The 112,784-nt window shown below is 62.7% G+C and carries 108 protein-coding genes (1 of these 108 running past the window's edge); 54 read left to right on the top strand and 54 right to left on the bottom strand.

Annotation, left to right across the window (positions count from 1 at the left end):
* From B9A15_RS04975 to B9A15_RS04955, 5 genes are all read left to right on the top strand, one after another.
* Positions 1–370, top strand: the final stretch of a protein-coding gene (locus tag B9A15_RS04975; RefSeq protein WP_244556800.1) for an outer membrane protein. The gene continues 458 nt to the left of window position 1, outside the view; only the last 370 of its 828 coding nucleotides appear in the window; its start codon lies off the left edge, out of view; it ends in the stop codon at positions 368–370.
* A gap of 251 nt (positions 371–621) precedes the next feature.
* The gene (locus tag B9A15_RS04970; RefSeq protein WP_084408934.1) at positions 622–1,311 is read left to right on the top strand and encodes a methyltransferase domain-containing protein; all 690 of its coding nucleotides are present in this window, start codon (positions 622–624) and stop codon (positions 1,309–1,311) included.
* 104 nt (positions 1,312–1,415) lie between these two features.
* Positions 1,416–1,997: a CDP-diacylglycerol--glycerol-3-phosphate 3-phosphatidyltransferase gene (pgsA, locus tag B9A15_RS04965; RefSeq protein WP_084408933.1), complete on the top strand. Its 582-nt coding sequence runs from the start codon at positions 1,416–1,418 to the stop codon at positions 1,995–1,997.
* Positions 1,998–2,098: 101 nt separating this feature from the next.
* The gene (gene moaD / locus B9A15_RS04960) at positions 2,099–2,350 is read left to right on the top strand and encodes a molybdopterin converting factor subunit 1 (RefSeq protein ID WP_084408932.1); all 252 of its coding nucleotides are present in this window, start codon (positions 2,099–2,101) and stop codon (positions 2,348–2,350) included.
* Positions 2,351–2,354: 4 nt separating this feature from the next.
* A complete protein-coding gene (locus tag B9A15_RS04955; RefSeq protein ID WP_342170254.1) occupies positions 2,355–2,948 on the top strand; it encodes a molybdenum cofactor biosynthesis protein MoaE in 594 nt (197 codons plus the stop codon).
* Positions 2,949–2,967: 19 nt separating this feature from the next.
* Here B9A15_RS04955 and serB read toward each other — a convergent pair whose 3' ends face one another.
* Entirely contained in the window at positions 2,968–3,858 is an 891-nt protein-coding gene (gene serB / locus B9A15_RS04950) for a phosphoserine phosphatase SerB (RefSeq protein ID WP_084408931.1), read from the bottom strand.
* 37 nt (positions 3,859–3,895) lie between these two features.
* On the opposite strand from serB, the gene miaA reads away from it, so the two are divergent.
* From miaA to B9A15_RS04935, 3 genes are all read left to right on the top strand, one after another.
* Positions 3,896–4,852, top strand: coding sequence for a tRNA (adenosine(37)-N6)-dimethylallyltransferase MiaA (gene miaA / locus B9A15_RS04945; protein ID WP_084409128.1), 957 nt, complete (start codon positions 3,896–3,898; stop codon positions 4,850–4,852).
* Positions 4,853–5,320: 468 nt separating this feature from the next.
* Positions 5,321–5,461 (top strand): diguanylate cyclase, encoded by a 141-nt coding sequence (locus tag B9A15_RS23315; RefSeq protein ID WP_244556799.1) that lies wholly within the window; start codon positions 5,321–5,323, stop codon positions 5,459–5,461.
* A 507-nt stretch (positions 5,462–5,968) separates the two neighbouring features.
* Positions 5,969–6,454 (top strand): Lrp/AsnC family transcriptional regulator, encoded by a 486-nt coding sequence (locus tag B9A15_RS04935; RefSeq protein ID WP_084408929.1) that lies wholly within the window; start codon positions 5,969–5,971, stop codon positions 6,452–6,454.
* 115 nt (positions 6,455–6,569) lie between these two features.
* On the opposite strand, the gene murI is transcribed toward B9A15_RS04935, so the two are convergent.
* The 4 genes from murI to B9A15_RS04915 all read right to left on the bottom strand — a co-directional run bounded on the left by murI (position 6,570) and on the right by B9A15_RS04915 (position 11,220).
* Positions 6,570–7,367, bottom strand: a complete 798-nt coding sequence (gene murI / locus B9A15_RS04930; RefSeq protein ID WP_084408928.1) for a glutamate racemase — start codon at positions 7,365–7,367, stop codon at positions 6,570–6,572.
* Positions 7,364–8,131, bottom strand: a complete 768-nt coding sequence (locus tag B9A15_RS04925) for an RNA methyltransferase (RefSeq protein ID WP_084408927.1) — start codon at positions 8,129–8,131, stop codon at positions 7,364–7,366. The genes murI and B9A15_RS04925 overlap by 4 nt, the downstream gene beginning before the upstream one ends.
* Before the next feature lie 281 nt (positions 8,132–8,412).
* Positions 8,413–9,486 carry an alcohol dehydrogenase AdhP gene (adhP, locus tag B9A15_RS04920; RefSeq protein WP_084408926.1) on the bottom strand — a complete coding sequence of 358 codons (1,074 nt, stop codon included), beginning with the start codon at positions 9,484–9,486 and terminating at the stop codon, positions 8,413–8,415.
* Positions 9,487–9,681: 195 nt separating this feature from the next.
* The gene (locus tag B9A15_RS04915) at positions 9,682–11,220 is read right to left on the bottom strand and encodes a carboxylesterase/lipase family protein (protein WP_084408925.1); all 1,539 of its coding nucleotides are present in this window, start codon (positions 11,218–11,220) and stop codon (positions 9,682–9,684) included.
* 128 nt (positions 11,221–11,348) lie between these two features.
* Here B9A15_RS04915 and B9A15_RS04910 point away from each other — a divergent pair, with 128 nt between their 5' ends.
* On the top strand, positions 11,349–12,566 hold the full coding sequence (locus B9A15_RS04910) for an NADP-dependent isocitrate dehydrogenase (protein ID WP_084408924.1): 1,218 nt from the start codon (positions 11,349–11,351) through the stop codon (positions 12,564–12,566).
* A 245-nt stretch (positions 12,567–12,811) separates the two neighbouring features.
* Positions 12,812–13,261 carry a PRC-barrel domain-containing protein gene (locus B9A15_RS04905; protein WP_084408923.1) on the top strand — a complete coding sequence of 150 codons (450 nt, stop codon included), beginning with the start codon at positions 12,812–12,814 and terminating at the stop codon, positions 13,259–13,261.
* Between the two features lie 45 nt (positions 13,262–13,306).
* Here the strand turns inward: B9A15_RS04905 and alaS are convergent, their stop codons facing one another.
* From alaS to cckA, 3 genes are all read right to left on the bottom strand, one after another.
* Positions 13,307–15,982 carry an alanine--tRNA ligase gene (gene alaS, locus B9A15_RS04900; protein WP_084408922.1) on the bottom strand — a complete coding sequence of 892 codons (2,676 nt, stop codon included), beginning with the start codon at positions 15,980–15,982 and terminating at the stop codon, positions 13,307–13,309.
* Positions 15,983–16,113: 131 nt separating this feature from the next.
* The gene (recA, locus tag B9A15_RS04895) at positions 16,114–17,187 is read right to left on the bottom strand and encodes a recombinase RecA (protein ID WP_084408921.1); all 1,074 of its coding nucleotides are present in this window, start codon (positions 17,185–17,187) and stop codon (positions 16,114–16,116) included.
* 226 nt (positions 17,188–17,413) lie between these two features.
* Positions 17,414–19,945, bottom strand: coding sequence for a cell cycle histidine kinase CckA (cckA, locus tag B9A15_RS04890; RefSeq protein WP_084409127.1), 2,532 nt, complete (start codon positions 19,943–19,945; stop codon positions 17,414–17,416).
* A 379-nt stretch (positions 19,946–20,324) separates the two neighbouring features.
* Here cckA and B9A15_RS04885 point away from each other — a divergent pair, with 379 nt between their 5' ends.
* The gene (locus tag B9A15_RS04885) at positions 20,325–21,509 is read left to right on the top strand and encodes a flagellar biosynthetic protein FliO (protein WP_084408920.1); all 1,185 of its coding nucleotides are present in this window, start codon (positions 20,325–20,327) and stop codon (positions 21,507–21,509) included.
* A 63-nt stretch (positions 21,510–21,572) separates the two neighbouring features.
* On the opposite strand, the gene mobA is transcribed toward B9A15_RS04885, so the two are convergent.
* Entirely contained in the window at positions 21,573–22,205 is a 633-nt protein-coding gene (gene mobA / locus B9A15_RS04880; protein ID WP_084408919.1) for a molybdenum cofactor guanylyltransferase MobA, read from the bottom strand.
* Positions 22,206–22,600: 395 nt separating this feature from the next.
* Between mobA and B9A15_RS04875 the strand changes: the two genes are divergently transcribed.
* Positions 22,601–22,879: a hypothetical protein gene (locus B9A15_RS04875; RefSeq protein WP_084408918.1), complete on the top strand. Its 279-nt coding sequence runs from the start codon at positions 22,601–22,603 to the stop codon at positions 22,877–22,879.
* 202 nt (positions 22,880–23,081) lie between these two features.
* Here the strand turns inward: B9A15_RS04875 and B9A15_RS04870 are convergent, their stop codons facing one another.
* Positions 23,082–24,881: an adenine deaminase gene (locus B9A15_RS04870; RefSeq protein ID WP_084408917.1), complete on the bottom strand. Its 1,800-nt coding sequence runs from the start codon at positions 24,879–24,881 to the stop codon at positions 23,082–23,084.
* Positions 24,882–25,015: 134 nt separating this feature from the next.
* Positions 25,016–26,407, bottom strand: coding sequence for a cation:proton antiporter (locus B9A15_RS04865; RefSeq protein WP_084408916.1), 1,392 nt, complete (start codon positions 26,405–26,407; stop codon positions 25,016–25,018).
* Between the two features lie 205 nt (positions 26,408–26,612).
* Between B9A15_RS04865 and B9A15_RS04860 the strand changes: the two genes are divergently transcribed.
* Positions 26,613–27,038, top strand: a complete 426-nt coding sequence (locus B9A15_RS04860) for a DUF4112 domain-containing protein (protein ID WP_084408915.1) — start codon at positions 26,613–26,615, stop codon at positions 27,036–27,038.
* Between the two features lie 116 nt (positions 27,039–27,154).
* A complete protein-coding gene (gene chrA / locus B9A15_RS04855; RefSeq protein ID WP_084409126.1) occupies positions 27,155–28,378 on the top strand; it encodes a chromate efflux transporter in 1,224 nt (407 codons plus the stop codon).
* 13 nt (positions 28,379–28,391) lie between these two features.
* Here chrA and B9A15_RS04850 read toward each other — a convergent pair whose 3' ends face one another.
* On the bottom strand, positions 28,392–28,847 hold the full coding sequence (locus B9A15_RS04850) for a methyltransferase family protein (RefSeq protein ID WP_084408914.1): 456 nt from the start codon (positions 28,845–28,847) through the stop codon (positions 28,392–28,394).
* Positions 28,848–29,134: 287 nt separating this feature from the next.
* On the opposite strand from B9A15_RS04850, the gene B9A15_RS04845 reads away from it, so the two are divergent.
* Positions 29,135–30,277 carry a hypothetical protein gene (locus B9A15_RS04845; RefSeq protein WP_139798208.1) on the top strand — a complete coding sequence of 381 codons (1,143 nt, stop codon included), beginning with the start codon at positions 29,135–29,137 and terminating at the stop codon, positions 30,275–30,277.
* Between the two features lie 137 nt (positions 30,278–30,414).
* Here the strand turns inward: B9A15_RS04845 and B9A15_RS04840 are convergent, their stop codons facing one another.
* On the bottom strand, positions 30,415–33,129 hold the full coding sequence (locus B9A15_RS04840; RefSeq protein ID WP_084409125.1) for a bifunctional acetate--CoA ligase family protein/GNAT family N-acetyltransferase: 2,715 nt from the start codon (positions 33,127–33,129) through the stop codon (positions 30,415–30,417).
* A gap of 215 nt (positions 33,130–33,344) precedes the next feature.
* Between B9A15_RS04840 and B9A15_RS04835 the strand changes: the two genes are divergently transcribed.
* From B9A15_RS04835 to B9A15_RS04820, 4 genes are all read left to right on the top strand, one after another.
* A complete protein-coding gene (locus B9A15_RS04835) occupies positions 33,345–35,414 on the top strand; it encodes an NAD(+) synthase (RefSeq protein WP_084408912.1) in 2,070 nt (689 codons plus the stop codon).
* Between the two features lie 403 nt (positions 35,415–35,817).
* On the top strand, positions 35,818–36,648 hold the full coding sequence (locus B9A15_RS04830) for a flagellar export protein FliJ (protein WP_425292948.1): 831 nt from the start codon (positions 35,818–35,820) through the stop codon (positions 36,646–36,648).
* 171 nt (positions 36,649–36,819) lie between these two features.
* Entirely contained in the window at positions 36,820–38,325 is a 1,506-nt protein-coding gene (locus B9A15_RS04825; RefSeq protein ID WP_084408911.1) for a helix-turn-helix transcriptional regulator, read from the top strand.
* Positions 38,326–38,515: 190 nt separating this feature from the next.
* Positions 38,516–38,695, top strand: coding sequence for a CsbD family protein (locus tag B9A15_RS04820; protein ID WP_084409123.1), 180 nt, complete (start codon positions 38,516–38,518; stop codon positions 38,693–38,695).
* Between the two features lie 103 nt (positions 38,696–38,798).
* Here the strand turns inward: B9A15_RS04820 and ndk are convergent, their stop codons facing one another.
* The 4 genes from ndk to B9A15_RS04800 form a co-directional block, all read right to left on the bottom strand.
* Positions 38,799–39,221: a nucleoside-diphosphate kinase gene (gene ndk / locus B9A15_RS04815; protein ID WP_084408910.1), complete on the bottom strand. Its 423-nt coding sequence runs from the start codon at positions 39,219–39,221 to the stop codon at positions 38,799–38,801.
* Positions 39,222–39,340: 119 nt separating this feature from the next.
* Positions 39,341–40,033, bottom strand: a complete 693-nt coding sequence (locus B9A15_RS04810; RefSeq protein ID WP_084408909.1) for a glutathione S-transferase family protein — start codon at positions 40,031–40,033, stop codon at positions 39,341–39,343.
* A 104-nt stretch (positions 40,034–40,137) separates the two neighbouring features.
* Complete coding sequence (gene vapC / locus B9A15_RS04805; protein ID WP_084408908.1) at positions 40,138–40,539, bottom strand: type II toxin-antitoxin system VapC family toxin; 402 nt, start codon at positions 40,537–40,539, stop codon at positions 40,138–40,140.
* On the bottom strand, positions 40,536–40,730 hold the full coding sequence (locus tag B9A15_RS04800) for a type II toxin-antitoxin system VapB family antitoxin (protein WP_084408907.1): 195 nt from the start codon (positions 40,728–40,730) through the stop codon (positions 40,536–40,538). The genes vapC and B9A15_RS04800 overlap by 4 nt, the downstream gene beginning before the upstream one ends.
* Positions 40,731–40,801: 71 nt before the next feature.
* Here B9A15_RS04800 and B9A15_RS04795 point away from each other — a divergent pair, with 71 nt between their 5' ends.
* A complete protein-coding gene (locus B9A15_RS04795; RefSeq protein ID WP_084408906.1) occupies positions 40,802–42,718 on the top strand; it encodes an ABC-F family ATP-binding cassette domain-containing protein in 1,917 nt (638 codons plus the stop codon).
* 147 nt (positions 42,719–42,865) lie between these two features.
* Here the strand turns inward: B9A15_RS04795 and B9A15_RS04790 are convergent, their stop codons facing one another.
* On the bottom strand, positions 42,866–43,318 hold the full coding sequence (locus tag B9A15_RS04790; RefSeq protein WP_084408905.1) for a DNA polymerase III subunit chi: 453 nt from the start codon (positions 43,316–43,318) through the stop codon (positions 42,866–42,868).
* Between the two features lie 17 nt (positions 43,319–43,335).
* Positions 43,336–44,841 carry a leucyl aminopeptidase gene (locus B9A15_RS04785; RefSeq protein WP_084408904.1) on the bottom strand — a complete coding sequence of 502 codons (1,506 nt, stop codon included), beginning with the start codon at positions 44,839–44,841 and terminating at the stop codon, positions 43,336–43,338.
* Between the two features lie 313 nt (positions 44,842–45,154).
* Here B9A15_RS04785 and B9A15_RS04780 point away from each other — a divergent pair, with 313 nt between their 5' ends.
* From B9A15_RS04780 to rsmA, 6 genes are all read left to right on the top strand, one after another.
* A complete protein-coding gene (locus B9A15_RS04780; protein ID WP_084408903.1) occupies positions 45,155–46,354 on the top strand; it encodes an LptF/LptG family permease in 1,200 nt (399 codons plus the stop codon).
* Positions 46,351–47,433 (top strand): LPS export ABC transporter permease LptG, encoded by a 1,083-nt coding sequence (lptG, locus tag B9A15_RS04775; RefSeq protein ID WP_084408902.1) that lies wholly within the window; start codon positions 46,351–46,353, stop codon positions 47,431–47,433. Before B9A15_RS04780 ends, lptG begins: the two co-directional genes overlap by 4 nt.
* Position 47,434: 1 nt before the next feature.
* Positions 47,435–49,837, top strand: a complete 2,403-nt coding sequence (locus B9A15_RS04770; RefSeq protein ID WP_244556798.1) for an LPS-assembly protein LptD — start codon at positions 47,435–47,437, stop codon at positions 49,835–49,837.
* Positions 49,838–50,089: 252 nt separating this feature from the next.
* A complete protein-coding gene (locus B9A15_RS04765) occupies positions 50,090–51,040 on the top strand; it encodes a SurA N-terminal domain-containing protein (protein ID WP_244556797.1) in 951 nt (316 codons plus the stop codon).
* Positions 51,037–52,101: a 4-hydroxythreonine-4-phosphate dehydrogenase PdxA gene (pdxA, locus tag B9A15_RS04760; RefSeq protein ID WP_084408901.1), complete on the top strand. Its 1,065-nt coding sequence runs from the start codon at positions 51,037–51,039 to the stop codon at positions 52,099–52,101. Before B9A15_RS04765 ends, pdxA begins: the two co-directional genes overlap by 4 nt.
* Positions 52,098–52,925 carry a 16S rRNA (adenine(1518)-N(6)/adenine(1519)-N(6))-dimethyltransferase RsmA gene (rsmA, locus tag B9A15_RS04755; RefSeq protein WP_084408900.1) on the top strand — a complete coding sequence of 276 codons (828 nt, stop codon included), beginning with the start codon at positions 52,098–52,100 and terminating at the stop codon, positions 52,923–52,925. Before pdxA ends, rsmA begins: the two co-directional genes overlap by 4 nt.
* Positions 52,926–52,955: 30 nt before the next feature.
* Here rsmA and gmk read toward each other — a convergent pair whose 3' ends face one another.
* The 7 genes from gmk to fabD all read right to left on the bottom strand — a co-directional run bounded on the left by gmk (position 52,956) and on the right by fabD (position 59,339).
* Complete coding sequence (gene gmk, locus B9A15_RS04750; protein WP_084408899.1) at positions 52,956–53,621, bottom strand: guanylate kinase; 666 nt, start codon at positions 53,619–53,621, stop codon at positions 52,956–52,958.
* Positions 53,618–54,499 (bottom strand): YicC/YloC family endoribonuclease, encoded by an 882-nt coding sequence (locus B9A15_RS04745; RefSeq protein ID WP_084408898.1) that lies wholly within the window; start codon positions 54,497–54,499, stop codon positions 53,618–53,620. The genes gmk and B9A15_RS04745 overlap by 4 nt, the downstream gene beginning before the upstream one ends.
* Before the next feature lie 96 nt (positions 54,500–54,595).
* The gene (mltG, locus tag B9A15_RS04740; protein ID WP_084408897.1) at positions 54,596–55,705 is read right to left on the bottom strand and encodes an endolytic transglycosylase MltG; all 1,110 of its coding nucleotides are present in this window, start codon (positions 55,703–55,705) and stop codon (positions 54,596–54,598) included.
* A 106-nt stretch (positions 55,706–55,811) separates the two neighbouring features.
* On the bottom strand, positions 55,812–57,077 hold the full coding sequence (fabF, locus tag B9A15_RS04735; RefSeq protein ID WP_084408896.1) for a beta-ketoacyl-ACP synthase II: 1,266 nt from the start codon (positions 57,075–57,077) through the stop codon (positions 55,812–55,814).
* A gap of 43 nt (positions 57,078–57,120) precedes the next feature.
* Positions 57,121–57,360: an acyl carrier protein gene (locus B9A15_RS04730; protein WP_084408895.1), complete on the bottom strand. Its 240-nt coding sequence runs from the start codon at positions 57,358–57,360 to the stop codon at positions 57,121–57,123.
* Positions 57,361–57,537: 177 nt separating this feature from the next.
* Positions 57,538–58,275 carry a 3-oxoacyl-[acyl-carrier-protein] reductase gene (gene fabG / locus B9A15_RS04725; RefSeq protein ID WP_084408894.1) on the bottom strand — a complete coding sequence of 246 codons (738 nt, stop codon included), beginning with the start codon at positions 58,273–58,275 and terminating at the stop codon, positions 57,538–57,540.
* Between the two features lie 125 nt (positions 58,276–58,400).
* A complete protein-coding gene (fabD, locus tag B9A15_RS04720; protein ID WP_084408893.1) occupies positions 58,401–59,339 on the bottom strand; it encodes an ACP S-malonyltransferase in 939 nt (312 codons plus the stop codon).
* A 477-nt stretch (positions 59,340–59,816) separates the two neighbouring features.
* Between fabD and rpsF the strand changes: the two genes are divergently transcribed.
* The 12 genes from rpsF to B9A15_RS04660 all read left to right on the top strand — a co-directional run bounded on the left by rpsF (position 59,817) and on the right by B9A15_RS04660 (position 71,965).
* On the top strand, positions 59,817–60,293 hold the full coding sequence (gene rpsF / locus B9A15_RS04715) for a 30S ribosomal protein S6 (RefSeq protein WP_084408892.1): 477 nt from the start codon (positions 59,817–59,819) through the stop codon (positions 60,291–60,293).
* 5 nt (positions 60,294–60,298) lie between these two features.
* Positions 60,299–60,547, top strand: a complete 249-nt coding sequence (gene rpsR, locus B9A15_RS04710) for a 30S ribosomal protein S18 (protein WP_084408891.1) — start codon at positions 60,299–60,301, stop codon at positions 60,545–60,547.
* Positions 60,548–60,742: 195 nt separating this feature from the next.
* Positions 60,743–61,717: a hypothetical protein gene (locus tag B9A15_RS04705; RefSeq protein WP_084408890.1), complete on the top strand. Its 975-nt coding sequence runs from the start codon at positions 60,743–60,745 to the stop codon at positions 61,715–61,717.
* A 67-nt stretch (positions 61,718–61,784) separates the two neighbouring features.
* Entirely contained in the window at positions 61,785–62,390 is a 606-nt protein-coding gene (gene rplI / locus B9A15_RS04700; RefSeq protein ID WP_084408889.1) for a 50S ribosomal protein L9, read from the top strand.
* A gap of 198 nt (positions 62,391–62,588) precedes the next feature.
* Positions 62,589–63,869, top strand: a complete 1,281-nt coding sequence (locus B9A15_RS04695; protein ID WP_084408888.1) for a cyclopropane fatty acid synthase — start codon at positions 62,589–62,591, stop codon at positions 63,867–63,869.
* Between the two features lie 249 nt (positions 63,870–64,118).
* Positions 64,119–65,609, top strand: a complete 1,491-nt coding sequence (locus tag B9A15_RS04690) for a replicative DNA helicase (protein ID WP_084409120.1) — start codon at positions 64,119–64,121, stop codon at positions 65,607–65,609.
* Positions 65,610–65,635: 26 nt separating this feature from the next.
* Positions 65,636–66,829, top strand: coding sequence for an alanine racemase (gene alr / locus B9A15_RS04685; RefSeq protein ID WP_084408887.1), 1,194 nt, complete (start codon positions 65,636–65,638; stop codon positions 66,827–66,829).
* A gap of 23 nt (positions 66,830–66,852) precedes the next feature.
* Complete coding sequence (locus B9A15_RS04680; protein WP_084408886.1) at positions 66,853–67,242, top strand: hypothetical protein; 390 nt, start codon at positions 66,853–66,855, stop codon at positions 67,240–67,242.
* Positions 67,243–67,449: 207 nt separating this feature from the next.
* A complete protein-coding gene (gene radA, locus B9A15_RS04675) occupies positions 67,450–68,841 on the top strand; it encodes a DNA repair protein RadA (protein WP_084408885.1) in 1,392 nt (463 codons plus the stop codon).
* 138 nt (positions 68,842–68,979) lie between these two features.
* Positions 68,980–69,564 (top strand): CvpA family protein, encoded by a 585-nt coding sequence (locus B9A15_RS04670; RefSeq protein ID WP_084408884.1) that lies wholly within the window; start codon positions 68,980–68,982, stop codon positions 69,562–69,564.
* Positions 69,565–69,734: 170 nt separating this feature from the next.
* Positions 69,735–71,186 (top strand): amidophosphoribosyltransferase, encoded by a 1,452-nt coding sequence (gene purF, locus B9A15_RS04665; RefSeq protein WP_084408883.1) that lies wholly within the window; start codon positions 69,735–69,737, stop codon positions 71,184–71,186.
* 38 nt (positions 71,187–71,224) lie between these two features.
* Complete coding sequence (locus B9A15_RS04660) at positions 71,225–71,965, top strand: SDR family NAD(P)-dependent oxidoreductase (protein ID WP_084408882.1); 741 nt, start codon at positions 71,225–71,227, stop codon at positions 71,963–71,965.
* Between the two features lie 27 nt (positions 71,966–71,992).
* Here the strand turns inward: B9A15_RS04660 and B9A15_RS04655 are convergent, their stop codons facing one another.
* The 3 genes from B9A15_RS04655 to B9A15_RS22850 form a co-directional block, all read right to left on the bottom strand.
* Positions 71,993–72,559, bottom strand: a complete 567-nt coding sequence (locus B9A15_RS04655) for a TetR/AcrR family transcriptional regulator (protein WP_084408881.1) — start codon at positions 72,557–72,559, stop codon at positions 71,993–71,995.
* Positions 72,560–72,562: 3 nt separating this feature from the next.
* On the bottom strand, positions 72,563–73,027 hold the full coding sequence (locus tag B9A15_RS04650) for a nuclear transport factor 2 family protein (protein ID WP_084408880.1): 465 nt from the start codon (positions 73,025–73,027) through the stop codon (positions 72,563–72,565).
* Between the two features lie 180 nt (positions 73,028–73,207).
* Positions 73,208–73,765, bottom strand: coding sequence for a type II toxin-antitoxin system prevent-host-death family antitoxin (locus B9A15_RS22850; RefSeq protein ID WP_084408879.1), 558 nt, complete (start codon positions 73,763–73,765; stop codon positions 73,208–73,210).
* 116 nt (positions 73,766–73,881) lie between these two features.
* Between B9A15_RS22850 and B9A15_RS04640 the strand changes: the two genes are divergently transcribed.
* Together B9A15_RS04640 and B9A15_RS04635 are read left to right on the top strand one after the other, a co-directional pair.
* Positions 73,882–75,354: an ATPase domain-containing protein gene (locus B9A15_RS04640; protein ID WP_084408878.1), complete on the top strand. Its 1,473-nt coding sequence runs from the start codon at positions 73,882–73,884 to the stop codon at positions 75,352–75,354.
* 196 nt (positions 75,355–75,550) lie between these two features.
* Positions 75,551–76,627 (top strand): sensor histidine kinase, encoded by a 1,077-nt coding sequence (locus B9A15_RS04635; protein ID WP_084408877.1) that lies wholly within the window; start codon positions 75,551–75,553, stop codon positions 76,625–76,627.
* Positions 76,628–76,880: 253 nt separating this feature from the next.
* Here the strand turns inward: B9A15_RS04635 and B9A15_RS04630 are convergent, their stop codons facing one another.
* The 6 genes from B9A15_RS04630 to B9A15_RS04610 all read right to left on the bottom strand — a co-directional run bounded on the left by B9A15_RS04630 (position 76,881) and on the right by B9A15_RS04610 (position 80,706).
* Complete coding sequence (locus tag B9A15_RS04630; protein ID WP_084408876.1) at positions 76,881–77,369, bottom strand: MarR family winged helix-turn-helix transcriptional regulator; 489 nt, start codon at positions 77,367–77,369, stop codon at positions 76,881–76,883.
* Positions 77,366–77,563 carry a hypothetical protein gene (locus tag B9A15_RS22450; protein ID WP_139798206.1) on the bottom strand — a complete coding sequence of 66 codons (198 nt, stop codon included), beginning with the start codon at positions 77,561–77,563 and terminating at the stop codon, positions 77,366–77,368. The genes B9A15_RS04630 and B9A15_RS22450 overlap by 4 nt, the downstream gene beginning before the upstream one ends.
* Before the next feature lie 144 nt (positions 77,564–77,707).
* A complete protein-coding gene (locus B9A15_RS04625) occupies positions 77,708–77,959 on the bottom strand; it encodes a DUF6894 family protein (protein WP_084408875.1) in 252 nt (83 codons plus the stop codon).
* Between the two features lie 72 nt (positions 77,960–78,031).
* Positions 78,032–78,781, bottom strand: coding sequence for a Crp/Fnr family transcriptional regulator (locus tag B9A15_RS04620; RefSeq protein ID WP_084408874.1), 750 nt, complete (start codon positions 78,779–78,781; stop codon positions 78,032–78,034).
* A 381-nt stretch (positions 78,782–79,162) separates the two neighbouring features.
* Complete coding sequence (locus tag B9A15_RS04615) at positions 79,163–80,002, bottom strand: CDP-alcohol phosphatidyltransferase family protein (protein WP_084409119.1); 840 nt, start codon at positions 80,000–80,002, stop codon at positions 79,163–79,165.
* A gap of 5 nt (positions 80,003–80,007) precedes the next feature.
* Positions 80,008–80,706, bottom strand: a complete 699-nt coding sequence (locus B9A15_RS04610) for a phosphatidylserine decarboxylase (protein ID WP_084408873.1) — start codon at positions 80,704–80,706, stop codon at positions 80,008–80,010.
* Between the two features lie 241 nt (positions 80,707–80,947).
* On the opposite strand from B9A15_RS04610, the gene B9A15_RS04605 reads away from it, so the two are divergent.
* Positions 80,948–83,446 (top strand): LysM peptidoglycan-binding domain-containing protein, encoded by a 2,499-nt coding sequence (locus tag B9A15_RS04605; protein WP_084408872.1) that lies wholly within the window; start codon positions 80,948–80,950, stop codon positions 83,444–83,446.
* A gap of 13 nt (positions 83,447–83,459) precedes the next feature.
* Here B9A15_RS04605 and cobW read toward each other — a convergent pair whose 3' ends face one another.
* The 7 genes from cobW to B9A15_RS04570 all read right to left on the bottom strand — a co-directional run bounded on the left by cobW (position 83,460) and on the right by B9A15_RS04570 (position 89,836).
* Positions 83,460–84,554 carry a cobalamin biosynthesis protein CobW gene (gene cobW, locus B9A15_RS04600; protein WP_084408871.1) on the bottom strand — a complete coding sequence of 365 codons (1,095 nt, stop codon included), beginning with the start codon at positions 84,552–84,554 and terminating at the stop codon, positions 83,460–83,462.
* Between the two features lie 214 nt (positions 84,555–84,768).
* Complete coding sequence (locus B9A15_RS04595) at positions 84,769–85,719, bottom strand: ABC transporter substrate-binding protein (protein ID WP_244556809.1); 951 nt, start codon at positions 85,717–85,719, stop codon at positions 84,769–84,771.
* Between the two features lie 94 nt (positions 85,720–85,813).
* Positions 85,814–86,191, bottom strand: a complete 378-nt coding sequence (locus B9A15_RS04590; protein ID WP_084408869.1) for a PH domain-containing protein — start codon at positions 86,189–86,191, stop codon at positions 85,814–85,816.
* A 23-nt stretch (positions 86,192–86,214) separates the two neighbouring features.
* Entirely contained in the window at positions 86,215–87,180 is a 966-nt protein-coding gene (locus B9A15_RS04585; RefSeq protein WP_084408868.1) for an ABC transporter permease, read from the bottom strand.
* A complete protein-coding gene (locus B9A15_RS04580) occupies positions 87,177–88,133 on the bottom strand; it encodes an ABC transporter permease (RefSeq protein WP_084408867.1) in 957 nt (318 codons plus the stop codon). Before B9A15_RS04580 ends, B9A15_RS04585 begins: the two co-directional genes overlap by 4 nt.
* Positions 88,134–88,147: 14 nt before the next feature.
* Positions 88,148–88,654 carry an endonuclease domain-containing protein gene (locus B9A15_RS04575; protein WP_084408866.1) on the bottom strand — a complete coding sequence of 169 codons (507 nt, stop codon included), beginning with the start codon at positions 88,652–88,654 and terminating at the stop codon, positions 88,148–88,150.
* Between the two features lie 345 nt (positions 88,655–88,999).
* The gene (locus tag B9A15_RS04570) at positions 89,000–89,836 is read right to left on the bottom strand and encodes an ABC transporter ATP-binding protein (protein ID WP_084408865.1); all 837 of its coding nucleotides are present in this window, start codon (positions 89,834–89,836) and stop codon (positions 89,000–89,002) included.
* A 35-nt stretch (positions 89,837–89,871) separates the two neighbouring features.
* Between B9A15_RS04570 and B9A15_RS04565 the strand changes: the two genes are divergently transcribed.
* Positions 89,872–90,321 (top strand): cupin domain-containing protein, encoded by a 450-nt coding sequence (locus B9A15_RS04565; RefSeq protein ID WP_084408864.1) that lies wholly within the window; start codon positions 89,872–89,874, stop codon positions 90,319–90,321.
* A gap of 175 nt (positions 90,322–90,496) precedes the next feature.
* Here B9A15_RS04565 and B9A15_RS04560 read toward each other — a convergent pair whose 3' ends face one another.
* From B9A15_RS04560 to aptA, 6 genes are read right to left on the bottom strand one after another with little or no spacing between them, the layout of a single operon-like run.
* Positions 90,497–90,961, bottom strand: a complete 465-nt coding sequence (locus B9A15_RS04560) for an NUDIX hydrolase (protein WP_244556796.1) — start codon at positions 90,959–90,961, stop codon at positions 90,497–90,499.
* Positions 90,958–92,409 (bottom strand): dihydropyrimidinase, encoded by a 1,452-nt coding sequence (hydA, locus tag B9A15_RS04555; RefSeq protein ID WP_084408863.1) that lies wholly within the window; start codon positions 92,407–92,409, stop codon positions 90,958–90,960. Before hydA ends, B9A15_RS04560 begins: the two co-directional genes overlap by 4 nt.
* Complete coding sequence (locus tag B9A15_RS04550; protein ID WP_084408862.1) at positions 92,406–92,771, bottom strand: type II toxin-antitoxin system PemK/MazF family toxin; 366 nt, start codon at positions 92,769–92,771, stop codon at positions 92,406–92,408. Before B9A15_RS04550 ends, hydA begins: the two co-directional genes overlap by 4 nt.
* Positions 92,768–92,989, bottom strand: a complete 222-nt coding sequence (locus tag B9A15_RS04545; protein WP_084408861.1) for an antitoxin MazE-like protein — start codon at positions 92,987–92,989, stop codon at positions 92,768–92,770. The genes B9A15_RS04550 and B9A15_RS04545 overlap by 4 nt, the downstream gene beginning before the upstream one ends.
* A 33-nt stretch (positions 92,990–93,022) precedes the next feature.
* Positions 93,023–94,270, bottom strand: a complete 1,248-nt coding sequence (locus B9A15_RS04540; protein WP_084408860.1) for a Zn-dependent hydrolase — start codon at positions 94,268–94,270, stop codon at positions 93,023–93,025.
* Between the two features lie 56 nt (positions 94,271–94,326).
* Positions 94,327–95,655, bottom strand: a complete 1,329-nt coding sequence (gene aptA / locus B9A15_RS04535) for an omega-aminotransferase AptA (RefSeq protein ID WP_084408859.1) — start codon at positions 95,653–95,655, stop codon at positions 94,327–94,329.
* Positions 95,656–95,821: 166 nt separating this feature from the next.
* Between aptA and B9A15_RS04530 the strand changes: the two genes are divergently transcribed.
* The gene (locus B9A15_RS04530; RefSeq protein WP_244556795.1) at positions 95,822–96,469 is read left to right on the top strand and encodes a TetR family transcriptional regulator C-terminal domain-containing protein; all 648 of its coding nucleotides are present in this window, start codon (positions 95,822–95,824) and stop codon (positions 96,467–96,469) included.
* 47 nt (positions 96,470–96,516) lie between these two features.
* Here B9A15_RS04530 and preA read toward each other — a convergent pair whose 3' ends face one another.
* Entirely contained in the window at positions 96,517–97,848 is a 1,332-nt protein-coding gene (gene preA, locus B9A15_RS04525) for an NAD-dependent dihydropyrimidine dehydrogenase subunit PreA (protein ID WP_084408857.1), read from the bottom strand.
* Between the two features lie 79 nt (positions 97,849–97,927).
* Here preA and B9A15_RS04520 point away from each other — a divergent pair, with 79 nt between their 5' ends.
* Both B9A15_RS04520 and B9A15_RS04515 read left to right on the top strand, forming a co-directional pair.
* Positions 97,928–98,152 carry a type II toxin-antitoxin system HicB family antitoxin gene (locus B9A15_RS04520; RefSeq protein ID WP_084408856.1) on the top strand — a complete coding sequence of 75 codons (225 nt, stop codon included), beginning with the start codon at positions 97,928–97,930 and terminating at the stop codon, positions 98,150–98,152.
* Between the two features lie 3 nt (positions 98,153–98,155).
* A complete protein-coding gene (locus B9A15_RS04515) occupies positions 98,156–98,386 on the top strand; it encodes a type II toxin-antitoxin system HicA family toxin (protein WP_084408855.1) in 231 nt (76 codons plus the stop codon).
* Positions 98,387–98,444: 58 nt separating this feature from the next.
* Here B9A15_RS04515 and B9A15_RS04510 read toward each other — a convergent pair whose 3' ends face one another.
* Positions 98,445–99,812, bottom strand: a complete 1,368-nt coding sequence (locus tag B9A15_RS04510) for an NAD(P)-dependent oxidoreductase (RefSeq protein ID WP_084409117.1) — start codon at positions 99,810–99,812, stop codon at positions 98,445–98,447.
* 821 nt (positions 99,813–100,633) lie between these two features.
* Between B9A15_RS04510 and B9A15_RS22445 the strand changes: the two genes are divergently transcribed.
* From B9A15_RS22445 to B9A15_RS04485, 5 genes are all read left to right on the top strand, one after another.
* Positions 100,634–100,777, top strand: a complete 144-nt coding sequence (locus B9A15_RS22445) for a hypothetical protein (protein WP_007065759.1) — start codon at positions 100,634–100,636, stop codon at positions 100,775–100,777.
* A gap of 301 nt (positions 100,778–101,078) precedes the next feature.
* Positions 101,079–101,771: a hypothetical protein gene (locus tag B9A15_RS04505; RefSeq protein ID WP_244556794.1), complete on the top strand. Its 693-nt coding sequence runs from the start codon at positions 101,079–101,081 to the stop codon at positions 101,769–101,771.
* Positions 101,772–102,167: 396 nt separating this feature from the next.
* Complete coding sequence (locus B9A15_RS04495; protein WP_084408853.1) at positions 102,168–102,413, top strand: zinc-finger domain-containing protein; 246 nt, start codon at positions 102,168–102,170, stop codon at positions 102,411–102,413.
* Between the two features lie 30 nt (positions 102,414–102,443).
* Positions 102,444–103,613 (top strand): FAD-dependent monooxygenase, encoded by a 1,170-nt coding sequence (locus tag B9A15_RS04490; RefSeq protein ID WP_084408852.1) that lies wholly within the window; start codon positions 102,444–102,446, stop codon positions 103,611–103,613.
* A gap of 179 nt (positions 103,614–103,792) precedes the next feature.
* Positions 103,793–105,943 (top strand): OmpA family protein, encoded by a 2,151-nt coding sequence (locus B9A15_RS04485; RefSeq protein ID WP_244556793.1) that lies wholly within the window; start codon positions 103,793–103,795, stop codon positions 105,941–105,943.
* A 76-nt stretch (positions 105,944–106,019) separates the two neighbouring features.
* Here the strand turns inward: B9A15_RS04485 and metF are convergent, their stop codons facing one another.
* Together metF and B9A15_RS04475 are read right to left on the bottom strand one after the other, a co-directional pair.
* A complete protein-coding gene (gene metF / locus B9A15_RS04480) occupies positions 106,020–106,928 on the bottom strand; it encodes a methylenetetrahydrofolate reductase [NAD(P)H] (RefSeq protein WP_084408851.1) in 909 nt (302 codons plus the stop codon).
* A gap of 28 nt (positions 106,929–106,956) precedes the next feature.
* Positions 106,957–107,976 (bottom strand): ArsR/SmtB family transcription factor, encoded by a 1,020-nt coding sequence (locus B9A15_RS04475; RefSeq protein ID WP_084408850.1) that lies wholly within the window; start codon positions 107,974–107,976, stop codon positions 106,957–106,959.
* 104 nt (positions 107,977–108,080) lie between these two features.
* Here B9A15_RS04475 and tsaA point away from each other — a divergent pair, with 104 nt between their 5' ends.
* Together tsaA and B9A15_RS04465 are read left to right on the top strand one after the other, a co-directional pair.
* Positions 108,081–108,587 carry a tRNA (N6-threonylcarbamoyladenosine(37)-N6)-methyltransferase TrmO gene (gene tsaA / locus B9A15_RS04470; protein WP_084408849.1) on the top strand — a complete coding sequence of 169 codons (507 nt, stop codon included), beginning with the start codon at positions 108,081–108,083 and terminating at the stop codon, positions 108,585–108,587.
* 33 nt (positions 108,588–108,620) lie between these two features.
* The gene (locus B9A15_RS04465; RefSeq protein ID WP_084408848.1) at positions 108,621–109,016 is read left to right on the top strand and encodes a DUF2293 domain-containing protein; all 396 of its coding nucleotides are present in this window, start codon (positions 108,621–108,623) and stop codon (positions 109,014–109,016) included.
* On the opposite strand, the gene B9A15_RS04460 is transcribed toward B9A15_RS04465, so the two are convergent.
* Complete coding sequence (locus tag B9A15_RS04460; RefSeq protein WP_084408847.1) at positions 109,013–109,783, bottom strand: endonuclease/exonuclease/phosphatase family protein; 771 nt, start codon at positions 109,781–109,783, stop codon at positions 109,013–109,015. The genes B9A15_RS04465 and B9A15_RS04460 overlap by 4 nt on opposite strands.
* A 37-nt stretch (positions 109,784–109,820) precedes the next feature.
* Entirely contained in the window at positions 109,821–110,459 is a 639-nt protein-coding gene (locus tag B9A15_RS04455; protein ID WP_084408846.1) for a sugar transferase, read from the bottom strand.
* 175 nt (positions 110,460–110,634) lie between these two features.
* Here B9A15_RS04455 and B9A15_RS04450 point away from each other — a divergent pair, with 175 nt between their 5' ends.
* Positions 110,635–111,585 carry an NAD-dependent epimerase/dehydratase family protein gene (locus B9A15_RS04450; RefSeq protein WP_170923172.1) on the top strand — a complete coding sequence of 317 codons (951 nt, stop codon included), beginning with the start codon at positions 110,635–110,637 and terminating at the stop codon, positions 111,583–111,585.
* Positions 111,586–111,966: 381 nt separating this feature from the next.
* Positions 111,967–112,784, top strand: an 818-nt coding sequence (gene hemA, locus B9A15_RS04440; RefSeq protein ID WP_084408843.1) for a 5-aminolevulinate synthase, incomplete at its 3' end; no start/stop codon positions are given.

Raw genomic sequence — 112,784 nt, 5'->3', positions numbered from 1 at the left:
GCGCGCCCGCGCCGGTTATCTCGTAACGCCGACGACGCTTGGCTATGTCACGGGCGGTCTTGCCTATGGCGAGGTCGATTATTCCTTCTCGACCAATTCGCCAGCCGCGCGCGGCGCCAACCCGGCCCCGATCGTCAACGACGACGAGGATGACTTCGGCTACACGGTCGGCGCCGGCATGGAGGTGATGTTCACCGAAAACATGTCCTTCGGCGCCGAGTATCAATACGTCAATCTCGGCGGTTCTGGCTCCACGCGTCTGTCCGGAGGCCCCTTCGGCGGCGGTGTCGGCGGATCGACGGATTTCGTGGTGGACGACGATTTCGACTTCCACACGGTGACAGCGAAGATCTCCTACAAATTCAACTAGAAAGACGTCAGCCTCGACGCTTACCAGTCAATGACCTCCATATTTGAGCCGGCGCAGTTTCTGCGTCGGCTTTTTTTGCCCGAGTGATCGTCATCGAACAGTCGCTCGTCGCCGTGAATAGCTCAAAGCCCTTTTTCGTCGGCTACCGGCACTGGTCGTTTTTCCGCACCGCTTCCTGTTATAGGGATCGTCCGATGATCCTTCGCTCTCGTGGCCAGGGTCGAGGACGGCAATCGAAGGACAGGCGGCCAATGCCCGAGACGATCGACACGGAATATTACGAAGTCGTCGGCGAGACCGGTCTGGCGGGAAAGCTGCTCTTAAAGGCCCGCGAAAGAATGGCCGCCGATTTCATGGCATTGGTGGCGCCCGATGCCTCGACGACGATCCTCGATGTCGGTGTGTCGGACGTTCAGATGCGTGGCGCGAACCATTTGGAGAGCGTCTATCCCCACAAGGCGCGCATGAATGCCTGCGGGCTCGGAGCCGGCGCCGAGTTTCGCAAAGCATTCCCAGAAATCGCCTATACGCAGATCGTACCGAACGAGCCGCTGCCCTTTGGCGATAAGGCGTTCGACGTCGCGGTGGCCAACGCGGTTCTCGAACATGTGGGCAGCACCGAGAAGCAGCGCGCATTCGTCAGCGAGCTCATGCGCGTCGCGCACAAAGTGTTCCTGACCGTTCCGCATCGCTATTTCCCCGTCGAGCACCATACGGCGATCCCTGTCTTGCATTTTTCCGACCCGACTTTCCGGCTCGGCTGCCGCCTTCTGAAGAAGGAGCGCTGGCTGCGAGAGGAGAATCTGATCCTGATGACACAAAGCCGCCTGCGAGCGCTGGCTCCGACAGGGGCAAAGATCGGGCGGACGGGCTTGCCGCTCGGGCCCTTCTCCTCCAATCTCTATCTCTTCATCGACCAGGAAAATGACCGGTCACTTTGAGAGCGTTCCGATCTTTCGACACCTCTTGGGAAGGAGATGGTTGACCCGGAGCCCGCGGCGCGCTTTGAGTCCCCGCGCGGCCCATCCGATGTCAGACCGGTTTCATGCGTTCCACAGCCTATAGCCTGCCGAACCTTCTCACTTATGCTCGCATTGTCTGCGTGCCGCTGGTCGTTCTATGCTTTTTCGTGGAGGGCTCTCTGCGCAGCCCTGACTATGCGCGGTGGACGTCGCTCGTGATCTTCGTCATCGCATCGATCACCGACTATTTCGACGGCTATCTGGCACGCGCCTGGAAGCAGACATCGACGATCGGCCGCATGCTCGACCCGATCGCCGATAAGCTCCTCGTCGCGGCGGTCCTTCTCCTGCTCGCCGCGGATGGAACGATCGCCGGCTGGACGCTCTGGGCGGCCATCGTGATTCTGTGTCGTGAGATTCTGGTTTCGGGGCTCCGGGAATATCTCGCCGAATTAAAGGTCTCGGTTCCTGTCACCCGCCTCGCCAAATGGAAGACGACCATTCAGATGGTCGCGATCGGCATCCTTCTGGCAGGTCCCGCCGGTGACAAGCTGATCCCGGGCGTTACGGCCGTCGGCATCGCCTGCCTTTGGGCCGCGGCAATCGTGACCCTCTATACGGGCTACGACTATTTTCGTGCTGGCCTGCGCCATATCGAGGATTGACCGGTCGGTGGAACGCTCATGCGCCTCTCGACCCTTTACGCGCTGGTGACAAAACGCCAAATCAGGGACTCACGACAATCTATCGCTTTGGGAGACCGACCATGAAGCTCGCCTATTTCGCCTGGGTGCGCGAGCGCATCGGACTGGCCGAGGAAGAGGTTGTGCTGCCGGCCGGGGTCGGGACGGTCGGCGATCTGATCGCCTGGCTGAAAGGTCGTGGCGAAAACTACGCTCATGCCTTCGAATCTCCTGAGACGATCCGGGTTGCCATCGACCAGGAGCATGTCGACCATTCCGAGCCCCTGGCTGGTGCGAAGGAAGTCGCACTTTTCCCGCCCATGACCGGAGGTTGAGGCCATGAGCGATCGCGAAAAGCGGCAGCCCGAAACGCTCGACACGGCGAGGATGGCGTCGACCATGTATGATGCCGCGAGCCGCGTGACTGCGAAGCAGGACGAGAAGGCGCCTCGATCGTCGAGCAAGGCCGAGATTGCAGAACGGTCCATCCGCGTTCAGGCGGAGCGGATCGATCTTGCACAGGAAAGTGCCGCACTCGTCTCAGCCGGCTCGGTCGGTGCGACCGTAAGTTTCACCGGCTATTGCCGCGACGAAGACGGGCGGCTTTCGGCCCTCGAACTCGAGCATTATCCGGGCATGGCCGAACGCGCAATCGGCGCGATCCTCGACGAAGCGGCCGAGCGCTGGCCGCTTCTGTCCATCCGGGCGGTCCATCGCTATGGGCTCGTCAAACCGGGGGAAGAGATCGTCTTCGTTGGTTGCGCCTCGGCTCACCGCCAAGCAGCTTTCGAGGCCGCCGAATTCGTCATGGACTTCATGAAGAGCAAGGCCCCCTTCTGGAAGCGCGAACATTTAGCCGATGGCAGCGTCGGCGGCTGGGTGGAGTCGAAGGCGACCGACGAGGCGGCGGGCGATCGCTGGCACCGATTGTAACTGATGATCTCAAGCCCAATCAGGCCGGCACGAATTCGCTCTGGCGATAGCCTTGAAGATACAGCAGCGCCGTGAGATCGCCGTGATCGACGCGGTGGGGCGCACGGATGGCAACCGATGGCTTGGCATGCAGGGCAACGCCCGACCCGGCCTTGAGCAGCATCGGCAAATCATTCGCCCCGTCACCGACCGCGATCGTCTTTGAGAGGCTCAGCCCTCGGGCAGCGGAGACCTCTTCGAGAGCGGTGACCTTGGCGTCGGCGCCGAGAATCGGCTCGGCGACGAAACCCGTCAGCGCGCCATCCTCGGCCAGAAGCACATTGGCGCGATTCTCATCGAAGCCGAGCCGCGCGGCGATGATGCGCGTGAAGGCGGTGAAGCCGCCGGAGACGAGAGCGGTATAGGCGCCATTCGCCCGCATGGTCGCAATCAGCGTCGGGCCACCGGAGGCGAGCGTGATACGCTCGTCGATCACCTTGGCGATGACACTTTCGGAGAGGCCTTTCAACAGTGCGACGCGTTCGCGAAGCGCCGGCTCGAAATCGATCTCGCCGTTCATCGCCCGGGCGGTGATGCCGGCCACGGCCTCTTTGATGCCGATCTCCGCCGCCAGTTCGTCGATGCATTCCTGCTCGATCATGGTCGAATCCATGTCGGCCAGAAGAACCGACTTGCGGCGGCCCGCCGCGTGTTGCACCACGAAATCGGCGCGCTTGTCCCAGGCAAGCTGCTGGGCTTTGGCGACAATGGGCTTGGCAACCGCTTCGCCAACCGGGAGATCGACGGCATGGGTTTCACTCAGCCAGTCGGCTTGGCCTAGATCGGCGCCGATCAACGCTGCGATGTCCGAAACGAGCTGGCGGTCGAGGCCGGGCCCGGCGGGCGCGGCGATCAAGGTAGCGACAAACATGGGGGATCGCACGCTGGAGACGAGAGACGGGGAACGGATGAGCGTTGTCCTGATAGCCGGGCCGACGGCGAGCGGCAAGTCGCACCTGGCCTTGCGGCTGGCGGAGCGCCATGGCGGCACGATCATCAATGTGGACTCGCTGCAGGTCTATCGGGACCTGTCCATTCTGACTGCCCGCCCGACAGAAGAGGACGAGGCCAAGGCACGCCATCGGCTCTACGGCACTCTTTCGGCGCAGGAGACGATGTCCGCCGGTCGCTTCCTGCGCGAGATCACGCCAATCCTCGACGAATGCCGAGAAACAGGATCGCTACCGATCCTCTGCGGGGGAACAGGCCTGTATTTCAAGGCCTTGCTCGGACTACTCGACGAAATGCCCGAAGTCCCGAGCAACGTGCGCGCCAGATGGCGTCAGCGGCTTACCGAAGAGGGGCCTGCGGCCCTGCACGAGACGCTGGGTCGGCTCGATCCGGTAAGTGCAAAACGTCTCAGCCCCGCCGACGGTCAGCGCATCGCACGTGCGCTCGAGGTCAGCGAGGCGACAGGGCAGCCCTTTTCCAGCTTTCAACGGCGCGCGGGTCGACCGCTCGTCGATCCAAAGCGTTCGTTGAAGATCGTCCTGACACCGGATCGCGCGCTCCTGCGCCAGCGTATTGCACTGCGCTTCGACGCCATGCTGGACGCGGGCGCGCTCGCGCAAGCGGCTGCGTTCCACGAGTTGCACGGCGCGCTCGACGGCGGTCCAGCCAAAGCGATCGGCTTTAAGGAACTGGTCGACGTCCATCGCGGGAATCTGGATCTTGCGGCAGCACGAGAAAAGGCGATCACCCGAACGCGCCAATACGCTAAACGCCAGGAAACCTGGTTCCGTCATCAATTCGATGAGAGTTGGACACGTGTCGAGGACGCGGAAAAGGCCGAATTCTTGGACGTCTCCACAACTCTGTCCCCAGCTGGTGACGAAGCGCCTGATCCCTGGCCCATTGGCGGATAGGCGGGCAAACTCGACTGATCTCGGCAGTGAAATTTGGCCACCTATCAATGCGTCCTTAACGATGTCTCTCTTAAATGAGACGACTTGGAATGCCTTTTGATCCATTAAAGTATTGGGACGACCGTAGCGCGTTCAGACCTGTCGACCAGATTAGCCATCGCCGCCATATGCGTTGCGGCACTGGCACCGACTTGTCTTGTCGTCGTGGGGTAGCCGCTGGTCGCCAGGGCAGCTGTTTTCGAACGGCTGACCTTATGTCGGCGGCCGTGGTGGCGGGGCTCTCGACCCTCGCCGCTCTCGCGATTGCCGCCTTCTGGATACTGCCCGCCATGCGTCGACAATCCCAAGAGCAGGGCGAACTGAAATCGCTGACCGGCAGGTTGGAACAGCGCTCACAGGATCTGGAACACGCTGCGGTCACCGACCCCCCTAACCGGCCTGCACAATCGACGGTTCTTCGACGAAGCGGTGCATCGCTATCTGCAGGCCTTCGATCGGATCGGCCGCCCACTCGCCTTTGTGGTGCTCGATCTAGACCATTTCAAATCCATCAACGACAGCTATGGCCATGATGAAGGAGACGGCGCTCGATCGCAGGCGCCGAGGTGATCGCAAAGTCGAACCCGTCGACGCTTCGTCATTCTCGGCCACCTGGCCGAAAATCCAGGCTGGGCGCCATTAAAAGCGGTTCAGAATCAAATTCGCAGATATTCCAGCAGGTTAAGCGCCGCACTGGATTCTCGGTACGGGGACCGAAAATCCAGTGCGCGATGAAAGCCAAGGCCTAACCTTGGAGTGCCGAGCCCTCGATATATGCCGTCTGAAAAGACTGTCATGACCCCAATGCCGGGATCGTTATTCCGCTCAAGTCTTTGTTTTAACGGAGGATACAATCCAGGCAGGCGCGCGATCTTTTCGCGTCATGCTCTGAAGAAACGCGGCTGCCCCTATCGGATCGAGCCGCGTTTCTGTATCCGTTGCGCCGTGGGCGTTCAGCCTTCCGCATCCGCTTCGTCGAAGGCGGAGGTAATCCGCAAACGCATATCGCAAGATGGGAGCGCCATCGGGACCCAAAGGCCAAAGGCCTTGTCTGGTCTCGGGCGACGACTTGGGTTCATGGACCGTCTCGACAAGAAGATCCTCCGCCTCCTTCAGGAAGACGCGACACTCGCAGTCGCCGACATCGCTAAGCGCGTTGGGCTGTCGACCACGCCTTGCTGGCGGCGCATCCAGAAGCTGGAAGAGGAAGGCGTCATCAAACGCCGCGTCGCCGTCCTCGACCCGCAAAAGGTCAATACGCGCGTCACCGTCTTCGTTTCGATCCGTACCAATTCCCATTCCACCGAATGGCTGAGACGATTCTCCGAAGTCGTCGGGACCTTCCCCGAGGTGGTCGAGTTCTACCGCATGAGCGGTGACGTGGATTATCTTTTGCGCGTCGTCGTGCCCGATATCGCGGCCTATGACGCCTTCTATAAGCGGCTCATCGAAAAGATCGAGATTCGCGACGTCTCCTCGGCCTTTGCCATGGAGCAGATCAAATCGACGACGGAACTGCCACTCGATTACATGATCCTCGACAAGGAACCGCGGGACGTCTGACCGCTTGGGCTCATACGGCGTCCGGCTGATCAGGCCGATGCCGTATCAAGGCCTGCGCGGCGCCTGAGCGTGTTGAAATCCGTCATCGCGAAGCGATCAAACGGATTTCGTATCACTAGGTTGTGAGGCCGAATCCATGAACGATGCGGCGGCTCGCCTGGTCGGCCGCGCCGGAGGTGAAGATCGCCGGATCGAACCCCCAGTCCATCGAGCGCTCGCCCTCCTCGCCAACGACGCGCATCGTTTGGCGGGCGATCGCTTCGGCCGGATCCAGCCAATCGACCGGCCAGGGCGCGAGCTTGCGCATGCGGTTCACCAGGAACGGATAATGCGTGCAGGCGAGAACGACGATGTCGGTCCGCCGCCCATCTCGCTCGATGAAGCAGGGCGCGATTTCGGCCAGCACCCTGCCCTCGTCGACGAAGCCCTCACGCATATAGGTCTCGGCGAGCCCCGCGAGAGCGACACTGCCCACAAGCTCGACCTCACATTTCGAGGCCCATTGGACGATGAGATCGCGCGTATATTGCCGCTTCACCGTTCCAGGTGTCGCCAGAACCGTGACAAGTCCTGAGCGGGTACGCTCGGCCGCCGGCTTGATTGCCGGCACGGTGCCGACGAAGCGCATCTTTGGATAGGCCGCGCGAAGCGCGTCGAGGGCGAGCGTCGAGGCGGTGTTGCAGGCGATGACGCAAGCGAGCGGATCGTGATCCTCGATCAAACGGCCGAACAGCGAGACGAGCCGCTCGCGCAGCGCGTCCTCCTCCCAGCCGCCATAAGGAAAGCCGGCATCGTCCGCCACATAGACGAAGCGACGATCGGGCATGAGAACCCGCGCCTCCCGCAGAACGGTCAAACCGCCCACCCCGCTATCGAGAATGAGGATCGGTTGGGGGCCCCGCACCTCGCTCATCCCTCGTCTTTACGAAAAGCCGGGCGTTCCAACGATCGAAGGACGCCCCGCAAGGTGCGCACTTCCGGCTCGGTGAACTGAGCCTTCGTCAACATGGTGCGCAGATTCTGGACGAGGACCTCCCGCTTTTCGGGGGGAAAGAAGTAGTTGCGCTCGTCGAGCGCGCCCTCCAGATGCTCGAACATGCGGTAAAGATCGGCCTTCGATGCGGGAGGCGCCTCTGGCGCGGCAAAGCGCGGTGCTCGCCCCGGTTGGCTTGCATTTCGCCAAGCATAGCTCATCAGAAGGACTGCCTGCGCGATATTCAGTGAGGCAAAACTCGGATCGACCGGAAAGGTCACGATCTCGTCGGCAAGGCCGACCTCCTCGTTTTCGAGGCCGTATTTCTCACGGCCGAACAAGATGCCGGAGCTCAAATCCCCCGCCCCATGCAAGACCAACCGCTCGGCCGCCTCTTCGGGCCCTCGCACGGGTTTGAAACTGTCACGGGCGCGCGCCGTCGTCGCATAGACGAGGCTGAGATCGGCCAGCGCCTCCTTAAGCGTCTCGAAGACGCGTGCGGCATCCAGAACGTGATCCGCCCGGCTCGCGGTTGCGCGGGCCTTCTCGTTGGGCCAGCCATCCCGCGGCTTGACGAGACGCAGATCGATCAGGCCGAAATTGGCCATGGCCCGAGCGACCATGCCGATATTCTCGCCCATCTGAGGTTCGACCAGAATGATGGCCGGTGGACGGGTCGAGGTTTGGCGCACGGTTTCGGACACTCTGGCTCACTGAAGACGGCGGCGAGCCAAAGACCAAAACGGCTCGCAGCTGTCGGGTTTTCAAAGTCTGATCGCTCTCGTCTCGATCCTCGGCTCGCAAAAAGCGCAAGAGATCGACGAGGCATACGGCATCCCGCCTTCTGAGGCGACGAGACCATTCGCGTTCCTGTCTAGTGCGGGGAGAGGATGGGAGGCAAGTCCGCTGCGCGCTTCCTCCAACCGCTTCCCCCAGAACGGACGACGGATCAACGATCGAGGCTTTGTGAGCCGGTTTCCCGATGTCAGGCGGCCTGAGCGACATCCTGCGTGGAACGGCCCATACCTGCGAGATCGATATCGAGAACCATTCGCCCTTCGATCTTGCCCGCCTTCATATCCTCGAAAATGTGATTAATCTCTTCGAGCGGCGCCGTTTTCACCGAACTCTTCACTTTGCCCTGAGCCGCGAAGGCCACGGCCTCGTCGAGGTCGCGGCGTGTACCGACGATCGAGCCTCGCACTGTGATTCGTTTCAGAACGACATCGAAGATCGGCGTCGGGAACTCGCCCGCCGGCAGACCGACCAGGCTGATCGTCCCCCGTCGGCGCACCATCTGGAGAACCTGGGCAAAGGCCGGCACAGAGACCGCTGTGACGAGGATGCCATGGGCACCGCCGGACGTTACGTCGAGAACCTGCTGGATCGCGTCCGATGCACACGCATCGATGGCGATATCGGCCCCGTCGCGCCGCGCCAGATCGAGTTTGTCCGGCGTGATATCGAGCGCGACGACATTAAGCCCCATCGCCTTGGCATATTGAATGCCGACATGGCCAAGGCCGCCGATCCCGGAAATCGCCACCCATTCGCCAGGTCTTGCCTCCGTCTCCTTCAGACCCTTGTACGTGGTGACACCGGCGCAGAGAATCGGCGCGATTTCGGCGAAGTCAACGCCTGCGGGAAGGCGCGCCGCAAAGGGCGCCGATGCGATCACATATTCGGCGAAACCGCCATTCACGCTGTAGCCGGTATTATGTTGGTTTTCGCAGAGCGTTTCCCAGCCGGTCTCGCAATGCTCGCACGCCCGGCACGCATCGTGCAGCCAAGGAACGCCGACCGGCTCGCCGATGCGCAAGTCGGAGACGCCCGCTCCAAGAGCCGCCACCGTGCCGACCACCTCGTGGCCTGGGATAAAGGGCAGCGTCGGTTTGACCGGCCAGTCGCCTGCGGCAGCGTGAAGATCGGTGTGGCAAACGCCGCATGCCGCGACCTTGACCAGAACCTCGCCCGGACCGGGCTGGGGAATCGGCACTTCTTCGATCGAAAGAGGTCGACCGAATTCGTGGACGATGGCGGCTTTCATCATATGGGTCATGGCTGATCCTCTTCTCCTGAGATGACCGGAGCCTAGCCCTTCGGCGCGTCTCCACTTTGATACGGATCAAACGGGGAGAACGCCTTGCGCATCGCGCTGAGCGAAACGGGATCAGTCGGGATCGTTATTCCCTCAAATCTTTGATTTGCTGCCTGATGTGCCCGAAAGAGTCATGCAAAGTCTTCGCGTTACGCTTTAATAGGTCCAGCCGTCGATGCCCTTCCAGACGATGCGATGAACCCTTTCGGGATCGTGCATCACCCTGTCCTCAAGATCGAAGATCATCGTCTCGCGGCGCCCTGTCTCATAGGCCGGCCAATCGACGCCCGGTCGCCCCTCGCGGACGAAGGACAGCCAGTGATCGCGCATGCGCAGAGCGAGCGCCTGCCTTCGATGATCGGGCATCACGCCGAGATAGACGCTGCGAAACGGCTTGAGAAAGTCCTCGAAGAGCAGCGGCAGATCGACCGAATGGGTCGCGCCTTGCCGGGCGAGAAGACCTTTCGCCTTCCAGTCGAGCCGGTACATGAACGTGCTGGCTTGGCTTGCCTGAAAATCGGCAGCATGGATCGCCGGCATTCGGAACAATAGATCCGTGCCGAAGCCGATGAGCCCGTCATGATCGTCCTGGTAGAGATCACTGATCGTGCGAGCCTGATCGGCATCGGAAACCCAGGTTACATAAGCTTCCATTGCCGGCTTCGACCATTCGAAGGGAAACAGCGGCAGATCGATGAAGAAGGCGAGTTCGTCGCGGTTGGTCCCGATCATGGTTGGACATGGCTTGATCAGCGTCAGAATTTCGCCGAGCGGCCGGTCCGGGATATCGACCCCGTCCACGTAAGGTCGCGCGACAACGCCAAGTTTTTCTCCTTCCACATCATCGAGACTGGAGGCGAGCCTGAGAGCCGAAACGTCGAACAAGCGGTCCGGATCGCCAGAAGCGCCCAAGGCCTTGGCCACGCGCGCCGCCAAAGAGCCAGCATGATCACGCGGATAGAAGAGGTTGAGACCGCCTGATTGCAGGATCGCCTGGTGGAAAAGCGGTTTGGAGTCCTCGGCGACGAGGTGGAACGCGACCGACGCCGCCCCCGCCGACTCGCCCGCCAGCGTCACCTGCCCCGGATCACCGCCGAAAGCCTCGATATTGTCCTGCACCCAGCGCAGCGCGCATCTTTGATCGAGGAGCCCGGGATTGGCCGCAAAACGCTCATCGCCCGGAAACAATTCAGGAAAGCCATTGAAGCCGGCAAGGCCGAGCCGATAATTGATCGTGACAATGACGCAATCCCCGCGCCTCGCCAGATCACCGCCCGGATATTGGGCGCCCGATCCGATGACGAAAGCGCCGCCATGCACGAAGACGAGGACGGGGCGTTTTCCTTCGGTGCCCGGCGTCCAGACATTGAGATTGAGACATTTTTCGCTCTGGCTGGTCGCCATGCCGAACAGCCGCCCAAGAGATTGCGGCAGAGGGCTCTGCTGCGGCGCGGCATCACCGTATTCCAGGGCCGCGAAAACCGTCTCGAAACGGCGCTTCCTCACGGGCGCCGCGAAGCGAAGCGGGCCGACAGGCGCTTCCGCATAGGGAATCCCGAGAAATTCGAGGACGCCCGCCCGCCACCGTCCGAGAACCGGGCCACAGGCCGCTTCCACCTCGAATGTCTGTCCACTGGTTCTGCGCCTCTCCCCCACTGCGCGGTCCAAACCATCAAATTGGGGCCATGGTCGCATGTCGCCGTCCGGTCCTTCGCTTTTCGTCAGTGCATTGCAGTGATATAGGCGCGCTGAGGCGGAGATGCTCAAATCTCCAAAGCCAGGTGGCCCAACGGTCACCATGCAACGATCCAAGGAAGGCACCGATGGCAAAAATCAAGGTCGAGAACCCGGTGGTCGAGCTCGACGGCGACGAGATGACGAGGATTATCTGGCAATTCATCAAGGAAAAGCTGATCCATCCCTATCTCGACATCGACCTCGAATATTACGACCTTGGCATGGAGCATCGCGACGCGACCGATGATCAGGTCACGGTCGATGCAGCCAATGCCATCAAGCGCCACGGCGTCGGTGTGAAATGCGCTACGATCACGCCGGACGAAGCCCGGGTCGAGGAATTCGGCCTCAAGAAGATGTGGCGCTCGCCGAACGGCACGATCCGCAACATTCTCGGTGGCGTCATCTTCCGTGAGCCGATCATCTGCAAGAACGTGCCCCGTCTCGTTCCGGGCTGGACGAAGCCGGTCATCGTCGGCCGCCATGCCTTCGGCGACCAGTATCGCGCGACGGACTTCAAGTTCCCTGGCAAGGGCAAGCTGACGATCAAATTCGTCGGCGAAGACGGCGAGACGATCGAGCACGAGGTCTATGACGCCCCGTCCTCGGGCGTCGCCATGGCGATGTATAATCTCGACGAGTCGATCAAGGATTTCGCCCGCGCCTCGCTGAATTACGGCCTGCAGCGCGGCTATCCGGTCTATCTCTCGACCAAGAACACCATCATGAAGGTCTATGACGGCCGCTTCAAGGATATCTTCCAGGAGATCTACGAAAGCGAGTTCGCCGACCAGTTTAAGGCGAAGAAGATCACCTATGAGCACCGTCTGATCGACGACATGGTCGCTTCGAACCTGAAATGGTCCGGCGGCTACGTCTGGGCCTGTAAGAACTATGACGGCGACGTTCAGTCGGATACGGTCGCACAGGGCTTCGGCTCGCTCGGCCTGATGACCTCCGTCCTGATGACGCCGGATGGTCAGACGGTCGAGGCGGAAGCGGCCCACGGCACCGTCACCCGTCACTATCGCCAGCATCAGAAAGGCGAGCAGACCTCGACCAACTCGATCGCCTCGATCTTCGCCTGGACGCGTGGCCTTGCCCATCGCGCTAAGCTCGACGGCAATGACGATCTCAAGACCTTCGCCGACACGCTGGAAGCGGTCTGCGTGTCGACCGTCGAAAGCGGCTTCATGACCAAGGATCTGGCGCTTCTGATCGGTCCTGATCAGCCTTGGCTCTCGACGACCGGCTTCCTCGACAAGGTCGATGAGAACCTGCAGCGGAAAATGGCTCAGGTCTGATCTGAAATATCCACAAACCGTTCGAAGGAACGGCACATCGTCTGGAACGCCCGGCCTTCGCGCCGGGCGTTTCTCGTCGGTGGCTACGATAGCGAGGGGCGGCGGCGGGAGAAATTCCCTTTGCGTAGACGATGTCTGACCGAGCCCAAAAGCAGGCAACCGGACAAGCGGTCGACGGGTTGAACTCGCACCATGCGAGGGCACGAAGCCCTGCACGCTCATCTCGAAGGATCAGTAAAAAGCCGATGAAACGATTTGTGACGACGACCACCCTCATCGCTCTTCTCGGCGCCCCAAGCGCGTCTGCTCAGCAATCCTATGTCGACGTCGCAGACGACGCCCGCGTCGCGGTTCTGAATATCTCGGTGGAAAACCTCGACGACAAGGACGTCTATGACGTCGGCGGGCGAGAGATCGGCGAAGTGGAAGTAGTGCTCGGTTCGGACGAGCGCACGCCAACAGCGATCGTGATCGATTTCAACGACCACATCGTTGAGCATGATCGGATCGTTCAGATCGCCGATACAGCGCTCGAGTCCGACCGGCTGGTGATCCGGCTAGATCAGGAGGCGCTCCAGGAGCTCGAACGCTACGACGAACGATCGCAGAGGGGCCTCGCAAGCTCTTTGAACCAAGCCTGCTTTGGCCTCCTTGAAAAGAAAAAGGGGCGCACGACGTGGCGCCCCTTTTTTTGAACATCTAAGCCATTCGGCTGAAATTGCTTTTCACGACTGCTCCGATCAAGCTGCTTCCGCTCGCCCGATCTCTGCTTCGACGACGGCCAAGGCTTCATCGGCCTTGTCGCCCTCAGGACCGCCGGCCTGCGCCATATCGGCACGCCCGCCACCGCCCTTCCCACCAATCGCGCCGCTCGCGGCGCGGACCAATGCGACGGCGTCAAAGCGTGAGGTCAGATCGTCCGTCACGCCGACCACCACCGACGCCTTCCCGTCATCGACACTGATGAAGGTCACGACGCCGGACTTCAGGCTAGCCTTGGCCTCGTCGACAAGCCCCTTCAGATCACGGCCAGAAACACCGCTCAGCACCCGGCCGAGATAGGCGATGCCGTTCACCGTTTTGACGCTCGAACCGGCATCGCCGCCAGCGCCATCGCCAGCGAGAGCAAGCTTCTTCTTTGCTTCGGCGAGCTCGCGCTCCAGACGCCTGCGCTCATCGACGACCGCTTCCAGTCGGTCAAGCGCCTCGTCAGGAGATGTCTTCAGAATGGAAGCCATCCGCCGGACCCTTACGTCCTGCTCCTGCAGATAGGCCCTCGCCGCCTCGCCGGTGAGCGCCTCGATCCGACGCACGCCAGCACCGACCGCACTTTCGCCAAGTACATGGACGAGCCCAATCTCGCCGGTCGCCTTCACATGCGTGCCGCCGCACAGCTCCACGGAATAGGCTTTGCCGGCCTTCTCGCCGACCTCAGCCGTTCCCATCGAGACGACGCGGACTTCATCACCATATTTCTCGCCGAACAGCGCCATGGCTCCCGACGCAATGGCGTCGTCGACGGCCATCAAGCGCGTCTCGACCGGCGCGTTCTGCAGAATGATGCCATTGGCCAGCCGCTCGACCGTCTCGATCTCCGAACGGTCCATGGGCTTGGGATGAGAGAAGTCGAAGCGCAGACGCTCCGGCGCGACCATCGAGCCCTTCTGAGCCACATGGTTCCCAAGAACCTCGCGCAGCCCTTCGTGCAGGAGATGGGTCGCCGAATGATTGCCTCGGATCTTTGTGCGACGCTCATGATCGACTTTGAGATCGAGCGCTTGTCCCACCTCGACCGTGCCGGCCTCGACGCGGCCACGATGAACGAAGAGACCATCGGCAAGCTTCTGCGTGTCTTCGATGCGGACGGTCGTCTCGCCATCGGTCATCACGCCGGCATCGCCCAGCTGACCACCAGACTCGCCATAAAAAGGCGTCTGATTGACGACGACGAAAACCGTTTCGCCCTCCCCGGCGTTGGAGACTTCGGCACCGTCCTTCACGAGCGCGACGACCGAACCCTCGGCCTCTTCCATTTCATAGCCGAGAAATTCCGTCGCCCCGACGCGCTCGCGGATCGGGAACCAGACGGTCTCGGTCGCAGCCTCGCCAGAGCCAGCCCAGCTCTTGCGCGCCTCGGCCCGCTGCCGCTCCATGGCGGTGTTGAACGCGTCGAGATCGACGGCGATCCCGCGTTGACGCAGCGCATCCTGGGTAAGGTCAAGCGGAAACCCGTAAGTGTCGTAAAGTTTGAAGGCGGTCTCGCCGGACAGCTTTGCCCCGGTTTCCATACCATCCGTCGCTTCCGCAAGGAGCGCCAGTCCGCGATCGAGCGTCTGCAAAAAGCGCCTTTCCTCGAGCTTCAGCGTTTCTGAAATCAGCGCCTCGCCGCGCACGAGTTCAGGATAGGCGCGGCCCATTTCGGAAACGAGCGTGGGGAGGAGCTTGTACAGGACAGGCTCACTCGCGCCAAGCAGCCGCGCATGGCGCATGGCGCGACGCATGATCCGACGCAGAACATAGCCACGCCCTTCATTGGACGGGAGCACGCCGTCGGCGATCAGGAAGGCGGTCGAGCGCAGATGATCGGCGATCACCCGATGGCTCGCCCGCTGAGCGCCTTCGGCACGCGAGCCGATCGCCTGTTCCACCGCCGCAATCAGCACCCGGAACAGATCGATGTCGTAATTGTCGTGAACGCCCTGAAGCACAGCGGCGATGCGCTCGAGCCCCATGCCGGTATCGATCGAGGGACGCGGCAGGTCGACACGCTCATCCGGCGTCACCTGCTCGTATTGCATGAAGACCAGATTCCAGATCTCGATGAAGCGATCGCCGTCCTCGTCGGGACTGCCAGGAGGGCCGCCGGGAATATGATCGCCGTGATCGAAGAAAATCTCGGAACACGGGCCGCAGGGCCCCGTCTCGCCCATCGTCCAGAAATTGTCGGAAGTCGGGATGCGGATGATCCGGTCGTCTGACAGCCCGGCGATCTTGCGCCAGAGATCCGCCGCTTCTTCGTCCTCGGAATAGACCGTAACAAGCAGGCGATCCGCCGGAAGATCGAATTCCTTGGTGATCAGATTCCAGGCCAGTTCGATCGCCCGGTCCTTGAAATAATCGCCGAAGGAGAAATTCCCGAGCATCTCGAAGAACGTGTGATGACGCGCGGTGTAGCCGACATTGTCGAGATCGTTATGCTTGCCGCCGGCGCGAACCACCTTCTGCGATGTAGCCGCCGTCGAATAGGGTCGCTTCTCCGCGCCGGTGAAGACGTTCTTGAACTGAACCATGCCGGCATTGGTAAACATCAATGTCGGGTCGTTGCGCGGCACCAGTGGAGAAGACGCGACCTTCTCATGTCCGTTGCGCGCAAAATAGTCCAGAAACGCGGACCGGATGTCGTTGACGCCACTCATCGATGAAACCTTCGGAGATCGAAAATCGAAGGCCGAACCCGGCTTGAAGCCGGGTCCAGCTTTTCGGCTGTTCTACAAAGGCGCGTCCCCAGTGTAAATCAGCCAGAGATAAACGAAACCGATGAGAGCGCTTATTCCTCGCCGGATTCGCTTTGTTGCCCGTCTTCCAGAAGCTTTTGGGCCAAGACGCCGGCACTCTGGCGGATCGCGATCTCGATCTCGTTCGCCATCTCCGGATTTTCGCGCAAGAACGTCTTGGCGTTCTCGCGGCCCTGGCCCAGCCTTTGGCTGTTATAAGAGAACCAAGCGCCGGATTTCTCGACGATCCCCGACTTGACGCCAAGATCGACAAGCTCGCCCATCTTCGAAACGCCTTCGCCATACATGATGTCGAACTCGACCTGCTTGAAGGGCGGCGCAAGCTTGTTCTTGACCACTTTCACGCGGGTCTGGTTGCCCGTCACCTCGTCGCGATCCTTCACCGAGCCGATGCGGCGGATATCGAGCCGAACCGAAGCGTAGAATTTGAGCGCGTTACCGCCGGTCGTCGTCTCGGGCGAGCCGAACATGACGCCAATCTTCATACGGATCTGGTTGATGAAGATGACCATGCATTTCGAGCGTGAGATTGAGCCGGTCAGCTTGCGAAGCGCCTGACTCATCAAACGCGCCTGCATGCCGGGCAGGGAATCGCCCATCTCGCCCTCGATTTCCGCCCGTGGCGTCAAAGCCGCGACCGAATCAACGACGAGAACATCGATGGCACCGGATCGCACCAGCGTGTCCGTGATTTCGAGTGCCTGCTCACCGGTATCGGGCTGGGAGACGAGGAGATTGTCCAGATCGACGCCGAGTTTGCGGGCATAGATTGGATCGAGCGCATGCTCCGCATCGACGAAACCGCAGACGCCGCCGCGCTTCTGCGCCTCGGCGATCGTGTGAAGGGCGAGCGTCGTCTTGCCCGAGCTTTCCGGTCCGTAGATCTCGACGATACGGCCTTTGGGCAAACCGCCAATTCCGAGCGCGATATCGAGACCGAGCGAACCGGTCGAAACCGTTTCGACCTCGACACTCTGATTGTTCTGGCCAAGGCGCATGATCGAGCCTTTGCCGAACGCACGCTCGATCTGCGAAAGCGCAGCGTCCAGAGCCTTAGTTTTATCCACGGAATTATCCTCGACGAGTCTCAGGGCATTCTGTGCCATCGGTCGCTCCTTAAGTCATCCCGCGGCGGCTGTGCAACGGCGCCCGGCGATGAAACCAATGTACCACTTTTGTTCTCAATTACAAGGATATTCCTGTTCTGTTCCCTCTTTTATAGCGTCATCCGAATCGGCAAGGCGCCCGCGAGACGATGAATAAAACGTTAATGGCCTCTCCGAATTTGCTCGGGAAGGCCGCTGTTTGAACCGCCACGATGAAGGCGTCGGGTCAGTCCTTCGAATCGAGCATCTGCTTTACGGTCACCGCGAGATCGCGCTGCGAGAAGGGTTTTGATAGGAAGCCGAAGCTCTCCCCCTCGGGCAGATTCTTGGCGAAGGCCTCTTCCGCATAACCTGAAACGAAGATGAACTTCATGTCGGGGCGAATTTTGCGCATTTCACGCAAGAGTGTCGGCCCGTCCATCTCCGGCATGACGACATCCGAGACGACGAGATCGACCTTGCCGTCGAGCTCCTGCAGCTTCTCAAGCGCTTCGATGCCGGAATCGGCCTCGTGGACGTCGTAACCTTTCATTTTCAAGGCGCGGACGCTGCCGGCGCGGACATAGTCCTCGTCCTCGACGAGAAGGATTGTCGCGGTGCCGGAGAGGTCCATCTTCGCCTGAGGCTGAATGATGTCCTTGTTGCCATTGGTATTTGTCCCTTGAGTCTCTTCCACCACGAAGCGAGGGAGGAAGATGCGGAATGTCGCGCCCTCTCCCAACGTCGAGTCCACATAGATGAAACCGTTCGACTGCTTGATGATGCCATAGACCATGGACAGGCCGAGGCCGGTGCCCTTGCCGATCTCCTTGGTGGTGAAGAAGGGCTCGAAAATTCGTTCGGCGACCTCCGGCGGCATGCCGGTGCCGGTATCGGCCACCTCGACAAGGACGTAGTCGTCCCTGGGCATTTCGACCTGCCCGAAGGCCATCGCCTCTTCGGCATCCACATTGCGGGTCGAAATCGTGATCGTGCCACCGTCCGGCATGGCATCGCGCGCATTGCCGACAAGATTGGTGATCACCTGTTCGAGCTGGCCGATATCGGCCATGACCGGCCACAGATCACGCGCATGACGCCGTTCGAGCCGCGTGCGATCGCCGGCGATCCGCTTCAGGAGAAGATCGAGATCGGCAATGACGTCTGTCAGGTTGAGCATGCGCGGACGCATGGTCTGGCGCCGTGAGTAGGCCAGCAACTGCCGCACGAGCGATGCTGCGCGGTTGGCGCTCTGCTTGATGAGGAGAAGGTCCTGGAAGGATGGATCGCCGGAGCGGTGATTCATCATCAGGAAGTCGACCGAGGCAGTGATGACGGTCAGCACATTGTTGAAGTCGTGGGCGATGCCGCCGGCGAGATTGCCGATCGCCTGCATCTTCTGGCTCTTGGCGAACTGCTCCTCCAGCGATCGTTGCTCGGTGATGTCGACAGCATAGAGAATGGCGCGCTCATCCTCAAAGCCGCCGGAATCAGGCATCGCCGAAAGATAGACCCGGACGGAGCGCGGCTTTTCCCCTCTCAGCGTCACATCGACGGGCGGGATATCCGCCTCTCCGTTGAGCGAGCCCTCGAGACGCTGGCTCAACCGCTCGCCCGAATCTTCGGTCAAAGCGGAAACAACGGCCTCTTCGCCATCGGCGGCCGCATCGCCGAAGAGACGGCGGAAGGCGGCGTTGGAACGCTGAATCTTACGGCTCGCATCGAGCGATGCGATCGCCATGGGAGAGGAGTTGAAGAAGCGGGTGAAGCGCGCCTCCGCCCCCTCGCCGCCGGAGGCATCACTTCGCTCTCCAGGCGCGACGACGATCGCCCTGAGGGCCGGACGCCCGCTTGCATCTTCAACGGTTTTGAGCACGATCCGGGCCGGAAACACCCGTCCCTGCCGCGTCACGAGATCGAGATCAGTGGAAAGCGCCTGATCGCGCGGGAGCGCTGCGCAGCGCGACAGGAAATGCGATGCCGCAGTTTCGGGCAAAAAGTCCAAAAGAGGGATCCGGCAGGGATCGAAACCGGCGAGATCGATATCCAGCCAGTTGGCGAGCGTCGCATTGACGTAAGACAGGCGAAGATCGGCATCGGTCGCCAGGAATCCAGCAGGCGCCTTGTCTAGATAATCGATCGCATTTTGCAGCATGCGGAAGGAGCTTTCCTCCTCGCGCCGATCGCCCGTGATGTCGGCGATCTGCCATGCTTCCAGAACCCCGGCCGGGCCGCGGATCGGCCGAACGGACACCCGATACCAATGGGCTTGATCGCTCATCCCGTTAAGTGCGCGATTGAGACGAAGTTCGCGCTGGGCCGAGCCCCCGCCCCTTGCGATATTGGCGAGGCGATAGACGTCTTCCGCCGCTTCCGGGTGGCGGGCAAGAAGCTGTTCGAGCGAGTGGACCGGCCCGGCCGATATTCCGGTGATCCGGCCATAGGCGCTGTTGCTGTAGACGACGCGCCCCTTAACGTCGATGAACATCGCGCCCTGCCTGGCGCCATCAAGGAAGCTGCGCGCGGCCGCGCCCTCGTCGGCGCGTGAGCCGATCGAGACGAGGCCGAGCGCCAGGCCGAAAAGCGCGATAATCCCCACCACGCCCGCCAGAGCGAAGGTGACGATCAGCGCGAGCCCGCCATAGGCATGGCCGAACAGGGCGAGACCGGCAGCGATCAAGATCAGACAGCCGCCCAGAAGCAGCAGCCGGCGCACGCTGCCGGCGCGCTCCGTGCGATCGATCAGCGGCTTGTCGACCGTACCCGCTGTCTGGTTCATGTGTTTCGCCGCTCCGCCCGCCTGAAACATCCGACGATCGACTGGGACCGCCTGATGCGCTCAAATTCTGTCATAACGCGCCGATCGTGAGCGCCATCCGCCGGTTTTCTTAGGCTGCCAGGCCAATCTGTCCGAAAAGGACCTATCCAAGCCCGACCCGGCGCAACCCATTGTGAAGCATTCGACGCACTGTTGCGAGCCATGGCTTGACGCCGGTCTCGACCTGTTGCCCGAAAGTCGAGACTCACCGCCCGACAGACCCGACACGATATCCTTCATAGCGATCCGAAGCTGGTCCGACCCTTGCCTTTGGTCCACGCATCGTTCAACCGATATGGTGCGTTCGACGATATTGGATGTTCAACGAAGAGGCGTGGGCATGCCCGAATGGTTCGTATCCATCACCGGCGAGGCGTTGGCGCCGATCCTGTGGGTCGCCTTCGTGGCGGTGCTTGTCTGCGGGTTGGCGGTGCTGCTCATCGGGTTGTCGCGCAAGGCGACGGGACTGCGAGCGCTTTCAGCGGTGCGTGGCCGAGCCCCGCGCCTGTCCGTCGTCGACATGGCGCGGGTCGGCGACCGGCGGCAGCTTGTTCTGGTAAGACGCGACGAAGTCGAACATCTCATTCTCATCGGTGGCCAGAACGACCTTCTGGTCGAACCCAGTATCGTCCGAATCCCGGCCGTGGCCCGAGCCCGTGCCGAACGGGCGGGGCTCGACGTCGCCGAGGGAGAGCTCGCCCCGACCGAATCGCAAGCGCCACCCAGCGAAAGGCGCTTACCGGATGTGGCGAACATCCTGCGGCGCGGACGCGGATCCGACGTTGCGGAGCACGAAGCGGAGCCTGTCGCCGACAGAGAAACGCCGAGCCGTGACGGGGAACCCGGAGCACCAGGCCCGGCGCCAACGATCTCGGCGGCCGGCCCTGAGGAAGCAGAAGCCGCGCAAGACTTGCGGGACCGGATGAATCGATCCCAAGAGCGCAGCGAAACCGATGTGGCAGGTGCGACTGCGCCTGTCGAACCCGTCCCGGCGGGAGACGAAGGCCCGCAGGAGAAGCGGCCGACATCGGTGAAGAGCTTCGTGACCATGATCCAGGATCGCCAGTATCAGGGGCGGAAAGCGGTTGCGAGGGAACTGTCGGCAAGCCAGCCACCGGACGGGCCGGATGAGACGCTCCAGTCCACCAAGCCGGCTCCGAGCTTTCGTCCGCAGGCCTCCCATCAGGCGAGACCCGCAAGCCTCGAGAGCGCCTTGACGGCCAAGGCACCTCAGGGGCCGGAGACGGAGACGCCAGCGATTTCCGCCGACGGGCGCGAGGACGACGCCGTTCTCGGGCCCGCTCACGCCAATGACGACCGTTCCCGTCCCTTTGAGGCGCCGGAAATCGACGCCCAAACGACGCCAAGCGGTGAGAGCGAGGCTCCGGACGTCACCCTGTCCGCATCGGAAAGCTCGGCTTCGCAGCAGAACGTGCAGAAGCGCCGGCTGTCCTTAGAGGAAGAAATGCGCAAGCTCCTCGGCGAATTCAGCGCCGGCACCGACGATCGGATCGGTCGCAGCTAAAGAAAAATGCTTCGCAATCGACGATTTCGTCGCAGCTCGGGGACGAGTCCGGCTGCGAAGGATTCAGAGCTCGACTTCGCGGTGCTTGATCAGCCGCTCGGCCTCTTGGAGTTCGGCCTCGCTATTGGCGTTGAAAAACGGATCGATCGGCGTTTTCGTCCAAGAAACGGAAGCATTCGGATAGCGATCGACGAACTGGCCGACCTTGCGAAGCCCCTCCTCGAGGAGAGCGTCCCGCAGCGCGCCTGCCAGATCGACACGCCAAAGCCCAACCACGGGATGACGCTGGCCACCGGAGGCCGCAAGCACGATCGACGCGTCGCAATCGTCAGCCGCCTGCCTCAGGCACAGGGCGAGATCGGGGGGCAAAAAGGGACAATCGCCCGGCGTGATCAGAACGTAACCCGTGCCTCGACTCTGCGCGCCCGCCCATTCGAGCGCCGCCAGGATACCCGCTAGCGGCCCTGGGTTGTCCGGAACACTGTCGCCGACGACCGTCAATGCAAAGTCAGAAAAGCGAGCCGGATCGCCATTGGCATTGAGAAGGATCGGCGCGCATTGGGGCTGAAGCCGCTCGATCACATGGGACAGCAAAGGGCGCCCGGCAAGCAGACGCAAAGGCTTGTCGCCGCCGCCCATGCGCCGTGCCAGGCCACCGGCAAGGATTGCGCCCGGCACTCGATCCTGGTCTTGCATTCTCGTCGAAATTCTCCACCAAAGATCCCGCTGACGGGGCCGCATCACCAGTGACGACGATCGCTCCCGCCCCCAAGTCCCGCGGGGGCGTCACGGCTCTCGTCCCGCCAAGCAAGTCTCATACGGGGTTCGGCTGTTTCAGACTCATCCCGTATCAAAGCCCGCGCGGCGTTTGACCGTCTTGGAAATCCGTATCGCGAAGCGATCAAACGGATTTAGTATGAGTCGTCGTTACACCGCACTGATACGAGGTTGATAACGCCGCAAACGTTCCAGCGATGAGATGAAACTGGTGATGGCGCTCGCCCCCAAGGTTAAGCAGGATAATCGAGACGGTCGATCTGTCGGCTCATCCATTAGGTCAATGCTATCACCCCTCAAAGCCTGGAGAGACCATGAGTGAACCGCTGATCCACTCTTACGACGACGGCATGAGCGGCATTTTCCGCTCCAACGTCGTTCATGTGCTCAATCTTTCCGGCCTGTCCGCCGACGCTGCGACGGAGAGGTTGGAAGAGACCCTTGTCCGTCTCGCCATCGGAGACCGTGTCGAAGCCTCGAACCTTCCAGCGATCGAGGCCGCCTCATTCGAACCGCTTCTCGCCGAATTTCACTGCCGTGTGGAACGATGGCTGAATGACAGCTCGGCAATCATCCTTAAAACCAGCAACTGATACGGGATTCGGCTGATTCAGACTCATCCCGCATCAAAGCCCGCGCGGCGTTTGAGCGTCTTGGAAATCCGTATCGCGAAGCGATCAAACGGATTTCTTATGACGGCCCAAGCCGGTGCAAGCTTATAGACCGATCCCCGCCGCTTCGGCAGGAGCTTTGGTTAAGCGCAACGCCGCCATGTCCGGTCAGCCGCCAACGACATCAGACGAACAGATCGACCAGTTCGAACCGATCCACATCGACGATCCCCTTATCGGAAATCCGCAACGAGGGGATGACGACCAGGGCGAGCAAGGAGTGCTGCATATAGGCGTTGTTGAGCTTGCAGCCCGCCGCACCCATCGCCGCGATCAGCCGATCCGCCTTTTCGGCGACGATCTCGGCGCGCTCATTCGACATCAGGCCGGCGATCGGCATTTCGATCAGGGCCTTTTCCTCGCCATCGGCAAAGAAGACGACCCCGCCGCCAACATCGCCCAGGCGATTGGCCGCGAGCGCCATATCCGCCTCGCTCGTTCCGACGACGATCATGTGATGGCTGTCATGGGCGACGGTGGAGGCCATGGCGCAGCATCCCCGATAACCGAAGCCGGAGACGAAACCATTGGTGACATCGCCGCTCGCCCGGTGCCGCTCGACCAGCGCGATGCGGCAGACATCGCTCGAAGGATCGGGCCAGGCGACGCCGTCGCGCACGGGCACCGATGTGGTCAGCGCCTTGGTCGGCGCCTGATTTTCGACGACGCCGATGACGCGGACCTCCGCCGTCTCCCCGGCCCCGCTTGGCGCCGGCGTCATAAAGTCTTCTGCGGTGAGTTCACGTCCGAGCTTGACCGTGTCCACCGCCTCTTTCGGATAGGGATAGGCCGGCATATCGGCGACAAGCCGACCGCCCTCGGCGAGCTTCACACCGCGCCCAAAGACGGCGTCGATCGTGAGTTCGGCGAGATTGGACACGAGGAGAAAATCCGCTCTTCGGCCCGGCGTCACCGATCCGATCTCGCGCTCCAGCTTGAAATGTTCGGCGGTGTTGATCGTCGCCATCTGGATCGCCGTCAACGGCCTCAAGCCCTGGCTAATCGCGTGACGCACGACTCGGTCCATGTGGCCGTCCCGCACCAGCGTTCCCGAATGGCAGTCGTCGGTGCAAAGGATGAAGTGGCGCGAATCGAGGCCCATTTCGGTGATCGCCCGCACCTGCGTCGCCACATCGTACCAGGCCGAGCCGAGCCGCAGCATCGCCTTCATGCCCTGGCGCACCCGCGCCGCCGCATCCTCCATGCGCGTGCCTTCGTGGTCGTCCTCGGGTCCGCCAGCCACATAACCGTGGAAGGGAAGCCCCAGATCGGGCGAGGCATAATGGCCGCCGACGGTCTTGTTCGCCGCGCGGGTCGCGGCGATCTCCCCGACCATCACCGGGTCATTCGCCGCGACGCCCGGGAAATTCATAACCTCGCCAAGCCCGATGATCGCCGGCCAGCCCATCGCCTCGGCGACGTCGTCCGGCCCGAGCACGGCCCCCCCTTCTTCCAGCCCAGGCGCCGAGGGCACACAGGACGGCATCTGGACCCAGACATTGAGCGGCTGGGCAACCGCCTCGTCATGCATCAGGCGAACACCCTGCAAGCCGAGCACATTGGCGATCTCATGGGGGTCGATGAACATGGAGGTCGTGCCATGGGGAATGACGGCGCGGCAGAATTCGGTGACCGTCACCATGCCGCTTTCCACATGCATATGGGCGTCGCAGAGACCTGGCACGATATAGCGTCCTTCGGCCTCGACGACCTGTGTCTCAGGGCCGATCGCGTGAGAGGCATCCGGCCCGCAATAGGCAAAGCGACCGGCGGTGACCGCGATGTCCGTGTCCGGAATGATCTCGCCGGAATGGACATTCACCCAGCGCCCGCCGCGCACCACGAGATCGGCCTTTCTCCGGCCCATCGCCACATCGACGAGCTGCCCTGCGACCGCCTCGAACGGCGCCACCCTCGTAACCATCGATCGGCCTCCAGACTGCTTTGTTGAAATCGGTGCCGGTCACGCCGGCCCTTGTGCGCCGCATCGAACATCAGCCGCTCCATTCCGTGCAAGCGCTATTTCGCCTTGCGGAGGGTCTTTCGACGCGCGGATTGTCATTCGGCCGGCGCCTTCTCGGACGCTTCGGCGGGTGCCTTTTCGGAGGAAGGCGTCTGCCGGGCTTCCAGCTTTGCGACGCGGCGGCGGCGAGCGGCGCGGCGAAGGGCCCTGAGGCGGACGCGGATCCATTGCCCCACATCCTCGACCGTTTCGACCTGATCCTCGTAGAGCTCCGCCAAGGCCTGCTTGAACTCGGCATAGCCGAAGCGGGCTTCGCCCTCGATCTGGCGCATGACGATCATCCAAGCCGGCGAGACGAGGAGCGAGACGGCGGTGACGGCGAGCGCCAGACGATAGACGTCGAGGCCGATGGCACCCGAGGCGAAAGCGGCGGCGGCGAGGACGAAGGAGAATTCGCCGATCTGGGCCATGGCAAGGCCTGCTTCCATGGCCGTCGTGTGCTTCAGCCCCGCCAAGCGAATGAGAAGGACGTTCCAGACCGTCTTGGCGACGATCACGACGAAGCTCGCCACGGCGACCAGCACCCAGTTCTCGACGATGTAATCGATATCGATGAGAAGGCCGATGGAGAGGAAGAAGACGACAAGCAGGATCGATTGGATCGGCTCGACCACATGGATGACCGGCGAGCGCAGGGTCGAGGCGCCGACGACGAGGCCCGCGATGAAGGCGCCATAGGCCGGCGACAGGCCGATGAAGCCGGAGATCGCGGCCGCCGCAAAGCAGAAGCCGAGCGAGCCGAGCGCCAGCATCTCCACATTGTCCTCGACCGCCGGCGCGAAAGCGGGCTTCAGCTTGGGGCGCCGGCCGAGATACCAGAGGAGACCGGCCAGAACCGCCACGGCGACGCCGATCTTGATGGTTAGCCCCACCCAGCCGATCTCGCCCTCCCCGCCGAGCGATGTCGCGACGATCAACATGGGGACGACGGCAAGGTCCTGGGCGATCAAGACGGCGACCGCGATCCGCCCGGATTCGGAGCGTAGCTCGCCAATATCGTCGAGCATCTTCATGGCGACGACGGTCGAGGACAGCGCAATGATGAAGCCGAGAATGAGGGCTTCGGCGAGCGTCGCCTCGGAAATCGCCATCAGGCCAAAGGTGATCGCCATGGAGGCCGCGAGCTGGCCGAAGGCGATCTGCACCGCTGGCTTGAGGGCCGCGACGAAGGCCTTCAGCGACAATTCCATGCCGATGAAGAAGAGCAGCATCAGGACGCCGAGTTCGGCGAGCATGGTGATGTTCTCGTTCGACGATGCCACGAGACCGAAGCCGGAGGGGCCGAGCAGCACGCCCGCCAAGATGAAACCGACGAGTGGTGGCTGCTTGAGGCGCATCAGAAGGAGGCCCACCGACACCGCGAGCACGATGACCAAGGCGATTTCGATGAGACCCGTTTCATGGGCCCGGGCTGCTGCGTGTTCCATCGATCCGCGTTCCGCATTCTCCGTCGCACGCCGCAACGTCTAAGGGCAGAACATAGCCAGGAAAAGGCAACGCGGCCGGCGCCGGGGGAGGAATGTCGCCCGCTTCGAGACGAAAGCGCCGTCCTGAGACCGCCATCTTTACGAGCTGTCGGCCGCTTACCATATCCCTTGCGAAACCAATCCTTTGAAAGGACAGACCCTTCGCATGAGCGCCGACTCCCACCACGCCGCCGATCGACTCCGGCGCTTGCGACGCATCAGCCGCGTCGCGCGCCTGATGGACACGGCCATCCGCGTACCCGGCACCGGAATACGCTTCGGCGCCGATTCGGTCGTCGGCCTCATTCCCGGCATCGGCGATGCGGGCGGCGCCGTCATCGCGCTCTGGATTGTCAACGAGGCTCGCCGCCTCGGAATGCCCAATGCCAAGATCGCCAAGATGCTCGGCAATGTCGGCATTGATGTCGCCGTCGGCTCCGTGCCGCTTCTCGGCGACATCTTCGACGTGGTCTTCAAGGCCAATCGCCGCAATCTCGACCTCATTCTCGACCATTTCGGCGAGGAGCATTTGATGGCGGAGGTCGACGCCGACAGACCGATGAAGGACATCACGCCGAAGCGTTCGCGCTGACCGCTTGGGCAGACATCCGCTCTGCATATCTTGGCGGCCGATGCCGTCGTCGAACTGTCATGAAGGCGTGAGACCGTCTGGCCGATCTTAATCCCTGATCGATGGGCCGGCATGACATGAAAAATGCGCAGAACGACGGCGTCGGGCCGAATGGCGAGGCCGCCAAAGAGGCTGCGCCACAAGGCTCGGCCGGCGAAGTCTTCGCCGCGTTCCTCAAGCTCGGCTTCACAGCCTTTGGCGGCCCGGTCGCCCATCTCGGCTATTTCCGCGACGAATTCGTCCAGCGCCGCCGCTGGTTTTCCGATGGTGCCTATGGCGAGCTCGTCGCGCTCTGCCAGTTCCTCCCCGGCCCGGCCTCCAGCCAGGTCGGCTTTGCCATCGGCCTGTCGCGCGCGGGTTTTCTCGGCGCACTCGCGGCCTGGACGGCCTTCACCCTCCCCTCGGCCATCGCGCTCGTTCTCTTCGCCTTCGGCGTCGCGGGCTTCACCGACGGCATCGGCGCTGACATCGTCGCGGGGCTGAAGATCGCGGCCGTCGCCGTCGTCGCCCAGGCGCTTCTCGGCATGGCGCGAAGCCTTGCGCCCGACGCAGAGCGGGCGGCGATCGCCGCCGCCGTCATCGCGATCCTCGCCATACTGCCGGGCTCGCTCGGTCAGATCGCCGCGATCCTCGCCGGGGGCGTTGCGGGTCTCGCGCTTCTCAAACCCAGCGCCGCGCCCAGCGAGACGGGGCTGCGCTTTTCGATCGGGCGCATCACCTCGATCACCTGCTTAACGGCTTTCGCCGCGCTATTGGTGCTCCTCCCCCTTCTGGCTTTGGGCGAGCGTTCGGTGCTCGACTTCCTCGACGGCGTCTATCGCTCCGGCGCCCTCGTCTTTGGCGGCGGGCATGTGGTGCTGCCGCTCCTGCAGGCCGAGACCGTTTCGCCCGGCTACATGAGCGAAACCACCTTTCTCGCCGGCTATGGCGCGGCGCAGGCCGTGCCCGGCCCGCTCTTCACCTTCGCGGCCTATCTCGGCGCGGTGGCCGGCGGCCTGCCGCTCGCCCTCGGCGCGCTTATCGCGGTCTTTCTGCCGGGCATGCTGCTTCTCGTCGGCGTGCTGCCGTTCTGGGCTAAGCTCTCGAGCCTGCCGCACCTGCGCTCCGCTCTCTCGGGCACCAACGCTGCCGTGGTCGGCGTCCTCGCCGCCGCCTTCTATGAGCCGGTCTTCGTCTCTGGCATCAAGGATCTGAACGACTTCGCGCTGGCGAGCGCTGCCTTCGTCGCCCTCGTCGTCTGGAAGGCCCCGCCCTGGGCCGTCGTCCTCCTCGCCGGCCTCGGCGGTCTTCTCGTCGCCTGAGCCGGCCGGACCCTCACCAGCGCCGCGTCCGCCGCAGATAGGCCTCCGCCTCCGCGCCGAAGGCTACGCGCAAGGACGCCTCCTCGTCGCGAATGAACCGGGCGGTGATGACGAAAGGAAACAAAAGCGCCAAGGCCAACGCGCTCATGGCCCCGAGCCAAAAGGCGATGCCGATCAGAACCAGCGCCATGCCCGTATAGATCGGATTGCGATTGACCCGAAACGGCCCCTCGACGATGAGGCTCGTCGGCCGCTCGCCCGGCTCAATCGAGGTCTTCTTCCGCGAAAACCAGACCGCAGCCCAGGCTGCGAGCAAGAAGCCAGCCAAGCTCAAGACAACACCGATCGCAGCGGCAAGGCTCGAAGCGAAATCGACGACCGGCAAAACCTGCGCGAGCCCCCAACCAGCCAGCGCAAAGCCAGCGGCCCAGATCGGCGGGAGGTCGGGAAAGCGTTCACGAAGGGCCATGGGGTGCCTTGGTGGGTGGTTTCGATTGTCCGTAGATCATACGCGAAAGGATGAGCGTTCATCTGCTTTGCGCCCTAATCGGTCATCCAATGGCGAAGAGATCAATGCCGAAAACCGCAATTCGATCGGATTGGTGGGGATCTCCTCCGAACCAAAGAGCAGGCTCGCCCCGCGCTCGAGAACACTGCGATCAACTTCGCAGGTGACGAGCGTCGCATCAGAATGCAATCGCAGTATGTAAGCACACTGAGGGACGGCGTCTAACTCGTGTGGAGGGGATTCAAAGCGTGCTCAAGTATGTCTGTAATGTGATGGCCTCAATGGGGCCGAGTGCTATCGACCTCTATGAGTGGAAGCGCGCGGACGTGCTCAAAAAACGGTTAAGTAATAAGCCACTCTGGTCGCATCTCGCGACGTCGGTAGGCATCCTTCCGTTTACCGGGATCCGGCTGGCACATGCTGTCGTAAAGGCTGACTATCTGATCAAGCGCAATTTTGCGTTGCCGAGCCTAGGCTTCATACTCCAGATGGACCGGATCATCGACTTTGGATCGTCAGCGAACATCAAGTTAATGCCAGGTGCCTCGTCGATCCTCGCCGACGTCACCCAAAGCAGCCTTGCTGGACGCGTCGGGCAAGGCCTTTCGATCCTTTTTGCCGAGGCGAGGGGATACAATTTTCTCGGCCACCTCGGTTCGGACCCAACCGTTTTGGCCTATCTTGCGGCGACAGGGTCCGAGAGGGTGGCTGATTTCCTGTTCGAGCATGAGGACAGCAGCCGGATGATTCTGGAATCAAAGGCGAGTTTCACGCTCGAGGACAATGTCTGCACACCGATCAAGCGAACTCTCAAAAGGGCGCTGTCTGAACAGGTCATCCCATGGTTGGGGGCCGTCACCCCAACGCCGAGCAAAGGCTATGCTGCCTATTCCTGCCTCCGCGAAACTGGCAATTCGACGCGCTCCGCTATCGTCTTCGTCGACCCTCCCGGAAAGGAGGATGATGGACCACAAGTTCACCTTCCCAAGGATTGGGTGCGGCGACAGAATTATGCAGCTTGGTTGCGCGTGATGGGGCTGCACGACGCCTCAAATCGGTTGAAGAGCAATCGTGATACGGAAATAACCGGTGGGCCGTCCGATGTCTTGATGCCTGTCGTCGCCATTGACGGCAGGCGATACGGCATTCTGCGATTGTCCGAACCATCGATCAATCTGATTGAGATGAGCTTCGTGATCGGGATCGAGGTCGGCGCACTGCGTGCCATTAGCGACTCTATTGCAGGCGAACCAAAGGCGCTAATCGAATATCAACCATATCGCCGCGAAGAGCGAGAACAGGCCGAACCTTTGAGTATCCTTTCGGACGGCACGCTCTTCGGCCTAATTCGGCGCAAACGTGTCGAACGGATCGAGGTGTTCCGTCTCTGACGAAGGGCAACAGAACAAGCCTCGCAGCGCTGCGATCGTATCGCACCCTGATCGTGGGTATGGCGGGAGCCGAAGAGCGATCGCCACAATTCCAGTCCAGAAGCTGGCGTTCCGCTTCCGGCCCTTCCACGCCCCCCTCACTCCAACACCTCCGCCCCATCCCACTCCGCCGCCTTCGCCACATCGAACACCACATGGGCCGTATCGGAGCCAAGCTCGTAGCGGCCGGTTTCGAAGCCGAGATGGCGGGCCATGCGCATCATGCCGGTGTTTTCGCGAAGGACCTCGCCATAGACTTCCCTGAGGCCCCGCCTTGCAGCGTAAGCGAGGATGGCGCGCATGAGGCCGTAGCCGAGGCCTTGGCCTTTCATGTCTGAGCGAACGAGGACGGCATATTCGGCCTTCTCGTTTTCTGGGTCCGAGACGACGCGCACGACGCCATAGATCGTGCCCATGCCATAGGCCGAGCCCGGATCGGTGGCGACGAAGGCCATTTCGCGGTCGTAGTCGATCTGGGTGAAGCGGGCGGCCGTCTGGTGCGGAAACACCTTCATCGGCCCCATGAAGCGCAGGCGCAGATCCTCGGGCGTGCAGCGCGAGACCATTTCGGCGAGCGCGATCTCGTCCTCCGGGCGGATCGCGCGCAAGAGAAAGCGGCGCTCGTCCTTCAGCGTGATTTCGCGTTCCAGCTCGTGGGGATAGGGATGGATCGCCAGACGGTCGCGACCGGGCGCGCAAGGGCGGACAGCAACGCGCGCATCGAGCGCGACGACCCCCTCGCTCGTCGCCAGGAAGGGATTGATGTCGAGCTCGGTGATCTCGGGCAGATGAACGATCATCTCCGACAGGCGCACCAGCACATCCTCGATCGTGCCAGGCGCGGCGGCCGGCACGTCGCGATAGCCGGCGAGGAGTTTCGAGACCCGCGTGCGATCGATCATCCGGCGTGCCAGGACGGAGTTGAGCGGCGGCAGGCCGATGGTCCGGTCGTTGATGACCTCCGCCGCCTTGCCGCCTCGGCCGAAGAGAAGCACCGGGCCGAAGGTGACGTCGGTCGCAATCCCGGCGATCAGCTCATGGGCATCGCGCATGTCGACGAGGCGCTGGACAGTGAAGCCCTCGATATCGGCGTCGGGAAAGGCCGCGGAAATCCGGGCGAGCATCGTCTCGGCCGCCTCGCGCACCTCCTCGGCGCTGCGAAGGCCGAGCCGAACCCCGCCCACATCGGATTTATGGCTGATATCCTTCGACAGGATCTTGAGAGCCACCGGATGGTCGATCGCCTCGAAGCGCTCGGCGGCTTCCTGCGGGGTTGCCGCGCGGAAGGTCTCGACGATCGGAATGCCGAAGAGGGACAGAAGCTCCTTGCCCTCCGGCTCGGTCATCACCGTGCGCCCTTCGGCGAGAACGGCCGCGATCATGTCATGGGCGGCCTTGATCGCATGATGCGAGATCGCGACGCCCGCCGCCGGCGTCTCCATGAGATTTTCCTGGTTCCGCCGATAACGCACCAGATGCATGAAGGCGCGGATCGCCTTGGTGGGGCTCTCGAATGTGGCGATCCGGTTGTCGGCGAAAAGGTCGCGGGCCGTCTGAACGCCGCGCCCGCCGAGCCAGTTGGTCAAGACCGGCGCGCCGCGATGGCGCCCCGCCACGTCGACGATCGCCTGGGCGACCTCATGGGGATCGGTGATGGCGGAGGGGCAGAAGATGGCGAGCGTCGCGTCGTCGCTTTTGCGGGAGAGAAGCGTTTCCAGCGTTTTGGCATAGCGCTCGCCCGGCGCGTCGCCGATGATATCGACTGGATTGGCCCGCGACCAGTTGGCGGGAAGAAACGCGTCCAGCGCCTCGATCGCCTCTGGCTCCAGATCAGACAGCCGGCCGCCAAAGGCGTCCAGCGCATCGACCGCCATGACGCCGGCGCCGCCGCCATTGGTGACGATGGTCAGCCCGTCGCCGCGAATGCGCACGCCGGTGGCCAGCGTCGCCGCCGCCTCGAACATTTCCTCGAGCTTCGAGACCCGTAGGAGCCCCGCCCGGGCAAAGGCCGCGTCATAGACGACGTCGGAGCCGGCAAGCGCGCCCGTATGGCTAAGGGCGGCTTTCGCACCGGCGGCCGAGCGGCCGGATTTGATGACGATGACCGGCTTGGCACGCGCCGCGGTGCGCGCCGCCGACATGAATTTCTTCGCGTGGGTGATGTTCTCAACGTAAAGAAAGATCGCCCGTGTCGTCCGGTCGGTCGACAGATAGTCGAGAAGATCGCCGAAATCGACGTCGCTCATATCCCCGAGCGAGATCACATGGGAAAAGCCGATGCCGCGCTCGGAGGCCCAATCCAGCATAGCGGTCACGATCGCCCCGGATTGGGAGACGAGCGCGATGTCGCCCTTTTCGGGCGTCACATGGGCAAAGCTCGCATTGATGCCGGCATGGGGCGAGATCAGCCCGATGCAGTTCGGCCCGACGATCCGCATCAAATGGGGTCGCGCCGCATCGAGCATCGCCTGATGCAATTCATGGCCGCTTTCGACCTCGCCAAAGCCTGCGGTGATGACGACGGCGGCGCGGCAGCCCTTTTCGCCGAGTTCGGCGATAATTGCGGGAACGCCGGGCGCCGGTGTCGCGATCACGGCCAGGTCTGGCGTCGTCGGCAGATCAGCCACCGAGCGATAGTTCAAGGTCGAGCGGATCGCGGTCTCATGGGGGTTCACCGGCATGACCGGCCCTTTGAACCCTGAGGTGAAGAGATTGTCGGCGACGACCGCGCCCACCGAATGGGGCCGATTGCTAGCGCCGATCAGCGCGATCGACTTCGGGCGGAACAGGGCGTCGAAATTGCGGATGCTCATAAAGGTCTCGCCTGTCTCTGCGATCGGAACTCTGCGCTTCTCTTCCTCCCCGAGCCAGCGCCTTTTGTCATTGCAACTTAGCGCCATCGCGCGACGGAACAATGATCGAGGTCATGGCGCTCGGCCTTTTCAGAGCCAGCCATGAAAAGGTTCACGGGCGCCCAAGCCAGGCCATATAAGAGGCGTAACGCAAGTCTCGACGATCCGGATGCTTCATGACAGCGCAGCCCCCCGTCCCCGACAGCTTCTTCTCGATCCATCGGCATGGCTTTGCCCGGATCGCCGTCGCAACGCCGTCGGCCCGCAATGGCGACCCGGCGGGCAATGGCAGGGCGATCGAGGCGCAGGCGCGGGAGGCTTCCCAGCGCGACGTGGATGTGGTCGTCTTTCCCGAACTCTCTCTCACCGGCTATGCCAATGACGACCTCCATCTTCAGGAGGCGACGCTTCTCGCGACGCTTGCCGGGATCGAGTCGATCCGCGCTGCCAGTGAAGACCTTAAGCCGGTCCTCCTGATCGGCGCCGCGCTCAGCCGCAATGGCCGGCTCTACAATTGCGCCGTTGCGATCCATCGCGGCCGCATTCTCGGCGTCGTGCCGAAGATCTATCTGCCGAACTATCGGGAATATTACGAGAAGCGCTGGTTTGCCTCGGGCGATGGCACCGACGGCTTAACGATCGAGATCGGCGGAGAGACCGTGCCCTTCGGCCCGGACCTTCTCTTTGCCGCCAGCGACCGGCCGGGCTTCGTCGTCCATATCGAGATCTGTGAGGATTATTGGGCGCCCTTCCCGCCCTCGATCGATGGTGCCCTCGCCGGCGCGACGGTGCTTTGCAACCTGTCAGCCTCCAACATCACCATCGGCAAGAGCCACGACCGCCATCTTCTGTCTGCCTCCCAATCCATGCGCTGTCTCGGCGTCTATGCCTATTCGGCGGCCGGCCATGGCGAGAGCACGACCGATCTCGCCTGGGACGGCCAGGGGGAGATCTACGAGCTTGGCGATCTCCTCGCCGAATCCGAGCGCTTTTCGCGTGGGGGCGAGCTTCTGATCGCCGATGTCGACTGCAACCGGGTTCTCCAAGAGCGCATGCGCATGCCGACCTTCAACGATGCGGCGGCGCGGCGCGGCCATCCCGAGACGCGCTTCCGGCGCATCGCCTTCGAACAGGGTTTGGCGTCCGGCGATATCGGTTTTCATCGCCCGATCCGGCGCTTTCCCTTCGTGCCGAACACGCCCGAGCGGCTCGACCAGGACTGCTATGAGGCCTTCAACATCCAGGTGGACGCGCTCGTCACCCGCTTTGAGGCAACGCCGGGCGACACGATGGTCATCGGCATTTCGGGCGGCCTCGATTCGACCCATGCCTTGATCGTCGCGGCGAAAGCCTGCGACCGGATGGGCGTCTCGCGCAAGAACATTCTCGGCTTCACCATGCCGGGCTTTGCGACCGGCGATGCGACGAAATCCAATGCCTGGAAGCTGATGGAGGCCATGGGGATTTCGGCCGCCGAGATCGATATCCGCCCGGCGGCGCGCCAGATGCTGTCCGACATGGGCCATCCTTTCGCCGATGGCGAGCCGGTCTATGACATCACCTTCGAAAACGTCCAGGCGGGGCTGCGCACCGACTATCTCTTCCGCCTCGCCAATCAGCGGAACGGCTTCGTCATCGGCACGGGAGACCTGTCGGAGCTCGCGCTCGGCTGGTGTACTTATGGCGTCGGCGACCAGATGAGCCATTACGCCGTCAATAGCGGCGTTCCGAAGACGCTGATCCAATATCTCATCCGCTGGTGCGTCACCTCCGGCCAGTTCGACGAGACGACCGACGCCGTCCTCACCGCCATTCTGGACACGGAGATCTCCCCCGAACTTGTGCCGGCGGACGCCCAAGGCGGCCTTCAAAGCACGGAAGAGAAGATCGGCCCTTACGAGCTCAACGACTTCTTCCTCTTCCACATCCTGCGCTACGGCTTCGCCCCCTCCAAGGTCGCCTTCCTCGCCCATCAAGCCTGGCGGGACAAGACAACGGGCCGCTGGCCGATCGGCTTTCCAGACGCGAAGAAGCGCGAATACGACCTCGATACGATCACATTCTGGCTCGAGAAATTCCTCTTCCGCTTCTTCCAGACCTCGCAATTCAAACGCTCGGCGATCCCCAACGGCCCCAAGGTCTCGGCCGGCGGCAGCCTGTCGCCCAGAGGCGACTGGCGCGCGCCGTCGGATTCCAGCGCGGCCGCGTGGATCAAGGAATTGCGGGCAGCGATGGGGCGGGGGTGAGACGAGGAGAGGCGCAAAGAGAGTATTCGATGCAGATCGCGCAGATGGTCGACCGGTAGTAACCGGCTCATGAAACACACCGCTGCCCCGCCATGGCCGTGGCTGATCCTGGACATGCGTCGTTCTGTCAACCGATGTTCGTGGCGCCGGGACGGACTCTTAAGCCAGAACGAGCCCTCATTTCGCCAAGGCGGATCGATTGTCCGTGGCTGCCTAAAAAAGAACCATCCGCATCAATCCAACTGATGCAGGCGCTTCTGTGTAGGCCTGAATGTCATTCCATCTTTGGTCAGGACGTTCCGATGTGACGGAACCCCTGAGTATGAAGGAGTAAATGGAAATGACGACGTCCGATACGCTCATCGTCAACAGCCCAGCCCGAGCGGCAGCCTCCGATGCCGGAATGCAGGCAACGCTTTTGAACAAGGTGTCATGGGGTGCGATCTTCGCCGGCGTGACGATCGCGCTTGTGACACAGGTGATCTTGACGCTTCTGGGTGCCGGGATCGGCATCGCGGCAATTGATCCGACCGGATCTGCTTCAAGTAACCCGTCCGCCACGGGCTTTTCGATCGGCGCGGCCGTATGGACGGTCGCATCCGCGCTGATCTCCGCCTTTGCTGGTGGCTACATCGCTGCGCGCATGTCCGGCCGCGCCGACCGACTGGCTGCGGGCTTGCATGGCTTGACGACCTGGGCCTTTACGACGTTGCTCGTTCTTTATCTCCTGACGACGACCGTGGGCTCGCTCGTCGGCGGAGCCATCGGCGGCGTCACATCCGCTGTCGGCAACCTTGGCCAGAGTGCCATCCAGTCGGCGGCCCCTGCCCTCGCCAATGCCAATCCGCTCGATGCGATCCGCGAACAGGTCCGCTCCACCGGCACCGATCCTGAAGCGCTTCAGGCAAGGGCGGTGGATGCCATTCGATCCGTCGTAACGGCGGGCGAAGACGGCGCGGAGCAGGCACGCAATCAGGCCGCACAGGCTCTTGCGGAAGCGCGTGGCATCCCTGTCGATCAGGCACGCCAACAGGTGACCCAGATGGAGCAGCAGTACCAGGACGCCGTCCAGTCCGCGAAACAGACCGCGACCGAGGCAGCCGAAGCCACGGCGTCCGTCATCTCGACGGGCTCTTTGCTGGCCGCTCTAGGCCTCGTGCTCGGCGCCGGAGCCGGCTTCCTTGGCGGTCGCAGCGGCGCCGTTCCGGTTCGCTACAGCGCACGCGGCTACTAAAACTTCGCTTCAAATAGCGTGTCGTCTTGGCTCGGCGGTCTGGCTACCAGATCGCCGAGCCTCGTTTCTGGCCCAAGGGTCGAAGGCCCCCATTTCCATAGCCGACCAAGGGAGTTGGGCCGGCCGGATTTCAGCCCTCACTATACAAATGCTACGAAGGAACACGAAGTCATGGACGCGATCAGCGTCGGGGCGGCCGTGGAACGCCGCCAATTGCAGCAGATCATCGCAGGTCTCGACGAGGGTGTCATTCTCATTGACCCCGATCAGACGATTAGCTGGGCAAACGAGGCTGCGCTTCTGATGCATGGTGTCTCATCCGTCGACGACCTCGGAAAGACCGTCGATGGATACCGCGACCGCTTCCGGCTTCGCTACCGCAACAACCATACTGTCGTCGACGGCGCTTACCCGGCCGACCGGGTCGTTGCGGGCGAAATCTTCGCCGATGTCATCGTGGAAGTCTCGCGAGCAGGCGTCGACGAACCGGAATGGGTCCACAGGGTCCGCAGCCTCGTCCTGACCGATGCGGAAGATGCACCGGACTGCCTCGTCCTCGTCATCACCGATGCGACGGACGAAATCCAAGCGGTTGATCGCTTCGAACGAGCCTTCAATGCGAATCCCGCTCCCGCCCTGATCTGCCGCATTTCCGACCTGCGCTACATTCGAGCAAACCAAGGGTTTCTCGATATGACCGGCTATTCGCGCGAGAACATCATCGGCCGTTCGGTCTACGACCTCGATGTGATGGAGGCGGCCGAGAAGCGCGATCTCGGTAAGCAGCGCCTCGCCGATTGGGCGACGGTCCCCCAGATGGAGGCCTGCCTGCAATTGCCCGAAGGCGAGTCGAAACTCGTCATCGTAGCCGGCCAGCCGATCGAGATCGGCGATGAAAAATGCATGCTCTTCACATTTGCCGATCTCGAACCGCGCCGAAAGGCTGAGAGCGCTATTCGAAACAGCGAGGAGAAGTTCGCCAAGACGTTTCGTCTTGCCCCGGTGCCGATGAAGATCACGACGCTGGACGGCTTTCGCATTCTCGATGTTAATGACGCGTTCTTGAAGGATACCGGTTGGTCCGTGGAGGAAGTCATCGGGCGCAGTCCCGCCGAGATCGAACTCTGGGATACATCCGAAACGCGCCGCAAATTGGAGAAGGAACTCGTCGAGACGGGCGGCTTTCGCGGCTACGAAGCAAAGCTCAAATCGAAGGATGGTACGATCCACGACTGTCTCGTATCCGCCGAGACCGTGGTGATCGGTGGCGAGACCTGCGTGCTCGACGTCTTCCAGGATATAACGCGGCGAAAGACGTCCGAGACTGAACTCGTCAACGCCATCGAGGCCGTGATGAGCGACACGAAGTGGTTCAGCCGGAACGTGATGGACAAGCTCGCCAATATGCGTTCTCCGCAGCCGGACGGAAAGACGAAGGCCGGTCTGTCGGATCTTACAGCCAAGGAACGCGAGGTTCTGAGTTACGTATCTCTGGGGCTCGCCGACGCGGAAATCGCCGATCGGCTCTGTCTCGCCAAAAGCACGATCCGCAATCACGTCGCCCGGATCTACGGCAAGATCGATGTGCATCGACGCAGCGAAGCTATCGTCTGGGCTCGCGAGCGAGGAATTGACGGTCCGGACCCAGAACGCCAGCGAGGAGCGAAAAGGCGATAGGCTCGCCCTCACCCGCAGCACTCGATGAGACGAGGCTTGCCGCGCGAAAGATGCAAAAAGAACGATTGGCATCTGTGTGCCTGATGCAAACAAACCTACGCGAAGACTGTTCAGATCATATCTTTGAAAGCATGCGAGCAAGTAAGCCCATCTCCTCGGGGCGCTGCTCGATCAAGCTTAGGAGATGAAAATGGACAAGAATCGCATGGAAGGAAAGAAGGACGAGATTGTCGGGTCGGTGAAGGAGGCAATCGGCAAGGTCACCGGAAATGAACGCGTCGAAGCAGAAGGCGCAGCCCAGAAGAACAAGGGCAAAGTGCAGGATAAAGTCGGTGAGGCCAAGGACGCCGTGCGCAAGGCTTTCGACTGATTCACCAGCAAATTGAAAATGAAAACGCCCGCCGGTCATGCGACCGGCGGGCGTTTTCGTAAGACGTCCATCCGAAAGGCGCCTAAAACGCCCCTCGCCAGCCTCAGCCGACGATTTCGGTCTCGGAGAACCAGTAGGCGATTTCCTCGGCGGCTGTTTCGGGGGCGTCGGAGCCGTGGACCGAATTCTCGCCGATCGACAGGGCATGCTCCTTGCGGATCGTGCCTTCGGCGGCGTTGGCCGGGTTGGTGGCGCCCATGATCTCGCGGTTGCGGGCGATCGCGTTCTCGCCCTGGAGAACCTGGACGACCGTCGGGCCGGACGACATGAAGTCGACGAGCTCGCCGAAGAAGGGACGCTCCTTGTGGACCGCGTAGAAGCCTTCGGCCTCGCGGCGGCTCATCCAGACGCGCTTGGAAGCGACGACGGTCAGGCCGCCCTCTTCCAGCATCTTGATGATGGCGCCGGTCAGGTTGCGCCGGGTCGCGTCCGGCTTGATCATCGAGAAGGTGCGTTCGATCGCCATCGTCCAAATCCTTAATTCGTGTGAGAACGGGAATTTGGCGCCCCTATAACGATGATGCGGCGCAGCGACAAGCACCGCCGGGCTCTGCGCTTGCCTTTCGCCGCGAGGATTGACCGTTGTCAGGCGGCCGCCGGCACCTTCCGCCCCTCGGCCTCGTAAAGATCGAGGCAGCGCTCGAACCATTCGGCGACTGGGTCGGCCTTGGGCAGGATCGAAAAGGCGGAGGCGACACGTGCCCATTGGAATGGCCCAAAGACGATGAAATCGGCAAAGAGCGGGGTCTCGCCGCCGATGAAGGAGCGAGAGCCGAGGAGCCCGCGCAATGGCTCCAGCGATTTCAGAAAGGCTTCGACATGGGCCTCCCGTCCCTCGACGATGGTTTCCAGCGGCTTGCCGATCGCCTTTTCGCGGCTTTGGCGGAAATAGGCCTGATCAGTGTCGCTCAGGATGTCGTGGATATCGAGGATCAGCATCTTGGCGAGCGCCGGATGGATCACCCGCTGGGACCAGCTCTCGACGAAGCGCGAGAGCTGGCGCCCGCCCTCCCCGCCAAAGAGCGTCGGCGCGCTCGGATAGGTCTCGTCGAGATATTCGGCGATCTTGAAGGAATCGGCGACGACCTTGTCACCGTCGCGAATGACCGGAATCGTCTTGGAGGCGCCGCCTTCCACGTCGGGAATCTTGGTGAACGGCACCGGCACGGTTTCGAAATCGAGACCCTTGTGGCGGAGCGCGAGCCGAACCTTCCAGCAATGGGGCGAAAACAGCTGTCCCGGATCGCGTCCGCAGAGTTCGTAGAGCTTGATGGCCATAGGGGTCTGGTCCTTATTTCGGAAGCGCCGGCGCAAGGCGCTGAGGCAGTCCCCGTGTCTATCACGCCGGCCTATGGCAATGCGACGGTGCTGGCCCTTTGACGTCACGCCTCCGGCCGATAGACCAGAAGACCAAGGTCCCGCTCCCTCACGCCCATATCCTTGTCGTGATGGATGATCGGGACCCTGTCGACGATGCACCAAGTGGCGATGACGACATCGATCGTCCCGCGAATGGTGAGCCCGCGCCTGCGCAGGGTGCGGTAATTGGCGGCGGCGAGTTCGGCGATTCGAGGTCCGCCTAGGACCTCCATTCGATGCTGCCGGACCAACGCTCGAATTCGCTCCGCCTCTCGATCCTCGCGCACGCCCTGAAGCAGTTCCACAAGAACGACATCGCCGATCACGATATCCTCGTCTGCCAGCACCTGTCTGACGAGGGCCATTTGCGGCGTAGCGCGCCCATTCAGATGATCGATCCAGGCAGAGGTGTCGATCAGAATCACTTGTCTCGCCGCATGGCGTCGAGATCACCCTCCCATTCAACCGTCCCGCCGAGATCGAGAAGCTCCAGTTGAGCTTTGCGTCTGCGTACGGAGGCGCGAAGTTCCTCTTCGATCAGCATCTTTGGGTTTTTTGCCCTTAGAAGCGTCGTCGCTTCCTCGAGCAGGGCGTCGTCGATCTCGAGTGTCGCCATCAGAACTCTCCTGATCTATTCCCGATTGAAATAAGCTTTCTTCGCGCCCTGCGCCATGTCAAAAGGCGTCCATGCTCCAGATCACCGACCTGTCCGCCCGCATCGCCGGACGCCTGCTCATCGACCATGCCAGCCTGACTTTGCCCGCCGGCACGAAGGCCGGGCTCGTCGGGCGCAATGGCGCCGGCAAGTCGACCCTGTTCCGCGTCATCACCGGCGATCTCGCGCCCGAAAGCGGCTCGGTCCAGATCCCGAAAAACACGCGGATCGGTCAGGTCGCCCAGGAGGCCCCAGGCACCGAGGACTCGCTGATCGACATCGTGCTCGCAGGCGACGCGGAGCGCACCGCGCTGATGGCCGAGGCCGAAACCGCGACGGACCCCAATCGCATCGCCGAAATCCACACGCGGCTTGCCGATATCGATGCCCATTCGGCCGAAGCGCGTGCTGGCGCGATCCTCTCCGGCCTCGGCTTCGATGCCGCCGCGCAGCGCCGTCCGGCTTCGTCCTTTTCGGGCGGCTGGCGCATGCGCGTCGCGCTCGCCGCCGTCCTCTTCTCCCAGCCGGACCTTCTGCTTCTCGACGAGCCGACCAACTATCTCGATCTCGAAGGCACGCTCTGGCTGGAAAATTTCGTCGCGCGCTACCCCTATACGGTCATCGTCATCAGCCACGATCGGGACGTCCTCAACAACGCCGTCACCTCGATCGTTCATCTGGAACAGAAGAAGCTGACCTTCTATCGCGGCGACTTCGATTCCTTCGCGCGCCAACGGGCCGAGAAAATCGAACTCCTGCAGAAGCAGCGGGCCAAGCAGGAAGACAAGCGCAAGCATATGGAGGCCTTCGTCGCCCGCTTCCGGGCGAAAGCCTCCAAGGCACGCCAGGCTCAGTCGCGGCTGAAGGCGCTGGAGCGGCTCGGCCCCTTACAGGCGATCGTCGAAGACAGCGTGACGCCGATCGTCTTTCCGGAACCGGAGAAGCAGCCGGCCTCTCCGATCATCGCCATGCAGAGCGTTTCCGTCGGCTACGAGCCCGGCAAGCCGATCCTGTCCGGCCTCGACCTGCGCATCGACACCGACGACCGCATCGCCCTTCTGGGCCAGAACGGCAACGGCAAGTCGACCTTCGCCAAGCTTCTCGCAGAGCGTCTGAGCGCGGGCGATGGCTCGATCACCAAGGCGCCAGGCCTCAAGGTCGGGTTCTTTGCCCAGCATCAGATCGACGATCTGAGGCCGGCCGAGAGCGCCGTCGAACATGTGCGCCGAGAGATGCCGGAGGCCCCAGAAGCCAAGGTCCGCGCCCGCGTTGCCCAGATGGGCCTTGCGACCGAAAAGATGGACACGGCGGCCGAAAAACTTTCGGGCGGTGAGAAGGCGCGGCTTCTGATGGGGCTCGCGACGATCGACGCGCCCCATCTCCTCATTCTCGACGAGCCGACCAACCATCTCGATATCGAGGCGCGCGACAGCCTGATCCACGCCCTCAACGACTATCCGGGCGCCGTCATCCTGATCAGCCACGACCGGCATATTGTCGAGGCAACGGTCGATCGGCTCTGGCTGGTCGAACAAGGCACAGTGAAGCGCTTCGACGGCGATTTGACCGACTATAAGCGGCTGGTTCTGGCCAAGGCACGCTCATCGTCGACCGGCGAGGCGGACACGGACGAGCCGGCCCAGGCGCCGGTGGTGGCCGGTCCGACCAAGGCAGAGCAGCGCAAGCTCGCCGCGGAGCGGCGCGACCAGCTGAAGCCTCTGAAGAAGAAGATCAGCCAGTTGGAGATTCAGATCTCGCGTCTGCAAAAGACGATCGCCGAGGTCGAATCACGCCTCGCCGATCCGGCGATCTACCAGAAGGATCCGCAGGCCGTCGCCAAGCTCGGCAAGGAGAAGGCCGACGCCGAGCGCACGCTGGCTTCGGTGGAAGAGGAATGGCTCGCGCTGTCGGAAGAGCACGAGGCCGCGATGGAAGGCGTTGCGGGCTGATACCAGCGGACATATGAAAGCATCGCTTTCGAATGTCCGCTGGCAGCCTGAGCGGCGTTTGAGCCCCTTGCCGGGCGTGGATTGACCCAGCGGGTCAATTCATTCGTCCGGCGGTATGAGTTTGGCCGCCTCGCATCCCACAGTTTCCTAGCGCTTCTTCACCCATTTGCGGTCTTCGCTCTGCTGCCAATAGGTCAATTGATGGCCGGCCGCCTGCTCAACGCGCCAGCGAGAGCGGGCGTGGTCGGTTTGCTCGCTGTCATGACCGTCGAACATATAAATGGCGCGCACATAAGCGCTCAGATCGCCGGGCGTCGCGCCCTCCACCATGAAGCGAACATCAGGTTTGTTGGCCGCCTCATCCGCGCTGGTCGTGATCAGGATCGGCTGATGTTCGGGAGAGGCCTGCCCGTCGGTGCCATGCGGCAGGAAGCTGTCGTCCCGAAACGTCCAGAGGTGATGGTCCAGCGCGTCGCGCCGCTCCTCGCTGACGCATTGGACGACGACGCGCCAGCCGCGCGCCAGCGAGCGTTCGAGGAGGTCGGGCAGCGCCTCCTCGAGCCGGCTCTCGGTCAAATGATAGAACAGGACCTCCGCCACGGAGCCCCTTTCCCGCCTCAGCGCGTCTCGTAGTGGTCGGCGACGAGGCGTTCGAGAAGACGCACGCCGAAGCCCGAGGCCCAGGACTGGTTGTAGGCGTTGGAGGGAGACCCCATCGCCGTGCCGGCGATGTCGAGATGGGCCCAGGGCACGTCGTTGACGAAGCGCTTCAAGAACTGCGCCGCCGTGATCGAGCCGGCCGCGCGACCGCCGCCGATATTCTTGATGTCGGCGAACTTGCCTTCGATCATCTTGTCATATTCGGGCGCGAGCGGCAGGCGCCACACCTTTTCGCCGGACGTCTTGCCGGCGGCCATCAAGCGGTCGGCCAGTTCGTCATTGTTCGAGAAGAGGCCGGCATGATGATTGCCGAGCGCCACGATGATCGCGCCGGTGAGGGTCGCGAGATTGATCATGAATTTCGGCTTGAAGCGGTCCTGGCAATACCAGAGCGCGTCGGCCAGAACGAGGCGGCCTTCCGCATCGGTGTTGAGCACCTCGATCGTCGTGCCGGACATGGCGGTGACGATGTCGCCGGGGCGCTGGGCATTGCCGTCGACGGAATTCTCGACGAGGCCCACGATACCGACGACGTTCACCTTGGCCGAACGCGCCGCAAGCGCATGCATCAGGCCGGTGACGGCCGCCGCCCCGCCCATATCGCCCTTCATCTCGTCCATCGAAGCGGCGGGCTTTATGGAGATGCCGCCGGTGTCGAAGACGACGCCCTTGCCAATGAAGGCGATCGGCGCTTCGCTGTCTGCTCCGCCGTTCCAGCGCATGATGGCAAGGCGCGGCGGGCGCGGAGACCCTTGCGCAACGCCGAGAAGCGCGTTCATCTTGAGATCGCGAAGCTCGTCTTCACCCAGGATCTCAACTTCGACCCCGACCTTGGTGAGACCGGCGATACGCTCGGCGAATTCGACCGGCCCGAGCACGTTGGCCGGCTCGTTGACGAGGTCTCTGGCGAGCATGGTGCCGTCGGTAATGGCGAGTTCGCGCTTGAGCGCCGCATCCATCGCGGACGGATCGGTGACCAGGATCGTATAGGTGGTCGCCGAGGCTGCCGCCTTCTCGCTGTCTTCCTCGTCGGAGCCCTTTTTCGTCTTGTAGCGATCGAACTCGTAAGCGCGCAGGCGTAGACCTGCCGCGAGCGCGGCGAGTTCGCTCGGCTCGGCCTGACGCTCGCCGGGCATGGCGGTCGAAATCGTCACCGCTTCACTGCCTTTGGTCTTGGCCGCGATCGTGCCGCCGAGCTTCAGCCAATCCTCTTCCTGCGGCGAATCATCGGAATGGGTGCCGATTATGAGAAGGCGATCGAGACCCGTCTCCGCCGGAGCGATGAGATCCAGCGTCGAAAGCGCCTTGCCCTTGAACTTGGCAGTCCCCGCCGCCCTGCCGATCAGAGCGGACAGGCCGGAATGGGCGTCCGCGACCTTCGCATCCTTCCCCGCCGGCACGACGAGCACGCCCTCGCCGGTCTCACGCAAGCTCTCGAAACGGATTGTCGGAAGGCTTCCCATGGTCGTCCTGTCTTTCGTCATATGGATCGTCGCGCCGAAGCGCCTGTCTTTGGTGCCTATCATGGTGAAGCCGCGCACGGAAACAAGGCGGCGGCGATGTGAACACACCCTTGCGATCTAGGGACCGTCAGAAGCCTTTGCACCAAAGGAGACATCGGTTTAGAGACGGTTCATCATCTTGCTTGAGGGAGCGTTAGCCAAGAAGGGCGAAACTCGATCATACCTCTGTGGCTGCGCGGCTTTCGGGCCGAGCGCCGCAATTTGAACGCCTCTGGGGGAGAGGAGGACGTTCGCCATTTCGTCTTGGGTCCGCATGACGCTTATCGAACGCTACATCTTCCGGAGAGCCTTCACGGCTTCGGCGGGATCTCTCGTCTCCCTGGTGCTGATCGTCTGGATCGTTCAGGCGCTGTCGCGGATCGACATCGTAAAGACGAGCGCGTCGGCTGCCGGCAATATCTTCTGGATCGCCCTGATGCTCCTGCCGGATCTGGCGGCGGGCGTGGTGCCCTTCGCGATCCTGATCGGCTCGGTCCAGGCGCTGAATGCGCTCAACGCCGATTCGGAGCGGTCCGCAATGGCAGCCGCCGGCGCCTCCAATGCGATGATCACGCGGCCGATCCTGCTCCTAGGCTTTCTCGGCGGCCTGTTTATGCTGTTCGTCGCCCATGGAATCGGCCCGATGGCATCGAGCGCATTTCAGAACGGCATTCGCTCGATCAATGCCGATACGATTACGCTCTTCCTTCAACCGGGGCGCTTCGAGCGCGTTCGCAACGATCTGGTGATCTCGGTCGGCGAGACGCAAGGGTCGACGGTCAAGAGTCTCTTCATTCACGATACGCGCGACCCGAACCTGGATCTCACCTATTTCGCCCGAGAAGCGAGCATCGTCGAGACCCAGGACGGCCAGCAGGTTCTGATGCTGTTCGACGGGCAGCTCCACAGAAAGAATCGCGCCAACAGCGCGGTCTCCATCATCGAGTTCCAGACCTATGCTTTCGATCTGTCCGATCTGAAACCGTCCGGCGGTCGCGATTGGATTCGAAGTTCGGAAATGTCGACATGGGCGCTGTTGCAGCCCAATCTCGACAATTCCGATTTTCAGCGAAATCCCGGTCGCTATGACGAAGAGCTCACCGACCGATTCTCGTCCTGGCTCTTCTGCATCGCCTTCGCGCTCTGGGCGGTTGCGGTGGCCGGACAGCCGCAAACCAATCGAAAGGCGACAAATCTGGCGATGACGCTTGGCATCGCTGGCGCGGTGGTGCTCAAGGCGCTCGGCTTCCTCGCCCTCAGCCTCGTGAACGACAATCGGCTCTTCGTGCTGGTGGTCTTTGCCCTGCCTTTGAGCGCAGCGCTGTTCGACGCGATCCTCATCGTTCGAGGCATTGATCCGAGCCAGCTTCGGATCTTCCAAGTGATCGGCGACCTTCCGATTCGGTTCGCCAAGCTCCTTGAGCGCCTGCAGGGACGCAGGTTGAAAACGGCGACGGGAGGATCGGGCAAGTGAAACGCTGGACCCTCAACCGCTACTTTTTCAAACTCTACATCGTGAATTTCGTCTCGACGCTCCTGGCGATCTTCGTGCTGATCTTCCTCATCGATCTCATCGAGATGAGCCGCCGCGGTATCCTGGAGGATGCGAGCTTCACCGCACTTCTGGCCTTTTCCGCGCTTCGGGTACCGGCCTTCATGGAACAGGCCTTCCCCTTCATCGTCCTGTTCTCGTCGATCTTCACGCTTCTGTCCCTCAATCGGCGACTCGAACTCGTCGTCGCGCAGGCGGCAGGCGTGTCGATCTGGCAACTCCTCGTGCCGTTTCTCTTCGGTTCGTTCATCCTCGGTCTGGTGGCGACCTTCGCCTACAATCCGCTCTCGGCAGCGGCCAAGGGCGTGGCAGCCCAAATCGAATCGGACGCGCGGGGTCTCACCTCCTCCAACCAGCCTCTCCAAACCCCTTGGCTGCGCCAGAAGGCCGACGGAGTCTCGTCGATCATCGGCGCGCAGATGGTCTCCGATGGCGGCCGAATTCTGAGCCAGGTGACCGCCTTCATCCTCGACGATGACGGGGAAGTGAGCGAGCGGCTCGACGCGCCGAGGGCCGAATTGACCGATGGCGCATGGGTTTTGAACCGGCCGAGAGTGACGCGAATAGGTTACACTCCGCGAGATGTCGTCGAATACAGGCTCCCGACAGGGCTCAGACCCGAGTATATCGAACAGAGACTGGCGGATCCGGAAACGATCTCGATCTGGGATTTGTCTTCAAAGATCCAGATCGCGGCGAGCTTGGGCTTTAACTCCATGGCATTCTCCATGCAGTATCATACGCTCTTGGCCCGGCCGGCTCTGTTCATCGCCATGACGCTGCTCGCAGCGACCGTGGCGACCCGGTTCTCGCGAACCGGCCAGTCCAGCAGGACGATCGCCGGCGGCATCATCGCCGGCTTCGTTCTTTACGTGGTGACGTTTCTGGCCAAAGCCTTGGGCAGCAACGACATCGTTCCGCCCGTCGTCGCGGCCTGGTTTCCGGTCATTGCGGCCGGCCTGTTCGGGGTGACGATCCTGCTCCACCAGGAGGACGGTTAGAGTGACGAGTACGAGGGGGAGCGGAATGCGGCCGATGGGGAAGGTCGTTCCGCCACTGAAAACGGGCCTATGGGCCGGGACGGCGCTTGCCGTGCTCAGCGTGCTGATCTGCGCGCCGACGGGATCTGCCTTTGCGCAGGTGCCGCTGGACGCGGCCGGTGCAACGGGCGTGCCGAGCGACGCCCAGCTCTTTCTGGAAGCCGACACGGTCACCTATGACAGCGACCGCAGCGTCGTCACCGCGACCGGAGGCGTCCAGATCGACTATGGCAGCTACAAGGTGGTCGCCCGCGAACTCGTCTACGACCAGCAGACGCGGCGCCTGATCGCTCGTGGCGATGTCGAACTGCAACAGCCCGACGGCAATCGCATCTATGCCGATCAGCTCGATCTGACCGACGATTTCCGCGACGGCTTCGTTCAGGCCTTGCGAATCGAGACGCCGGACAACACCCGTTTCGCCGCCGCGGCCGCAACGCGCGAGAACGGCACCGTCACGACCTTCGAGCGCGGCGTCTACACAGCTTGCGAGGCGTGTCGCGAGAACCCGGATCGTGCCCCGCTCTGGCAGGTGAAAGCGCGCAAGATCGTCTGGGACCAGGAAGCCAAGGAAATCCGCTATTACGGCGCCCAGTTCGAATTCTTCGGCGCGCCGATCGCCTACCTACCCTATTTTGTCTCACCGGACCCCACGGTGAAGCGCAAATCCGGTTTCCTTGCACCGAGCTTTCACTCCTCGAGCGAGCTCGGTTACGGCGTACGTGTTCCCTATTTCGTCGCGCTGTCCGACGACAAAGACTTCACCGTCGCGGGCACCTATTACACCAAGCAGGGCTTTCTTGGGGAAGTCGAGTATCGGCAGGCCTTCGAAAACGGCATCATCACGCTTCAGGCCGCCGGCATCAGCCAGAACGACCGCTTCGAATTCGAGGACGACAATTTCGTGCGCAACGGCGCGCGCGTCCTGTCTCCGGACTATGCCAATACCGATCGGGGAATGATCGGGACCAAGGGCCAGTTCGCCCTGTCCGATCGCTGGACCTTTGGTTGGGAATGGCTTTTCCAGAGCGACGACAATTTCGCTCGGACCTACGAGATCGAAGGCTTCAATCAGAAGATCCATACTTCGGAGATCTATCTGACCGGTCTCGGCGACCAGAGCTATTTTGACCTGCGCGCCCAGCAATTCGACTATCAGTCGACCGATCCGCTGCTCGATGACCAGCAGCCCTTCGTCCGCCCGACTTTCGATTACGAGCGCATCGAGCAGGAAGGCCTGTTCGGCGGCGAGGTGAAGCTCGATCTGAACGTCGCTTCGCTGACGCGCGACAAGGAGGATTCGCTCGCACAGGTCTTCGGCAACGAGACCTTCTACCGCTACCGGGCACTCGACGGGGACTATAGCCGCGCGACGGGTCGCCTGTCCTGGCGCGACACATGGTACACGCCGGTCGGGCTGGTGCTGTCGCCGACGCTCGCCGCGCGCGGCGACATCTATACGGCGGACATGCAGGCGTCGGATTTCCGGGCATTCGGCGGCGGCGTGGATATCGACGAGGACGGAACGCGCGGCATGGTGACCGCCGCTCTCGAAGCGCGCTATCCCTATCTGATCGAGACCGCCTCGGCCTCCCACATCATCGAGCCGATCGCCCAGTTCATCGCGCGGCCTGACGAGCAGCGAATCGGCCTTCTGCCGAATGAGGACGCCTCGACACTGGTCTTCAATGCGAGCAATCTCTTCTCGCTCGACAAATTCTCCGGTTACGACCGGATCGAGGGCGGCAGCCGCGCCAATGTGGGCGTGCGTTATGCCGGCGACTTCGGCGGCGGCTGGGTGATCGACGCGCTCGTCGGCCAATCCTATCATCTGGGCGGCGTCAACTCCTTCGCAGGTCGCGATTTGTCCTTCGTCGGTTATGATTCCGGCCTGGAGACCGATCGCTCCGACTACGTCGCCTCCCTGTCCCTGACGACGCCCTTCGGCGTCACCTTGGGCACCCAAGGCCGATATGACGAAAAGACCTTCGAGCTTCGGCGCAAGGACTTGTTCGGAACCTACAATTTCGAACGCGGATCGGCCTCGATCGGCTATTCCAACATCGCTGCTCAGCCGCTCTACGGATCGAATGAGGACCGCAGCCAGGTGACAGGGACGGGTTCCCTGAACTTCGCCCGCAACTGGTCGGCTCTTGCCGCCGTCTCCTACGACATCGACAACAGCGCGCTGATCGAGCAGAGCTACGGCATCCGCTATGCCGATGAGTGCTTCAGTCTGCTCGTCGGCTATCGGGAAGAGACCGATCGCTATTCGCTCGATGCCTCGTCCCAGACGGTGATGTTCAAGATTGGCCTGCGCACGATCTCCGACTTCAATCAGTCGATCGACGTCAGCGGCTTCTGATCCGCGCCGCTCCGCATGAGGTCCGCTCCCTTGGGCGGACCTTCTGGCGACGATGGAAGCGCCTTTCTCGCGTGAAGAGGCTGGCAGGCGGGCTTTCGCCATCGTATAGGCAGGCGCGAAGGGCTCTGCTTCGACCATCACGGTTTTGCCAAAACCGTGGGCTATCGGGCGGCTTGAAGATTTCGAGCAAGACGGCGCGGCACGAACGGATTGGATCGAGCCGGGACCGCAATGCGGGGGGATGGAGTGACGATGGCACGGATGACCACCTTGATGACGCGCGGCGTTCTGGTCGCCATTCTCGGCCTGACGACGCTTGGCTCCACGATGGTCATGCCGGAACGCGCCGCTGCCGCCTCTTCTATCGCCGTCGTCGTCAATGGTGAGCCGATCACCACCTATCAGATCCGCCAACGCGCGGCCTTTCTGAAGTTGCGCCGTGTCGGCGGAAACACCACGCAAAAGGCAACCGACGAGCTCATCGACGAGGCTCTGAAGAAGCAGGAGATGCGGCGCCAGCGTGTATCCATCCCGGACGACGCGGTGAACGCGGCCTATGCGAACTTCGCCAAAGGCAACAAGCTCACCGAAGCGCAGCTCGCGCAGGTCCTGAGCCGCGCCGGTTTCTCACCTGACGGCTTCAAGGACTATATTCGCGTCCAGATGGGCTGGGGTCAGGCGGTCCAAAAGCGCGTCCGCGCCACCGAGCGACTGAGCGAGCAGGACGTCGTCCAGCGCATGTTGGCTCAGGGCGGCAAAAAGCCGACGACCACGGAATATACCCTGCAGCAGGTAATTTTCGTCATTCCAGATGGCCAGCGCGGCGCGCTGCTTGGCAATCGCAAGCGCGAGGCGGAGGCGATGCGCGCCCGCTTCCAGTCCTGCGATTCGACCTATCAGATCGCCGGCGGCTTGCGCGACGTGACGGTGCGCGATCTCGGCCGTGTCGCTCAGCCTGAGCTGCCTGGCCTGTGGAAGGACGCGGTCATGCAGACCTCGCCCGGTCGCACCACCCCTGCCAAGGAGACCGAGCGCGGCGTTGAATTCATCGCCGTCTGCCAGGCGCGCAAAATCTCCGACGACAAGGCGGCGGCCATGGTCTTCCAGGCCCGCGATCTCGAGGCGCTGAACGACAGCGAAAAGGGTCCCGACGCCAAAGTGCTGGCCGACCTGCGCAAAGAGGCGCAGATCATCCGCAAGTGACCGGCCTCGACACGCAAGCGTCTGCGCGTTCGCTCCACGCCCCGCTCGCCATCACGGTGGGCGAGCCATCGGGGATCGGGCCAGACCTCATTCTCTCGCTTCAGGCGGTGGGCGCGGATGCGTTGCCGCCGCATTTCGTCATCGCCGATCCCGGGATGCTGGAGAGCCGCGCGCGCCGGCTCGGTCTCGGCTGTGATGTCGTCGTCATCGCAAAGCCTGAAGACGCCATGTCCGTTGCGACCGGGCAGCTTCCCGTGCTCCCGCTGGTCAATCACCATGGCGACACACCGGGCAAGATCGATCCGGCGAATGGACCAGGCACGATCGAGGCAATCGACCGAGCAGTCGGTTTCTGCCTGGACGGGCATGCGAGCGCCGTCGTCACAGCGCCGATCGACAAGAAGGCGCTCTACGATGTCGGCTTCCGCCATCCCGGACATACGGAATATCTGGCCGATCTTTGCGCCAAGCGCTTGGGCCAACCCTTCACGCCCGTGATGCTGCTTGCCGGGCCCGAGCTCTCATGCGTACCCGTTACTATCCACATTCCGCTCGCCGATGTGCCGGAGGCACTCACCGCCGAGCTCATCGAAGAAACCTGCCAGATCGTCGCTCGTGATCTGCGGGAGCGCTTTGCGATCGAATCCCCGCGCCTTGCCCTTGCCGGCCTCAACCCACATGCGGGCGAGCGCGGCGCCATCGGCCTCGAAGACGAGCGCGTGATTCGCCCCGCCATCGAACGCCTGCGCCTTGCCGGTATCGAGGCCTTCGGCCCACTTCCCGCCGACACGATGTTCAATGCGCGGGCGCGAAAAACCTATGATGTCGCCATCTGCATGTATCACGATCAGGCCTTGATTCCGGCGAAGACGCTTGCCTTCGACGAGACGGTGAATGTGACGCTCGGCTTGCCGATCATCCGCACCTCGCCCGATCACGGCACGGCTTCGGACATCGCAGCAAAAGGCGTTGCGCGACCCGACAGTTTCCTGGCCGCGATCGAGACGGCAGCCGACATGGCGAGGCGCAGCGATATCTCGATGAAGACGAGACCTTCGTGAGCACCATCGACGATCTGCCGCCGCTACGCGAGGTGATTGCCACCCATGACCTCGCCCCGCAAAAGCGGCTCGGCCAGAATTTCCTCTTCGATCTCAACCTCACAGCCAAGATCGCGCGTCAGGCGAAGCCCCTCGACGAATGCACTGTGCTCGAAGTCGGACCCGGCCCCGGTGGGTTGACGCGCGCCCTCCTGTCGGAAGGGGCTGCCCGTGTCGTCGCGGTCGAAAAGGACCCGCGCTGCGTGCCGGCGCTCGATGAGATCGCGGAGCGCTATCCCGGCCGCCTCGATATCCGACAACTCGACGCTCTCGGCCTCGATCTCTCGGCGGTCGCCGATGACCGGCCACTGAAGATCGTCTCAAACCTTCCCTATAATGTCGGAACCCAGCTGCTTCTCGACTGGCTCGCCGTGCCCGCTTGGCCGCCGCGCTGGGAAAGCCTGACACTGATGTTTCAAAAGGAGGTGGCCGAGCGGATCGTTGCGGCGCCCGGCACCAACCATTATGGGCGCCTTGCCGTTCTCGCCGGATGGCGCACGAAGGCGCGGATCGCTTTCGAGGTTCCACGCGAGGCGTTCACCCCGCCGCCCAAGGTGACCTCGGCGATCGTCCATCTGACGCCCCGCCCCGAACCAGCGCCGGCACCACTCGACGCATTGGAGCGGGTGACGGCGAGTGCCTTCGGCCAACGCCGCAAAATGCTGCGCCAGAGCCTCAAGAGCCTCGGTGGAGCGGCGCTCCTCGAAAGCGTCGGCATCGATCCGCAAAGGCGCGCCGAGACCTTGTCGATCGAGGAATTCTTAAAGCTGGCAAACGCGATCTGAGCGCTGCGGCCCTAAGACCAGCAGCCATTCTCAGTCGAAGCTCTCTTCCAACAACTTCGTCGTGAAGTCGAAGAGGCCAGGCCGGCGCTCACGGCGCAGGCGCTCGGCCGCGATTACCGAACGCACCGCTTCGAAAGCCGTGTTCAGATCTTCGTTGACGATGACATAGTCGTAGTCGCGCCATCGTTCGATCTCGATCCGGGCATTGGCGAGGCGGATCGCGATCGTCTCGCCCGAATCCTCCGCCCGGCGCAGAAGCCGCGCCTTCAATTCGCGCATGGAGGGGGGCAGGATGAAGATCGAGACGACGTCGCCGCCGGCCTGTTCCTGCAGCTGCAGGGCGCCCTGATAGTCGATGTCGAAGAGCATGTCCTGGCCGTTGCGCATGGCGCGCTCGGCCGGGGCTCGCGGCGTCCCGTAGAAATTGCCATGGACCTCGGCCCATTCGAGCAGCGCGCCGCTGTCGCGCAGCCGCTCGAACTCGTCGCGATCGATGAAGCGATAATGGACGCCATCAATCTCGCTCGCCCGGCGCTTGCGCGTCGTCACGCTAACCGAAAGGGCGAAGCCCTGATCGGATTCCAGAAGCGTTCGGGCGATGGTCGATTTGCCTGCGCCGGATGGTGAGGAGATCACCAGCATCAATCCGCGCCGTTCGATCTCCGCACCCGGTTCCCTATTCGCCACGATCGTCATTCCACATTCTGAACTTGTTCACGAAACTGGTCCACCACCACCTTCAGCTCCAGGCCGATGGCCGACAGGGAGACCGCGTTGGATTTGGAACAGATCGTGTTCGATTCGCGATTCATTTCCTGCGTCAGAAAGTCGAGACGGCGACCTACGGCCTCGTCCGTTGCCAGAAGGTCGCGGATTGCGCTCGCATGACTGGCAAGCCTGTCGATCTCCTCGCCGATATCAGCCCGGACCGCGATGATCGCCGCCTCTTGATGAAGCCGCGCCTCGTCGAACGACTCCCCATGGAGACGGGCGACCTGTTCGGCGATCCGGGCGCGGATCACCTCCGGGCGGCGGGCATCGTCCTGCCGGGCAGCCTCGATCAACGCCTCGATGCGCTCGAGCCGTCCCGACAGATGGGTTTCGAGCGCGCGGCCCTCGCTCTCGCGAGAGGCAACAAGTCCTTCGAGCGCTGCGGCAAAGGCGTCGTCGGCAGCCGCCAGAACGGCTTCGTTGGGCCGAACGCTGTCGTCGCGATCGCCGAAATCGAGCACGCCTTTCAGCTGAAGCAGGCCATCGGCCGTTGGAAGCCGCGCGCGCCCTTCAGCGACGAGGCGATCGGTGATCGCAAGGATCTGGGCCAGCCGTTCTTCGTCGACCACCCGTTGGCTGGCTCCGGTTCCCGCCCCCACAGAGAGAACCCCATGCACGTTACCGCGTGAGAGGCGGGCCGAGGCTTTGGCTCGCAATCCGTTTTCGAGCCCCTCGAAGCCGGGCGGCATGCGAAGCCGAAGATCAAGCCCACGCCCGTTGACGCTCTTCAACTCCCAGACGAGCGAGACGGATTGCGCGACCGCTTCCTGCCGGGCAAATCCCGTCATGCTCCTCAAGGCCAAAGACCGGTCCTCTCTTCCATCAAGCCAGCAAAACGATGTCCCTGGTCAATCGGAACAAACGCGCACCGCGCCCGCGCCGAACGCAGCCGGACCTCGCTATTCTTGCGCCTGGGCCCGCCGCTCGCGTTCGATCTGGCGATATTTCTGAACGTTGCGATTGTGCTCGTCCAACGTCTTGGAAAAGACGTGCCCCCCGGTTCCATCCGCCACGAAATAGAGATCGTCCGTATCGAGCGGATGGGCAACGGCTTCGAGTGCCGCACGGCCCGGGATGGCGATCGGTCCTGGAGGCAGACCCTTGATGCGATAGGTGTTATAGGGCGTGTCGCTGTCGATGTCCGACTGAGTCACCGGCGCGCCGCTCGGCTTTCCGGCGCCGCCATAGACGCCATAGAGGAACGTCGGATCGGACTGAAGCCTCATGCCCTTGCGCAGCCGGTTGACGAAGACCGAAGCCACATGGGGGCGCTCGGACGCGATGCCGGTTTCCCGCTCGACGATCGAGGCGAGAGTCACGAACTGGCCAATATCCTCGATCGGAAGGTCCTCATCGCGGCCCTCCCAAATCTCCCGGACCATCGCTTCCTGTTCCTTGCGCATGCGCTCGACGAGAGCGGATCGCTGCATTCCACGCTGAACAAGATAGGTCTCGGCGCGAAGCATACCCTCGGGCACCTCGCCCGGCATCGGTCCGGCAAGGACGTCGGCTTCCGCGATGCGCTCATAGGCGCGATGCACCGTCAAACCTTCGGGAATCGTAATGGAATGCTGGATCGAGTTGCCGCTTCGCAGCTTTTCCATGACGCCGCGCATGGAAACGCCCGGCGGGAAGAGAAATTCTCCGGCCTTCAAATCGCCGGCAGCGCCCGCAAGGCGAACGCCGTAATTGAAGATGCCGCCATTGGAGATGATGCCGTTGCGCTCCAGCCCCTCGGCGATCGCACCCAATGAGGTGCTGCGCGGAACGACGTAAGTCGCCTCCTGGCGCAAAGGACCGGGTTCCTCGAACTCGCCCTTGCCCCAATACAGAATGGCGCCGATCGTCAGCACGCCGAAAAAGGCGAGCGACAGGCAGAGATTGAGGAAGATGACGATCTGGCTACGGGCGGCGCGCGAGCGCCGTTTGGGCTTGCCGGCCCGGCCGCCACGTCCGCCTGGCTCGCGATCCCCGTTATTCGCGGTGTCGGACGGATATTCCTTGCTCAACGATCGACCCCCAAGACGATGATCTTCTCGGGCTTCCACGACCACGGCAATGTGGCGAAAGACCGACGCCGGAGACGCCGCGCCGACAAAGGGCGCGGCACTGAGATCAGTCGGTCACGCGGCGGAAGACGAGGGACGCGTTGGTGCCGCCGAAACCGAAGGAGTTGGAGAGCGCGATATTGATCGGCTTCTCGCGCTTGGATTTGGCACAGAGATCGATCTTCGTCTCGACCGAAGGATTGTCGAGATTGATCGTCGGCGGCGCGACATTGTCGCGAATGGCGAGAACCGAGAAGATCGCCTCCACGGCGCCGGCGGCGCCAAGCAGATGCCCCACCGCGGATTTGGTGGAGGACATGGTGATCTTGTCCGCCGCATCGCCGACCAGGCGCTCGATGGCGCGCAGCTCGATCTCGTCGCCGAGCGGCGTCGAGGTGCCATGGGCGTTGACATAGTCAATGTCGTGCGGGGTGATCCCGGCACGCTTCATCGCCGCCGTCATACAGCGATAGGCGCCATCACCATCCTCGGCCGGCGCCGTGATGTGATAGGCGTCGCCCGACAGGCCATAGCCGATGACTTCCGCATAAATGCGGGCGCCACGGGCCTTAGCGTGTTCGTATTCCTCAAGGACGACGACGCCTGCGCCCTCGCCCATGACAAAACCGTCGCGATCCCGGTCGTAAGGCCGGGAGGCGCGCGTCGGATCGTCGTTGAAATGGGTCGACAGTGCCTTGCAGGCGGCGAACCCGGCCATTGAAAGGCGGCAGACGGGCGACTCGGCACCGCCGGCCACCATCACGTCGGCATCCCCGAGCCCGATGAGGCGCGAGGCGTCGCCGATCGCGTGGGCGCCCGTCGAGCAGGCCGTCACCACCGAATGGTTGGGGCCCTTCAATCCATGACGGATCGACACCTGGCCCGAAGCCAGATTGATCAAGCTGCCCGGAATGAAGAAAGGCGAGACGCGGCGCGGTCCCTTTTCGGCAAGAATCAGGGAGGTCTTTTCGATCCCCTGAAGACCGCCGATGCCGGAGCCGATCAGAACACCGGTGGTGATCTGATCCTCGTAGCTTTCCGGGTGCCAGTCGGCGTCGTCGAGCGCTTCGGAGGCCGCGGCCATCGCAAAAACGATGAAGTCGTCGACCTTGCGCTGCTCCTTCGGCTCCATCCACAAATCGGGATTGAACGTCCCGTTTTCGCCGTCGCCGCGTGGAATCTGACAGGCCACCTTGCAGGCCAGATCGTCGGCCTGGAAGGATTCGACGCGGACTGCGCCGCTCTCGCCCTTCAGAATGCGCTTCCAAGTCACGCCGGTGTTCGCCCCGAGGGGCGAAACCATGCCGACGCCAGTGATGACTACACGTCTCATTCGCTGCTCAATCGTCCGCCGACCTCAGGTCCGAAGACCAGACTTAGGCGGCTTTGTTCTTCTCGATGAAGTTCACCGCGTCGCCGACCGTCAGGATCGTCTCGGCAGCGTCGTCGGGGATTTCGACGCCGAATTCTTCTTCGAAGGCCATGACCAGCTCGACGGTGTCGAGGCTGTCTGCGCCCAGATCGTCGATGAAGCTGGCGTTCTCCGTCACCTTCTCCTGCTCGACGCCGAGATGCTCGACGACGATCTTCTTCACGCGCTCAGCGGTATCGCTCATTGTCAGTCCTCTATTGCGATTGACCCGTCGTCGCCCTCGTTAGACGTGCGACAAGGGATTATCAAGCGCCGGCCTTTCTGGCCGGCCACTCCTCGGTGGGCAGTCTGTCGCCTGGGCCGGCTCAGATCACGCCGCAAAATGGCGCGGCTAGCGGCTGGCGGAGCTGCCCGAAACTCGTCAGATCATCGCCATGCCGCCATTCACATGCAGCGTCTGGCCGGTCATGTAGGATGCCTCGTTGGAGGCAAGATAGACGGCGGCGGACGCCACCTCCTTCGCCTCGCCCATACGCTTCATGGGAATCGCCCCCATGATCGCGTCCTTCTGCTTGTCGTTCAGCTTCTCGGTCATCGCGCTGGTGATAAAGCCCGGAGCAATGCAGTTGACCGTCACGCCGCGCGAGGCGATCTCGCTCGCCAAAGACTTCGAAAAGCCGATCATACCGGCCTTGGCCGCGCAGTAATTCGCCTGTCCCGGATTGCCGGTCACGCCGACGACCGAGGTGATGTTGATGATGCGGCCGAAGCGGCGACGCATCATCGGATGGGTAAGGCCCCGAGTCAGGCGGAAGGCCGCCGTCAGATCGATCTCAATGACCTTGTCCCAGTCCTCGTCCGACATGCGTACGAAGAGACCGTCCTTGGTGATTCCGGCATTGTTGACGAGAATGTCGACGCCGCCCAGCGTTTCTTCCGCCGTCTCGGCCAGCGCCTTCTGCTCGTCCCGATCGCCAAGATTTGCGGGAAGCACATGGACACGCTCCCCGAGCTCTCCGGCAAGAGCGTCCAGCGCGTCGCGGCGCGTGCCGTGAAGACCGACCGTCGCCCCGGCGGCATGCAGAGCGACGGCGATCTCGCGGCCAATACCACCGCTCGCTCCGGTCACCAGTGCCTTGCGACCCGTCAGTTCGAACATGTCTCTTCCTTCCATCCTCTCGGCCTTGTCGAGACGGCCGTCATGGCATCGAACTCGACTTGTCGGGCAATTCTCGCCACGTTTCCGTGGCCGTTCGCCGCGTCGTTTTTGCGCTAGATGCCGCTTCAGGCGCCATCCTGCAAGAAGGCCGCAATATCTTCCGGCGTTCCAACCGCTCGTGCCGACAGCCTTTTATCGATCCTACGAGCGAGACCCGACAGGACTTTTCCGGCGCCGATCTCGACCAGTTGTGTCACGCCCTCATTGGCCAAGAAGACCATCGATTCCTGCCAGCGCACCTGACCTGTCACTTGATCCACGAGGCGCGTGCGGATGGCTTCGGGATCGCTGGTGGAAGTTGCCGTCACATTGCTGACGAGCGGAATTCTCGGCGCTTCGATGCGTGCTTCGCTCAGAGCCTCGCCCATCCGATCGGCGGCCGGCTGCATCAGACTGCAATGGAAGGGCGCAGAGACGGGCAGCGCAATGGCCCGCTTGGCCCCGCGTTCCAAAGCGAGCGCCATCGCCTTTTCGACCGCTCCCTTCTCGCCGGAAATCACAATCTGCCCGCCGCCATTGTCGTTGGCCGGCTCGCAAACCCCATCGGCCGCCGCTTCCTTGCACAGGGCGGCGACCGCATCGCTCTCTAATCCGAGAATGGCCGCCATTGCGCCCTTGCCGGCTGGCACCGCCTCCTGCATCGCGCTGCCGCGAATGCGCAGGAGCTTCGCCGTCTCGGTGACCGACAAGGCCCCGGCTGCCGCGAGGGCCGAATATTCGCCCAGCGAATGACCGGCGACGAAAGCTGCCTTGTCGACAGCATAGCCCTCGCTCTCGAGCGCGCGCATCGCCGCGAGCGAGACGGCCATCAGCGCCGGTTGGGCGTTGGCCGTCAGCGTCAGGGTCTCGGCCGGTCCGTCGAAGATGATCGCGGACAGTTTTTCGCCAAGCGCCTCGTCGACCTCCTCGAAGACCGCGCGGGCGGCCGGATAGGCCTCGAGGAGGGCGCGTCCCATGCCGACCTGCTGGCTGCCCTGCCCCGGAAAAACGAGTGCCGTCGTCATGCGTTTCGCTCCTGATCCTTGCCTCACCGCCCGGCATCGAACGCAGGTCGATCGACGACCTTGCGTCTTGGCGTTGCGTTCACCGGCCCTTTCGCCGGGGCATGTTTCACAAAAACCGGCCGTGTCAAGCGCGGCGTCCGCCGGCAAGGTCCCGAATCAGCGCCGTGCCGATCGATGTCGGAGGGACGAACCGAACCCTCAGCCATTGCGGTTGCGAAAGCTGCGGGAATGGTCTATGTGCCGCCTCGTCGAACGTCCGGACCCAGCTGGGGGCTGAACGGAAGGCGCCCGGCTCGATTGAGCCGGATGCAGGGGCCCTGAAAACGTCCCGGCTTCCCGTGTCTCCGCTCTCGACCGTTCCCTTTATTTGCGCCTTTCCGTTTCCGGCCTATCGCCGGCTGGAAAGGTCGCAGAGGCTTAGCCGCTGGGATCCGGCTCCGTTACGACAGGAAAACGAAACCGGAAAGGCGAAACGATATGGCTCTTTACGAGCACGTCTTCCTTGCGCGTCAGGACATCTCGAACCAGCAGGTTGATCAGTTGGTCGAAAACCTGCGTGGCATTCTGGAAGCTGGCGGCGGCAAGGTCGCGAAGGTCGAGAACTGGGGTCTGAAGTCCCTGGCCTATCGCATCGATAAAAACCGCAAGGCCTATTACACGCTGATGAACATCGACGCCCCGGCGTCGGCCGTCCAGGAGATGGAGCGCCAGATGCGCTTCAACGAGGACGTCATCCGCTTCATGACCATCCGCGTCGACGCCCATGAAGAGGGCGCGTCCGCCATGATGCAGAAGCGCGACGACCGCGGCCAGCGCCGTGGTGGCCGTGACGATCGTGGCCCGCGCCGTGACCGCGACGATCGTGGTCCGCGCGGTGATCGTGACGACCGTGGCCCCCGTGGCGACCGCGAGGACCGTGGTCCCCGCCGCGAACGCAATAGCGACTCGGAGTAATCATCATGGTCGATATCGCACAGCTTCCGACCCGTCGTCCGTTCCATCGTCGCCGCAAGTCCGACCCCTTCTCCGGGGCCGAGGCGCCGAAGATCGACTACAAGGACGTTCGTCTCCTGCAGCGCTACATTTCCGAGCGCGGCAAGATCGTTCCCTCGCGCATCACGGCGGTTTCGCAGAAGAACCAGCGTCTTCTCGCAAAGGCGATCAAGCGCGCCCGCTTCCTGGGCCTTCTGCCCTATGTGGTGAAGTGATAGCCTGAAAGGGCTCCGGGCTACCCCGCCCATACAGCGGTCGGTCCGACGAGATTGAAAGCCCGGCGCGCATGACGCGCCGGGCCTTGATCCCTCCGCAGTCAGGCGGCGGTCGGGTCTGCAAGACTTTACAGAGCCAAGCTGGGGCCCGAGCGGCCCCTAACTGCAAAAGACGCAGGACAGCGACACCAGACGATGACACCCTCGACCCTTCTTGTGGCCGGTCTTTCGGGCCTTGCAAGCGCGCTCCTCTTTGCGGGGCTTGCGCTGCAGTCCGGCAGTGCCGTCGGCTTGGCACTCGCCGCTCCGCTGCCCATTGCGATCGCAGGTCTCGGCTGGGGCCGAAGCGCTGGTTACATTGCCGCGCTCGTCGGGCCTCTCGTCATCTTCCTCATCACCCAGAACGTTCCGAGCGCCTTCACGCTCGCCATCGCCCTGACCCTGCCGATCGCCGTCGCAGCCCATCTTGGCGGACGTGCGAGCGTCACGGAAAGCACGGCGGAAACGCCTCACTCGCCGCATGACGTCCCGATGTCCGAGCCGGCCATCCGGTGGTTTCCCGTCTCGCGGATCCTGTTCGTCCTGACCGTGGCGGCGGCCGTCGCCTGCGTCCTGCTTGGCTGGATGCTCGCCTACGATCCGCAGGAAATCCTGCCGGCTCTGACGGCCTCGCTGACCGAAGGCGCCAACGATCTCGATCCGGCCGCTCGCGTCCAGCTGGAGAATATGGCCGGGCTGATCGTCGCTCTGGTGCCGCTGATCCAGCCGGCGGTGCTGACGCTGGTTCTCGTCATCTGCCTTTATCTCGGTGCTCGGATCGCGCGCTCCTCCGGCAAATTCCCGCGCCCCCAGGACGACCTGCCCCAGGTCGCCAATCTGCCGCAGGGCGCGCTGCTGATCTTCGTCGTCTCGCTGATCGGCACCTTCATTCCAGGCGCGGCGCATCTTGTTGCGACCGTCTTTACCGGCGCATTTGGCATCGCTTTCGCGCTGGTCGGGCTGGCACGCCTTCACAGACGCACACGCGGGCGCCCGGCCCGTGGCCTCGTGCTCTTCACGGTCTATGCCACCATCCTTCTCCTCACCTTCCCGCTTCTCGTCTTCGTCGTCATGGGCATCGTCGAGACATGGCGTCGTGGTGAGGCGCTCACGAGGCCGGGCCCGCGCTGACGCGGGTCGCAGCACCTCGACCCGGAACCCGAAAAGACAATCGACGGATCATCGAAAGGACAAAACAATGGACGTCATTCTTCTCGAACGCATTGGCCGTCTCGGCCAGATCGGCGACACCGTGCGCGTGCGCGACGGCTATGCCCGCAACTATCTTCTGCCGACGGGCCGCGCCCTTCGCGCCAACGACGCCAACCGCGCCCGCTTCGAGGCCCAGAAGGCTCAGATCATCCAGCGCAATGAAGAGCGCAAGGCCGATGCCCGTACGGTCGCCGACCGGCTCGAGGGTAAGACCTTCGTCGCGGTTCGCTCCGCCGGCGAGACGGGCCAGCTCTACGGTTCGGTTTCGGCGCGCGACGTTGCCGATCTGATGGCCGCCGAAGGCTTCAAGGTCGGCCGCAACGAGGTCGCCATGCAGCAGCCGATCAAGATGATCGGCGTCCATCCGGTGCTGATCGCCCTCCATCCGGAGGTCGAGGTGACGATCAATGTCAACGTCGCCCGTTCGCCGGACGAGGCTCAGCGTCAGGAAGCTGGTGAGGATCTGACCTCCTACGAAGCGATCTACGGCTCCGACGAGGAAGACGAGATCCTCGAGGATGAGGCCGAGGTCGAGGACGAGGCGGCCGAGACCGAGGGCGAAGCCGAAGACGAGACGACACCGGCCGCCTGACTTCGCTAGTCGGTTCATCGAATGCGAGATTTCCTTGTCTCGCACTGGAATATTTTTGGGGCCTCGTCGATGCGGGGCCCTTTTCCTTGGCCGATCGCGTCTTAGTGTCTCAACAGATCGTTATTGGAGACCGGCCGGAAACGACGCGAAGTTGACCGCCATTTCCGAGGCTCGGTCTGTCGAGGCCGGAGACTGGCCATGAACAGCCTATTGTCTTTTTATCTTCGCCGCATCGTCAGCGACGGAAATCTTCTCATCACCGATGGGGACGGCGAGACCCATCGTTTCGGCGATGGCGCCGGAGACCCCGTACACATCCACATCAAGTCGCGCGCCGCCGAACGGGCGATCGCTGTCAACCCAGCGCTCAAATTCGGCGAATCCTATATGAATGGCGCCGTCGACATGGTCGAAGGCACCATCTACGACGCGCTGGCCCTGATCTTTTCCAACGCTGGAAACGAGGCTTCGGCCCAGCCCTGGATGCGGGCGATCGAGCGTATGCGCCTCACCTGGCGGCGCTTCGTCCAGCACAACACGCCAAAGCGCGCACGCCGGAACGTCCAGCATCATTACGACCTGTCGGCCGAGCTCTACGACCTCTTCCTCGATATCGACCGGCAATATTCCTGCGCCTATTTCGAGAGTCCGGGCGACGATCTTGATCAGGCCCAACTCGCCAAGAAGCGGCATGTGGCCGCCAAGCTCAATTTTGATCGACCCGGCCTCAAGACCCTCGATATCGGCTGCGGCTGGGGTGGCTTGGGGCTCTATCTCGGCCGCCATCTGTCGGCGGACGTGACCGGCATCACGCTGTCGGACGAACAGCATCAGCTCGCCTCGCGCCGGGCCATGAAGGAAAGGCTCGGCGACCGGGTGCGCTTTCGCATCGAGGACTATCGCAAGACCGAGGGTCCCTTCGATCGCATCGTGTCCGTCGGCATGTTCGAGCATGTGGGCCGCGACTATTACGACGAATTCTTCCAGCACGCCGATCGGCTTCTCGATAAGAACGGTGTGATGCTGCTCCACACGATCGGCCGCTACGGCGCGCCGGCCAACACCAATGCCTTCATCTCCCGCTATATTTTCCCCGGCGGCTATCTGCCAGCTTTGTCGGAAATCATGGAGCCGGTGCAGCGAAGCGGGCTGATCCTCACCGATGTGGAGGTGTTGCGGCTTCATTATGCCAAGACCCTCGAGGCATGGCGGGAGCGGTTCGCCGAAAGGCGGAACGAAGCCAAGTCGCTCTATGATGAGCGGTTCTGCCGCATGTGGGAATTCTACCTCGCAGCATCCGAAGCGGCCTTCCGCTGGCAGGATTGCGTCGTTTTCCAGCTGCAATTCGCAAAGCGGGTCGACGCTTTGCCGATCACGCGAAGTTACATGAGCGACGCCGAGGAACGGTTGCGACAGCTCGACGGCTCCGACCCGGCACGCACGCTAGCGCGGCGCGAATGTTGCGAGGCGGCCGAATAGCTTTCCCCAATCTTATCCACAGCGTTCCCCGCTGATCGAAAGCCCGACCGGGACGGGGCACCCGTGCCGTCCCGGCCCTGTTAAGGATCGGGCACCTCGTGTATCGCTGTCCTCTTCCGCCGAGGCGTCCCCATGGCCGCCGGCCCTGCGAGCCGGCGCTCGGACGATCGGCGATCCGATTGAAAGACGGCGTCATGCGCCTTGCCGACAAAGGGCAGGGTTTGGCGCGACGAGGACGAAGGTCAGGCCATGGCGGAGGCATTACGCAAGCTCGAACAGGACGAGCAGGCGCTTTATCGCGAGGCGCCCAACAATCTGGAAGCCGAACAGGCGCTGCTCGGCGCCATTCTGGTCAACAACGATGCCTATTACATCGTCCATGACTTCCTGAAACCCGAGCATTTCTACGAACCGCTGCACCGAGATATCTTCGCGAAGGTCTCCGAGATGGTGCGGATGGGCAAGATCGCCAATCCGGTCACGATCAAGACCTTCCTGCCCGCCGCCCAACGGGTCGGCGACATCACGGTCTCCGAATATCTCGCGCGTCTCGCGGCGGCGGCAACAACGATCATCAATACCGGCGACTATGGTCGCGCGATCTACGATCTCGCCATTCGACGCTCGCTGATCCGCCTTGGCGAGGATGTGGTCAATCTGGCCTATGAGGCGCCGCTCGACATGGAGCCGAAGGTGCAGATCGAGGATGCCGAGCGCCGGCTCTTCGAACTCGCCGAGACCGGACGCTATGATGGCGGCTTCCAGTCCTTCCGCGACGCGATCGATCTGGCGGTTCAAATGGCGACCGCCGCCAAGGATCGCGATGGCGGCCTTTCCGGCATCTCGTCGGGGCTTCAGACCCTCGACCGCAAGATGGGCGGCCTGCAGCCTTCCGACTTGATCATTCTGGCCGGCCGCCCCGCTATGGGTAAGACCTCGCTCGTCACCAACATCGCCTTCAACGTCGCGGCCGCCTATGAGCCGGCCGAACAGGCCGACGGCACGTTCAAGGCCAAGAATGGCGGCGTGGTCGGCTTCTTCTCCCTCGAAATGTCAGCCGAACAGCTGGCCACCCGTATCATTTCCGAGCAGACCGAAATTTCGTCCTCCAAGATCAGGCGCGGCGAGATCAATGATGCCGATCTCCAGAAGCTGATCGCCTGCACGGAGATGATGAGCAAAATCCCGCTCTATATCGACCAGACCGGCGGCATCTCGATCGCCCAGCTCGCGGCTCGGGCAAGGCGCCTGAAACGCCAACGCGGCCTCGACCTGATGGTGATCGACTACGTCCAGCTGATGACCGGTTCATCCAAGAAGTCCTCGGAGAACCGCGTGCAGGAGATCACCGAGATCACGACGGGCCTGAAAGCGCTCGCCAAGGAGCTCTCGGTGCCGATCATCGCGCTCTCCCAGCTCTCGCGTCAGGTGGAGAACCGCGAGGACAAGCGCCCCCAGCTCGCGGATTTGCGCGAATCGGGCTCGATCGAGCAGGACGCCGACGTCGTCCTTTTCGTCTATCGCGACGAATATTACCTCGCCAATCGCGAGCCCAAGCCCGGAACGGACGAGCATTTGAAGTGGGAACAGGCCTTGAACGAGGCACGCGGCAAGGGCGACGTCATCATCGCCAAGCAGCGTCACGGGCCTGTCGGCACGGTATCCCTCGCCTTCCAGGCCGAATACACCCGCTTTTCCGATCTCGCCGAGGAGGCTTATCTTCCGGAACGCTACGAGTGATCGCAAAAGGAGAGCGTTCGTCCCGAATGAACCATCTCGAAGCCGACAATCGATCCAGCCTTTTGCCCCGCGTGACGATCGACCGAGAGGCGCTTCAGGCCAATTGGCGGACGCTCGCCCGGCTCAATCGAACAGGGCGCACGGGCGCGGCGGTCAAGGCAAACGGGTATGGCCTTGGCGCCGTGCCGGTGGCCCTCGCCCTGGCCGAAGCCGGGTGCCGGGACTTCTTCACCGCCTGGGTCGAAGAAGGCGCCGAGTTGCGTCCCGCCCTCGACGAGGCGGGGATCGGAGACGCACGGATCTACATCCTTCAGGGCGTCGATCTCACTGACATCCCTCTCTGCCTGGACGCGCGGCTGACCCCCGTCCTCTCCACTCTCGCCCAGATCGCAGCCTGGGGCGAAGGCCTGGAGCGGGCGGATAGACGCGCGCCCGCCGCGCTTCAATTCGAGACCGGCATGAACCGGCTCGGCCTCGACGAGAGCGCCCTGCCAATTGTCGAAGCCGCCATGCATGGCGCGCTCGACGTATCGATGGTGATGAGCCATCTCGCCAGCGCCGATGAAGACCCGGACCAGAGCGAACATCAGCGCGCCCGGTTCATGGGGATCGCCGACCGCTTTCCCGGCGCCGAACGCTCGCTCGCTAATTCCGCGGCGTGCTTTCTCGGCCCGGATTACACCCTCGACCTGACGCGCCCCGGCATCGCCCTTTATGGCGGGCGTGCCGGGCCCCAGTCGGATGGCCGTCCCAATACGGTCGCGACACTCTCGGCGGCGGTCCTGCAGATTCGTGAGGCAAGAACCGGCGAGCGCGCGGGCTATGGCGGCTCGGCGCGTCTCGAACGCCCGACGCGGATCGCGACCGTTGGTCTCGGCTATGCCGACGGCTATCTTCGCACCCTGTCCGGGGCAGGCATTCCCATGCGCGGCCTCTCTCCCGGCCCCCATGCCGTCCTCGCAGGTCATAGCGTCCCAATTCTCGGCCGCATCTCGATGGATCTGACCCTTCTCGACGTGACCGACCTGCCCGAAGACGCGATCCAACCCGGCGACCGCGCGGAGTTCTTCGGCCCGAACGTCGCTTTGGACGAGGTGGCGGCAGCGGCGGGGACCATCGGCTATGAGTTGCTGACGGGGCTCGGGCAAAGGGTAAGGCGGAGCTGGTCGTCGCCGATCGCCCGTGTTGAACACAGCCGAGAGGCGCGATATAGCGAATAGAGATAGCTTCGAGTGGAAAGCACGTGGAAGGCCGTTACGATTTCCTGCGTGGTCTGGTGCCCTTTATTCCTGTCGTCATCGGCATTGGGCTCAAATTCGCGTTGATCGACAAGCCAGGGCAAGACCTCTTTGAGCACTTCTACTCGACCTATCTCGCTCCGGCTTGGATCGAATTTCTCGTCACTGCTTTCGTCATCGGCATCACCGCCATGCTCTCGCAACCGACCGTCAACAAGACCGACATATTGGTTTTTGCGGCCCTTCCGGCACTTTGCTTCGTGGTGTGTACGATCCTCGCATTGGGGACAGCGAAAGCCAGGATTGAGAGCAGCGTGATGCAGGTCTATATGCCGGGCATACTTGCGGCGATCAGCCTCGGCATCTCAGGAGGACGTGTTGGCAAGGCACTCTGAGCGACGTTACCAGGACCAGAGTTGGAGCGAGGGCCTTCGCGAGGCGATCGCATATGTTGTCAAGCACGGCGCCCCTGCCATCGGTGTGGCTCTTGTGATCGTCACACTGATGAAGATGTCGGAGCTTCTCGTCCGGCATTTCGGCTAGCCGCATCACGGCAAGCGAGCCGGGTTCCGTTTTGTCTTCGAGGGCCCTAAACGAGGCTCATGGCGAAACCGAAAATCACCTTCATCTGCCAGGCCTGCGGCGCGGTCTATAATCGCTGGCAGGGCAAATGCGACGCCTGCGGCGAATGGAATACGATCGTCGAGGAGTCCTCGGCGGGCGGGGTCGCCGGTGGGCCGCAGCGATCGCGGCGCAAGGGCCGTCCTTCGGCCCTTCTGCCGCTGGCCGGCGAGAATGAGGAAGCGCCCCGCATCGCTTCCGGCATTGCCGAGCTCGACCGCGCGACCGGCGGCGGCATCGTGCGCGGCTCAGCGATCCTGATCGGCGGCGATCCCGGCATCGGCAAGTCCACGCTCCTGATGCAGGCCGCGAGCGCCCTCGCCCGGCGCGGTGCCAAGGTCATCTATGTATCTGGCGAGGAAGCCGTCGCCCAGGTCCGTCTGCGCGCCGAGCGTCTGAAGGCGGCCGATACCTCCGTCCAGCTGATGGCCGAGACGAATGTGGAAGACATTCTGGCGACGCTCGCCGATGCCGGCCGGCCCGACCTCGTCGTCGTCGATTCCATTCAGACTCTTTGGAGCGACACCGCCGAATCGGCGCCCGGCACCGTCACCCAGGTCCGCACGGGCGCTCAGGCGCTGATCCGCTTTGCCAAAGCCAGCGGCGCGGCTGTCGTCCTCGTCGGCCATGTCACCAAGGAAGGCCAGATCGCCGGCCCGCGCGTCGTCGAGCACATGGTCGACGCCGTGCTTTATTTCGAGGGCGAAGGCGGTCACCACTACCGCATTCTGAGAACCGTCAAGAACCGCTTCGGACCGACCGACGAGATCGGCGTATTCGAAATGGGCGATACCGGCCTGAGGGAAGTCGCGAACCCTTCGGAGCTTTTTCTCGGGGAGCGCAACGACAAGGCGCCGGGCGCTGCGGTCTTTGCCGGCATGGAGGGCACGCGCCCTGTTCTCGTCGAGATTCAGGCTCTCGTCGCCCCTTCGTCGCTCGGAACGCCGCGACGGGCCGTGGTCGGCTGGGATTCGGCGCGCCTTGCCATGGTGCTCGCCGTTCTCGAAGCGCGCTGCGGGGTGCGGCTCGGCAGTCACGACGTCTATCTTAATGTCGCCGGCGGTTTCCGCATCTCCGAACCGGCGGCCGACCTTGCCGTTGCCGCCGCGCTTGTCTCCTCTCTTTCGGGCGCCGCGCTTCCCGCCGATTCGGTCTATTTCGGCGAAGTTAGCCTGTCGGGGGCGGCTCGCCCGGTCGCCCATGCCGTCCAGAGGCTGAGGGAAGCGGAAAAGCTCGGTTTTTCCGCCGCGACCGTCCCGTCGGCCAGCGCCGACCTACCGAAATCGGGCATATCCGTGCGCGCGGTCGAGACGCTGGGCGACCTCGTCGCCCATATCGCAGCCGGTTCGGCGAGCCTCTCGGAGGAGGATTGACGGCCATTCTCTGAACCTTCGCCGCGAAGTCTTGATGTTCGAGCAATGGATTTGTGCGAAACGGAGCGTTAAGGCACGTCCAACTTCATTGGGCGCGGCCTGCGGAGCCCAGAAACGATCGATCACGGATCATAAGCGATGACACTCACCATTCTCGACGCGATCCTCGTCGCCATCATGCTCGTCTCGGCGCTGCTGGCCATGGTCCGCGGCTTTTCCCGGGAAGTCCTATCGGTGGTCGCCTGGGGCGTTTCGGCCTTCGCCGCCTACTATTTCTTCGAGTCCTTGACGCCGTTCGTCAGCCAGTATGTGAACAATGAGAAGGCCGCGATGGCGATCGCTGCGGCCGGCATCTTCTTCGTCACACTTATCATCGTCTCCTTCATCACGCTGAAAATCGCCGATTTCATCATCGACAGCCGAATTGGTGCACTGGACCGGGTGCTCGGCTTCATCTTCGGCGCAGTCCGCGGTCTTCTCCTCGTCGTCGTGGCGATGCTGTTCTTCAACTGGCTCGCGCCGGAGAATCAGCCGGGCTGGGTCGCCAATGCCGCGTCCAAACCGTTCCTCGACGACCTGGGCCAACAGCTCGTCGCCGCTCTTCCCGAAAATCCGCAAGGCGCGATCTTCGATCAGCTGGACGGTCTGGCGGGAGGCGCCGACGAGGAACCCGCCACCGGCGAGCCGGACACGGTCGAGGGCGTCATCCAAAACAGTCAGTAATCATCAGCCGCGTTGGAACGGTTGCAAAGGCCGGCGCGTCGGCCTATTGCCCCTGTCGAAGTCGTATCGCTGTCACATGGGTGTTTGGAATCACTCGCAACTGCGGCCGCGAGCGTCTATATAGGGTCGGCGACCAGGAGACCGGTCTCCGGCAAGCGACGAGACATCTGATGGACGAGACGCCCTTCGGCGACGACACGCTGCATGAAGAATGCGGCGTTTTCGGCATTTTCAATCGGGCGGACGCGGCTGCGTTGGTTACGCTCGGCCTTCATGCGCTGCAGCATCGAGGCCAGGAGGCAGCGGGCATTGTCGCCTATGACGGCGCCCAGTTCCATGTGGAGCGCCATCCCGGTCTGATCGGCGATACCTTCACCAAGCAGGCGGTCCTGGAACGCCTCCCGGGCGATTCGGCGATCGGCCATACGCGCTATGCGACCACCGGCGGCGGCGGCCTGCGCAACGTGCAGCCCTTCTTCGCCGAGCTTTCAGCCGGCGGCTTCGCCGTCGCCCATAATGGCAACATCACCAATGCCATGACGGTCCAGCGCGAGCTTCAGCGGCGCGGGTCGATCTTCTCCTCCACCTCCGACACCGAGACGATCCTGCATCTGATCGCGACCTCCGGGGCGCGGCATTTCAAGGACAAGCTGATCGACGCTTTGTCGCGGCTCGAAGGCGCCTTTTCCCTGGTGGGCCTGGCGGCCGGCAAGATGGTCGGCGTACGTGATCCGCTGGGCATTCGCCCCCTCGTTCTTGGCGATCTGGAAGGCGCGCCGATCCTCACCTCCGAGACCTGCGCGCTCGATATTATCGGGGCGGATTTCGTCCGGGACATCGAGCCCGGCGAGATGGTGATCGTCACCGACAAGGGGATCGAGAGCCTGTTTCCCTTCCAGAAGCGCAAACCGCGCTTCTGCATCTTCGAATATGTTTATTTCGCCCGGCCCGACTCCTCCGTCGAAGGGCGCAACGTCTATACGATCCGCAAGAAGATCGGCGAGGAGCTGGCGCGCGAGAGCCATGTGGACGCCGATATCGTGGTGCCGGTGCCTGACTCAGGCGTCCCAGCGGCGATCGGCTATGCCCAACAGGCCGCCCTCCCCTTCGAGCTCGGCATCATCCGCAATCATTATGTCGGACGTACCTTCATTCAGCCGACCGACGCGATCCGCCATATGGGCGTCAGGCTGAAGCACAACGCCAATCGCTCAATGATCGAGGGCAAGCGCGTCATCCTCGTCGACGATTCGATCGTTCGCGGCACGACGAGCCAGAAGATCGTTCAGATGGTGCGCGACGCGGGCGCGAGCGAAGTGCATATGCGCATTGCATCGCCGCCGACGACGGGCGCCTGTTTCTACGGCGTCGACACGCCGGAGACGGGAAAGCTGCTCGCTTCGCGCATGACCATTGCCGAGATGGCGGAGTTCATCAAAGTGGACAGCCTCGCCTTTCTGACGATCGACGGGCTCTACCGGGCTTGCGACGAGGATGGGCGCGACGCCATCCAGCCGCAATTCTGCGACGCCTGTTTCACGGGCGATTATCCGACGGCCCTGACCGACCAGGACACGGCCGACAATGTGCGCCAGCTCTCGCTGCTCGGCGGCGCCGGCTGACGACGCAATCAAAGTTCCAGACGGACGAAAAGGCATCCATGAGCGGGCGACTGACAGACAGGGTGGCGGTGGTAACCGGTGCCTCGCGGGGGATCGGCTATGAGTTTTCGCGGGTACTCGCCAGCGAAGGCGCCCATGTGATCGCCGTCGCCCGCACGGTCGGCGGATTGGAAGAACTCGACGACGCCATCAAGGCCGAAGGCGGCTCGACGACCCTCGTGCCGCTCGATCTTCTCGATTCGGCCGGGATCGACCGGCTGGGCGCGGCCATTTTCGAGCGCTGGGGCAAGCTCGACGTGATGGTGGCGAATGCCGGGCTTTTGGGCGTCCTGTCCCCCATCGGTCATATCGATCCAAAGCTGTTCGAAAAGACGATGGCGACGAATGTCACCAGTGTCTGGCGGCTGATCCGCTCGCTCGACCCTCTGCTTCGCCGATCCGATGCCGGCCGCGCAATCCTGATGTCGTCCGGCGCCGCCCATTCGGCGAAAGCCTATTGGGGTCTCTACGCCGCGACGAAAGCGGCCGTGGAAGCTCTCGGCAAAAGCTGGGCGAACGAGACGCAAAAACTCCCCTTGCGCGTCAATTCAGTCAATCCCGGCGCAACAGCGACCAAGATGCGCGCCGAAGCGATGCCTGGCGAAGATCCGGAAACGCTGCCGACCCCGCGTGAGGTCGCCGAGGCAATGCTGCCGCTGGCTCTGCCCGGCCTCACCGAGACCGGCGGTCTTTTCGACGTGCGCGAAGGGCGTTTCCTTCAGGTCTCGATGCCGGCCTGACGAGCCGCTCGGACGCATCGGCATCGGTCAGACGATCGTTTCGAGCAGGTGCATCTCGATCTGGCGCAGCCTGCGCCGGAACACCTCCGCGCTTCCAAGGGCTTTCGACAAAACGATCGCGCCCTGGATTCCGGCGACGGCTTCCTCTGCCCGCGACAATGCGACGGTCGGCGACAGACCTGCGGTCTGAAGGCAGGCACTGAGAGCCCCGACCCATCGCTCAAAATATTGCGCGATTCGCTTTGCGAAAGGCTCGCGCGCCGCGCCGAGACCAATCACCCCGACAAGACAGATCCTGCCGCCGGACCGGAAGTAGGCGTCCACATCCCGCAACATGTCTTGCATCGCGTCCTTTGGCGGAGTTGCCCGCTCGAGCGGCGAAAAGACGGACGTCTCAAACCAGCGATCGATGTCGTCGAGAACCGCGGACAACATCTCCTCCTTCCCGCCAGGGAAGAAGTTGTAGAGGCTGCCTTTGCCAAGGCCCGTCGCCTTGGAGATCAGCGATAAACTCGCGCCCTCGACCCCATGTTCGCGAAAGACCTCGGCGAGGAGCGGAACGACCTCGGAGCGTTCGGCGAAGGCGCGTGCCACCGATCAGAGCCCGAGATCGCTCAAGGAGGGATGATCGTCCGGCCGACGTCCCAGCGGCCAATGGAAGAGACGATCGCTTTCGTGGATCGGAAGGTCGTTGATCGAAGCAATACGCCGAGCCATCAGTCCGGCTTCGTTGAACTCCCAATTTTCGTTCCCATAAGAGCGGAACCAGTTGCCGCTGTCGTCGCGCCACTCATAGGCGAAGCGGGCCGCAATGCGGTTATCCGCGAAGGCCCAGACTTCCTTGATGAGCCGATAATCAAGCTCGCGAGCCCATTTTCGCGTCAGAAACGCAACGATCGCTTCCCAACCCGTGAGGAACTCGCCTCGATTTCGCCAAGCGCTATCAGGCGTGTAGGCAAGCGAGACCTTCTCCGGGTCACGGCTGTTCCACGCGTCTTCGGCCATCCGCGCCTTTTGAGCGGCCGTTTCGCGGGTGAAAGGTGGCAAGGGCGGCCTCGACATCGTGCTCTCCAGACGAGATTTGCATTTGTACCGATCGGTACAATCCTGGTCATGCGCATGTCAATCCTCGTTTTGCTCCATCCTGTCATCGCGTGATTTGAGCTTCGATATGGCGACGGACCATTGATCTCTTCCCAAGGGCGCCGCAATCCAGAGAGCGCGGTCATTGGCTGACCGCTCCTAACGGCTTGGCCCCGCTGAGACTGTCGAAAAGAGAATTCCCGCCCCTCCACCCGGCAAAGGCAGCGGGAACATGCGTATGGCGACCGTCCGATGCGGATTGGTGAGCGAGGTGGTTTCGAATGCGGCGACCTCGCCATGGGCGAAGACGCGCCGCAAATGGTCCTCGGCAACCGATCCGCGCGTATTGGGAAAGGCTGTGCGCCAGTCCAATCCGACGAGTTCATCCCGGCTCATGCCGATGAAAAGCTCTGCCATGCGGTTAACCGAGACGATCGTCCAGTCGCGGTCCAGGGAAACATAGCATTCCTGGATGCAGTCGAGGACGATGCTGAGCTTGCGGCGATAGGTTCCGTCAGGCGGCGCCTTGGCGGCCTTCAGCTTCTCATAATCCTCAATCGAGACGATCGCGACACGCGGGCGTCCGTGATGGGTGACGACCACCGGCCCATGGCGCGCACGATCCTGTATTTCACCGAAATTGCGGTTCAATTCACCGGCAGTGACGTGAGTTTCACGCGAAAGTTCCGGCGCTTTGTCGTCGTCCGAGATCGTCACGTCCGTCCCTACCCTCTAAGTAACCAGTTCGAATGCTATGAAAAGCGTTGGACGAACATAAATAATGCCTTCAATTCATAAGCTTATAAAGCAAGTTAATACAGAGCCGCCCGAATATGCGTATTTTGCGTAAAAATGGAACACAGCCGGAGCGGGGCAATATGGATAGCGAAATTTGGTCGGGTTCAAGCCCGGTCTCGACCGGTGTCGCAGGTCTCGACCAAGTGCTTTTTGGAGGTTTGCCGCCGAGAGCCATGCATTTCCTCCAGGGAAACCCCGGCACCGGTAAAACGACGCTCGCCTTGCAGTTTCTTATCGATGGTGCCGCAAAGGGCGAGAAAGGCCTTTTCATCACGATTTCACAGAGCGAAGCCGATCTGCGACGGATCGCCCGTTCCCATGGCATGTCTTTAGACCTGCTCGACATCGAGGAACTTTCGCCGCTGGATCTGGCGCGAGACGTTGCAGAGCGTCAAACAGTTCTACAGACGGCCGAAGTCGAGCTTGCCCGGACCATGGAACATATCCGGGAGCTGCTTGCCCGATCGAAGGCCGACCGGATCGTCTTCGACTCGCTTTTCGAATTCCGTCTTCTGGCAGGTAATCACCTGTCCTATCGGCGCAATCTCCTTCTTCTGAAATCGCTCGTTCTGCAATCGGGCGCCACCGCGCTTTTCCTCGACTATGCGGATCGCGAATTGGGCGATCGCCAGTTGGAAGCGCTCGCCCATGGCGTCATCGAACTCTCCATGCGGGTGCCCACCTATGGCAAGACGCATCGCCAGCTCTGCGTTGCAAAGATGCGCGGACATCGGTTCATAGAGGGCAACCACGACGTGACGATCCGGACCGGCGGCCTGACCATCTTTCCGCGGATCGTGCCGGACCTTCACGAAGCCTCCCCTGCGAGCGGCATCGTGGGAAGCGGCCTCTCCGCCGTCGACGAGATGTTGGGGGGAGGCCTGGAGGAAGGAACGACCTGTCTGATCGTCGGCCAGGCAGGTACGGGAAAATCCACCTTGGCGACCGCCTATGCTGATCATGGTGCTCGTAGCGGCCGGTCGACTGCCATGTTTCTCTTCGAGGAACGCCCGGAAATTTTCCGCAGACGCTCAAGAGACCTCGGCTTTCATCTCGAGGAGCGGGAAAAGGCGGGAACGCTAACGCTTCAACACTTCAATCCAGCCGAGACTTCGCCAGGCGAATTCGCCCAAGCGGTGGTCACCAGCGTCGAGGACCGAGGTGCAAGGGTCGTCGTCATCGACAGCCTGACGGGCTATCTCGGCGCCATGCCCGAGGAGCGGGATCTGATCACCCAGCTTCATTCCCTTCTCGCCTATCTCTCGCGCCGCGGGGTGCTGACAATACTCATCGTTGCGCAGCACGGAGTGCTTGGCGGTCCCCAGTCCATGGATATCGATACGAGCTATCTCTCCGACACCGCCATCCTCCTGCGCTACGAACAGGCCGGAACGGATATCCGCCGCACGATCACAATCGTCAAAAAGCGTCATGGGGATCACGAGACGGCGGTCCGCGAACTCGATATCGGCGATGGCTCGGTCGATGTCAGACCGCTCGCAACGTGAGGCAAACGTCTCGTCTCACTCGCCGGTTGGATGAGCCGAATCCTTCCGACCCGGCTTTGGGGCGCCGTGCCCCGGCCGAGCGCTTCACCCACTCGGATCGCGCCTCAGATAGGCGCCCGCCCAGACAGTGCTTCCAGCGCGTCTCGAAGACGACGACCGGCTCGCAAACGGGGTACGGGCAAAGGGGACGCGAAAGATGAAGGGAGACGAGGCCGCAAACGAAGAGGTGCAAGTGGTCGTCTTCGCGCCGTTCGGGCGCGATGCGTCGGTCTTGAAGCGAATAGCCGAGGATCACGGCATGGCGGCGGTCGCCATCGAGGATTTGACCGAACTGGCTCATGCCATCGGCAACGAAGCTTTCGTCCTCGTACTGACTGAGGAAAGCTTGCGCGGAAAGATGATCGAGGTCTTGCGAGACGGCCTGCGGCGTCAGCCGGTCTGGGCCTCGATGCCGACCCTTTTGCTTCTCGACGAGGTGGACCGGCCGTCAGAGACGTTATCGCTCATTCGCAGCCTTGAGCCCGCGATCGACTGTCTGATCATGCAACGCCCCGCCCGAGGGGGCGAGATCGGCTCGGCCCTTCGTCGTCTCGTCCGCGATCGGCAAAGGCAATGGCAGGTCCGCGACCAGATCATCCGCTACGAGGAACAGCAGGTTCATTTGAAGTTCCTGCTTCGTGAGCTTGATCATCGGGTTAAGAACGTCCTTGCCAAGGTGCGCGCGATAGTCAGCCTGACCAGCCGCCAAGCGACAGACCTCAGCACGTTCGTGACGTCCTTTTCCGACCGTATCCAGGCGCTGTCTCGCGCGCATGAAGCCCTTGCCGGCGACTATCACGAACCCGCGACCCTCCGGCAGCTGGTGCAGGAATCGCTTGCCCCCTTCCTTGATCAGACAGCCTCAAATGCGACGATCACGGGCCCTCGTGTCCTTCTTTGGCCACAAGGAGCGCTCTCCCTGTCGATGATGCTGCATGAATTGGCGACGAATGCCGCCAAATATGGTGCGTTTTCGGTCGGGACCGGCCATGTGGACGTGCGCTGGAGCGTGGCGGAGGAGGCAGAGGCTCGACTGCTGACCCTCGAATGGAATGAGAGCGGCGGGCCTGAACTCGGACCGATCGAGCGGCGTGGGTTTGGCACGCTCGTCATTGATAGGATTGCGGCCCAGGAAATGGACGGCAGAGTGAAGATGGATTTCGCTCGAACCGGCCTTCACGTCACAGCGATCATTCCGCTGCCGCCAGCCGATTCCATTCGTGCCGCTCTATGATCGGCTTCAGGGCTTCAACGCGCCCACGCTGCAACAAGACTGGCTCTTCAGCCGCCGGGCCTTGTTTCGGAGAGGCCCGGCGACAGGCGACAGGCCAAGTAGCGTTCGAACCCTTCCCGAAATGGGGATTGGCCCTGCGGATCAGTTCACCTGTTCGGCGGAATCAAGCAACCGTCCGCGGACCCAAGGGCCGGGCGCGCGATTTGGACGTTTCATCGGCCTGCCCGTTCTCGAAGCGCCCGGAGCTGCCCCATCAACGCAAACGCCGAAGCCGCTCGTCGAGAATGCTTTCGAGCTGTGCGGTCGTCCGGCGCACATCCGAGACGACGTCGTCGGACTGACCATGGAAGATGTAACGCTCCACATCGTCCCAGACCGCCTCGATCCGCTCTCGCATGATCCGGCCTTCCTCAGTGAGGCAGACGGTCGTATGGCGACGATCGGTGAGGCTCTCGCCCCGGCGGATAAAGCCGCGCATCTCGAGCCGGTCGAGCATTTTCGAGGCCGTCGAGGCTCGAACGCCGATCGTGTCGGCAAGCCGCGATGTCAAGACGGGTTCGCCGTCTGGGTCCAGCGCGACGAGAAGATGATCCTGGCCGGCACGGATTCCGAGGTCGGCAAGCCGAAGCTCGATCAACACGCGGCTGCATTTGATGATGCTGATCAGCGACGGCACCATGCCCGCTGAATTCGCATTGAGCGCATCGACGCCGGACGAATTCATGCTTGTCATGGTGCTCATGGCAACCTCACAGGAAGACCACGCGCAGCGGCTTCCTTAAGCAGACGACGCTCGATGAAAGCTAAGGCGTTTTGATCGGCGATGGGCATTCGACGGGCGATCCGACGTGTTCCTTCAGACAAGGAGACGCCGCAGCCGCTGATCGAGGCCCGATCAAGCTCCGTTACTATTTCAGTTTCGAGTATTTCGCTCATGACGTACCGTCCTTCTTCATGAGGAGACGACAAAGGGTCGCACGAAATACGGACTATGGCTTTATCATAAGCTAACGGTATGTTCTTTTTCCCGGCTATGGAAGTGTGATTCGATGCAGTTATCCGGGTTCGGTTTGCAACTGCTTATTGCCCATCTCGGTTGGACAACCAGGTCGATTCGAGCGTCAAGGACGCGCGATAGATGGCATGGTCCTCATCATCGCGAACGATGACGCTGACGCGATAGCCGTCTCCGTCGGGAATTCTTGCTCCGATCATCGCCGGAAGTGCCTTCATCGCCGCAATCCGCACATCGCTGATGGCAGCGCAGTCATGCCCGTCCTCGTCCTTGACGAAATCCGGGCCGTCCTGAACGTCGAAGAAATAGCGGGCCATGGGGCCTCCGGGTTCGTTCGTGAGCCGCGTATCGTCCGAAAGCGGGCGCTGTCTCGATCGAACGGCTCGTTTTCAATCGCCGAAAAACGCTTGGACTTCGTCCGGCGCCCTGTGCCGTTTCAGATGCAGATAGTTCGGGTTGAACTGAGCGAATTCGGTCAGTCCTTCGACATCGAGGATCCGGATTTGGCGGCCCTGGATCGAGACGAACTGTCGCGTTCGGAGTTCGGTCATCATCCGGTTCGTATGAACGATCGACAGACCCATGGCATCGCCCAGTTCCTGTTGGGTCAATGGCATTTGGAAGCTGTGGTCGTTGACGAGCCCGACGGATTTCAGCCGCAGATAGAGTTCGCAAATGAGATGGGCCAGTTGTCGATCGGCCGATCTCTGCCCCATTCCGGCCAGCCATTCACGCAGCACCGCCTCGTCGACAAGAGTCGCCCACCAGAAGGCACGAGTGATGCGCGGATTGCTCGTCGTGAGCTCCTCGATGGTCTCCCGCGGAATTTCCACCATCCGACAAGGGGTGAGTGTCGCGATGTTGTGGTCCATCTCGCCCAATATGGCGACGTGGAGATCGCAGAAGTCGCCCGGTACGAGAAAGGCGACGATCTGACGGTTGCCATTCGGCATGATTTTGTAGCGGCAAGCAAACCCCTCGATCACGAGGTGCACGTCGTCCGGCAGATCACCCTCGCGAATAATGTCCTCGCGCGGGCCGACCTTGCGCGACTGCGAGATGATGTCGTCGAGGATCTGGCGGTCGACATCTTCGAAATCGCACGCTAGCGATAGCTTTCGTGCCAGCGGATTGAACATAGGGCGATCCTTTCGTCCGTGTGTTCGACCAGCCTGACAAAACGATTGATCGGCGCGTACCGGCCGGCATGCACCGGATCAGGCTTGATGAGGGAGCGATCGATCGCTCCGATCGCACGCATCGCAAGCACACCCGGCAGAAACGTCGATGAGGTGCCGGGCGGCATGGACTAGCCCAGCGGCGTGACGTGACAAGCCGGCCAGCGTTTTCGCCGGCTTCAGTCCTCGGCCGGACACCCAACATGATATGTTAATGATCTGAGTGAAGGGACGTTCGGCGCGATCTGGATGGCCGGCTACGTATTTGTTCGTGCGTCTAACGTCATGCGGAGGCCCAACTCCACATGAGACCACCTGTCGCCATCAAATCTTGACGCGTCTCTACTCCGCCCGACCGGTCTCTCGACCCGGAGCCAGCCGCCGCTCCCGCTTGGTGCGCTTGGAAAATTCGCGCCAGGAGAAGGGTATCGAGATGAAGTAGGCGAGAACCGTCAGAGTAAGCGTCTCCCAGAAGAAGCTGAGTAGCGTCGCCACATAGAGAACGAGAACGAGGATGATCGGGATCGCATAATTGCGCGGCACCCGAATCCCCGCGCCCTTGCCGGACCAGGTCGGGATCTGACTCGACATGAGAAGGCCAACAAACACCAGATAGACTGCGGTGACCCCGGCGGTGAATTGGGGCAAGCCGATATTGATGCCGATAAAGCTCACATACATCGGCAGAAGCGCGAGCCCCGCGCCGGCGGGAGCCGGAACGCCGACGAAGAAGGCCGAATGCCATTTCGGGCGGTGCGGATCATCGAGCATGGTGTTGAAGCGGGCCAGACGAAGGGCGCAACCGGACGTATAGAGCAGTGCGCAGATCCAGCCGAACGGCCCGGCTTCCTTCAGGATATAGGCATAGAGCACAAGGGCCGGCGCGAGGCCGAAATTGACGATATCGGCGAGGGAGTCCATCTCGGCGCCGAAACGGCTCTGACCTTTCAGAAGGCGAGCCACGCGCCCGTCGATGCCATCGAGCAAGGCCGCGCCGAGCACCATGCCGACCGCCGCCTCGAAACGCCCCTCGAAAGCGAGGCGCACACCGGTCATTCCGGCGCAGATGGCCAGAATGGTGATGAGGTTCGGCACGATATGCCGAAAGGGGATGCGGCGGCGCCCGGTCTCGTTCGGCTCGTCGGGCTGGCCCGGATCGAAAGGCGGAAAAAGATTTTCCAATGACATCAGTCGCGCCTCACGGGCCAGACGTGCAATTCATCGCCATATTCTGCGATGACCGTCTCGCCCGCATAAGCGAGCTGGCCTTCGGCGACACGCGGCACGAAGCCTTTCGGCAGATAGATGTCGAGCCGCGAGCCGAAGCGAATGAGGCCGAAGCGCTCGCCGGTTTGCAATGCGTCGCCAACCTTCGGCCAGGAGATGATCCGACGCGCGATCAAGCCGGCGATCTGCGTCACGCCCACGGGACCATGGACGCTCTGAATAACCAGGGAGTTGCGCTCATTGACCTCGCTCGCCTTGTCGAGCTCGGCATTCTTGAACTCGCCCTTGCGATAGGCGATCCGCTCGAGCGTGCCGGCGACAGGGGCCCGGTTCACATGGCAGTCGAAGACGCTCATGAAGACTGAAATGCGCAGCAGCGGCTCGCTGCCAAGCTCCATTTCCGCCGGCGGCACCACATGCCCCACCAGCGAAACGCGGCCATCGGCCGGGCTGACGGCGAGGTCGTTCGAGACCGGACCGACGCGTTGCGGATCACGAAAGAAATAAATGCACCAAAGCGTCAGGATCAAGCCGAACCAGAACAACGGCTGCCAGAACAGGCCCAGAACGACGGCGATGCCGAAGAAGACTGCTATGAACGGATGGCCCGCAGGATGGATCGGTACAAGAATGTTGCGGATGGAATCGAAGATATGCACGCCGCTGCGCAGCTCCCTGGGTCATCGGTCAATCGGTTCAGTTCTATTGAAACATAGGCAGGCGACCCGCCTTATGCAGCCCCTTGTCGGATCGGCAAGCGCTTTCGGCTGCGAAGGGAGCCAACTGCTTCCATAGAGTTCGCCGCTTGTTCCCAAGCTGAGCCTTGATTATTGGAAGAATAAGACGTCTCGCCGATGAGGCGCGCATTCTTCGTAAACCGGACAAAACAGCACCAAGACTATGCCTCGCAGAGCTCTCGCCATCGTCACCGCCTGTCTGGTCCTCATCGCCGCGATCGTTGCCGGCTATTGGCACATGCTGACAACCGAAAAGAGCCGCCTGACCGATCTCGCCGCCAACGAGGCGGGCGGCGAGAGCGAGGTTCCGGGCTTGGCCTCGGCAAACGAGCCGGCGGATGTGGCTTCCGCCGGGGAGAAGACAAGCCGGGCAAAAGAGGCATCCGCAGATCCCGAAGAGAGCGTGTCGCCTTTGCAGGAGGCGGTCACCGCTTCGGCCGACGCCGATACACCGTTGGGCGAGCGCCTTGCCGCGACTGGAGCGGAGGCGCAGCCCGGCGCAGAGATCACGCCCGAGAAAGACGCCGAAGCTGCAAAGGAGAAGGGTGATCCGCAGACGGCAGACTTTTCGCAGACGCCGAGGTCTTCGGAGACAGCGACCGCAAAAGACAAGCCTTCGTCATCAACGACGGATGCGCAGTCATCGCCGACACCTGCAGACCTGCCGACATTCGACGTCCTGCGGGTCGAGCCGGACGGCTCCATGGTCGTAGCCGGCCATGGCCCTGCCAATGCGATGATCCGTTTGGAGAATGGCGACAAGACGCTCGGCACCGAACGAACGGATGCGGCTGGCGATTTCGTCGTGGTGCTGAGCGAAAACCTCGCGCCCGGCCCCTATGCGGTGAAGATCGTGGCTGAAACAAACGAAGGAGAGCCGGTGGTCTCGGCCGAGACCGCGATCATCGACATCCCCGAGCCCGGCCGAAACGAACAGCTCCTCGCCATGGTCGAGGCCCCCGACGCCCCCTCGCGCCTTCTCGAATTGCCAAAGGCGGAGGATGAACCCGCAGGCGCTGGAAATGCTTCGCGCTCGCCGGCAGACAGCCAGACGGCCGAAGTCGCGCTATCTCAGGCGCCCTCGAAACCCGCTACTTCCGAGACATCGACGAGCCTCGCCATGGAGCCGCCCGAGAGCAAGGGGTCGACGGGCGATCTTGCCTCGTCGAAGACGGAGGATCCAAGCGCACCGCCTGCATCCAACGCCGCGCGCCCATCCGGCGAGACCGGCGCCGCTAGCGAAGCGGACGGGAGCGGAACGGCCCTGCTGCGTCGCGACGACCCGACACCCGCTTCAGACAGCGCCGAACCCAGTGTCAGCTTGCGCGTCGAGGCGGTGGAGATTGACGGGGATAAGATATTCGTTGCGGGCGAAGCTCCGGCCGGTGCGACCGTTCGCGTCTATCTCGACAACAAGCTTCTCGCCGAAGACCGGGTTTCGCCGACGAACCGTTTCCTCGCTCAGACGAGCGCATCGATCCCGGTTGGCGATTACATGGTCCGCGCCGATCAGCTTGACCGAGGCGGCGACGTGGTGTCCCGCGTCGAAGTCCCCTTCTTGCGGCCAGCCGGGACGACGCTGTCGGCCGTCGCGCCAAAGCCAAGCGCGGATTTCGAGAGCGCCCAGGCGCCGAATAAGGCTAGGACCGTCCAAAACGCATCCGTTCAGGACGAAGCTCCAAGCGCTTCGGATGATCGGCAGGTCGTCGAAGGCCATGCGTCGAACGGCGCTTTTGGCACTCAACCTGAAAGATCGGCTAAGCTTGAGATGCCGGCGAGCGGCCAAGACAGGGACGCGTCGAGCACCAACAGGTCGAAAACCCTCGCCTCGGCCGAGACCGAAGCGGGCAGCTCACAGGCGCCGGTGCAAAGTGCAGCTCGGCAGGGCGCTGGCCAAGCCTCGGACTCGGCCGGTGAGCCGATCTCGCCAGCACAAGCGGTTGCGACCATCGAGCAGGACGCGCCTGACAGCGACACCTCTTCGGCTTCAGCATCATCGGTCCCGGCCGCTTTATCGCCGTCTGAGCCAAGGAGCATCTCGGTCCCGACCCCAGCAAACGACGCCGCAGCGGCAACGCCATCGCAAGAGACAAATGACAGCCAGACTGACAGCCAGCCGGTCATAGACGTGCCGACCCGCAACGGATCGAACGCGACTGTTTCGAACGAAAGCCGGGACGTGGCGGAAGTGTCGAGCGAGCCCGGCTCCGCCGCGCCCGCCCAATCCGGGACGACAGGTGGCCGCGAGACAGACGCCGCAAGTCGCCAAGCCACCCCTGCTTCGGGCGAGGTATCGGAGACGGAGACAAGCCAGCCAAGCGCAAGCTCAACCCCAGCCCAAACCGAAGCGGTGATGTCTCAGGATCAAGGCGACGCAAGTGGTGATGGCGCCGAGACGCTCACAGCCGCTCTCGAAGACAGCGTCCCCACGATCAGCCAAGCGCCGCTTCAAAGCGCCACCGGCCGCGTCATCATCCGCAAGGGCGACACGCTCTGGCAGATTTCCCGCGACAGCTATGGCAGCGGTTCGCGCTACACGGTGATCTATCTCGCCAATGGCGACCAGATCCGCGACCCCAACCGCATCTATCCCGGCCAGGTCTTCCGCATGCCGCCCGGCGAGGAGCAGCAGGCGGAGGACTCCGGGCAGGCGCCGCAATAACGTAGGGTCGATCCTACTCGGCGGCTTGCCGACTTGCGCCTGAAACGGCCGCCGACAGCTCCGCCTCGATCTGATGCTTCGTCTCGGTATCAAGACCGTCATGAAGCCCGATGACGACAAAGCGCGTGTCCCGCGCCTCACCCGGCTTCCAGGGCCGATCGAAATAGGTCTCGATCCGCTTTCCGACGGCCTGGACGACAAGGCGCATTGGCTTGCCGGGCACGTCGGCAAAACCCTTCAGCCGCAGAATGTCATGACGAGCGAGGAGCTCCGGCAGCGCATCCTCGAAGCCTTCACGATCGGCTAGGGCACCGGTCTGAACGACGAAGCTCTCGAATTCGTCGTGATCGTGGTCATGGGGCGTCCCGGCCTCATGCTCCATCTCATGATGGGACTTGCGCTCGGCGATCAGATCTTCCGTGCCGCTGGCAAGGCCGAGCAGGACATCGACCGGCAGGCGGCCGTTTTCGCTGGCAATCGTGCGAACCGTGCGCGCGATCTTCGAGGAGACCTCGGAGCGCACCATCTCGAGCGCCGGCGCGTCGATGAGGTCGGCCTTGTTGAGGACGACGAGATCGGCGGCGCGAAGCTGGTCCTCGAAGAGTTCTTCCAGCGGATTGTCGTGGTCGATGCTCTCATCGGCGGCGCGCTGAGCGGCGACCTTCTCCTCGTCGTCGGCAAAGCGCCCTTCGGCGACGGCCGCCGCGTCGATCACGGTCACGACGCCATCGACGGTGACCTTGGTTTTCACTTCGGGCCAGTTGAAGGCGGCGACGAGCGGCTGGGGCAGCGCAAGCCCGCTCGTCTCGATCACGATGTGATCCGGCCGGTCGGGCCGCGCCAGAAGCTTCGTCATGGTCGGGATGAAGTCGTCGGCGACCGTGCAGCAGATGCAGCCATTGGTGAGTTCGACGACGTCCTCCTCGCTGCAGGTCTCGATGCCGCAGCCGGTCAGGATGCCACCATCGACGCCGAGATCGCCGAATTCGTTGATGATCAGCGCGATCTTCCGGCCGCCGGCATTTTGCAGCATGTGCCGGATCATCGTCGTCTTGCCCGCTCCGAGGAAACCGGTGACGACGGTAGCGGGAATCTTGCCGTGAGCCATAATGCGCCTGAACCTTTGATGCGTGAAGACGGTTCGACGCCCGGTCTGTGCGCCCGAGCGCGAATCCGTCGATCCCGGATGACTAAACGAGGACGGCGATCCGCGAAAGCTCGCGGATCGCCGTCCACTCGTCACCGCTTGGTGATCAGCCTGTGGGCGTCTCGCCATTGTCCTGGAGATGCGGAAAGACGGAAAGCCGAGACGCGCGAAGGATTTAGTTCATTTCCTTCATTTTGTCGGTGACGGCAGAGGTCCATGCGCCTTCCGGCTTCTTCGTGATCACCGGATCGGAGCCGCCGGACATCAGAACATTCACCGTGTTGTCGGCCGCAGAGACGTCCAGCGTGCCATCCGAGCCATTCACCAGCTTGTTGATCTCGCGAACCATGCGCTGCTGATGCTGTTCGGTCTGAGCGCCCGTCATGTCGTTGTCGAGGACGATCTCGGTGGCTTCGTCCGGGTGCTCCGCCGCATAGGCCCAGCCCTTCATCGAGGCATCGACGAATTTCGCATAGGCCTCGACCTTGGCCGGATCGGCGAGGTCTTCCTCGAGCACATAAAGCCCGTCCTCCAGCGTCGCGACCCCCTGGTCCTCATATTTGAAGACGACCAGTTCGTCCTCTGGGATGCCGGCATCGATGACCTGCCAATATTCGTTATAGGTCATGGTCGAGATGCAATCGGCCTGCTTCTGGATCAGCGGATCGACATTGAAGCCCTGCTTGATCACCGTGACCCCATCCGGTCCGCCTTCGGTGGAGAGGCCAAGCTTCGACATCCAGGAGAGGAACGGATATTCGTTGCCGGAGAACCAGACGCCGAGGGTCTTGCCCTTGAAATCTTCCGGACTCTCGATGCCGGTCTCCTTGCGGCAGGTGAGCTCCATGCCCGACTTTTCGAAAGGCTGGGCAATATTGACGAGGGGCAGACCCTTTTCGCGGGCCGCCAGCGCCGCCGGCATCCAGTCGACGATGATATCGGCGCCGCCACCCGCGATCACCTGTTCGGGTGCGATATCCGGGCCGCCCGGCTTGATCGTGACGTCGAGCCCGGCATCCTCGTAATAGCCCTTCTCCTGAGCGACGTAATAGCCGGCAAACTGGCCTTGGGTCACCCATTTCAGCTGCAGCGTCACCGGCGTCGCGTCCTGGGCGGCGGCCGGCATCGCCGTCAGCGCGCTTGTGGCGAGAAGTGATGCAGCAATCACAATGTTACGCATGTCTCTCAGTCCTTTTCCAATGGCTATGGGTGAAGAAAGGTCAGCGGCAGGCCCCGGCGGCGAGACATCGCTGGATGGCGCGCATGTCGGTTCCGCGTTTCAGGGTCTTCTCGATGGGCGCGGGCGAACCCGACACCCAGATCTTCAATTCGGCGTCGAAATCGAAAGTCCCGGCGGTTTCCACCGAGAATCCGACGATCGCCCGGTAGGGAATGGTGCGATAATCGACCTTGGATCCGGTCATGCCCTGGATATCGATGATGATCAGCCGGCGGTCGGTGAAGACGAAGCTGTCGCGCACCACGCGAAACGCATGGGTCACGCGCTCGCCCTCGACGAGGAGGCCCTCGGTCAGGCGCTCCACGTCGCTCCCATCGATTTCCGATCCATGGCCCATGAGGCCACTGAACAATCCCATGCAACCCTCCTCTCCAACCGCCCTCAGCGCCGCATCGACGGATGCCAGAAGGTCACCCGGCGTTCGAGAAGCGCGACGAGACCATAGGCGAGCGAGCCGACAAGCGCGGCGACGGTGATCTCGGCCCAGACCATGGGCGTGTTCATGCGCCCGATCTCGGCCGAGATGCGAAAGCCCATGCCGACGATCGGCGTTCCGAAGAATTCGGCGACGATCGCGCCGATGAGCGCAAGGGTCGTGTTGATCTTCAAGGCGTTGAAGACGAAGGGCATGGCTGCGGGCAAGCGAAGCTTCATGAGGCTCTGACCATGGCTCGCCCCATAGGTGCGCATGAGGTCGCGCTCCATGGCGCCCGCCGCCGAGAGCCCCGCCACCGTGTTCACCAGCATCGGGAAGAAGGTCATCACGATGACCACCGCCGCTTTGGACGGCCAGTCGAAACCGAACCACATGACCATGATCGGGGCGACACCGACGATCGGCAGGGCCGAGACCAGATTGCCGATCGGCAACAGGCCGCGCCTCAGAAAAGGCGAGCGATCAACAATGAGCGCCACCAGAAAGCCCGCGCCGCAGCCAAGGACATATCCGGCGAGAACCGCCTTGAGGACGGTCTGGACGAAATCGGCCCAGAGGATGTGGCCGGAGGCGACGAAGGTCGCGGCGATCTCGGAGGGCGGCGGAAGCAGGATCGGCGGAACCTTCAGCCCACGCACGATCAATTCCCACAACACGATCAGCGTCGCGCCGAAAATCGCCGGCACGGCGAGATCACGCACGAACGCCAGCGCTCTCTGCCGCGTCTCCAAATTCGCGAGACCGGCGGTCAGGCGCCAGGAGAACAACCAGAACAAGACGGTCGCCGAGGCGAAGAGGGTGCCGCCGCTTTCGACCAGTTGGAAGGCGGCAAAGCCGCAGACAAGGGCCAGGATGGCAGCCATGCCGACGCTGAAAGGCCGACGGATCGCGAAGGGCTCGGCGACGCTCATAGGCGTCCTCCGCTACGCGCGAGAACGGCCCGCTCGACCAAGCCGACCGCCCAGACGAGGACCCCAGCCATGACGGCGGCGGTGATCAGCGCGGACCAGATCTGGATGGTCTGCCCATAATAGGAACCAGCGAGAAGACGGGTTCCAAGCCCACCCTGAGCCCCAGTCGGAAGCTCGCCGACGATCGCCCCGACGAGCGCGGCGGCGATCGCGATCTTCATCGAGGTGAAGAGAAAGGGCATCGAGGCCGGCAGGCGAAGCTTGAGGAGCGTCTTGAGCGGACCGGCCGAGTAGGTTCGCATCAGATCGACGAGCATGCGATCGGGCGAGCGCAACCCCTTCACCATGCCGACCGTCACGGGGAAAAAGGAGAGATAGGTAGAAATGAAGGCTTTCGGCAGAAGGCCGGAGACGCCGATCGAATTCAGAACGACGATGATCATCGGTGCGATGGCGAGGATCGGGATCGTCTGAGAGGTGATGATCCAGGGCATCAGGCTCTTGTCGAGGGTGCGCGAATAGAGAATGCCGATCGCCAGCACCATGCCGAGCGCCGAGCCGATGACGAAGCCGAGAAAGGTGGAGGAAAGCGTGACCCAGGCGTGAAAGAGAAGGGAGCGCGGCGATGTCGGCCTCACATCCACCGTGGTCTTGTAGATTTCGGCGACGATCTGATGGGGCGCGGGAAGGACGGGACGCTCCGCGCTCCAAGTCGCACTGATCGCCTGCCCCGTCGTGTAGTCCCCCGCCCGCGCCAGCTTCTCGGTCTCGGTCTGCCAATTCATGAAGATAGCCGCGAGATACCAGACGACGAGAATGACCGCGCAGACGACGGCGACGGGAAAGGCCCGGCCTTCCACGGCGCGTCTGGCAAAGCGACGAACGGGCCCGCGATAGCCAATGGCAGCGCCAGGCTCGGCGAGAAGAGCGTTCGCAGTACGGCTTGGCTGCATGTGAGGCGAATCCGTCATCCGCAGCGCTCACGATCATGGAGGCCGTGTTCGAAACCTCCCGCTAGACCTTCTCCCTCTTCCGATAGGGAGGAAAGCCCAGCGCGAAGCGAGGCATGTGAAAGCCTGGCTGGCGCAAATCTCAGACCATCAATCCAGCCATCCCCGTCACTGCGATGTCGGAGCCGCCCTTCGAGAACCGCGAGGATGGTCTCGAGTACCGCATTCCTCTCTTTGAAAACCTCGTCGTTCCAGAAGCGCAGCACCGACCAACCGCTCACATTCAAAAGGCCTGTCCGTTTCAAATCTCTCTGGCTTTGCGCGTGCTGAGCGCCATCGAGTTCGATGATCAACCTTTTCGAGCGGCAAGCAAAATCGACGATGAAAGGCGGAACCGGAAATTGCCGAACAAATTTGAAACCGTTCAACCGCCGATTGGCCAGTTCCGTCCATAGCAGGAGCTCGGCGTCCGTTTCTTTACGGCGCAAGGTTCGGGCTCGCGCGATGATCGCTGACCGTTTCATCTCGCCCGTGCCTCTCCGGACAGTCCCACAGAAGTCCTGCAGATCCCCCTCACCCTACCCTCTCCCCCTGGGGGAGAGGACGTTCCCAGTTTTGGCGTTGTCTGCTCGTCCGCCAAGCTCGGCACATTCCCTTTCCCGAACTTCGACTGAAAAAGCGACGGGACAAGAATAGATGGATCAGCAACGGCCAAAACGGAGCCCACGACGAAGGCCATAGCGGCTTCTCCCCCACGGGGAGAAGTGCCGGCAGGCGATGAGGGGGATCGCTGCCCGGCGTCGCCGATCATCCGCACGGGGCGCAGACAGAGAGGATCGCGAGCTTCGATTGAAATCAATTGACTGCCTCTAATCATAGCCATGCCCCGCCTTCAGCCCCTCGCGAACCCAATGGGCGATTTCGAGAAATTCCGGCGTGTCGCGAATGTCCAGCGGGCGATCAGGGCCGAGATCGCAATCGATGATCTCGTGAATGCGTCCCGGTCGCGGGCTCATGACGACGATGCGTGTCGACAGGAACACCGCCTCGGGGATGGAATGGGTGACGAAGACGACCGTTTTCCTCGTCTTCGCCCAGAGCTTCAACAGCTCTTCGTTCAGATGATCACGAACGATCTCGTCGAGGGCCCCGAAAGGCTCGTCCATCAAAAGAAGATCGGGATCGAAGGAGAGAGCCCTCGCAATCGAGGCGCGTTGCTGCATGCCGCCCGAAAGCTGCCAGGGAAACTTCTTGCCGAAGCCGGTGAGGCCGACGAGATCGAGCCCGGCCGCGATTCGCTTGTCCTGTTCGGCTTTGGAGAGGCCAAAGATTTCCAGAGGCAGTGCGATATTCTTCTCGATCGTGCGCCACGGATAGAGCGCCGCAGCCTGGAAGACATAGCCATAGGCCCGCGCCTGCCGCGCCTCGTCGGGGCTCATCCCGTTGACCGTGATTGAGCCGCCTGTCGGCTGTTCGAGATCGGCGATCACCCGCAAAAGCGTCGTCTTGCCGCAACCGGACGGGCCGATCAGCGAGACGAACTCGCCGGCTCCGATCGACAGATCGATGTCCTTCAAGGCGTGGACCGGCGCATCGGCGGTTTCGAAGACGAGATTCAATCCTCGCGCCTCGATAACAGGCCCTTCGGCCTCGCTCGACAGGGCATCGCTCTCCCTCTCACCGGCTTGCCGGAACGCCAATGCCATGCCTAATTCCTTCTCGAATGCGAGGAGATCGTCCGATGTCGCAGCCCAGCCGCCCTGCCCCTAATTCCCCCAATCCGGAGTGCCGTCTGATCCGGCCCCAATCCACCTATGACGGCAAACAAGGATTCAGCTATTTCGAGGGGATCGCCAAGGAGACCGTCGGCTCCACCGGCATCTGCATGCATCTTCTGACCATCCCGCCGGGGGGACGCGCCAAGGCCCATCTTCACGAAAGTCACGAGACGGCGATCTATGTGATAAGCGGCATCTCGGGCACCTGGTATGGTTCGCGGCTGGAGAATCACGCGACCGTCGCGGCCGGCGACCTCTTCTACATCCCGGCCGGCGTGCCGCATCTGCCCTACAATCCCGGCCCCGAACCCTGCATCGCCGTGATCGCGCGGACCGACCCGAACGAACAGGAAAGCGTCGTCCTGCGTCCCGACCTTGAAGCGCTCATTCCGGCCAAGCCGCCGGAGGCCTGAAGGCTTCCGTCGATCTGTCTGAAACTGGCAGGAAAGACGCTGGACCATGCATCCCGTTCAGGCTGGCGGGCATCCCCGCGAAAGACGCGAACGCCGCGTGCCCGGCAAACGCCCATGAACTGAGTGTGCGAAATCTTTGACCAAATAGTCAAGAGTTTGGAACGGTTCGAAACGCTCAGTTTGTCGAAGCTTCTGGCTTGTCGCGGTGCGGCATGCCGGGAAGGCTCGAGACATCGAAGCCACGAGCAAGGGTGTATATCGAATTCGCCGTTAGCGGCGCGAGACGGAGATTGGCCGGTTGTCCAGGATCGATCCAGACGAGTTCCTCAATCTCCGCCGCTGCCTTGACCGTGGTTATGCAGAAAGCGGCAAACACGTGAGCAACGACTTGGCTGCCGGGCTCATTGGCAGCCTCGGCTGAGTACACGCCGCAATCGATCAGATCCTCGGGACTCAGTTGCAGACCGATTTCCTCATGGAGTTCACGGCAGGCCGCGTGCCGGAAGGATTCGCCTGGCTCGGCCTTGCCGCCCGGCTGCATAAAGCACCGTGTGCCCCTCTTGCGGACGAGAAGCATCCTTCCATCCGCATCGAAAAGCATCACGGCCGCAACCTTGATGTCGGCGCAAGCCGTGGTCACACCCCGCTCGCCGGAATGCCCGTCCGCTCCACCTTGCGGGGCGCGGTCAGTTCCTTCCAGGTCGAGAGCGCCGTGTTGACCGGCGCGTTGGCCGGGCGTTCAACAAAGCGTCCGTCTCCCTTTTCGGCCCGGATGTCGCCATCCTTGTAGACGAGTTTGCCACGCGAGAAGGTCATGGCCGTGACGCCGGTGACCTTGATCCCCTCGAAGACATTGTAGTCGATTGCCGATTTCTGGGTCTTGGCCGAAATCGTCTTCGTCGCCGCCGGGTCGAACACGATCAGATCGGCATCGGCGCCGGGAAGAATCGCGCCCTTCTTCGGGTAGATGTTGAGGATCTTGGCGATGTTGGTCGAGGTGACCGCCACGAACTCGTTCATCGTCAGCCGGCCGGTCTTCACGCCATAGGTCCAGAGAACGGATAGCCTGTCTTCCAACCCGCCGGTGCCGTTCGGGATCTTGGTGAAGTCGCCGACGCCCATCCGCTTTTGATCAGTCGTGAAGGCGCAGTGGTCCGTCGCCACGACCTGGAGCGAACCGGCCGCAAGGCCTGCCCAGAGCGAATCCTGGTGGAGCTTGTTGCGAAAGGGCGGGCTCATCACGCGCCGCGCCGCATGGTCCCAATCGGGATGGGCGTATTCGGTCTCGTCGAGCACGAGATGCTGAATCAGCGGCTCGCCATAGACTCGCATGCCCTTCTGCCGGGCCCGGCGGATCGCTTCATGGGCCTGTTCGCAGGAGGTGTGGACCACATAGAGCGGCACGCCCGCCTGATCGGCGATCATGATTGCGCGGTTCACCGCCTCGCCCTCGACCTCGGGCGGGCGGGAATAGGCATGAGCTTCGGGACCGTTATTGCCCTCGGCCAAAAGCTTTTGCTGAAGGACGGCGACGACGTCGCCGTTTTCGGCATGGACCAGCGGCATCGCGCCGATCTCGGCGCAGCGCGTGAAGGACGCGAACATCTCGTCGTCATTCACCATAAGCGCGCCCTTATAGGCCATGAAGTGCTTGAAGGTGTTGACGCCGGCCTCGACCACTTTGGGCATCTCGTCGAAGAACGCCTTTCCCCACCAGGTCACACCCATATGGAAGGAAAAGTCGGTGCGGGCGGGCCCGGCCTTCTGGAACCATTCCTGCAGCGCCTCCATCGGCCGTTGATCGGGCGCCGGCAGGCAGAAATCGACGCACATGGTCGTGCCCCCAGAGATCGCAGCGGCCGTGCCACTATCGAAATCGTCCGAGGAGAAGGTGCCCATGAAGGGCATTTCCATATGGGTGTGCGGATCGATGCCGCCCGGCATGACGATCGCGCCCGATGCATCGACCACTTCGTCGCCCGACAGGTCCGGCCCGATCTCGGCGATCTTGCCATCGGCGATCAGAATGTCGGCCTTGTAGGTGAGATCGGCGGTGACGATGGTGCCGCCTTTGATGACTGTGGTCATGAAGCCTCTCCATTCGGCGGGGCTGCGAAAAAAGCCGGCCCCAATTCAAGTACGATGATGAGCGCGAGGTCCAATCGTTGCAGATCATCCTGGCTCAAACAGCCGATGATCGATCCGATTTCCTTGGGAGATGCACTGGTCATCCGGTTCACCATTGGCTGCGATGGGACGAGGAGACCGTTGGACTGCGATGGTTCTATTGTCGGCCGGGTGATCATGTCCGACAGCAGACGGCTTGTGAGGGGGCAGACAAGGATCGGACCCTCCGGAATGATCAGGCTCGTGGCCTGGATGATGACGCCTGGGCGGGGCTTCTTCGATTGGCCGCCCATGGACACCGTAAAGACGTCGCCCCGTCTCACGCCGCGTCATCGTCCCACACATCGCCGCGAACCAGGGCAATCCAGTCGTCGACGTCCGGATCGTCGCGATCGGACTGAGATATGGCTCTCGCTTCCTTTTCGATCTTGGCCTTGAAGAGCGGATTGTTCCAATCCGGCAGCCAGATCTCATGCGGTTGCCAACCCTGCGCCAGAAGGTCCTGCCGCTGTTCCTCCGTCATTTCCTTCGGGCGTCCCATTGCCGCCTCCTGATCCTCTTCGACGGGGCGATCCTACTCCACCACGCCGGCTGTCTCCACCACGGCCTGGAGCAAGACATTCGCGCCGTTCGCCGCCCATTCCTTCGTGATCTCCTCGGCCTCGTTGTGGCTGAGGCCGTCGACGCAAGGGCACATGACCATGGCGGTCGGCGCGACGCGGTTGATCCAGCAGGCGTCGTGGCCGGCGCCGGAGACGATATCGGTGTGTGAGAGGCCGAGCCGCTCGGCGGCGTTGCGCACGGCCTTCACGCAGGTCTCGTCGAAGGTCACTGGATCGAAATGGCCGACCTCGTCGACCGAGACGTCGATATCGAGCGCCTCGGCGATCGTATCGATGCCGTCCTCGATCCGCTCGCGCATCGTATCGAGCGTCTCCTTGGAGGGAGAGCGGATATCGATGGTGAAGACGCATTTGCCGGGAATGATGTTGCGCGAGTTCGGATAGACTTCCACATGGCCGATCGCCCCGACGGCGTTCGGCTGATAGTCCATCGCCACTTCATGGACGAGCTCGGTCACCCGTGCCATGCCGAGTCCGGCGTTTCGGCGCTTGGGCATGGGAGTGGAGCCGGTGTGGCTCTCCTTGCCGGTCAGCGTGACCTCGAGCCAGTAGAGCCCTTGGCCATGGGTGACGACGCCGATGTCGAGGCCTTCGTCTTCGAGGATCGGTCCCTGTTCGATGTGAAGCTCGAAAAAGGCCTTCATCTTGCGCGCGCCGACGGGCTCCTCGCCCTCCCAGCCGATCCGCTTCAACTCCTCGCCGAAACGCTTTCCCTTGGCATCGAGGCGGGCCTTCGCCCAATCCTCCTCATGCACCCCGGCAAAGACGCCGGAGGCGAGCATGGCCGGGGCAAAACGCGTTCCCTCCTCATTCGTCCAGTTGGTGACGACGATCGGGTGCTTGGTCTTGATGTTCAGGTCATTGAGGGTCCGGACGAGTTCCAGGGCGCCGAGAACGCCGAGGACACCGTCATATTTGCCCCCCGTCGGTTGGGTGTCGAGATGGGAGCCCACATAGACCGGCAGCGCGTCCGGGTCGGCGCCTTCCCGGCGAAAGAACATATTGCCCATGGTGTCGACGCCCATGGTCATGCCCGCCGCCTCTGCCCAGGATTGGAAGAGCTTGCGCCCCTCCCCGTCCTCGTCAGTCAGCGTCTGGCGGTTGTTGCCGCCCGCGACACCCGGCCCGATCTTCGCCATCTCCATCAGCGCGTCCCACAGCCGGTCGCCGTCGATCTGGAGGTTGGAGTTGAGGGCCATGGCGTCGTCTCTTTCCTGGGAATTCTGAGGATCGTTGAAAGATAAGGAGCGAAGCGTCAGTCGAGGTTGTCCAGGATCGGCTTCAACGTGTCGACGATCTCGCCGATCTGGTCTTCTGAGATGATCAGCGGCGGGGAGAGCGCGATGATATCGCCGGTCGTGCGGATCAACAGCCCCTTTTCGAAGGCTTCGACGAAGGCGGTGAAGGCGCGCTTGGTCGGCATGTCCTTCATCGGCTCCAGTTCGATCGCACCGATGAGGCCGATCGTGCGGATGTCGATGACGTGGCGCGTGCCCTTCAGCGAATGGATCGCATCGGCCCAGACCGGCTCCAGCGCCTTCGCCCGCTCGAACAGACCATCTTCCTTATAGGTTTCGAGGGTCGCGAGACCGGCGGCCGCCGCGATCGGATTGCCCGAATAGGTGTAGCCATGGGCAAATTCGATCAGATGCTCGGCCCCGCCCATGAAGGCGTCGTAGATGTCGTCCTTCACGAAGACCGCGCCCATCGGGACGACGCCATTGGTCAGGCCCTTGGCGGTCACCATGATGTCGGGCACGACGCCGAAATAGTCGGAGGCAAAAGCCTCGCCCATTCGGCCATAGCCAGTGATCACCTCGTCGAAGATCAACAAGATGCCGTGCTGGTCGCAGATCTCGCGCAAGCGCTTGAGATAGCCCTTCGGCGGCGGCAGCACACCGGTCGATCCGGCCACCGGCTCGACGATGACGGCGGCGATCGTCGAGGGGTCGTGCAGGGTCGCGATGCGCAAAAGGTCCTCGGCGAGGTCCGCGCCATGCTCGGTCTCGCCCTTCGAATAGCCGTTGCGAGCCGGATCGTGGGTGTGGCGCATATGGTCGACGCCGGTGAGCAGAGTTCCGAACATCTTGCGATTGCCGACAATGCCGCCAACCGAAATGCCGCCGAAATTGACCCCGTGATAGCCGCGCTCGCGCCCGATCAGCCGGAACCGCGCGCCATCGCCCTTGGCCCGTTGATAGGCCAGCGCGATCTTCAAAGCCGTCTCGACCGATTCGGAGCCGGAATTGGTGAAGAAGACGTGATCGAGACCGGTCGGCGCGATCATCGCGAGCTGCGAAGCGAGCTCGAAGGCCTTCGGATGGCCCATCTGGAAGGCCGGCGCATAATCGAGCTCGCCTGCCTGAGCCCGAATCGCTTCCGTGATCTTCGGCCGACAATGGCCAGCATTCACGCACCAGAGCCCCGCCGTCCCATCGAGCACCTGACGACCGTCCGAGGTCGTATAATGCATGTCCTTGGCCCCGATGAACATGCGCGGCGCCTTCTTGAACTGGCGGTTAGCCGAAAACGGCATCCAGAAGGCTTCGAGATTATTCGTGGAGAGTGCGACGCGTTCGTTCATGGGACTGTCCGAAAAAGGCCCGTCGAGAGCGAACCGAGAGGGCCGGAAAATCTTGACTATTTGGTCAAATCGGAGGCTAGAAGGTCAACTGGGCGGGGTCAAGGCACATGCCGCTCGAGAAGGCATTCGGCAGACCTGCCAAGTGGATCGGCAGAAGAGGACCGTCTTGGACGTCTATCTCGATACGGGCGAAGAGCCCGACAAGCCGCGCACGCGGATTCAGGAGATCAATCGCAGCGCCATTTTGGTGGCGGCGCTCGACGTCTTCTCGATCCATGGATTTCGCGGCTCAACGGTCGATCAGATCGCTCAGCGAGCGGGCATGTCGAAGCCTAACCTCCTCTACTACTTCCGCCGCAAGCAGGACATCTATCGGGCGGTGCTGGAATCGATCCTCGCGGACTGGCTGGCGCCCCTGGAGGCGCTCGATGCGGAGGGCGATCCGATCGAGGAGTTGCGGCGCTACATCTCGCTGAAGATGCGGATGTCGGCAGACAATACCGCCGCCTCGCGCCTCTTCGCCAATGAGGTCCTGGCCGGCGCTCCGGTGATCGGCGAGTTCTTGGCGACCCATCTCAAAGAACTCGTGCTGCGCAAGGCGGCGGTGATCGGCCATTGGGTTCAATCGGGACGGCTTGCGCCAATCGACCCGGTGCATCTGATCTTCACCATTTGGGCAACCACCCAGCACTACGCCGATTTCGACGCGCAGATCCGCGCCGTCCTCGGCCAACAGATCGACCGACCGGGCTACCGCGAACAGGCGGCCCAGGCGGTTCTTTCGATCATCCTCAACGGCATTCGCCCGCGCTGATCCTAGAGAAACGAAAGGACCAGCGCGGATCGAAACGGCGCTGACTTTTACTCCGCGGCCACCCGCTCCGGCGCGTGCTGGATCTTCTCCACCGCCATCGGATTGTTCGGGTGAGCCGTCCAGTTCCCATAGTCCTCGGGGATCGGCTTGCCCGTGCGCGGATCGACGCCGGCGATCCGCTCCATGGTGATGCAGTCCTCGACCGGGCAGACATTGACGCAGAGATTGCAGCCGACGCATTCGGCATCGATCACTTCGAACTTGCGCACGCCGTCGACCTGATTGGTGATGGCCTGATGGGAGGTGTCCTCGCAGGCGATGTGGCAACGGCCGCAGGAGATGCATTTGTCCTGATCGATCCGCGCCTTGGTCACGTAATTGAGGTTCAGATACTGCCAGTCGGTGACGTTGGGCGCGGCGCGGCCGCGGAAATCCTCGATCGAGGCGTACCCCTTCTCGTCCATCCAGTCGGAGAGACCCGAGGCCATTTCCTGGACCACCTTGAAGCCATAGGTCATCGCCGCGGTGCAGACCTGGACCGTCCCGCAGCCGAGCGCGATGAACTCCGCCGCGTCGCGCCATGTGGTGATGCCGCCGATGCCGGACATCGGCATGCCGGCGGTTTCGCCATCGCGGGCGATTTCGGCGACCATATTGAGGGCGATGGGTTTGACCGCCGGGCCGCAATAGCCGCCATGGGAGCCCTTGCCGTCGATGGTGGGGGTGGGGGCGAAATTGTCGAGATCGATCGAGACGATCGAGGAGATGGTGTTGATCAGCGAGACCGCGTCGGCACCGCCCTTCCTGGCCGCACGCGCCGGATAGCGGATATCGGTGATGTTGGGCGTCAGCTTGACGATGACCGGCAGCCTGGAATGCTGCTTGCACCAGCGCGCGACCATCTCGATATATTCAGGCACCTGGCCGACGGCCGAACCCATGCCGCGCTCGCTCATACCATGAGGGCAGCCGAAATTGAGCTCCACCCCGTCCGCGCCGGTCTCCTCGACGAGGGCAAGGATTTTCTTCCAGGGCGCTTCCTCGCAGGGCACCATCAGGGAGACGATCATCGCTCGGTCCGGCCAGTTGCGCTTGACCCGCGCGATCTCTTCGAGGTTCGTGTCGAGCGCCCGGTCGGTGATCAGCTCGATATTGTTGAGGCCGAGGAGCCGCCGGTCCGGCCCGTGAATCGCGCCATAGCGCGGGCCGTTGACATTGACGACGGGCGGGTCCTCGCCGAGCGTCTTCCACACGACGCCGCCCCAGCCGGCCTCGAAAGCGCGCTGGACGTTGTATTCCTTATCCGTCGGCGGCGCGGAAGCCAGCCAGAATGGGTTGGGGGAGGAAATGCCGAGGAAATTCGTCGAGAGATCAGCCAAGGGTCTCACTCCTCTTCTGGCGGGCCGCTTGAAGGATTGCTATTTTGGAAATTGATCGCAGGCGATTTCGGGAGCCGTCATGACCGTCACCTACACGATCCATCTTCGCCCCGAGCCGGAGGGCGGCTTTACCGTGCTGGTCCCGGCTCTGCCGGAGGTCGTCAGTTATGGCGAAACTCGAGAGGAGGCTGTGGAACATGGCCGAGAAGCGATCCAGGCCGTCCTCGAATATTACGACGCCGAAGGAATAGCCCGCCCCGAGGATGTCGTGCCTTTGGTGGAGCGGGTGACCGTGGCGGCCTGATCCTTGACTCGCCTTCCCGCAATCAGCGGAAAGCAAGTGTTGCGCGCATTGAAGAAGGCCGGCTTTAGTTTGCATCACGTCACGGGAAGCCATCATGTGATGGAACGCCAGTCGCCTGATCGGCGCGCGGTCGTCGTTCCAGTCCACGGCAACCGCGATCTTCCGATCGGGACGCTTCGCGCCATTATCAAGCAATCCGGAATGTCGGACGAAGACTTCATTGCCCTGCTCTGATCCTCGCGAGACGTCCAAATTTTAGATGCAGACCGGGCGACGACAGGCTTTCGACCCATCACTCCGCCGCCACCTTCGCCTGCGCCATCAGCGCTGCATGAATGTCCTCGGCCGCGATCTTGCCGTCCTCGACGGCGACGACGGTGAGGTCTTCGCCGTCCGCAATGCAGTCGCCGCCGGCCCAGACACCCGGAAGCGAGGTGCGCCGGGCAGCGTCGACTTGGATCCGCCCCCGGTCGAGAGCAATGTCGCCGCCCTCCGCTTGCGTGCCGTCGGGCAGGAAGTTTTGGCCGATCGCTTTGAAGACCTGATCGGCTTCGATCGTGACCGTCTCGCCCGTCCCGGCGAGCCTGCCGTCTGAGCCAACCTTCGTGCGCTCGAACACGATGCCGACCACGTGGCCGTTCTCTGCCAGAATCCGGGCAGGCTGCAGATTGCAGCGGATATGGACGCCGCGCGTGGCAGCCACCTCCTGCTCATAGGCGGAGGCGTTCATGGCCTCGCGGCCGCGGCGATAGGCAAGCGTCACCTCTTCCGCTCCCAGTGCCTTGGCTTGAACAGCAGCGTCGATCGCGGTCATGCCGCCGCCGATGACGACCACCCGGCGACCGACAGGGAGCGCCGATAGCTCGGCGGTCTGGCGCAGGTCGGCGATCCAGGCGACGGCATCGTGGGAGCCAGATGCATCCTCGCCGTCGAACAGCGCGTTGACGCCGCCAAGACCGAGACCCAGAAAAACGGCATCGAAATCGTTGCGCAGATCGGACAGATGAATGTCTCGGCCGAGCGCCTTACCGGTCTCGACCGTGATTCCGCCGATCTTCAGGAGGAACTCCACCTCGGCCTGGGCGAAATCGTCGGTCGCCTTGTAAGCGGCGATCCCATATTCGTTGAGGCCGCCGGGCTTTTCCCGGGCATCGAAAATGGTGACGTCGTGGCCCTTCATGGCCAGCCGATGCGTGCAGGAGAGGCCAGCCGGCCCGGCACCGACGACCGCGATCGTCCTGCCGGTCGCTGGCGAGCGCCGGAAAGGATGCTCGCCCGTCTCCATTAAGGCATCGGTCGCATAGCGCTGCAGCATGCCGATCTTGACCGGCTTGCCCTCCGCGACTTCGCGTACGCAGACTTCTTCGCAAAGGGTCTCGGTCGGGCAGACCCGGGCGCACATACCGCCCAGTATATTTGACGAGAGGATCGTCTTGGCGGCACCGATCGGATTGCCCGTCTGGATTTCGCGGATGAAGAGCGGGATGTCGATCGAGGTCGGACAGGCCTGCATGCAGGGCGCATCGTAGCAGAAATAGCACCGATCGGCCTCGACCAGCGCTTCATGGGCTTCCAGGGCTGGATGAAGATCGGCGAAATTCGCCTCCAGCTCCTCCGGGGCCAAACGGCCGCCTCGAACGTCGGGATGGGATGCAGGCATGTCGGACATAGGCACTCCCCTTGAAAGCCTTCCCAAACATTGGGCCACCGGCCCACAGGGACCGTGCCGCCATCGCAGTTTAGAATGATCCGACTTTTCCAAAAGGTCAAATTTTTTATCGAACGGTCAAATTTTTGGGTGCGCTGGCAATGGGAGTGAGAATTGAAGACCTGAACGGGGCCCCTGGCGAGCGCCGTGCCGGGGCATCCTGTGAGCGGCTCATCGTCCGGCGATCATCAATCCCGCCGGCGATCAGTGCTGCGGAGACCACGACGGCGATCGGCGCTTCGCCGCACCTCAGAAGGAGGGCGCGCGACAGACAGAGCCGAGGGAGGGTGGAGCCGCGCCGCCCCTGCGATGATGTCCTGAGGGAAAGGAGCCGCAGCCATCCACGCGAGGATCGCTCGAACGACCGCACCCGCGAAGCAGCACTGAGCAGTTGCGAAATGCCGCTGTGTGATTCCGTGTCAAAATCGTGGCAATGCAGCAGCATGACGCTCGGTCAGGCGGCTTCATGCTCGCGGATGGTTTCCCGAATTTATGAGACGTGATGCGTTCCAGCAGCGCCGTCAGCCACTCACCCCTTGCACTTCTAACGCCCTGGAAATAAACGCATTCCTGTCCACGCTGAGAATGGACCGCGATCCCCGTAACCGGCTGTTAAGCTAAAGGGGTCAAGGTAAATGCGATGGCGGGCGAGTGTTGCGATTTCGCACTTGCTCCTATCGCCAAAGCGCAACAGTTTGCAGGAGGTTTCGGTCGCTGCGACCGAGATCCTTAACTGCGGCATCAACCGTCAGGCACTGATAGGTATCAGAACTATGAAGAAGATCATCATCGCTTCGGTCGCGGCCCTCGCTGTCGCTTCCTTCGCTGGCTGCATGGGCAAGGGCAAGGGCAAGGGCAAGGAGCCCGTTGCTGCTCCGGCTCCGGTCTACGAAGAGACCTACGTCACCAAGGGCTAATCCCCTTGAAAACTTGGGGGGGCCAGTCGTTTCGACCTGCCCCCCCAATAATGCCGGTCTTTGAAAGAGGACCGTTCGGGCGGCCATGACGGCCGGTCGAAGTGTCGGACCCGGACATGTGATCCCGTCTGACGAGGACGTGATTCCAACTGCGATTGCCACTGGCCCGCCGGAATCATATGCCCATACTGTTTTCGGAACCGGGAGCGCCCTTGAGGCCTTTAGGACCCGCTCCGTAGTATCGCCGAACAGGACAGACGAGCCGAACCGGCTCCTCCTCAACTCGGCACCCGTCAAGGACATGAACGCCATGGTCGTTTCAGTGACCAGGATCAGTGCCATCGCGCTGGTCGCACTCGCTCTCGCCGGTTGCAGCTCGACAGGCGGTCAAAGGTCAGACTTGACCGTCGGCGCGCCCCAGGTGAGCGCGAACGGTCCGAGCCAAGTCCGCTTCACGCCCTATTCCGGCCGAAGCGCCGTTGGCCTTCTGCCGAAGCCCTATTTCGTCTCGTTCCGGGCGCGCAATGCCGAGAGCTACGGCCACTCCTTCATCGCCTATGGCGAGCTGGATTCCACCGGCCGCGTTCCTTATGACCGCAGCGGCGTTCTCGTCCCCTCGATGGTCAAGATCGCCGGCTTCCACCCCGCCGGCGGCGAGGCGGCCTATTCGCTCGGCCATCTCGTGCCGGTTCCGGCCCTGACGGGCGCCTCGGACGGCGATACCGAAATCGCCTATCTGCAGAATGAGATGACGATCGCGCTGACGCCCGACGAGTATCAGCGCGTCGTGGCCTTCATGAACAAGAAGCAGGGCTCGCTGACCGTTTGGAACGCAGTCGTCTATAATTGTTCGTCCTTCACCAACGACGTGGCCGAATTCATGGGCATGCGCGGCGTGAATCACCTTCTGTTCCCGCGCAACTATATCGAGGCTCTGAAGAAGGCCAATCCGCGCGTCCAAACGCTGCCGGACGGCGTCGATATCGTCGGCTAAAGCATGACGCGGAAAAGCCGCATGACTTTTCCGATTGCATCATGCGGCAAATGAAAAGCTGAGAGCGAAACGGCGATCCTGATTGATCGCATTTCGTTCTGAGGTGCGGTGCGCGGCGAGCGGACGAAACATCGAAAGACAACTCAATCGTGTCGCGGCGTCGCTCACTCGGGCGGCGCCGCTTTGCATTTTCACCTGCTGGACCACGGAATTTGTCGCGAGACAGAGTTTGTCGCGGCGCACTGGTCTTTCGGCGTGGCCGTGACTATGGTCCCGCGCACCAGTGCAGCTTCATGTTTCATGATGGGCCACAGGGTTCGACAAGAATCAATCGGCGAGGCACGCGGCCGGGATCGGCCCGGTCTTGCTTCAAGAGTTGGAAGAAGGCGTCACGCAATGGCCGGACACGCGATTCCCCATTTCCAGAACGATGGTGGCTACGAATCGATCGAAATCGGCGTCACGGAATTCATGTGCTGCGGGGCCAATCCCCCCCACAGCCATCCGCATGTCTATCTGGACATGGGTGACGAGAGCGAGAAAATCTGCCCCTATTGCTCGACCCTCTTCCGTTATGTCGCCGATCTCAAACCGACCGAAACACGGCCAGCCGGCTGCCTCTATGGTGACAAGGCCGCGTAAGCGGGCGGTCCAGCCGCTAAAGCATCATCCATGCAGTTCGATCGGCCCATACTGATCGTGGGGGCCGGCATCGCCGGCCTGACGACGGCGCTCTCCTTGGCAAAAAGGGGGATCGCGTCTCGCATTGTCGAACGAGCCAACGCTCTCGAAGAGGTCGGCGCGGGGCTGCAGCTATCGCCCAATGCGCTGCGCGTGATGCGCGATCTCGGTCTTCTCGCATCGCTCGAGACGGCGGGCGTGAAGGCGCGGAACGTCCTTCTGAAGGATGCGCGCTCGAGCCGCATACTGGCGCGGGTTCCGGTCGAAGCCTCGGACGGGACTCCCTATCTGTCGATCCACCGGGCCGATCTGCAACGCGTGCTTTACGAAGCCGCCCAGCGCGAAGCGGCGATCCAACTCGATCTTGGATGCGAACTCACCAATCTTCAGCCGATCGATACGGGACTGCTCCTCGCCATGCGGACGACGCATAGCGAGACGAAGTCGATCGAAACCGATCTCCTCGTTGCGGCCGATGGCGTGCGCAGCCAAGTGGCGGCGAATGCGTCGCTAGCGCCCGCCAAGCCAAGCGGTATGATTGCCTGGCGCGGCCGGATCGAGATGGGCAATGCGTCGAGCGAGATCGCGACGGCTACCTCCTCGATCACCGCCTTTCTCGATCGGGATCGCCACGCGGTCGCCTACCCCATTGCGGCAGGGCGGCAAATCAATCTCGTTCTGATCGAAGGCGACGGAGCACAGCCCGGTGAAACGAGCGCGCTTGCATCCCGCTTTTCGCCTTCGGGGAATGATCTTAGCCGTCTGATCCATGCTTCCGGCTCTTTCACGCCCTGGCCATTGTCGGTCACGCCCGAAGATCGTCCCTGGCGCCTCTTTGACGATCGGGCATTGCTGGTCGGTGACGCGGCCCATGGCATGCTGCCCTTCGCGGCTCAGGGCGCGGCAATGGCGATCGAGGATGCGGCTGTCCTCGCCCATGCGCTCGCGGTGCAGCCGGATCGAGCGAGCGCAATCGCGGCCTATGAGACGACGAGGCGCTCCCGCGTCGATCGGGTTCGCCGGCGGGCCGGCTTCCATCGCTTCGTCTATCATCTGCCGCGCCCCTTCTCCTTCGGGCGCGATCTCGTCATGGCGCTGTCGCCGGCCGATCGGCTGCGCGTGAGCCTTGCCTGGCTCTATGACTGGACACCGCCGGCCTGAACCGCCTCGCAAAAGCGTGCAATACGCCGGTGCTTTACCATAGCAGTCGCGCTCTTACTTCCTCCCTTCGATCCGCCTGAGGTTTGACGCTCCGTGGCTGATAGGCGCGCGCAGCGCCAGCCAGAAGGGGATCGAGAAGGCAAGGGACGAAGAGTTAAAGCGAAAGCGAATTGTTCGACATGTTCGTCATGAAAAAAGCCGGCCGCTTCGCCGGCCTTGCGGCGCTGGCCGCTTCGACAGCCCTGACGGGCCCCGGCGGCGCCCTCGCCCAGCCGTCTGTGGTGGCCGGTTTCCAGGTCGCCCAGGCCAATCCAGACGAGTTGCCGCCACCGGAAGCCCAAGCGCCGGCGGAAGAGGCCCCACCCCCAGAAGCCCCAGCCGAAGCCGAGCCGCCTGTCGAGCAGGCGCCACCGCCGGTCGAAATGGATGCCGCGCCCGAACCGGAGCCCGCCCCAGCGCCAGACCCCGAGCCAGCCGCTGAGGTTGCACCGGAGCCTGCGCCTGCGGAAGAAGCTGCGCCGCCCGCAGATGAGCCGGCTTCGGCGCCTGAGCCTGCCGAAGAGCCAGCGCCGGCTCCCGAGGCAGCAGCGCCCGCAGAGGAGCCGGTCCCCGCTGCAGAAGCACCCGCCGAGCCGGAGCCCGCGCCGGCCGAAGACGCGGCTCCGCAAGCCGAAGAGCCCGTGCCAGCGGCCGAGGAACCGGCTGCCCCGCCCGCCGAAGCCCCGGCAGACGAAACCGCACCCATCGACGAAGGGCCGGCTGGCGCGGCGCCGGATCAGTCACCCGAGGAAGAGCTGAGCGAACCCGCGGCAGCGGACCCCGCCGCCGAGACTGCCCCTTCTGCGGAAGACGAACCGGCTCCTGCCGCGGACGGCGCGGCTGAGCCCACGCCAAGCGAGCCGGCACCGGCCGTCGAAGAGGCGCCGCCTGCCCCCTCTGAGCCCGGCCCAGCTGAAGAGGCACCCGTCCAGGCACCGGACCCAACCGCACCCGCTGGCGAACCGGCAGCGCCCGAAGCCGCTCAGGACGCCGAACAGGCACCAGGAGAGCCGGCGCCCGAGGCCCTGCCGCAAGACGGAAGCGAGACCGCCGCGCCGACCGCACCGCCGGCCGACCCCAGCGTTCCCGCCGAGGCGGCGCCTGCGCAAGAGCAAGCGGCCGAGCCTGCCGAAACGCCGGAGCCGGTCGCGGCGGATATCCAGACCGAGCCCGTTCCTGAAGATGGCCTTGCCGCAAGCGACGCCCGTGTTCAGACGCTCGCCGAACCCATCACCGAAATCCCTTCGGCGACATCCGAACAAGGCCAGCGGATCGAAAACCAGACCATCGACAATTCGACGACCAACCAGACCACGAACAACACCACGGTGAACAATACGACGGTCAACAACACGACCGTCGTCCGGGGCCCCGAGCCCGAATTGCCGCCGGGCGCGGAAGTGGTGGAGCGAGTCGGCGACCGGGACATTCTGTCGATCGTCGGCGCAGGGCTCGTTGGTGCCGTGGCAGGAGGTGCGGCGGCCTATTTCATCCGAGGCGACGATACGAGCCGCCTCTCGACCAATGCCGAGGATCAGTATTACGAGCGGCTTGGCGGTGGCCGGGTGCGCGAGACGATCGTGCGGCCCAATGGCGTTCAGGTGGTGACCATCACCAATCGCTATGGCGAGACGATCCAGCGCTCGCGGATCATGCCCGACGGCCGCGAGATGGTGCTGTTCTATGACCCTTATGCCGATGAGGGCGCCGAGCCGCGCTATTACTACGATCCCGGCGCGGATCTGCCGCCGATCGATCTGACGATTCCCGAGGACGACTATATCGTCGACATCGCGGAGCCGGACGAGGCGCTCTATTACCGGACGATCGTGGCGCCGCCGGTCGAAACGGTCGAGCGCATCTATTCAGTCGACGAGGTTCGCCGATCCAAGCGCATCCGCGACAAGGTTCGCCGGATCGATCTCAGTACGATCAACTTTGCCTTCGGTTCGGACGCGATCGATCAGGCCGAGGTCGGCAATCTCCAGGCGCTGGCCGAAGCGATCTCGACGGTCATCGATCGCAATCCGTCCGAGACCTTCCTCGTCGAAGGCCATACGGACGCGGTCGGCTCCGATCTCGCCAATCTGGCCCTCTCCGATCGCCGCGCCGAGGCGGTAGCGAGCGCACTGACAGACTATTTCGACATTCCGCCGGAGAACCTGATTACCCAGGGCTATGGCGAGGAGTTTCTGAAGGTGAACACCGACGAGCCAAGTGCTGAAAACCGCCGCGTCACGGTGCGGCGCATCACACCCCTTGTGAAGCCGGTCCAGACGTCGAACCGCTGATCGCAGCTCATCACTGGAAGCAAAAGAGCCGGACGGTTGCCCGCCCGGCTCTTTCTCGTTTCGAGTAGCGTTTTTCTCAGGCCGCTTCGCTACGGGCGACGGCCTCATCCTTCGCCTTCGGGCGCAGACCCAAAATGTGGCAGATCGAATAGACGAGATCGGCGCGGTTCATCGTGTAGAAGTGAAAGTCGGAAAAGCCGCGCTTGTTGAGATCGAGAACCTGATCGGAGCAAACGGCGGCGGCCACATGGCTGTGGGTCACCGGATCGCTCTCCAGCCCCTCGAAGCGATCGGCGAGCCAGGCCGGGATCGACGTGCCGCAGGCCCCGGCGAAACGGGCGATCTTGGTGAAATCATGGATCGGCGCGATGCCCGGCACAATGGGGATATAGATCCCGGCCCGGCGGACCCGCTCCACATAGCGCTCGAAGATGTCGTTATCGAAGAAGAACTGGGTGATCGCCCGGGTCGCGCCATTGTCGACCTTGCGCTTCAGGAAGTCGATATCGGTCGAGAAATCCGGGCTCTCCGGGTGCTTCTCAGGATAGGCGGCGACGGAGATTTCGAAATCGTCTATCGCCTTCAGGCCTTTGGTCAGCTCCGCGGCGTTGCGATAGCCGTCCTCGCGCCCCTCCCAGGCCTTACCGACGCCGGCCTGACTGTCGCCGCGCAGGGCGACGAAATGCTTGACGCCCGTGGCGCGATATTCCCGGATGACCTCGTCGATATCCTCGCGCGATGCGTCGACGCAGGTGAGATGGGCCGCCGGGATCAGATCCGTCTCGGTCAGAAGGCGCTTAATCGTCTGATGGGTGCGCTCGCGGGTCGAGCCGCCGGCGCCATAGGTCACCGAGACGAAACTTGGCGAAAGCGGCGCGAGCCGCTGGATCGAGGCCCAGAGCGTCTCTTCCATCTTTTCAGTCTTGGGCGGGAAGAACTCGAACGACACCCGGATCGGGGCGGCAGGGTTGGTCGGCTGGTTCATAGGTCTTGATCCTTCGATCGAATGTCGGTCAGGCATATTGATGGAGAGTGTCGGTGGCCGTCTCGCCGGGCGCTAAAAGCATCCGGCGATCCTGGCCGATACAGATGGTGAGCGTCAGGCCGCCGGTCTCGGCGGCGGCGGAGCTCAAATGCTCGATCGCGCGCATCTCCAGATGACAGGCGTCGAGAAAGCCGGTCAGGCTCTCGTCGGAAAAGCCGAGACGCAAATGGGCGTGATCGGCGCGCAGGAATTCGAGCTCATGAGGCGCGAAATCGACGATGACGAGCCGGCCGCCCGGTGCCAGCACCGAGGCCGCTTCGCGCACGGCCCGCGCTGGGTCGTCGAGATAATGAAGCACCTGATGCATGACGACGAGATCGAAACTGCCGGCTTCGACGGGCAGATTATAAGCATCGCCCTGGCGCACCTGGGCGTTGACGATGCCAGCATCGTCCAGCTTGGCGCGGGCGATCGCCAGCATCTCGCGGGAGGCGTCGATGCCCACCGCCCGATCGCAGCGCGGCGCCAGAACCTCAAGCATCCGCCCCGTACCCGTGCCGACATCAAGCAGCGTACCGATCCGGCGCTTGCCGAGGATCCGGTCAAGCGTCTCTTCGACCTTGCGATCCGAGACATGGAGCGCGCGAATCCGGTCCCAGCTTTCGGCATTTCGGGCGAAGTAATCCGCGGCCCGGCGCGCCCGTTCCGTGCGCACCTGTTCCAGCCGATCGCGATCGCGGGCAACGATCGGATCGCCCTCGTCGAGGCGGATATCGAGATCGCGGGCAAGCGAGCCGGCGGCCGTTTTGTCGGATAGGCGATAGTAAGCGAAGGCCCCTTCCTGATAACGCTCCAGAACGCCGCATTCGGCCATCAGCTTGAGATGGCGGGAGATGCGCGGCTGGGATTGGCCGAGAATCGTCGTCAGCTCGCTCACCGTCAGGTCCGAGCGGGCGAGAACCATGGCAAGGCGCAGCCGGGTGGGCTCGGCCAGGGCCTTGAGAACGTCGACATAATGGTCGAAGGGCAATGATGCGGTGGGGCGCATGGCCAACCTCGATATTGATATAAAGATATGTTTATGTGAATTCCGCGGCGCTGGCAAGCCGCTTTTGTGCCGACAGTGCCGGCCTGTGGTGGAAAGGGCGAGGAATGGCCGACGAGGCAGGTGATCAGACCGACCGAGCGCCGAGGCCTGGCGAAGCGCGCTTCTCGGCGAACCTTAATGGCCCGCCCGATGCCGGCCTAACCTTCATCGGTGAGATCCGCTCCCCCTGGCACGAACGTGCCGAATGCCCCAAGAATATGCGCATGGCGCGCGAGCGGGGCGGCGGGGCGAGCGTCACCGTATTCAAGCCCTTCAACGAGGCCCTTCACGGACTGAAACCCGGCGATTGGGTGTTTCTCCTGAGCTTTCTCGACCGAGCCGATCGCGATCTTGCGCTTCAGGTGCCGCGTCACGCGGACGGCCCGCGCGGCACCTTCACCCTGCGCTCGCCCGTTCGCCCGAACCCGATCGGTCTGCATCTCGTCCAACTGGTCGCGATCGACATGGAGGCGGGGCAGCTGACGCTCGATGCCATAGACGTCTTGGACGCGACACCGCTCCTCGATATCAAACCCTATTTCGCCAGCGTCGACGCGCCGCCTGGCGCGTGACGACCGATCCGGTTTGGAGACAGAGCAAGCACCATGGCGACGGAACGGCAAAGGCGTTTGCGACGGGCTCTGACAGCGCTGATCCCCCGCGCGCCCTTCATCGACGCGGAGGCGATCCGCGAGGCCGCCCGCTCGCGCCACATGCGCTCGCTCTCGCCGGAAAGCGCCATCTGGCTCTCGACCGTCGCCCATATCCGTCACCAGCACACCGATTACGACGAGCTGATGGATGACGGCTATGACAAGGATGCGGCGCGGTTCTTCGTCCTCGACGACACGAATGCCGTTCTCGACGAGTGGGGCGCGACGCGCCGGCTCGACCCGGAAGCGCTCGACGAGGCCCCACCTTCGGACGCTCGCGACGGATTGGCGGATGACGACCGGGACGACGGCGACTGGCCGGGAGACCGGTGGCGTGAAGACGATTAGCCGACCGGCCTCTCGTCCCCATTGAGCATGAGATCAACGATGATCGGTCGATGATCCGAGGCGCGTCCCGCTTCCGCATCCGTCCAGCCGCCCACCAGCTCGACATCCGACGACGCGTAAAGCCGGTCGAGCGCGACGCGCGGGCGCTTGGACGGCCAGCTTTTGGGCGCAAAGGTTCTCGGCAATGCGGCGACGAGGGTTCGATGAACCCAACCGGTCGAGGACCACTCGTTGAGATCGCCGAGAGCGAGCGTCGGCCTTTGCCGATCGAGCCCGATCCGCTCGACGATCGCCCGCGCCTGGCGCAGCCGGGTCGGCGGAAACAGCGCGAAATGGGATGAAAAAACTCGTAAAGCCCCCAAAGGCGTCTCGATAACCGCATCGATCAGGAGCCGATCCTCGATCATTGGACCGGGCAACCGCACCACATCCGCCCCCCGGATCGGAAAACGCGACCAAAGGAGATGGCCGTGATCCTGGTCCTTGCGCCGGATCGTTCGGGCTTCGACGAGATGACGCGCCCCGGGATGGTCGGTCGGAGACAGAAGGTGCGGCAGGCGATCGGCAAAGAATTCGAAGGCGCGCTTTTCCCGGCCGAGATAGCTGCGCCCGTCGACCTCCTGTAGGGCGAGGATATCTGGGCGTAGACGCGCGATCTCGGTGATCACCAGCTCGGGATCGGGTTTGCGCGCCTCGCCGATCGACCCATGGCAATTCCAGGACATGATCCTGAGAACGCGCTCATCTCGCCCGCCGCCTTCGGTCACGGCTGCCCCCCTGACGACCGTTGCAAGGGCAAGAGACTCACGGCATTCGCTCCGCTCGTCCGGCCGGCTCTCGCGTGTTCGAAGGGTCGGGCAGGGCCGAATCGGTTTTCGGCGGGCCCGCTTCCAGTTTCACCCGGTCCCCCTGCCCGCCTCCGGCCAGTGTTTGAAAAATGAGACGCAAATCGGCGAAGAAGCTGCGCTCCCTTGCGTAAGCGCCATCGATCCGCGCCAGCCGTTCCGGCTCGGACATGTCGATGCCGCGCACTTGGGCCGGCCCGGTTATCCCCGGCCGAACCGCGAAAGCGCCCTCCGCCATGCGTGCCGCGATCAGCTGCGTCTGGACTGGAAGACAGGGGCGCGGCCCGACAAGGCTCATCTCGCCGCGCAGCACGTTCCAGAGTTGGGGCAGTTCGTCGAGCTTGTATCGACGCAGCCGGGCGCCGAGCGGCGTGACGAAAGAGGCCGAGGTCTCATGGGAGGCGGCATTCGGCGTCTCGCGGGCCATGGTCCGCATCTTGTAGCAGATGAAGGTCCGGCCATGGCGGCCGACACGCTCCTGTCGAAAGATGCCCGGCCCGTCGCTTTCCCGCCGGATCAAAATGGCGAGGAGGCCAATCAGCCAGCCAAGGGCGATCAGGCCGAACAGGCTCGCGGCTATGTCGAAAAAGCGCTTCATCGCCTTTGCCCTAACACGGCGTACGTCGCTGCGCAGCAAAGAGATTGACGGCAGTGGGATAACAGCTTGCGTGGGGCCGCGGCGTCGGCGGGTCTGGACATTGCGTCGCGCCTTGCCACACTGAGCGCCTCGACAGACATTTGAACGAACCGGCGCGAGGCGCATGCGAATTCTCATGACAGGAGCGAGCGGCTTCGTGGGCCGGCATCTCGTACCGCGCCTTGTCTCAAGCGGGCATGACGTCACCAAGCTCAAGCGCGGCACCGACGCCGGCCAGGGTGCAGAAGCCTCGCCAGAGGTGATCACCGGACCGTCGGATTTTGCGGCGCTGCGGCCCGATCACATCGCCGATCATCCGCCCTTCGACGCCGTCATTCATCTCGCGGCGCTCAACCCGGATCGCGGCAGGGGCGAAGCGAGCAATGACCACGCCTTGATCCGGGCCAATCGCGACGGCAGCCTCGCGCTGTTTCGCGCCGTCGAAGCCCATGGGGCGCGGCATTTCCTTTTCTTAAGCACCGCCAATGTCCATGCACCTTCAGATCGGCCAATCGACGAGGCGAGCCCGATCGCTCCGCTCGATGCTTATGCACGCTCCAAGGCGATGGCCGAGACGGCTCTGCTGGAGGCGGCAAAGACGAGCCGAATCCGGCTGACGATCCTGCGCCCAGCCCCCGTCTATGGGGAGGGCGGTCGTGGCATGATATCCCTCCTCAAGCGCCTTGCGGCGAGCGCCTGGCCGCTTCCGCTCCCGGCGACTCTGGGGGAGCGAAGCTTCGTCTCGGTGGAGGCCCTGTCGTCCGCGATCATTGCTTGCCTCGATCGTGACGGCATGGGAGCGGAGACCTATCTCGTCGCTGATGCCGAGCCGGTCACACCGGCTGCATTGATCGCCCGACTGCGAACGACCCGTGGTCGAGCGCCAGGCCTGATCCCGCTACCCAACGCGATCCTGAGAACCGCAGCAGGGATCGCCGGCAAGGGACCGGCCTTTCAGCGCCTGATCGAGGGCTTCCACATCGACGCGCGAAAGCTTAGGCACGCGACCGGCTGGTCGCCCGAACCGAACACATTGGCGGCCCTTCTTCGCCAGAGCGCAGACACTGGGAGGACGAGACAAAGGTGACGAGCGGACAGGAGACCCGCAAGGAGCGGCTGGAGCGGGAACTGCGCGCCAATTTGCGGCGGCGGAAGGATCAGGCTCGAGCGCGACGCACCCGCATTTCGGCGATGGACGAAGCGGACGAAGGTTCCCCGCCTCTTGCGTCTTCGGACCAGAGCGAAGGCCCAGGGGACGGCGCGCACGAAACCAAACCTTAGATATAATCGCCGACACTCCCCCCAAGGCTTCGCACCAAAGCCTCGGTTTGATCCAGGTCATGGAACTCATCCTGCCCTGCGACCAAAAGCCGAGAGCAAAATGACGCAAGCCCCATGGGGTCGGAACCGAACGGCATGGACATTGCCGGGGTCAATTCCTAGAACGGTTCTGACAAAGGAGTCCTCGATGTTCGATTACGAAAGCCACTTCCGCTCTGCGATCGAAGCGCTGCATGCGGAAAAGCGCTATCGGGTGTTTGCGGATCTGGAGCGGATCGCCGGCCGGTTTCCCCATGCCATCTGGCGCCACGAAGGCAAGGCGCGTGAGATCATCGTCTGGTGCTCCAACGACTATCTGGGCATGGGTCAGCATGAGAGCGTCGTCTCGGCCATGCGCAACACGGTCTCTTCCATGGGATCGGGCGCCGGCGGCACGCGCAACATCTCCGGCACCAATCATCCGCTGGTCGAACTCGAGCGCGAGCTCGCCGATCTGCATGGCAAGGAAGCCGCCCTCGTCTTCACTTCCGGCTTCGTCTCCAACGAGGCCTCGATCTCGACGATCGCAAAGCTTCTGCCCGGCTGCCTGATCCTGTCCGACGAACTTAACCACGCCTCGATGATCGAAGGCGTGAGAAAATCCGGCGCCAAGAAGCAGATATTCCGCCACAACGATCTTGCCCATCTCGAAGAGCTTCTGAAGGCCGCGCCCGAGGGCCAGCCCAAGCTCGTCGTCTTCGAGAGCGTCTATTCGATGGATGGCGACATCGCCCCGATCGATGCGATCTGCGATCTGGCCGAGCGCTACGGCGCGATGACCTATATCGACGAGGTCCATGCGGTGGGCATGTACGGCCCGCGCGGCGGCGGCATCTCCGAGCGCGAGGGCGTCGCCCATCGCATCGACGTCATCGAGGGCACGCTCGCCAAGGCCTTCGGCACGCTGGGCGGCTACATCACCGGTTCGAAGATGCTGATCGACGCCGTGCGCTCCTATGCGCCGGG

The sequence above is a fragment of the Fulvimarina manganoxydans genome, from assembly GCF_900176465.1.
In the GTDB taxonomy this organism is placed as follows: domain Bacteria; phylum Pseudomonadota; class Alphaproteobacteria; order Rhizobiales; family Rhizobiaceae; genus Fulvimarina; species Fulvimarina manganoxydans.
This window is presented reverse-complemented; position numbering and strand designations above follow the sequence as displayed.

What these genes read in the sequence shown, in the direction of transcription:
- B9A15_RS04970 (WP_084408934.1), top strand. Translation starts at nt 622, where the DNA reads ATGCCCGAGACGATCGACACGGAATATTACGAAGTCGTCGGCGAGACC.
- pgsA (WP_084408933.1), top strand. Translation starts at nt 1,416, where the DNA reads ATGCGTTCCACAGCCTATAGCCTGCCGAACCTTCTCACTTATGCTCGC.
- moaD (WP_084408932.1), top strand. Translation starts at nt 2,099, where the DNA reads ATGAAGCTCGCCTATTTCGCCTGGGTGCGCGAGCGCATCGGACTGGCC.
- B9A15_RS04955 (WP_342170254.1), top strand. Translation starts at nt 2,355, where the DNA reads ATGAGCGATCGCGAAAAGCGGCAGCCCGAAACGCTCGACACGGCGAGG.
- serB (WP_084408931.1), bottom strand. Translation starts at nt 3,858, where the DNA reads ATGTTTGTCGCTACCTTGATCGCCGCGCCCGCCGGGCCCGGCCTCGAC.
- miaA (WP_084409128.1), top strand. Translation starts at nt 3,896, where the DNA reads ATGAGCGTTGTCCTGATAGCCGGGCCGACGGCGAGCGGCAAGTCGCAC.
- B9A15_RS04935 (WP_084408929.1), top strand. Translation starts at nt 5,969, where the DNA reads ATGGACCGTCTCGACAAGAAGATCCTCCGCCTCCTTCAGGAAGACGCG.
- murI (WP_084408928.1), bottom strand. Translation starts at nt 7,367, where the DNA reads ATGAGCGAGGTGCGGGGCCCCCAACCGATCCTCATTCTCGATAGCGGG.
- adhP (WP_084408926.1), bottom strand. Translation starts at nt 9,486, where the DNA reads ATGACCCATATGATGAAAGCCGCCATCGTCCACGAATTCGGTCGACCT.
- B9A15_RS04915 (WP_084408925.1), bottom strand. Translation starts at nt 11,220, where the DNA reads ATGCGACCATGGCCCCAATTTGATGGTTTGGACCGCGCAGTGGGGGAG.
- B9A15_RS04910 (WP_084408924.1), top strand. Translation starts at nt 11,349, where the DNA reads ATGGCAAAAATCAAGGTCGAGAACCCGGTGGTCGAGCTCGACGGCGAC.
- B9A15_RS04905 (WP_084408923.1), top strand. Translation starts at nt 12,812, where the DNA reads ATGAAACGATTTGTGACGACGACCACCCTCATCGCTCTTCTCGGCGCC.
- alaS (WP_084408922.1), bottom strand. Translation starts at nt 15,982, where the DNA reads ATGAGTGGCGTCAACGACATCCGGTCCGCGTTTCTGGACTATTTTGCG.
- recA (WP_084408921.1), bottom strand. Translation starts at nt 17,187, where the DNA reads ATGGCACAGAATGCCCTGAGACTCGTCGAGGATAATTCCGTGGATAAA.
- cckA (WP_084409127.1), bottom strand. Translation starts at nt 19,945, where the DNA reads ATGAACCAGACAGCGGGTACGGTCGACAAGCCGCTGATCGATCGCACG.
- B9A15_RS04885 (WP_084408920.1), top strand. Translation starts at nt 20,325, where the DNA reads ATGCCCGAATGGTTCGTATCCATCACCGGCGAGGCGTTGGCGCCGATC.
- mobA (WP_084408919.1), bottom strand. Translation starts at nt 22,205, where the DNA reads ATGCAAGACCAGGATCGAGTGCCGGGCGCAATCCTTGCCGGTGGCCTG.
- B9A15_RS04875 (WP_084408918.1), top strand. Translation starts at nt 22,601, where the DNA reads ATGAGTGAACCGCTGATCCACTCTTACGACGACGGCATGAGCGGCATT.
- B9A15_RS04870 (WP_084408917.1), bottom strand. Translation starts at nt 24,881, where the DNA reads ATGGTTACGAGGGTGGCGCCGTTCGAGGCGGTCGCAGGGCAGCTCGTC.
- B9A15_RS04865 (WP_084408916.1), bottom strand. Translation starts at nt 26,407, where the DNA reads ATGGAACACGCAGCAGCCCGGGCCCATGAAACGGGTCTCATCGAAATC.
- B9A15_RS04860 (WP_084408915.1), top strand. Translation starts at nt 26,613, where the DNA reads ATGAGCGCCGACTCCCACCACGCCGCCGATCGACTCCGGCGCTTGCGA.
- chrA (WP_084409126.1), top strand. Translation starts at nt 27,155, where the DNA reads ATGAAAAATGCGCAGAACGACGGCGTCGGGCCGAATGGCGAGGCCGCC.
- B9A15_RS04850 (WP_084408914.1), bottom strand. Translation starts at nt 28,847, where the DNA reads ATGGCCCTTCGTGAACGCTTTCCCGACCTCCCGCCGATCTGGGCCGCT.
- B9A15_RS04840 (WP_084409125.1), bottom strand. Translation starts at nt 33,129, where the DNA reads ATGAGCATCCGCAATTTCGACGCCCTGTTCCGCCCGAAGTCGATCGCG.
- B9A15_RS04835 (WP_084408912.1), top strand. Translation starts at nt 33,345, where the DNA reads ATGACAGCGCAGCCCCCCGTCCCCGACAGCTTCTTCTCGATCCATCGG.
- B9A15_RS04830 (WP_425292948.1), top strand. Translation starts at nt 35,818, where the DNA reads ATGCAGGCAACGCTTTTGAACAAGGTGTCATGGGGTGCGATCTTCGCC.
- B9A15_RS04825 (WP_084408911.1), top strand. Translation starts at nt 36,820, where the DNA reads ATGGACGCGATCAGCGTCGGGGCGGCCGTGGAACGCCGCCAATTGCAG.
- B9A15_RS04820 (WP_084409123.1), top strand. Translation starts at nt 38,516, where the DNA reads ATGGACAAGAATCGCATGGAAGGAAAGAAGGACGAGATTGTCGGGTCG.
- ndk (WP_084408910.1), bottom strand. Translation starts at nt 39,221, where the DNA reads ATGGCGATCGAACGCACCTTCTCGATGATCAAGCCGGACGCGACCCGG.
- B9A15_RS04810 (WP_084408909.1), bottom strand. Translation starts at nt 40,033, where the DNA reads ATGGCCATCAAGCTCTACGAACTCTGCGGACGCGATCCGGGACAGCTG.
- B9A15_RS04800 (WP_084408907.1), bottom strand. Translation starts at nt 40,730, where the DNA reads ATGGCGACACTCGAGATCGACGACGCCCTGCTCGAGGAAGCGACGACG.
- B9A15_RS04795 (WP_084408906.1), top strand. Translation starts at nt 40,802, where the DNA reads ATGCTCCAGATCACCGACCTGTCCGCCCGCATCGCCGGACGCCTGCTC.
- B9A15_RS04785 (WP_084408904.1), bottom strand. Translation starts at nt 44,841, where the DNA reads ATGGGAAGCCTTCCGACAATCCGTTTCGAGAGCTTGCGTGAGACCGGC.
- B9A15_RS04780 (WP_084408903.1), top strand. Translation starts at nt 45,155, where the DNA reads ATGACGCTTATCGAACGCTACATCTTCCGGAGAGCCTTCACGGCTTCG.
- B9A15_RS04765 (WP_244556797.1), top strand. Translation starts at nt 50,090, where the DNA reads ATGGCACGGATGACCACCTTGATGACGCGCGGCGTTCTGGTCGCCATT.
- gmk (WP_084408899.1), bottom strand. Translation starts at nt 53,621, where the DNA reads ATGACGATCGTGGCGAATAGGGAACCGGGTGCGGAGATCGAACGGCGC.
- fabF (WP_084408896.1), bottom strand. Translation starts at nt 57,077, where the DNA reads ATGAGACGTGTAGTCATCACTGGCGTCGGCATGGTTTCGCCCCTCGGG.
- B9A15_RS04730 (WP_084408895.1), bottom strand. Translation starts at nt 57,360, where the DNA reads ATGAGCGATACCGCTGAGCGCGTGAAGAAGATCGTCGTCGAGCATCTC.
- fabG (WP_084408894.1), bottom strand. Translation starts at nt 58,275, where the DNA reads ATGTTCGAACTGACGGGTCGCAAGGCACTGGTGACCGGAGCGAGCGGT.
- fabD (WP_084408893.1), bottom strand. Translation starts at nt 59,339, where the DNA reads ATGACGACGGCACTCGTTTTTCCGGGGCAGGGCAGCCAGCAGGTCGGC.
- rpsF (WP_084408892.1), top strand. Translation starts at nt 59,817, where the DNA reads ATGGCTCTTTACGAGCACGTCTTCCTTGCGCGTCAGGACATCTCGAAC.
- rpsR (WP_084408891.1), top strand. Translation starts at nt 60,299, where the DNA reads ATGGTCGATATCGCACAGCTTCCGACCCGTCGTCCGTTCCATCGTCGC.
- B9A15_RS04705 (WP_084408890.1), top strand. Translation starts at nt 60,743, where the DNA reads ATGACACCCTCGACCCTTCTTGTGGCCGGTCTTTCGGGCCTTGCAAGC.
- rplI (WP_084408889.1), top strand. Translation starts at nt 61,785, where the DNA reads ATGGACGTCATTCTTCTCGAACGCATTGGCCGTCTCGGCCAGATCGGC.
- B9A15_RS04695 (WP_084408888.1), top strand. Translation starts at nt 62,589, where the DNA reads ATGAACAGCCTATTGTCTTTTTATCTTCGCCGCATCGTCAGCGACGGA.
- B9A15_RS04690 (WP_084409120.1), top strand. Translation starts at nt 64,119, where the DNA reads ATGGCGGAGGCATTACGCAAGCTCGAACAGGACGAGCAGGCGCTTTAT.
- alr (WP_084408887.1), top strand. Translation starts at nt 65,636, where the DNA reads ATGAACCATCTCGAAGCCGACAATCGATCCAGCCTTTTGCCCCGCGTG.
- radA (WP_084408885.1), top strand. Translation starts at nt 67,450, where the DNA reads ATGGCGAAACCGAAAATCACCTTCATCTGCCAGGCCTGCGGCGCGGTC.
- B9A15_RS04670 (WP_084408884.1), top strand. Translation starts at nt 68,980, where the DNA reads ATGACACTCACCATTCTCGACGCGATCCTCGTCGCCATCATGCTCGTC.
- purF (WP_084408883.1), top strand. Translation starts at nt 69,735, where the DNA reads ATGGACGAGACGCCCTTCGGCGACGACACGCTGCATGAAGAATGCGGC.
- B9A15_RS04660 (WP_084408882.1), top strand. Translation starts at nt 71,225, where the DNA reads ATGAGCGGGCGACTGACAGACAGGGTGGCGGTGGTAACCGGTGCCTCG.
- B9A15_RS04650 (WP_084408880.1), bottom strand. Translation starts at nt 73,027, where the DNA reads ATGTCGAGGCCGCCCTTGCCACCTTTCACCCGCGAAACGGCCGCTCAA.
- B9A15_RS04640 (WP_084408878.1), top strand. Translation starts at nt 73,882, where the DNA reads ATGCGTATTTTGCGTAAAAATGGAACACAGCCGGAGCGGGGCAATATG.
- B9A15_RS04635 (WP_084408877.1), top strand. Translation starts at nt 75,551, where the DNA reads ATGAAGGGAGACGAGGCCGCAAACGAAGAGGTGCAAGTGGTCGTCTTC.
- B9A15_RS04630 (WP_084408876.1), bottom strand. Translation starts at nt 77,369, where the DNA reads ATGAGCACCATGACAAGCATGAATTCGTCCGGCGTCGATGCGCTCAAT.
- B9A15_RS22450 (WP_139798206.1), bottom strand. Translation starts at nt 77,563, where the DNA reads ATGAGCGAAATACTCGAAACTGAAATAGTAACGGAGCTTGATCGGGCC.
- B9A15_RS04625 (WP_084408875.1), bottom strand. Translation starts at nt 77,959, where the DNA reads ATGGCCCGCTATTTCTTCGACGTTCAGGACGGCCCGGATTTCGTCAAG.
- B9A15_RS04620 (WP_084408874.1), bottom strand. Translation starts at nt 78,781, where the DNA reads ATGTTCAATCCGCTGGCACGAAAGCTATCGCTAGCGTGCGATTTCGAA.
- B9A15_RS04605 (WP_084408872.1), top strand. Translation starts at nt 80,948, where the DNA reads ATGCCTCGCAGAGCTCTCGCCATCGTCACCGCCTGTCTGGTCCTCATC.
- cobW (WP_084408871.1), bottom strand. Translation starts at nt 84,554, where the DNA reads ATGGCTCACGGCAAGATTCCCGCTACCGTCGTCACCGGTTTCCTCGGA.
- B9A15_RS04595 (WP_244556809.1), bottom strand. Translation starts at nt 85,719, where the DNA reads ATGCCGGCCGCCGCCCAGGACGCGACGCCGGTGACGCTGCAGCTGAAA.
- B9A15_RS04590 (WP_084408869.1), bottom strand. Translation starts at nt 86,191, where the DNA reads ATGGGATTGTTCAGTGGCCTCATGGGCCATGGATCGGAAATCGATGGG.
- B9A15_RS04585 (WP_084408868.1), bottom strand. Translation starts at nt 87,180, where the DNA reads ATGAGCGTCGCCGAGCCCTTCGCGATCCGTCGGCCTTTCAGCGTCGGC.
- B9A15_RS04580 (WP_084408867.1), bottom strand. Translation starts at nt 88,133, where the DNA reads ATGCAGCCAAGCCGTACTGCGAACGCTCTTCTCGCCGAGCCTGGCGCT.
- B9A15_RS04575 (WP_084408866.1), bottom strand. Translation starts at nt 88,654, where the DNA reads ATGAAACGGTCAGCGATCATCGCGCGAGCCCGAACCTTGCGCCGTAAA.
- B9A15_RS04570 (WP_084408865.1), bottom strand. Translation starts at nt 89,836, where the DNA reads ATGGCATTGGCGTTCCGGCAAGCCGGTGAGAGGGAGAGCGATGCCCTG.
- B9A15_RS04565 (WP_084408864.1), top strand. Translation starts at nt 89,872, where the DNA reads ATGTCGCAGCCCAGCCGCCCTGCCCCTAATTCCCCCAATCCGGAGTGC.
- hydA (WP_084408863.1), bottom strand. Translation starts at nt 92,409, where the DNA reads ATGACCACAGTCATCAAAGGCGGCACCATCGTCACCGCCGATCTCACC.
- B9A15_RS04545 (WP_084408861.1), bottom strand. Translation starts at nt 92,989, where the DNA reads ATGGGACGCCCGAAGGAAATGACGGAGGAACAGCGGCAGGACCTTCTG.
- B9A15_RS04540 (WP_084408860.1), bottom strand. Translation starts at nt 94,270, where the DNA reads ATGGCCCTCAACTCCAACCTCCAGATCGACGGCGACCGGCTGTGGGAC.
- aptA (WP_084408859.1), bottom strand. Translation starts at nt 95,655, where the DNA reads ATGAACGAACGCGTCGCACTCTCCACGAATAATCTCGAAGCCTTCTGG.
- B9A15_RS04520 (WP_084408856.1), top strand. Translation starts at nt 97,928, where the DNA reads ATGACCGTCACCTACACGATCCATCTTCGCCCCGAGCCGGAGGGCGGC.
- B9A15_RS04510 (WP_084409117.1), bottom strand. Translation starts at nt 99,812, where the DNA reads ATGCCTGCATCCCATCCCGACGTTCGAGGCGGCCGTTTGGCCCCGGAG.
- B9A15_RS22445 (WP_007065759.1), top strand. Translation starts at nt 100,634, where the DNA reads ATGAAGAAGATCATCATCGCTTCGGTCGCGGCCCTCGCTGTCGCTTCC.
- B9A15_RS04505 (WP_244556794.1), top strand. Translation starts at nt 101,079, where the DNA reads ATGAACGCCATGGTCGTTTCAGTGACCAGGATCAGTGCCATCGCGCTG.
- B9A15_RS04495 (WP_084408853.1), top strand. Translation starts at nt 102,168, where the DNA reads ATGGCCGGACACGCGATTCCCCATTTCCAGAACGATGGTGGCTACGAA.
- B9A15_RS04490 (WP_084408852.1), top strand. Translation starts at nt 102,444, where the DNA reads ATGCAGTTCGATCGGCCCATACTGATCGTGGGGGCCGGCATCGCCGGC.
- B9A15_RS04485 (WP_244556793.1), top strand. Translation starts at nt 103,793, where the DNA reads ATGTTCGTCATGAAAAAAGCCGGCCGCTTCGCCGGCCTTGCGGCGCTG.
- metF (WP_084408851.1), bottom strand. Translation starts at nt 106,928, where the DNA reads ATGAACCAGCCGACCAACCCTGCCGCCCCGATCCGGGTGTCGTTCGAG.
- B9A15_RS04475 (WP_084408850.1), bottom strand. Translation starts at nt 107,976, where the DNA reads ATGCGCCCCACCGCATCATTGCCCTTCGACCATTATGTCGACGTTCTC.
- tsaA (WP_084408849.1), top strand. Translation starts at nt 108,081, where the DNA reads ATGGCCGACGAGGCAGGTGATCAGACCGACCGAGCGCCGAGGCCTGGC.
- B9A15_RS04465 (WP_084408848.1), top strand. Translation starts at nt 108,621, where the DNA reads ATGGCGACGGAACGGCAAAGGCGTTTGCGACGGGCTCTGACAGCGCTG.
- B9A15_RS04455 (WP_084408846.1), bottom strand. Translation starts at nt 110,459, where the DNA reads ATGAAGCGCTTTTTCGACATAGCCGCGAGCCTGTTCGGCCTGATCGCC.
- B9A15_RS04450 (WP_170923172.1), top strand. Translation starts at nt 110,635, where the DNA reads ATGACAGGAGCGAGCGGCTTCGTGGGCCGGCATCTCGTACCGCGCCTT.